We start from the raw sequence: 113,415 nt of genomic DNA on the forward strand, positions 1-113,415 counted from the left end.
GGACAACCGGGGGAAGCTCATTCCGGGCCAAACCCTCCACGGTCTCCGTCCACACACATCATCATCACTGTGGCTTTCGCAACACGCGGGACGCGATACATGCCGCGTTCAATCACCTACTCGCGCTTACAGGCCCCGCAAGCAGGTGACTACTCGCGGGTCAGAGGGCCGCGCCGATGAGCATGTAGCCCATCCCGGCGCCCATGATGACCCGGCAGACGCGCCGCGACACCTGACCGGATTCGCCGTTTCCTCGCGCCGCGAGGACACCGGCGCGCACGGCGTCCACCGCGAAATACACGGCAACGGCACCGAAGACCAGCGAAAGCCACAGCGCCGAACCGCCACCGGGGCCGGACATCACCAGCCACGGACCGTGAGAAACCTCGCTGTGTGGCATGAACGTCACCATGAACAGCATCGCGACGGCGGACACGGCGTGGTGCCCGCACGCGGAGTGCCCGGACCGCCGCCCCTTCCACCACGAGACGGCGAACCAGCCCGCGGTCAGTGCCAGCACCGCCTGCCAGCCCGCCGCGGGGATCGGGCCGCCCACCGGGGACAGCATCGCGACCATGGCGACGACGAGCAGCAGTTCGGCGAGGTCGCCGTTGCGGACCCGCGCGCCGTGGCGCCCGTAGTCCAACCGGACGAGTCTCAGCACGCAGGGCAGGACCAGCGCGGCGAACACCGCGGTCAGGGTCCACGCGACGACGAGTGGTCCAGACATCTCACCCTCCTGGCCGGTATCCCTCTCACCGTCGCAGGTGGCGCACTAGTACACCATCGGGCATCGGGGTGATCTCAGCCCGCGGTCAGGACCAGTCCGCTCGTAGGTACGCCGGTGCCGGCGGTCACGAGCACTCGCGCGGCCCCGTCGACCTGGTTGACGGCGTCGCCCCGCAACTGCCGGACCCCTTCGGCGATCCCGTTCATCCCGTGGATGTAGGCCTCCCCCAGCTGCCCGCCGTGCGGGTTGAGCGGGAGTTTCCCGTCGAGTTCCAGGGTGCCGCCGCCGATGAAGTCCTTGGCCTCGCCCTTGCCGCAGAACCCGAGTTCTTCCAGCTGCATCAGGACGTAAGGGGTGAAGTGGTCGTAGAGCACGGCGAGGTCCATGTCACCGGGCCCGAGTCCGGACTGCGCCCACAGCTGCCGCCCCACGACGCCCATCTCCGGCAGCGCCGGGAGGTCGTCACGGTAGTAGCTGGTCATCACGTACTGGTCCGGACCACTCCCCTGCGCGGCCGCCGCGATCACGGCGGGCCGGTGCGGCAGGTCGCGCGCCCGTTCGGCGCTGGTGATCACCAGCGCGACACCGCCGTCGCTCTCCTGGCAGCAGTCCAGCAGGTGCAACGGTTCGGCGACCCAGCGGGACGCCTGATGGTCTTCGAGCGTGATCGGTTTGCCGTAGAACCAGGCCTTCGGGTTCGTCGCCGCGCGGGCGCGGTCGATGACCGCCACCCGGCCGAAGTCCTCGCTGGTCGCGCCGTACTCGTGCATGTAGCGCCGGGCGAGCATGGCGACGGTCGCGGCGGGCGTCGCGATCCCCATCGGGTAGTGGAACGCGTTGTCGACGCCCGAAGAGTTCACCTGCCCCGCCGCGGCCGAGGACACCTGCCCGAACCGCATCCCGGACCGTTCGTTGAACGCGCGGTACGCGACGACGACGTCCGCGACGCCGGTCGCGACGGCCATCGCGGCCTGCTGCACGGTGGCCGCCGCCGCGCCGCCGCCGTAGTGGATCCGGCTGAAGAACTTGAGTTCGGGGATGCCGAGTTCCCGCGCCACGGCGATCTCGCTGTTGCCGTCCATGGTGAACGACACCAGGCCGTCCACATCGGACGGCGAGAGCCCGGCGTCCTTCAGCGCGCTCGAAACCGCTTCCGCCGCCAAGCGCAACTCGCTGCGCCCGGAATCCTTGGAGAACTCCGTCGCGCCGATCCCGGCGATCGCCGCCCGTTCGGACAGGGTCATCACTCGACTCCCAGCGTGATCGCCACGGTACCCACCACGTGCTCGCCAAGACTGTCCACTCCGGACACCGCGATCACCACGTCGTCACCGTCCCGTTCCGTGACCCGGCCGGTGAAGGTCAGGGTGTCGTAGGCGTAGCAGGGCACGCCGAGCCGGATCTTGATCGACCGCACGAACGCCTCCGGCCCCGCCCAGTCGGTGACGAACCGTTGCACCAGACCGGTGTCGGTGAGGATGTTGAGGAAGATGTCCTTCGATCCGCGTCGCACGGCGGCGTCCCGGTCGTGGTGGACGTCCTGGAAGTCCCGGGTCGCCACCGCGGTGCTCACCACGAAGGTCGGAGTGGCCTCGATCGTCAGCGGCGGCAGCTCGGTGCCGACCGAACAGTCCTTCATCGCGCGACCCTCCAAGCGGGCAACGTCAGTTCGTCGTCGATCTTCACGAAGGCCGCTTCCACGCCGAGTCCGATGTGGACGGACTCCGGATCGGCGTCGAGCAGTTCGCCCATCACCCGGACACCCTCCTCCAGTTCGACGAGCGCGACCACGAACGGCAGATCCTTGCCGGGGACCTTCGGATGGTGGTGCACCACGTAGCTGTAGACCGTCCCGCGACCGCACGCGACGACGTAGTCCGGCTTGGCGTCGAGGTCGCCGCCGGGCGGCATCGGGCCGGGCGGATGCCGCAGGGTCTCGCCCCACCGCTGGATCCGCAGTTCCCCTTCACGCAGCCCGGCCCAGAAGAACTCGGTGTCCTTGCTGATCACCGGTCGCAGGACCGGGGCCGCCTGCTTCGCGGGCTCGGCGCCCGGCGGACGGAACTTCAGCACCCGGAAGACCATGTCCGCGACGGCCTCGTCGCCGACGTACCAGGTGGTCTTCGTGGTCACGAACCAGCCTTCGCCCAGCGCGGTACGTTTCGGCCCGACGACGCTTTCGAGTTTCGCGGTCGCCTCGACCCGCTCGCCGTGCCGCAGATAGCGGAAGTAGTTCTGCTCGGAGTTGGTCGCGACGACCGAGGTGAACCCGGCTTCGTCGAGCACCTCCATCATCGCGCCGAGCGGATCGTCCGACGTCCTCGTCCAGTGCAGCCCACCCATCGTCCACACCTGCGCCATCGCGGGCGGCGCGACGAGCCCCTTGTGGACGCTCCCGGCGGCGAACTCCTCGTCGACGTAGACCGGGTTGCGGTCACCGAGGGCTTCGACCCAGTTGTTCACCATCGCCTGGTTGACCGCGTCGCGGGCGGCCCTCGGCGCGGATTCCCCTTGCGCGGCGATGCGTTCCGCGGCTTCCTGGATGCTCATCGCGGCACCCTCGGCAAGCCGAGCCCGGCGGTGGCGATCAGCTCGCGCTGGATCTCGCTGACGCCGCCGCCGAAGGTCAGCACCAGATTGCGTTTGGCCACCACGTCCAGCCACCGCGCCAGATCCGCGGTTTCGGCGTCGGCCTGATCGCCGTGTCGTGCCACGATCTCCTCCAGTTTCCTGGTCAGCCGCTGGATGCGCTCGGAACCGACGATCTTGGTGGCCGAGGCGTCGGCCACCGCCACCGGCCCGGTCGCCGACGACGCCGCGACCTGCCAGTTCAGCAGTTCGTTGATCCGGGCGGTCGCCAGGGTTTCCGCGAGTACGGCCCGGACGTCGGGTAACTGGAGCAGCGGCGTGCCGTCCGGGGCCTTCCTCGACGCCGCCCAGTCGCGGACGCGGTCGCACAGGCCGCCGATCCGCCCGGCGGGGCCGAGCATGACGCGTTCGTGGTTGAGCTGGGTGGTGATCAGCCGCCAGCCCTCGTTCTCCTTGCCCACCAGCATGTTCGCGGGCACCCGGACGTCGGAGTAGTAGGTGGCGTTCACGTGGTGCGCGCCATCGCAGGTGATGATCGGTGTCCAGGAGTAGCCCGGATCGCGGGTGTCCATGATGAGGATCGAGATCCCCTTGTGCTTCGGCGCGTCCTGCTCGGTCCGCACGGCCAGCCAGATGTAGTCGGCGTCGTGCCCGCCGGTGGTGAAGATCTTCTGGCCGTTGACGACGTACTCGTCCCCTTCGCGCACCGCCGTCGTGCGCAGCGCCGCGAGGTCCGTTCCCGCGTCGGGTTCGGTGTAGCCGATGGCGAAATGCACCTCGCCCGCGAGGATCTTGGGCAGGAACAAGGACTTCTGTTCCTCGGTGCCGAACGCCTGCAACGTGGGCCCGACGGTCTGCAGCGTCACCGACGGCAGCTGGACGTCGGCCCGGGCGGCCTCGTCGACGAAGATGTGCTGCTCGATCTCGCCGAAACCCCGGCCGCCGTACTGTTCGGGCCAGCCGACGCCGAGCCGGCCGTCGCGGCCCATCCGCCGCACGATCTCGCGGTACACCGGTCCGTGCCGCTCGCGCAGCATCGCGCGCCGCTCGTCGGCGCTCACCAGGCCGGCGAAGTACTCTCGCAGTTCGGTTCGCAGTTGCTGCTGCGCCGCGGTCAGTTCGATCAGCATTCTCACCCCGCCACCAGTTCGCCCACCGCGGCCAGCCGATGCGAGGCGCCGCCGAGCGTTCGTCCCAGATCCTTGACAGCCGACGAGAACCGGTGCAGTGGATAGGTTTCGTCCACGCCGATCCCGCCGTGCAGGTGATGGCAGACGGCCAGCGCCCCGGGCGCCTCCTCCGCCAGCCAGTACGCCGCGATGTCGAGTTCCGCGTCGGCGTCGAGCCCCGCCCCGAGCCGCCAGACCGCCGACCGCGCGGCCAGCTGGACGGTCCTCGACGCGACGTAGACGTCCGCGATCTGTTGCGCCACCGCCTGGAACGCCGCCAGCGGGCGCCCGAACTGCTCGCGTTCGCCGACGTGCTTGGTGGTCAGCGCGAGCGCGCCGGCGAGCAGCCCGTCGCCGAACGCCACCGAGCCCGCGAGCGCGAACCGGTGCAGGGTCGCGATCGACTCGCCGGGGCCGTGCCCGTTCAGGAGATCGGCGTCGGTGACGGTCACCGAGTCCAGCGTCATCGTGTAGTCCGGCGTGCCGCAAGACGTTCTCGTCGGGGTCAGCGTCACGCCGTCGGCCCGTGGATCGACCAGGAAGACGCCGGTGCCGCCGGGCAGCGAGGCGGGCGTCAGGATCCGGGTGGCCTCCGCCGCGAACGGCACGCCGACCTTGACCCCGCTCAGCCGCCAGTCCCCGGCCGATTCCGCGGCGGTCGCGGGCCGGGTGGTGAACGGCGCGGAGGGTTCGTGCAAAGCGGCGGTGAGCACGGAATCGCCCGCGGCGACCGGCGGCAGCAGCGCCGCACGCTGGTCCGGGCCGCCGAGCGCGGTGACCGGCAGGACCCCGAAGGCCAGCGTCGCCAGCGCGGGCGTCGGCGAGGCGACGCGACCGAGTTCGGTCAGCACCAAGGCGACTTCGGCGACACCGAGGCCGTCACCGCCGAGTTCGGCGGGCAACGCCAGGGCGAGCAGACCGGCGTCGGCGAGCGCGCGCCACGTGTCCGCGGGCTCGCGATCCTTGCCGAGCACGCCCGCGGTCAGCGCGGTGACCTCGGTCTGCGTCTCGTCGAACTGGAAGTCCACACTGGCTCCTCACCGGGGCGAACGGGCACAATACTGAAACCTGTTCTAGTCTTATCCGGAAGGAGGCGTGACGGCAACCCCCTCGGGAAACGGGGGCACGGGAGGAGGGAGCTACGGCGTGGCTTCGAGCAGTTCGGCGAGAGCGTCCGGGAAGTGGTCGGCGAGCGGCCACAGCTCCCCGGTCAGTTCGCGCGCGCCGAGCAGGCCGACGTCGACCCGGCCAGCGTTGGACAGCACGGTGACGTTGAGCCCGGCGCCGTGGAACACCGGCCCGAGCGGGTAGAGCCCGGTGATCCGGCAGCCCAGCAGGTACAGCGGCATCGGCGGACCGGGCACATTGGACACCACCAGGTTGTGCACCACCGGATGCCGTTCGGCCAGGCGCAGCGCGGAATACGCGCGCACCGCGAGGCCGAACATGGTCGCCGCCGAGAACTGGGCCCAGTCCTGGAGCATGTCGGCGTGGATGTCGTGGTGGTGGTCCTTGGAGTGCCGGTTCGACTCCGCGAGCATGAACACCCGCGCGGCGGGATCCTCCAGGTGCGTGGGCAGCGAGGCGAAGAACGCCGAGACCTTGTTGCTGCCGTGGTCGCGTTCGGTGCGTTCGTGCACCGACACCGGCACGGTCGCCACCAGCGGGTCCTCCGGCAGTTCGCCGCGATCCCGCAGGAACCGGCGCAGCGCACCGGAAACGACGGCGAGGACGACGTCGTTGACGGTCACCCCGAAGGCGTTCTTGATCCGTTTGACCTCGTCGAGGTCGAGCGAGGTGTAGGCGACGCTGCGGTGTCCCGTGATCGTCCCGTTGAACGACGTCCGCGGCGCGGTGAACGGGACCGGCATTCCCTTGCCCTGCAACGCTTTACCCAGCCATTTCGGGACGAGTCCGAGCAGGTCCGGGAGTAGTTTGACGACCTCGACCGGACGTTTCGCGAACGACGTCAGCCCCTCGCCGAGCAGCGCGCGCCTGCCGGGGACGCCTCCGTTGTGGCGTTCGTCCTTCGCGATCTCCGGCGGCGCGGCGTCCGGTTCGAGACCGGCGAGATAGGTGATCAGGCTGGCGCCGCTGACCCCGTCGACGCTGGCGTGGTGCATCTTCAGCAGGACCGCGATCCCGCCGTCGGCCAGGCCTTCGATGACGTACAACTGCCAGAGTGGCTGCGCGCGGTCCAAGCGTTGTCCCGCGATGTGGGCGCAGAGTCCGGCCAGTTCCCGCCGGTCACCGGGCGCGGGTACGCCGATCCGGTGAACGTGGGCTTCGAGGTCGAAGTCCTCGTCCTCGACCCACACCGGATGCGTCAGGTTCCAGAGTGGATTGTGCAGCTTGCGCCGGAATGCCGGGATCAGCTTGACCCGTTCGGCCAGTTTCTCCTTGAAGCGCTCGAAGTCGTAGCCGCCGGGCATGGTCGAGCCGTCCAAGGTGAGCAGTCCGCACACATGCAGGACCTGGGCCTGCGTCTCCAGGTAGAGGAAACTCGCGTCCAGACCGCTCAGTCTCTGCATAAGAATCACCTTAAGTGAACTTTGCAACCGGTTCTAGACGGTTACCCGGGGGTAGGATCGGTGCCCATGCAGCCGAGTTTCGTCGTCCGACAGGCACTCCAGCTCGCGCTCACCGCGAACGCGCTGAAGCCGCCGAGAGGTGCCCGGACGGCGGTCCCGGCGTTCTTCGCGGGCTGGCTCACCGGGGAACTGGCCCCGCATCTGCTCGCACTCACCGCGGCCGACGCGGCGGCGCACGTCGCACGGCACCGGAGCGGGTCGAGCAAGGCCGGTCTCGCGCTCGCGACGGCGTCGGCGGCCGGGCTCGGCGCGCTGATCGCGCAGTCCCAGCGAGCCCGGGGCGAGATCGAGACCGCGCTCACCGAAGGCATCGGCAACGCCTACGCCGACGAACTCGAGCACCCGCCGAGCCCGACCGACCTCGCGACCCCGTGGGGCCAGCTGGCCATGCCGTTCCGCATGCGCGATCCGGAGGTCCGGCGGACGCGCGACATCGCCTACGCGCCCGGCGGGAAGCGGTTCCTGCTCGACGTCTACGCCCCGCGCGAACCGGTCACCGGCGCGCCGATCCTGCTGCAGGTACACGGCGGCGCGTGGGTGATCGGCAACAAGGACCAGCAGGGCCTGCCGCTGATGCTGCACATGGCCAAACGCGGCTGGATCTGCATCGCGATCAACTACCCGCTCTCCCCCGCCGCCCGCTGGCCGGCGCACATCGTCGCGGCGAAACGCGCGCTGGCCTGGATCCGGGACAACGCCGAGTCCTACGGCGGCGACCCGTCGTTCGTCGCCGTCACCGGGGGTTCGGCTGGCGGGCATCTCGCGGCGCTGCTGGCACTGACCGCGAACGACCCGGCGCTCCAGCCCGGCTTCACCGAGGCGGACACGAGCATCCAGGCGTGCGCCCCGCACTACGGCGTGTACGACTTCGCCGCGACCAGCGGGCGGCGCTCCAGCCAAACCCGGCTGAAGACGCTGATCGCCCGGCACGTCTTCGAATCGGACAGGGATCCGGTGAACTTCCTCGACGACTACATCGCGGCGTCACCGCTGGACCGGATCACCGAGGACGCGCCGCCGTTCTTCGTGATCCACGGCGTCCACGACTCGCTGGTGCCGGTGGGCGAGGCCCGCGAATTCGTGCGGCGCCTGCGGGAGAAGTCCCAGCGTGAGGTCGCCTACGCGGAGATCTCCGGCGCCCAGCACGCTTTCGACGTCTTCCCCTCGATCCGCAGCGCGCACGTGGTCCGCGGGGTGGAACGGTTCCTGGAGTGGGCTTACCGGTCGGAGAAGCGCCGGTCGAGTGGGTCGTGAGTGGTAAGTCGCGTTAGAACGACACTTACCACTCACGACCACCTCAGCCCATGCCCTCCGCCGGCGTCAGGGTGGATAGATCACGTCCGTCGGCCGTGTGGACGCCGGACCGTCGACCCGCCAGCCTTCGCCGTCGCGTACGAAGCGGTACCACCGTTCGTCGCGGCCGTAGCGCAGTTGCAGGTCGCCCTGGGTGATGCGGTTCCGCCAGGTCTTCGGCGTCCCCGGCAGGCCTGACTCGGCGAAGTCCGCCTTGGCCTGCGCGAGCGGCGCCTGCGCCGGCCGCCAGACCTCCCGGACCACCGCCATCCCGCCCCTGCCCGCTTCCCGCCACGCCTGCGCCCACGCGGTCAGATCCCGCACCGGGATCCCCGCCGCTTCGGCGAGTCCGGCGACATCGCCGGGATCGCCTGCGGCCGCCCGGCGCGCGAGGTCTTCCACGAACGACAGCTCCGTTTCCCGCTCCGGCCCCATGACCAGCAGCTCCCACGCCCTCGCGGCGGCATCGGCCGCCAGTTCCGCGAAGATTTCGCTGCTCCAGCCGGTGCGGTGCGGCGGGTCGACGTCGAGGACGGCGGGCGGTCCGACCGTGCCCGGGACGGCCAGCCGAGGCGGCAGCGCGGCGATCCGCCGGGTGTAGGCGCGTTTCGGATCCACACCGGGCGCCGCGGGGGCGCGCACCCGCTTGCCCGGCTGACTCGCGGGAGCCCGTCGCGACCGCAGTTCCGCGAGGACGGCTTCCCTCGGCCTGCCGCGCAGCAGGAACAGCACGAACGGATCGGCGTCGACCTCGTCCGCGACCAGGTAGTACACCGCGGCGACGTGCTTGCACGGATTCGCGCTGTCGGGACAGGAGCACTTCGGGCGGAGATCGCCGGGGCCGGGGAGCAGGTCCGCGCCGGCGGCCCGCGCGTCCTCGGCCAGCTCGCCGGGCAGTTCGCCGTCGAGCAGGGCGGCGACGTGTCCGAGCCGGGAGCCGGCCATGCCGAGCAGGCTCTCCCACTGAGCGTCGGTGAACGCCTGCATGTGGATGGTCACCCGGTACGGCACCGCCCGGCTGCCCTGCACCCAGGCCGTCACCTCGCCCGCGCCGACCGCGAGCTTGCTGACCGTGCCTTTGCGCGCGTACGTCCGGCCGCGCGGCAACCGGTTCGGGTCGAGCTTCGCGCGCTCTTCCAGCGCCTCGACCCACGCCGCACCCCACCACGTGTTGCCGAAGGTGCGCCGTTTCCGGCCGGTCACGCCGGGCATCAGGTCTCCCCGAGCCGGACGAGGTCGGCGAGTTCGTCGTCGGACAGTTCGGTGATCCAGTTCTCGCCCGCGCCGATGACCGCGTCGGCCAGCCCGCGTTTGGTCTCCAGCACCGTGGCGATGCGCTCTTCCAGGGTGCCCTCGGCGATCAGCCGGTGCACCTGGACCGGCCTGTCCTGCCCGATCCGGTACGCGCGGTCGGTGGCCTGGTCCTCGACCGCCGGGTTCCACCAGCGGTCGTAGTGGATCACGTGGGTCGCCTTGGTCAGGTTGAGCCCGACGCCGCCCGCCTTCAGCGACAACAGGAACACCGGCACCTCACCGGCCTGGAACCGGGCGACCATGTCCTCGCGGTCCTTGGGCGTGCTCGACCCGGACAGCAGCATCGTCGGCAGCCCGCGTTCGGCCAGGCGTTTCTCCAGCAGGCGGCACAGCTGGACGTACTGGCTGAACACGAGCACGCTGTCGCCCTCGTCGAGGATGACGTCGAGCAGTTCCTCGAAGGCGGCGAGCTTGCCGGAGCGGCCGTGCAGCACCCCGGGTTCCTTGAGGTACTGCGCCGGATGGTTGCAGATCTGCTTGAGCTCGGTGAGCAGTTTGAGCACCTGCCCGCGCCGGGCCGCGCCGTCCAGCTCGCGGATCATCGCGAGGTTCTCCCGGACCACGGCCTCGTACAGGGTCGTCTGCTCGGCGGTGAGCGGGACGAACCGGTCGGTCTCGGTCTTGCGCGGGAGTTCGGGGGCGATGTCCGGGTCGGTCTTCTTGCGGCGCAACAGGAACGGCCGCACGGTCGCGGCCAGCCGCTCGGTGGCGGCGACGTCCCGGTTGCGTTCGATCGGGCGGGCGACCTTGCGGCGGAACCCGTCGAGGGAGCCGAGCAGGCCCGGCGTCGTCCAGTCCACAATGGACCACAGCTCGGTGAGCCGGTTCTCCATCGGCGTCCCGGTCAGGGCCACTTTCGCGGCGGCCGGGATCTTCCGCAGCTCCTTGGCGGTGACCGAAAGCGGGTTCTTGACGTGCTGCGCCTCGTCGGCGGCGATCATCCCCCAGTCCACTTCGGACAGTGTCTCGCGATCCCGCCGGAGGACGCCGTACGTGGCGAGCACGACCTCGTCCGGCGCGACCTCGTCGAGATGCCGTCCGCCGCCGTGGAACCGGCGCACCGGGATGTCCGGCGCGAACCGGGCGAATTCGCGTTCCCAGTTGCCCAGCAACGACGTCGGGCACAGGACGAGCGTGGGACCCTCCCCGCGCGGGCGGCGGTGCAGATGCAGGGAGATGAGCTGGATCGTCTTGCCCAGCCCCATGTCGTCGGCGAGGCAGGCGCCGAGACCGAGGCCGGTCATCGTCGCCAGCCAGGCGAGGCCCGCCTTCTGATACGGCCGCAGGGTGGCCTTCAGTTCCGCGGGTTGCTCGATCGGTTCCCCGGCGCTTTCCCGGATGCGCTGGAGCAGCCCCGTCATCGCCGACGGGACGGTGAACTCGACCTTCTCGCCGTCCAGTTCCAGCTCGCCGGTGAGCGCCGCGGCCAGCGCTTCGGCTCCGGACAGCTTCTTCATGCGATGAGCGCGCACTTTGGCGATCAAGCGCGCGTCGACCTTGACCCACTTACCGCGCAGCCGCACCAGCGGCCGTTTCGCCTCCGCGAGCGCCGTGACCTCGGCATCGGTGAGTTCCTCGTCCCCGATGCTCAGCCGCCAGCGGAACTGCAACAGGCTCTTGAGCGTGAACTCGGGCCCGGTGACACTGCCCGGGGTCTGCGTCGCGCTCGCCTTGGCCTTGAGCTCGCCCGAGAAGAGGTCCTTCGGCCACTGCACCTCGATGCCGGCGCCGCCGAGCGCCGCGTCACCGTGGGTCAGCAGGTCGACGACCTCGTCGTACTCCAGCGCCAGTTCGGTCGGCGCGGCCGACTGGAGGATGCGCCCGAGCGGCGCCCACGCCCTGGCGCCACGACGCAGCCCGAGCAGCATCTGGGTCTCGACCTGCTCTCCCATCCGCTCCAGGACGGCTTCGGGCGCGTCCCACAGTGTCGCCGCCTCGACGATCAGGCTCGGGTCGGCGGCGCTCCGCACGGCGACGACGGCGGCGAACGTCGGCTCCGCTTCGGGATCCTCGGGCTCGTGCACCTCCATGCGCAGCACGAGATGCGCGCCCTGCGCCTGCCGGGCGCTCAGTTCCGCGAGCCAAGCCGCGCCGTCCGGCCCGACCAGCGTCGGCTCGGCCGCCGCGAACGCCGGACCACCCGCCGCGACACTCGCGGCGGGCGTGCGGACCAGCACGTCGGCCGTCGCGTCCCAGAAGGCGCGGATCAACGATTCCGGCGAGTGCAGCCGGATCCGTTTCAGCCCGGACAGCGGCAGGGCGTGTGCCTCGGGCGGCAGCGCGGCGGCGAGACCGCGCAGCATCTCTTCGTCGGCGACGTCGAGCGGGCCGACCCGCCACGAATCCACCCCGCCGGGTGAGGCGGCGGGCAGCAGCCTGCCCCGGGCGATGAGGTTCACCCCGGCCTCGGCGACGGCCGCCCACGCCGCGATGGCCGGGCTCAGGTCGCCGTCCGCGGTCAGCAGCCGCGGAATCACGCGTGACAACGGGACGAGTGCCGCGTCGACCTTCGTGCGCCGGAAGACCTTCCCGACCGGCAGCACGAGTTCGATCGCGGTGTCACCCGCTACGCCGTCTCCCCAGAGCGCCAGCACACCGTCCCGCGGGGGATCCGAGGGGACGAAGGTGGCTTGGGTTCCTGTGCCGAACTCCACGACCCGCACGCTAGAGCACCGGACCGACAGCCGTCGGGCAGCGGTGTGGTGAACGGTCCGTTCACCACACCACGAGCCGTGAGATGACCGGTCACGGCACCTCGCGGTGCGATGACCGGAACTTTCAGGACCGTGGAAGCCCCAGCAGCCGCTCAGCCGTCAACGACAGCAGCACCTGCGTCGTACCGCCCGCGATACTGAGGCACCGCGTCAGCAGGAACTCGTGCTGCGCGGGATCACCGGCCACGAGAGCGTCCTCACCGAGCGCCTCCAGCGCGAATTCCGCCACCGCCTGCCGATGCCGGACGCCCAGCAGTTTGCGCACGCTCGACTCGGCGCCCGGATCCTGACCGCCGAGCCGCCGCAGCGTCGCCCGCAGGTCCAGGACCGAACACGTGCTCCCGTCGGCGATCAGCGCGCCGAGTTTCTCCAAGTCCGCGTCGTCGCCGAGAGTGGCGAGCAGGTTCTCGACCCCCTCCCCCACCGCGGACCCGCTGCCGAGAGCGACGCGCTCGTTCGCCAGCGTGGTCCGCGCGAGCCGCCAGCCGCCGTCGATCTCTCCGACCACCATGTCGTCCGGGACGAAGACGTCGTCGAGGAACACCTCGTTGAAGACGGCGTCGCCGGTGATCTCGCGCAGCGGCCGCGTGCTGATCCCGGCGGCGGTCATGTCGACGAGGAAGTAAGTGATCCCCTTGTGTTTCGGCGCGTCCGGATCGGTACGCGCCAGGCAGATCGCCCAATCGGCCTCGCGCGCGAGCGAGGTCCACACCTTCTGGCCGTTCAGCAGCCATCCGCCGTCGGTACGCCGGGCCGTCGTGCGGAGCGAGGCGAGATCGGAGCCGGCCTCGGGCTCGCTGAACAGCTGGCACCAGGTGATCTCGCCGCGCAGTGTGGCCGCGGCGAACCGTTCGCGCTGGGCGTCGGAGCCGTGTTCCAGCAGCGTCGGCACCGCCCAGGCGCCGATGACCAGATCCGGACGCCGCAGGCCGGCTTCGGCGAGGGCGGCGTCGATCCGCAGTTGCTCGGCGGCGGTGGCGCCCCGGCCGTACGGCGCGGGCCAGTGCGGGGCCAGCAGCCCCGAATCGGCCAGCGCGACACGCCGTCCCGATTCGGGCAGGCCGGCGATTTCGCCGACCAGGTCACGGAGTCCGGCGTCTTCGCCGACCTCGACGCTCAACGTCCGGCGGTCACCCCGCAACGCGAGTTCGGCGGCGCGGCGGCGCCAGCGGGTGGAACCGCCGAGCCACTGGCGCAGGGCCACGGCGCGGCGCAGGTAGAAGTGCGCGTCGTGCTCCCAGGTGAAGCCGATGCCGCCGAGGACCTGGATGCAGTCCTTCGCGTTGGCCACGGCCGCGTCGAGGGCGTAGGCCGCCGCCGTCGCCGCCGCGAGGGCGTGCTGCGCGGGGTCGTCGGCCGCCCTCGCCGCGTCCCACGCGAGCGCGTCGGTGACTTCGGCCCGGCAGAGCATTTCGGCACACAGATGCTTGATCACCTGGAACGACCCGATGGGACGGCCGAACTGCTCTCGCACCTTCGCGTACTCGACGGCGGTCCGAAGACACCATCGCGCGATCCCCGCGGCTTCGGCGGCGCCGAGCGTGGCCGCGTAGGAATCCACTGGGAGCGCGTCGAAAACCGCCTCTGGCCTTACCTTCGCGCACCGGACGCGGCCCACCGGCCGGGAGACGTCGAACGGTTCGCACTCCTCGATGTCCACTCCGGACGTCCCGGGTGGAATGAGCGCGGAGACGTCACCGTCGGAGACCAGCAACCAGGCCGACGGGTGAACGTCGAGACCCGGTCCCGACTCGCCGTCGACGATCGAGCCGGAGACGCGGAAACCCTGGCCGAGCACCACCGCCAGCCGTTCGGTCCCGTCCGCGAGACCGGGCAGGATCTCTTTGGCGGCTTGGGGAACCGTCGCGAGCAGCGCGCCGCCCAACGCCGTCCCGAGGACAGGACCGGGCACGAGCGCTTCGGCCGCTTCGGCGAGCCCTGCGGCCAGATCGGCGAGTGTGCCGCCCGCGCCGCCGACGTCTTCGGGAATCGCCACGCCGAACAGGCCGAGTTCCGCCAGTCCTGGCGGCGGCTCGGCGATCCGGCCACTCCGGACGGCGTCGACCGGATGGGCGGAGGCCGCCCAGGCCCTGATCGACGCGGCCAGCGCCGCCTGTTCCTCGGTGAGCGCGATCGACACGGGTGGGACCTCCTCGCCAGACCTACCCGCGAGTGTAGAACGTGTTACAGTTTCTTGCCCAGTGGGTCACGTCTTGAACAGTTCGTCCGCTTGGGTACGCTACGGGGAGAAAGTGGAACAAGTTACGAAGATCGTTCGATGAAGGGGGACGTGGCGATGCCAGGGAAGGCCAAGGCACCCACGAGCGCGAAGACGCGAAGCGGCAACGGTCTCTCCGCGCTGGGCGGCGAGGAGCTCGGCTCCGCGGCACAACGCGACCGGCGGCGGCGCATCATCGACGCGACCCTCACCCTCGCCGCGAAGGGCGGGTACGACGCCGTCCAGATGCGGGCGGTCGCCGAGAAGGCGGACGTCGCGCTCGGCACGCTGTACCGCTACTTCCCCTCGAAGATCCACCTGCTGGTTTCCGGACTGGCCAGGGAATTCGAACGCGCGCAGGAGAAGCTCGACCGCGCGACCATCCCCGGCGAGACCCCGAGCGAGCGGCTCATGGTCGTGCTCGGCCGCAACACCCGGATGATGCAGCGGGACCCGCACCTCACCGAGGCGATGGTCCGCGCGTTCATGTTCGCCGACACCACCGCGGCCGCCGAGGTCGAGCAGGTCGGGCGGCTGATGGAGAACATGTTCGCCAAGGCCATGGGCATCGAGGATCCGACCGAGGCCGACCGCGACATCTTCCACGTCATCGCCGACGTCTGGATGGCGAACCTGGTCGCCTGGGTGACGCGGCGCGCCTCGGCGGCCGACGTCGCGAACCGGCTGGAACTGTCGGTGCATCTGCTGCTGGACAAGAACGTCTGACGTTCCTCGTGAGTGGTAAGTGTCGTTAGAACGTCACTTACCACTCACGACCCACACGACAGGGCGGCCGGGTCAGTGGCTCCGTGCGACGCCAGGCTCTTCGGCGTCGACTGTGTGGATTTTGGTGCGTTGGATGACCAGAAATCCACACAGTCCCCGCGTGACCGGCCCGGTCGCGAAGGGGTGTGTGGAATTAGGGACGCTGAACATCCCTAATTCCCACACACCCCTCACTCTGAGCGACACTTCGCGCCTCGTCGGCCACATCAACCCGGCACCTTGCTTCCCTTCAGCCCGGGGAACAGGGGCGGTGAGTGGCCGGTCGAGCGGGGGCCGCGGTCCCGGATCTTGATCAACGGAGGATTCCGGACGTTGAATGTCCCAATTCCTTCATCGTCATTCCTGCATCGTCGTGCGGGTTCCCCCGTCAACCACACTGCCATCCAGCACCGTTACGCCGTCAGCTTCGGCAGTACGTCCCGGCCGAAGGTCTCGATGAACTCGTCCTGGTTCCGGCCCACGTTGTGGACGTAGATCCGGTTGAAGCCGGCGTCGACGTACTTCTGCAGCGCCGCGCGGTGCACGTCCGGGTCGGACGAGACGACCATGCGGCCCTCGAAGTCCTCACGCCGCACCAGTTTCGCCATCTGCGCGAAGTCGAACGGCGAGCGGATGTCGGCCTTCGGGAACTTCATGCCGCCGTTGGGCCACTGGTTCAGCGCATTGGCCCACGCCGTCTCGTCGTCCTCGGCCCACGACAGGTGCACCTGCAGCAGCTTCGGCATCGAGTCCGGGTCCTTGCCCGCCTTGCGCGCGCCGGTGCCGAAGTTGTCGAGGATCCCCGCCAGCTTCTCGATCGACGCGCCCGGCGTGATCAGCCCGTCCGCCAGCTCGCCGGTCTTGCGCGAGGTGTACGGGCCCGCCGACGCGATGTAGATCGGCGGCGGCTCGTCCGGCAGCGTCCACAGCCGCGTGGTGTGCAGCTTGAAGAACTCGCCGCTGTGCTTGACGTCCTTGCCGGTGAACAGCTTCCGGATGACCTCGAGCGCCTCGAACATCCGCCGCACCCGCTCGGGCGCTTCGGGCCAGTAGCCGCCGATGATGTGCTCGTTGAGCGCCTCGCCGGAGCCGATGCCGAGCCAGGTCCGGCCCGGGTAGGTCGCCTCCAGCGTCGCCGCGGCCTGCGCGACCATCGACGGGTGCAGCCGGAACGACGGACAGGTCACGCCGGGCCCGAGATCGCCGGTGGTGTTCTCCGCCAGCGAGGCGAGCACGCTCCACACGAAGGAAGCTTCACCCTGTTGAGGGACCCACGGCTGGAAGTGGTCGGCGGCCATCTGGCCGGAGAACCCGTGTTGTTCGGCCAGCGCGGCCAGCCGGATCGACTCGCGCGGCGAGAACTGCTCCAGCGCCGCGGCCAAGCCGATTTGCACCTCAGTCACGCCTGCTGCCCCTTTCGAAAGCTCTCGGCGACCTTCGCGAACTGGTCGAGTCGTTCCAGTGTCGCCGCTTCGGGCTCGGTCGGCAGGAAGAGCGTGGCCTCGTCGACGCCGCCGTCGACCAGCCTGCCGAGCGCCTCCTCTTCAGGCGTGGCACCGAAAGCCGAGAACTTGATGTCGGCCCGGCCCTGGTCGGCCAGCCACTGACGGACCCGACGAAGTTCCTCCGGCGGGGTGTGGGCGTGCGGAAGCCAGCCGTCGCCGTACTTGGCGATCCGCTCCATCGCCTTCTCCCCCGCGCCGCCGATGTAGATCGGCGGATGCGGCTTCTGCACCGGCTTGGGCCAGGCGAAGATCGGGTCGAAGTCGACGTGCTTGCCGTGGAACTCGGCCTCGTCCTTGGTCCAGATCTCCTTCAACGCGGCGAGCTGCTCGTCGACGAGCGCTCCCCGGGTACGCGGATCCGTGCCGTGATTGCGCATTTCCTCCCGGTTCCACCCGACGCCGACGCCGAAGACGAACCGGCCTCGCGAGACGAGGTCCAGCGAAGCGACCTCTTTCGCCGTGTGGATGACGTCGCGCTGCTGGAGCAACGCGACGCCTGTGCCCAGGATCAGGTTCGACGTGGCCCCGGCCGCCGCGGTCAGCGCGACGAACGGGTCCAGCGTCCGGTAGTACACGCGTGGCAGTTCGCCACCGCCCGGGTACGGCGATTCCCGGCTGACCGGGATGTGCGAATGCTCCGCGATGTGCAGCGAGCTGAACCCGCGCTCTTCGACGGCGGCGGCGAGGACGTCCGGCCTGATGCCTTCATCGGTGATGAAGGTGGCGATTCCGATCTCCATGTTCAGCAACTACCCGAACACGCCCCGCGATATTCCCGATGGCTAGACGTTGCGCCGGTACTGCCCGCCCACCTCGAAGAACGCCTCGGTGATCTGGCCGAGCGAGCACACGCGCGCCGCGTCCATCAGCACGCCGAACAGGTTGCCGCCCCGGGTCGCCGCCTCACGCAGCGTCTTGAGCGCGACCTGCGCCTCGGCGTGGTGCCGGTGCTGGAAGTCCTCCAGCCGGTTCAGCTGCGACACCTTCTCGTCCTCGGTCGCCCGCGCCAGTTCGACCTCGACGTCGTTCTCGCCGCCGTGCGGGTTGCGGAAGGTGTTGACGCCGATGATCGGCAGCGTGCCGTCGTGCTTCTGGCGTTCGTAGAGGATCGACTCGTCCTGGATCTTGCCGCGCTGGTAGCCGGTCTCCATCGCGCCCAGGACGCCGCCGCGTTCGGAGATCCGGTCGAACTCCAGCAGGACGGCCTCTTCGACCAGGTCGGTCAGCTCGTCGATGATGAACGAGCCCTGCAACGGGTTCTCGTTCTTCGACAGGCCCCACTCCTTGTTGATGATCATCTGGATGGCCATCGCCCGGCGCACCGAACTCTCCGACGGCGTCGTGATCGCCTCGTCGAAGGCGTTGGTGTGCAAGGAGTTCGCGTTGTCGTACAGCGCGCACAGCGCCTGCAGCGTGGTGCGGATGTCGTTGAAGCTCATCTCCTGCGCGTGCAGCGACCGGCCGGAGGTCTGCACGTGGTACTTGAGCTTCTGCGAGCGGTCGTTGGCGCCGTAGCGCTCCCGCATCGCGACCGCCCAGATCCGGCGCGCGACCCGGCCCAGCACCGAGTACTCGGCGTCCATCCCGTTGGAGAAGAAGAACGACAGGTTCGGCGCGAAGTCGTCGATGCTCATCCCGCGCGCGAGGTAGCTCTCGACGTAGGTGAAACCGTTCGAGAGGGTGAAGGCCAGCTGCGAGATCGGGTTCGCCCCGGCCTCGGCGATGTGATAGCCGGAGATCGACACCGAGTAGAAGTTCCGGACGCCGTGGTCGATGAACCATTCCTGGATGTCGGCCATCATCCGCAGGCTGAACTCGGTGGAGAAGATGCAGGTGTTCTGCCCCTGGTCCTCCTTGAGGATGTCCGCCTGCACGGTGCCGCGGACGTTGCGCAGCGCCCACTCGCGCAGTTCGGCGGCCTCGGTTTCGGACGGCTCGCGGCCGTGCTCGGCCTTGAACGCCTCGACGCGCTGGTCGATCGCGGTGTTGAGGAAGAACGCGAGGATCGTCGGCGCCGGGCCGTTGATCGTCATCGACACCGACGTGCTCGGCGACGTCAGGTCGAAGCCGTCGTAGAGCACCTCCATGTCCTCCAGCGTCGCGATGGAGACGCCGGAGGTGCCGACCTTGCCGTAGATGTCGGGGCGGGTGTGCGGGTCGTGCCCGTAAAGGGTGACGGAGTCGAAGGCGGTCGAAAGGCGCTTCGCCTCGGAGTCGGCCGAAAGAAGCTTGAACCGCTTGTTGGTGCGGAAGGGGTCGCCCTCGCCGGCGAACATGCGCGCCGGATCCTCACCCTCGCGCTTGAACGGGAAAACGCCCGCGGTGTAAGGGAAGTATCCGGGCAGGTGCTCGCGGCGCAGGAACGACAGCAGCTCGCCGGACTCGGTGTAGCGCGGCAGCGCCACGCGCGGGATCCGGTTGCCGGACAGCGTGTCGCGCCAGAGCTGGGTGCGCAGTTCCTTGTCGCGGATCTTCACGACCAGCTCGTCGGCGCGGTAGGACTCGGCCAGTTCCTGGAAGCGGGCCAGCAGATTTGTCGACTCGCCGTCCACATCGGACTCGGCGGCGGCGAGCAGCCCGTCGAGCGCGTCGGTGCTCGCGTCGACGGCGGCCAGCGCCTCCTTGGCGGCGGTGAGGTGTTCGCGCTTGCGGAGCGCGGCGACCTGCTGCTCGGTCTTGGCGTGGTACCCGCGGACGGTGTCGGAGATCTCCGCGAGATAGCGCGTCCGGTTCGCCGGGATGATCGTGCTGGCGTCGGTCGACACCTTGCCCTCGACCTTCGGCAGCACGCCGGGCGAGACGGTCAGGCCGCGCTCGGCGAGGGTGTCGCGCAGGTGCTGGTAGAGCGAGGTGACGCCGTCGTCGTTGAACTTCGCGGCGCTCGTGCCGTACACCGGCATGTCCTCGGGCGAGGAGCTGAACGCCTCACGGTTGCGGACGAGCTGGCGCGCGACATCACGACGGGCGTCTTCGGCGCCACGGCGCTCGAACTTGTTGATCGCGACCGCGTCGGCGAAGTCGAGCATGTCGATCTTCTCCAGCTGCGACGCCGCGCCGAACTCCGGCGTCATGACGTACAGCGACTGGTCCACGTAGTCGACGATGCCGGCGTCGCCCTGGCCGATACCCGGCGTCTCGACGATCACGAGGTCGAAACCCGCCGCCTTGCAGGCGAGGATCGACTCGGAGAGCCCGGTCGGGATCTCGCCGCTGGTGGTCCGCGTGGCCAGCGAGCGGAAGTAGACCGGGCTGCCGTCGAGACAGTTCATCCGGATGCGGTCACCCAGCAGCGCTCCCCCGCCCTTGCGGCGCGACGGGTCGACGGCGAGCACGGCGATGCGGAGCTTGTCCTCCTGGTCCAGCCGGAACCGGCGGATCAGCTCGTCGGTGAGCGACGACTTTCCCGAACCACCCGTACCGGTGATGCCGAGGACAGGCACCGTCCGCGACTTGGCGGTCTCGGCGATCTTGTCGAGCCAATCCTGCGGCAGCGACTCGCGCTGAAGCTGCGTGATGACGCGCGACAGCGCCGGGATGTCCCCGGAGAGCAGTTTGTCGACCGAATCCGGCGGCTGCGTGGTCAGATCCGTGTCGCAGGCCTTGATCATCATGTTGATCATGCCCGGGAGGCCCATCTCGTAGCCGTCCTCGGGCGAGAAGATCCGCGCGACACCCCGCGAGTGCAGCAGGTCGATCTCCTCGCGGACGATGACGCCGCCACCGCCGCCGAACACCTTGATGTGCCCCGCGCCGCGCTCGTTGAGCAGCTCGACCAGGTAGCTGAAGTATTCGACGTGCCCGCCCTGGTAGGCGCTGATGGCCACGCCCTGGACGTCCTCGGCGATGGCCGCGGTCGCGACCTCGTCGACCGACCTGTTGTGCCCGAGGTGCACCACCTCCGCGCCCTGCGACTGCAGGATGCGCCTCATGATGTTGATGGACGCGTCGTGCCCGTCGAAGAGGCTCGACGCCGTCACGAAGCGAACGGGGTTCACGGGCCGGTACAGGTCGCTGCTCATCCCTCCAAAATACTTGGACTTCCTACTGTTTTAAACCCACCTACTCGCGTGACGGCGCTCTCACTCGTCCTTGACAGATCAACTCGCACCAGTATATTCAACTCAAAGGTTAAACAACCAATCGATTGAGCAGCGATGACCACTGATCAGCTCAGCGCCACCTTCGCCGCTTTGGCGGATCCGACCCGGCGGGCGATCCTCGCTCGTCTCTCCACGGGCGAGGCCAGCGTCAACGAGCTGGCCGAGCCCTTTCCGGTCAGCCTTCAGGCCGTCTCGAAACACCTCAAGGTCCTCGAGCGCGCGGGCTTGATCAGCCGGAGCCGGACGGCGCAATGGCGGCCCTGCCGGCTCGAGGCCGGCCCGCTCGGCGAAGTCTCCGACTGGGTCGAGCGCTACCGGCGGTTCTGGGAAGGCGGTTTCGACCGCATGGAAGAGCACCTCGCCGAACTACAGAAGGGCGAACGGAATGACTGAGACCATGGCACTGCCGGAAATCGTCTCGCGGGACGACTGGCAGATCGCGCGAGACGCGTTGCTGGCCAAGGAGAAGGAACTCACCCGGGCCGCGGACGCGGTCGCCGCCGAACGGCGACGGCTCCCGATGGTCCGCTTCGACGCCACGTACGAGTTCGAAGGTCCCCAGGGCCGGGTCACCCTGCTGGACCTGTTCGAGGGACGACGTCAGCTGATCGTCTACCACTTCATGCTCGCCCCCGGGCAGAAGGCGGGCTGCCCCGGCTGCTCGATGCTCGTGGACAACGTCGGACACCTCGCCCACCTCCACGCCCGCGACACCACGCTGTACCTGGTCTCGCCGGCGACGCCGCCCGAGATCGAGCGGTACAAGGAGCGGATGGGCTGGACCGTCCCGTGGGTCTCGACCCTCGGCGACTTCAACCCGGACTGCGGCGTCGACGGCGGGTTCGGGGTCAGCGTCTTCCTGCGCGACGGCGACGACGTGTTCCGCACCTACTTCACCACGAACCGCGGCGGGGACCAGCTGATCGGGACGCTGCGCTACCTGGACCTGACACCGCTCGGGCGGCAGGAGGCCTGGGAGGAGTCCGGCCGCGGGACCGATGGCCCCGGGCACTGGTGGAAGCGGCACGACGAGTACTGACGCTCCCGCGCAATTAGTCCTCTAAATGCGTGCCTGGGCTGTCTCGGGACGCGGGTGCCGAGTACATGAAGGCCCCCTTGCTTGCGCCTGGCTCCGTGAAGGACCCCTTCATGTACTCGGGCTGCCACGAAGGGCGAGTTTCCTCGGCTGAGCCGCGTGAAGGGGACCTTCACGCGCACCTGTCGTGACGTATTAGGTCACTGGGGTTTCTGTGGCGAGTGAGGCTCCTGAGGCGATCCGGTCGTCCGTGAAGACCTCACGCATTTAGTCCTCTAAATGCGTGAGGGACATGTCGAGAACCTCGCGCCCGCTCCGACCCCTCGGTGTCCGGCGCCCGGAAGGCGGGCGCCACACCGAGAGGGAGCACACCGTGCGCAAGCTCGTCTACTTCGTCCACACCTCGATCGACGGCCACATCGAGGGCCCGAACGGTGAGTTCGACTGGCCCGAGATGGGCCCCGAACTGTCCGGCCACTCCAAGGAACTGGCCGACCGCTCGGACACCTTCGTCTACGGGCGGCGCGTCTGGGAGATGATGTCGTCGTTCTGGCCGGAGGCCGAGAAGAAGTCGACCCACCCGCACGTCCTGGCTTTCGCGCCGATCTGGCGGGAGACGAAGAAGGTCGTCTTCTCGCGGACGCTGGAGAAGGCGGATTGGGACACCGAGGTCATCAACGACGACCTCGCCGAGCGGATGACCGAACTCAAGGCGAGGCCAGGCAAGGATCTGCTGCTCACGGGCGGGACCGAACTCGCGACGGCGTGCGCCCACCACGGCCTGGTCGACGAGTTCCACGTCGTCGTGCACCCGGTCGTGCTCGGCGGTGGAAAGCAGGTGCTCGCGGACGGCGCCCGGGCGAACCTGCGGCTGACCGGAACCCGTACCTTCGACGGCCGCGCGGTCCTGCTGACCTACGAACAGGGGTGAAACCAGGCGGCAGCCCCTACGCTGCCGCCGTCGGGATCACCTCGAGTTGCTCGCGCGCAACGCGATCCACTGCCGCATCGCGTACTCGACCAGCGTGATCAGCGTCTGTTTGGTCGACTCCCGCTCCCGCGCGTCACACCGGACGATCGGGATGTTGGGGTCGATCGACAGCGCTTCACGCACGTCGTTGATGTCGTGTTCGAGGATGCCGTCGAAGGTGTTGACCCCGACGATGTAGGGCAGGCCCCGGTCCTCGAAGAAGTCGATCGGCGCGAACGAATCGGCCAGCCGTCGCGTGTCGGCCAGCACCACGGCGCCGATCGCGCCGCGGACGAGGTCGTCCCACATGAACCAGAACCGCTGCTGCCCGGGCGTGCCGAACAGGTAGAGGATCAGGTCCGCGTCCAGGGAAACCCGGCCGAAGTCCATCGCGACCGTGGTGGTCGACTTGTTGGGCGTCTGATCGAGGTTGTCGATCCCCCGACTGGCGTCGGTCATCATCGCCTCGGTGGTGAGCGGGACGATCTCCGACACCGACCCGACGAAGGTCGTCTTGCCCGCACCGAAGCCACCCGCCACGACGATCTTCGCGGATGTCATGGTCGGGGGCGCGGTGTCCCGCGGTGCCTTAAAGCCGACGGAGTCCACTCAAAACCCTTTCCATCAACACCAGATGTGCCTCGGCGCCGTCATTGCCCGAAATCGTCTTGTGCACGCTGACCAGTCCCGCGTCCGCCGCGTCGCTGATCAGCACGCGTGCCACACCCAGCGGTACGCGCAGGGTCGCCGCGATCTCGGCGACCGAACGCGGGGTGCGGCACTCCTCGATGATCGAAATGCATTCGATCTGGTCCGCGGCCATCGCGGGGAGGCTACCCGCTGCGACGTGGTCCTTGGTGGAGATGAGGGTCTCCAGCTCGAGAGCGTAGTTCGCCTTGGTCCGGCCGCCGGTGAGGGCATAGGGACGGACGATAGCGGTCTCTTCGAGCGGCGACGGCGCCTGCTCGAAAACGGCCGGCATGATGAACTCGCCACTGGGTGGACCCGGGTCGAAAAGACCACCTGGTCTCGGCCCGACGGCGCCTGCGCCGCTGTCGGGTGGAGAGGCAAGTGAGGTCACGCGGTCTCCTTGATCGGTCGGCTGCGGGACTGCCGATTCCCCTGCGGCGTGTGCTCCGCTCACCGGGAAATCCTCGGACTGCTTGTTCTTCTTGCGCTTCCGACGACCACGGCCCGAATCCAGGGTGAAGCCGTTCAAGACGTCGGCGAAGGTGCCGTCGTCCCGTGAACCGGCAGCATGGGCAGCCCCCGCGTACGGAGGCTGGTGTTCACCCGTCCCCGGCGGGTCGCCGAAGGATCCGGATCCGGTGCTCATCGGGACATCATCCCACCGGTTCGCCGATCAGCGACCCACCGGCGCCCTGCAATTGTGCGCGGAGTTCCGGAGTGAGGATCTGACCGACGCGGTCGACGAGCATCGTCATCTCGTACGCGACCTGACCGATGTCGCAGTTCGGGGCGGCGAGGATGGCCAGGCAGGAGCCGTCGCTGATGGACATCAGCACCATGATGCCGAGTTCCATCTCGACGACGGTCTCGTTGACCGCGCCCGCTTCGAAGCAGCGCGCGGCGCCTTGGGTCAGGCTCACCAGTCCGGACGCGACGGCGGCCAGCTGGTCGGCGCGATCCAGCGGGAGCCTGCTGGACGCGGTGAGCAGGAGGCCGTCCGCCGACACGACCACGGCGTGCGCCACTCCGGGTACCCGCTCGGCGAAGTCATTGACCAGCCACCCGAACTGGTTCTGCTGGGGCTGGGCCGGGTTCGGCGAGGTCATTCACCCTCCAGGGTTTCGTGGTTGCCTTCGGTCGCCTGGGCTGTGTGGTGCCGTCCGCGCTGGATGCCCTGCTGGAAGCTGCTCAGGCGACCGCGCACGTCGTGCGCGTCTCGCTGTGGTCGGGGGGTGACCGCCCCGGCGGGGGGTCCCGCGCTGCCCGGGAGCAGTTGCTCCCCGCGACGGCGCCTGGGTAATCCTGCCGAAGTCATCCTCGAGGGCACAGACTGGGACACCGCTTGGGCGGCTTTCCAGCCTTCGTCGGAGCCGAAGTTCCAGGCATCGGTCTCCTCGACAGCGGTGACCGGTTCCGGTTCCGGGGGCGCTGCCTGCGGTTTCTTCTCGGGCTTCCGGCTCGGCAACACGGACGGCGGTGCCGCCGGACGTGCGGCCGTCTCCGACGGCTGCACCACCTTCGCCGGTTCGGGCGCCGGAGCGGGCTCCGGCGTCGTGTCCGGCTGGGTGGCGGGGAGCTGCGTGGTGGCCGGAGCCGCCTTGTCCGCGGCCTCCTTGCGGCCCCGCTTGACACCCTGCTGGAAACTGCTCAGCCGGCCACGCACGTTCGCCGGGTCGCGGACCGGCAGGTCCGCCTTGGCTGCGGGTTCGGCGGCCGGGACCGACGACGCCGCGCTGCCCGGCAGCAGCTGCTCGCCCTTGCGACGGCGCGGCAACCCGGCCTGGGTGAACGTCGACGGGGCGTGCTGGGAGACCTCCTGGACCGTGCGGAAAGCCTTGTCACTGGCGAAGTCCCAGTTGCGGGCTTCCTGCTCGGCGGTGGAGCCGGCTTCGGCGGCGGGCTCGGCCGTCCTCTTCTCTCCGGGCTCCGTCTTGCCCGGCTTCTCCTTCTTGACCGAGGGTTTGGCCGCGGGCTTTTCCAGAGCGGGCGCGGGCGAACGGAACCACGCCGACAGCATCTCGTCGAAGATCGGCGTCGTCTCCGGCGCGGTGGGCGCCGTCGTGACGGCCGGGGTCGGCGTGGCCGCCTGGCTCCACCACTCGCTCAGCGTGGTGCTGTTCTTGGCCTCGAACAGTTCCTTGCCGCTGGGCAGCTCGTCGTCCGGAGTGGCGGGCGCGGGCGCGGCGGGCTCCGCCGTCTCCTCGGCGACCGGCTCGGCTTCGGCGGCGGGCTCCGGTTCGGGCTCGGGCTGACGTGGCTGCGGCGCGGGAGGCGGTGCCGTGTCGTCCTTGGGGATCGGGCTGAACAGCGCCGTTCCCGAAATCTCCACAGTGGACGGCGGCCGCGGGTCCTGAGTCTGGCTGTGCCCGTTCAGCCCGGGTTTGGTGTGACCGGCCAGATCGTTGGCCGACGGCCACCGCTCGCCGCCCTGCGGCGGAACACTCGGCCGCGAGCCGTTCGTCGCGGGACGCTGTCGGCGGGGCAGACCGCCCGGCTGCTGCGGCGGCACCGGCGCGAGGCGCTGGGTGATCGGGCCGGTGGCGGGACCGGGGTCTCCCCCGGGGGGCACCATCACGAGGTCCGCCGGGACCGAGACGGTGGCGCGGACACCGACGATGTCCTTGCCGCCGTGCAGCGAGACGCCGATGCGGTGCCTGCTGGCCAGCCGTCCGACCACGAACAGGCCCATCCGGCGCGAGGTGGTCAGGTCGACGTTGGGGGCCTCGGTGAGCCGGGCGTTGGCCTCGGCGACCTCGGCCTCGTTCATCCCGATGCCCTTGTCGAGGATGTCGATGCCGAACGAACCGTCCTCGACGAGCCGGGTCGCGACCGTCACGTGGGTTTCCGGGGCGGAGAACGCGGTCGCGTTGTCCAGCAGCTCGGCGATCAGGCGCATCAGGTCGTTGGCGGCGTACCCGACCAGCCGCACCGGCGGCGGGTTCTGCACGGTGACCCGCTGGTACTGCTCGATCTCGGACACCGCCGCGCGCACCACGTCGGTGGCGGAGACCGGCTGACCGGACCGCCTGCCCGGCTCGGCGCCGGAGAGGACCATCAGGTTCTCGTTGTTGCGGCGCATCCGGGTGGCGAGGTGGTCGAGCTGGAACAGCGTGGCGAGCTGGTCGGCGTCCTCTTCGTCGCGCTCCAGCCGCTCGATCAGCTGCAGCTGCCGCTGCACGAGACTCTGGCTGCGGCGGGAGAGGTTGACGAACACGTTGCTGTAGCCGGTGCGCATCGAGGCCTGTTCGGTGGCCAGGCGCAGCGCCTGGTGGTGCACCTTGTCGAAGGCCCTGGCGACCTCGCCGATCTCGTCGTCGCTGCCGACCGGGACCGGCTGGACGTCGGTGCCCTGCGAGCGGCCCTCCTGGATGTTGCGGACGGCGTCGGGCAGCTGTTTCTCGGCGACGTCGAGGGCGCTGGCGCGCAGCACCTTCAGCGAGCGCAGCAACTGGCGGGTGATGAGGAAGACGACCGCGACGGCGAGCACCATCGCGCCGAACAGCAGGACCGCGAGCAGGCCCGCGCCGCTGCTGGCGTCGTCGACCAGTTCGGCCGACACCGCGCTCGTCTCGCCGCCGAACTTGTTCGCGACCTCGCCGACCTTGGTGATCACGGCGTTCGAGGCGTCGGTCCAGCCCTGCGCGGACAACGTCCGGAAGGCCTGAGTGGACGGTGTGCCCTGTTCGCCGAGCGCGGTTTTCGCGAGCCTGTCGCGGTTCTCCATCGCGCTGTCGGTGACGGCGGCGCCGAACTCCTGGCGCTGCTGTTCCGAAGCGGCTGCCTTGAAGTCGGTGAAGCGGTCGGCCAGCCGCAGTTCGGCGGTGCGCAGCTGGTCGAGCTCGCTCGGCGCGAGACTCGACCGGGCGATGCCGAAGGAGACCAGCGCCTGGCTCAGCGACAGCTGTTCCTTCATCACGGCGAGGTCGTGCAGCGCCGCCGGGGTGCCACCGAGGACGTTTTCACTGGCACCGGCGGACAACGCGGTGTCGACGGCGAGCAGCGAGGTGGTGATGTCGGTGTACTCGCCGATCGCCTGGACGGGGTCGAGCTGCCCGGCGGAGGCCCGCTGCCGGATGTCGGCCAGCTTGTCCAGCTGGACGGCCGCGGCGTCCCGCGCCTGGCGGAGCGACGGCTCGTTCTCGACGGCTCTGGCCGCGGCGGCCACGTACAACGGGATGGCGGTGTCGACGTCGGCGCGGGCCGAGCCGAGTTCGAGGGTCCCGCCGACGGTGCCGGCGGTCAGCCCGGCGGCGGACTGGGTGCGTTCGCGGCCGAGCCCGTCGGCGAGGGTGCGGATCTGCCCGCTCAGCGCGACGAGCCGGTCCAGCCGCTGGTAGCCGTCGGAACGGCCGACCTGGCCCGCGATGGTGGCGATGCCCAGTGCGAGTGCGATGAGGATCGGCACCAGCGTCACCGCCGACAGCTTCACCGGCAGGCTCCAGTCCCGCCAGCGCACGAGCGCACGCCAGCCGGTGGCCCACCGAGATGGCCGGGGGGTGCGTCCCAGCAGCTCCCCGACCGGCACTTGGCCTTCTCCTGCAACGGTCACGTAGGTGACTCCCTGTCCGGCGTCCTGGCACGGTCTGAGGCGTCCGTTCCCGCGAGGTGTCTTCCTGCGGAGAACTCGGCCCCGGCCTGACCACGTGATCGATCACGACACGAGGGACCCTGTCCGGCGATCCGGGTGTCCCCAGGAACACCGGTCCGCTCCGGTAGGTCTTGCACCTGCACGTGCAGGTCGCAACCTGCGAAGTGCAAGGTCGTCGAGATCAACTTTTCTTTGCCAATCGATCACTGCGGGTCAGCCGGGCCAAAGAATCGTACACCAATCCGGGTGCCGTCAATTCCGTTCGGCATACGGGGGCTGACCTGGGAAAAGTGCGCACCCGAACGATGTACAAGGCCCGAAATCCGTCTTCGCGTCACAAACGAGGGAATTCCGGTTACAAGTTGCGCCGATGCACAGGGTGCCCTCATCACCCGATCAGCCTACGTACGGTAGCCATGTCGCCCGGTCGAACTACTTTCCGTGCCCCCAACGGGTGGGTCAAGCCCAAATATGTGCCCGATGTTGTGGCCTTGACACTCACGTCGGCAAGTTGTCGCCCGACATGGTGATTTCTTTCCAGGCACCCAGCGAACCGGGGGATCCTCCCCGGTCGGGGATGGCGGGCACCGTATCGAAGCCCGCCGGGACCGGGAAGCAAAACTACGATCTGTCACCGAAACGAGGGACAGAGCGTGGCCATCGTCCATCGTTTGCCGCAGTGGGCCGTTCGGGCGACGACCGCGCGTGACAATCCACCTCACTATTACGAGTGAGAAAGCCGGATCATTTCGACCGAAACGAATTCCGGGAACACTATTCCGACGCGTTAGCGAATACCCGCTCCCACTGCCGTGGAAGCGGGGTCGCCTATTCAGAGCGTGTGAAGCCGTAGTTAGTATGTGCGCTCCCGTACCGCGCCACGGACGCAAGCAAGCCCCGGAGGAACCCATGCCCGACGTCGCGCGTCCCTACGCGGCGAGCAACGCCCTGGAGGACACCGGGCAGATGCCCGCGCTGTTCGCCCGCGAGCGCCAGCCCGCTCCCCCGCCACCGCGCAGCACCGGCCCGGACTTCGACCGGATCCAGCACGGCAAGGAGTTCGTCTCGCTGCGCAAGACCTTCCGGCGGTTCGTGTTCCCGATGAGCCTGCTGTTCTTCACCTGGTACATGACGTTCGTGCTGCTGGCGGCCTACGCCCACGACTTCATGAGCCGGAAGGTGTGGGGCGAGGTCAACGTCGGCATCCTGCTCGGCCTCGGCCAGTTCGCGAGCACGATCCTGATCACGATCGCCTACCTGAAGTTCGCCAACAAGCGGCTCGACCCGAAGGTCGAACAGCTGCGAGCCTCGGTCGAGGCTGGTGAGCGATGAGCATCCCCGACAACGACCCGGTCCTGAACATCGCGGTGTTCGCGCTGTTCGTCGCGATCACCCTCTACGTGGTGTATCGCGCCAGTACGCGCAACTCGTCCACTTCGGACTACTACGCGGCGGGAAGCGCCTTTACCGGGCGACAGAACGGAATCGCACTTTCGGGTGACTTCCTCTCGGCGGCGTCGTTCCTCGGTATCGCCGGGGCGATCGCGATCCACGGCTACGACGGCTTCCTGTACTCGATCGGGTTCCTCGTCGCCTGGATGGTCGACCTGCTGCTGATCGCCGAACTGCTGCGCAACACCGGCCGGTTCACCATGGGCGACGTGCTGAGCTTCCGGATGAAGCAGCGCCCGGTCCGCGCCGCGGCCGCGACGTCGACGCTGGTGATCTCCTTCTTCTACATGCTCGCGCAGATGGCGGGCGCCGGCGGCCTGGTGGCCCTGCTGCTGGACATCCACGGCGGCATCGGCCAGGCGCTGGTGATCGGCGTCGTCGGCGTCGTCATGGTGCTGTACGTGCTGGTCGGCGGGATGAAGGGCACCACGTGGGTGCAGATCATCAAGGCGACCATCCTGCTGCTGACCGGCGCGCTGATCACCGTGTTCCTGTTCGGCAAGTTCGGCTTCAGCTTCTCGAACCTGCTCTCGGCCGCCGCCGACAACAGCCCGCTCGGAGACGAACTGCTGGAGCCGGGCGGCTCGTACGGCAAGAGCGAGGTCACGAAACTCGACTTCGTCTCGCTGGCGCTCGCGCTGGTCCTCGGCGCCGCCGCGCTCCCGCACGTGCTGATGCGCTTCTACACGGTGCCGAACTCGCGCGAGGCGCGGCGTTCGGTGGTGTGGGCGACCGCGTGCATGACCGTCTTCTATCTCTGCACCCTGGTCATCGGCTTCGGCGCGGCCGCGCTGGTCGGCCCGGAGGCGATCAAGAACGCGCCCGGCGGGGAGAACTCGGCGGCGCCGCTGCTCGCGTTGAACATCGGCGGCACCCTGCTGCTCGGCATCGTCTCGGCGGTGGCCTTCGCGACCATCCTCGCCGTCGTCGCCGGGCTGACGATCACCGCTTCGGCCTCGTTCGCGCACGACGTCTACGCCAACATCTTCAAACGCGGCAAGGCGGAACCGGCCGCGGAGGTCCGGGTCGCCCGGCTGACCGCGGTCGCCGTCGGGGCGCTCGCGATCGTGGGCGGCATCCTCGCGAACGGGCAGAACATCGCGTTCCTGGTGGCGCTGGCGTTCGCGGTCGCGGCGTCGGCGAACCTCTCGACGCTGCTGTACTCGCTGTTCTGGAAGCGTTTCAACACCACCGGCACCCTGTGGGGGATCTACGGCGGGCTGATCGCGAGCCTGGTGCTCGTGTTCTTCTCGCCGGTGATGTCCGGGGCAGCGGACTCGATCGTCAAGAGCGTCGACTTCCACTGGTTCCCGCTGAAGAACCCGGGCCTGGTGTCGATCCCGTTCTCGTTCCTGTGCGGGTTCGTGGGCACCTTCGTCGGCCGGTCGAAGGCCGATCCGGTCAAGCACGCCGAGATGGAGGTACGGTCCCTGACCGGGATCGGCTCCTGACGGGCGCTCTCGCAGTACATGAAGGCCCCCTTACTTGCGCCTGGCGCAAGTAAGGGGGCCTTCATGTACTGCGGCGAGGTGCGAAGGTCCAGTCCGCACTGAGCCTCATTGCTTCCGGAGGCCGTCCAGCACGATCGTCAGAAGCCGCGTCGTGTCCTCCCCCGTGGCCTTGCTCGCCGCCGAGCCCAGCCCGTGCCCGAGCCGCAGGATGTCGGGGCCGGTGACGTCGGCCCGGATCGTGCCTTCGTCCTGAGCCGCCTTCACGATCGTGTCCGCCGCGGCGTGCAACCGCGCCCGGCACCAGCCGAAGACCTCGGACCCGGCGTCGACGGACGCCTTCAGCGTCATCGCGAGCCCGTGCTTCTCGACCACGTAGACGACGTGCGTGGCCAGCCACGTCTCGAGCGCCTTCCCCGGCGGCAGCTCTTCGAGCAGGTCGTAGGCCTGCTGCGCCAGCCCGTCGATCTCGTCGCGGTAGACGGCCTCGATCAGCTTGTCGCGCGTCGGGAAGTGCCGGTACAGCGTGCCCGCGCCGACCCCGGCGCGTTTGGCGATGTCGTCGGCGGGCACGTCCACGCCGTCGGCGGTGAACGCCTCCTTCGCCACGGCCACGATGCGCTCGTAGTTGCGCCGCGCGTCCGCGCGCATGGGGCGGGCCGGATCGGCCGTGTCCATCTGCACCTCCTCGGGCGACGAAAACGGAGAGGTTCTCCGAATCCACTTGCATAAGCGGAGACACTCTCCATATCATCGCTCACGACCTCAAGTGGAGAGTCTCTCCGCTTCATCTCGTTACGTCTTTGGAGTATTCCTTGACCGAACGAACCCTGCGTGCCGAGCCTAGGCCGGAGACGGCCGGGGCCCCACCTTCTCCACACCGGCTGGTCCTCCCGATCGTCCTGACCTGCCAGCTCATGCTCATCCTCGACGCGACGGTGATGAACGTCGCGCTCCCCCGCATCCAGTCCGATCTCGGCTTCACCGACACCGGCCTGTCCTGGGTGATGACGGCGTACAGCCTCGTCTTCGGCGGCCTGTTGCTGCTCGGCGGCCGGGCGGGCGACCTGTTCGGCAGGCGCCGGACGTTCGTCGTCGGCGCCGCCGTGTTCACCGCCGCTTCCCTGCTCGGCGGCCTGGCGGGCTCGGCGGAGATGCTGATCGCGGCCCGGGTCCTGCAAGGCGTCGGCGCCGCGCTCGCCGGTCCGAGCACCTTGGCCCTGATCACCAGCACGTTCACCGAGGCCAAGGCCAGGGTGCGCGCGCTGGCGCTGTTCTCCGCGATGTCCAGCGGCGGTTTCGCGATCGGCCTGCTGCTCGGCGGGCTGCTGACCGAATGGATCTCCTGGCGCGCGGCGCTGTACATCAACGTCCCGTTCGGACTCGCGATCGTCCTGCTCACCCCGAGGTACGTCGCCGATCCGCCGCGCCGTCGCGCCCGGCTGGACCTGCCCGGCGCGTTCACCGGCACCTTCGGCGTCGGCTCGCTCGTGTTCGCCTTCACCCACGCCGCTTCCGACGGCTGGGGCGACACGATCACCCTCGGCGCCCTCGCCGCCGGACTGGCGCTGCTGGCCGCGTTCGTCACCATCGAGCGCAGGGTGAGCGAGCCGTTGATCCCGTTGCGGCTGTTCGCCGAACGCGACCGTGCCGCGGCCTACGTCAACTTCTTCCTCGGGCCGATGGCGATGATGTCGATGTTCTTCTTTTTGACGCAGTTCCTGCAGGACATCGCGGGTTTCGCGGCCTTGGAGACCGGTTTCGCGTTCCTGCCGATGGCGGTCTGCATGTTCGGCCTCAGCAGGCTGATCCCGAAACTGCTCCCCCGGTTCGGGCCGAAACCGCTCGCGCTGACCGGGACCGCGCTGATGACCGGCGGGGTCGTCTGGCTGACCACGCTCACCACGGACAGCGGGTACTTCTCGCATCTGCTCGGGCCGATGCTGCTGATGGGCATCGGCGCGGGGCTGGCGTTCTCCCCGCTCAGCGTGATCATCATGGCGACGGTGCCCACCGACGACGCGGGGGCCGCCGGCGGCGCGCTGCAGACGTTGCAGCAGGTCGGGGCGACGCTGGGGCTGGCGATCCTGATCACCGTGTTCGGCGCGGTGACGCGGACGCCGTCGGGGAGCCCGGCCGAGACCACGGTCGACGGGATGACCGCGGCGTTCACCACCGCGGCAGTGGTGACGGCGACGTCGTTCCTGGTGGCGCTGAGCTTCCGGCGCCGGACCGCTTAGAGCTTCGCGCCCGCCTGGACCTTGTGCGTGACCTTGCGTTCCATCACGAAGGAGAAGAACGGGATGCAGCCGGCGATCAGCACGAGGAGAGTGCCCTTCATCGACCAGCGGGCCTTGATCGCGAGGTCGACCGCGAGCAGCAGATAGATCAGGTAGAGCCCGCCGTGGACCATGGGGATCATCTTCACGAACTGGGGAAGTTCCACGCGGAAGACGTACTGCAGCAGCATCTCGACGACCAGCCCGAGCAGGGCCACACCGGTGGCGTACGCCGCGACGCGGAACCGGATCAGCGGCCCGCCCAGCGAGACCGGGCGGGCCGGGGCGGCGTCGTCAGTTCGGGTGGTCATAGGGTCTCGAACCTCTCTGGGGACTACTTGTCGCGGGCGTTGAGTTCGCGCAGGTACCGGTTGTAGGCGGCGAGCTCGTCGTCCTCGGGCGGCTGCGGTGCCGGGGCGCGCCGCTGCCGGGGGGCAGGCACCTCGGGGACGGCGGTCTCGGCCACCGTCTCCTGGGCGTCGGCCTCGGCGGCGCGACGGCGGAGTTTGCGGATCCGCCAGAACATGAACGCGGGGAACAGCCCGAACAGCGGCCACTGCAGGACGTAGCCGAGGTTCTGGAAGGTCCCGCTGGCCGAGGAGAACCGCTCCCACTGCCACCAGGCGAGCCCGCAGCACAGCGCCAGGCTCACCAGGCAGACGCCGGCGATGCCGAGACGGCGCAGGGTGACGGACGATGCGGGCACGCATCGACGCTAGCACTGGGCACGCGGCGAAAGTTCGGCGACCGGGCCGGTCGGGACCTTGGTCCCGGGTCCGATCTCCTGAGTGGTGAGGACGGTTCTTTTGAGGGGTAAGGCAAACATGGCGTGTTCAGTCGCCCGCCCGCACACCGACCCCGGGTGTTGCGAAAGCCACTTCCGCAACGTTGAAGGTTGCGAAAGTGGCTTTCACAACGCCTCGGGGACTCCGCCGCCCACGACCGAACACCGGTCCGTGAAGGCCTCCTTGAGGGACCCAGAGTCCCTCAAGGAGGCCTTCACGGACTTGGCACCCGACAGGACACCTTTGCCCTTCTGCTCAATAACCGCCCTTACCACTCACGAGCGGGTGGCCGCGACGGCCTTCGCGTAGTCGTCCGCCAGCCCGAAGACCTTCTGCGCGTACTCGGTCGAGTTGTTGTACGACAGGATCCCCTGCCACCAGCCCGACGCGGCCGACATGTCCCGGTTGTTCACGCACAGGTAGCGCGCCGCCGCGAGCGACGCGTCGTCGATCTGCTGCGGGTCGCCGACTCCGTCGCGGTTGCCGTCGGCGGCGTACCGGCGCCAGGTACTGGGGATGAACTGCATCGGGCCGACCGCGCGGTCGACGGCCGGGTCCCCGTCGAACTGGCCGCCGTCGGTGTCGCCGATGGCCTTCACCCCGGGCGACCCGTCGAGCGGGACGCCGATGATCGGCTTCGACGGGCGTCCGTCCTGGCCGAGGACGGCACCGCCGTACTGACCGTGGTTCGACTCGATCCGGCCGATGCCCGCCAGGGTGGCCCACGAGATCTTGCAGTTCGGCTGCATCTGGCGCATGGCCAGTTCGGCGTTGCCGTAGGCGAGCAGCGCCCTGGCAGGGATGCCGGTGGCCTGCGCCGCCTTGTCGGACCAGGTGGCCAGCGGGTCCTTGCCCGGTTTCGGCTGCGCCTGCTGCGGCGTGGTCTGCTGGGTGCCGCCGCCCGCGAGGGTGGCGTTGACCGGGGCGACCGAGCCGGGTTTGACGTCCGCCGCCTTGACCTGCAGCGCGGGGATCTCCATCGTCGTGGGGCTCGCGACCGGGGCGGACGCCTTGGTCACCAGCCAGATCCCGCCCCCGGCGAGGCCGAGCACGGCCAGCACGATCACCAGCCTGCCGAGTACGGCGGCGCCCACCCCGCGACGTGGCGGAGCGGGCGTGGCCGGGTCGGCGACGAGTTCGTCGTTTTCCGGGGTGGTGCGCACGAAGCGGGTCCTCCAGCGTGGGCGGCGATCACGACCGATGCTCGAACAACGAGCCCGCGCAGGTTAGCGTTACGCGGTCGCCGAGATCGCCCTTGCCACGCCGGTTCACCCGCGCGTGCGAGATGTTCTCATCAGGCGGACTTCTGCTGCCTCGCCAGTCGCGCGACGCACCAGGCCGGGGCGCTGCCGCGGCGAAGGTGCTGCAAAACGGTCATCGGGCCGAGACGGCGGCCCAGGTCGGACGGCGTGAGCCCGGCCGCGCGGTAGTCGAGGGCGCGCTGGTCGAGCGGGCTGATGCCGGCGTCCCACCAGGCCTCGGCCTCGGTGACGCCGCCGACCATCTGCCACCAGCCCGCGGCGGCGACGAGCAGGTCACGCGGGACATCGGGAAGACGGCTGCTCATGGCGTCGAGGTAGCCCGGGTCGGCGGCCTCGACCGGCGCCCAGCGCGCCTGGCCGGACTGCTGACGCTGGCCGGGGATACCGGGAGCCTGTCGCGGCGCGTCGGCGAGCCACGCGGACGCGATCCGGTCCGTCTCCTGCTCCTCGGGGGTTTGCTCACGCTCGGCCGCCCACTGCCGGATCAACGCATCGACTCCGGGATCTCCGGTCATCCCTGCCTCCTCATGATTCCCCGACTGACAAGTCCTGACTTACTTGCCCGGCTGAAAGTTCCACTGCTTTGGGGCTTGCACCTGCGGAAACGCATCCCCAGGAGGCCGGCTCCGGCGCCTGGAGGACCAACCGATCACGCAATGTGAGCACCGTAGGGGCGCGGAGGTCTTTTCCGCCAGAGCTTCCAGGGCACGAATTCGTCGACCAGCGGGTTTTCGGGGGCAATCCACCCGGATGGTCGAGTCGTCCGACCGAAATCCGAGACGGGTGACGCTGAGTGATAACCGCAGGTGGATGCGCACAGTGATCACCGGCGTCACCAGGGACACCGGTGGAGGTGGAGCGACAGGTCAGGAGAAGAGGCTCCGGACGAACGTCACGATGGCTTCGGCCCCGGACCGGAGCCAGCCGAGTGCGGTGTGGACGGCGTCGGCGGACTGGGTCGGCCTGCTGATCAGAAAGAAGAGCACGAGCGCGACGACAGCGATCACAACGAATTTCTTCAAGCCGGGCGACATGGCTCCATCCCATCACACCGTAGTGTCCAGACGATGACTCCGCGCGCACTGCGGACTTTGTCACCACTTTAAGGAAAACCGGGCCTGGTTGCCCACTCTGTTTCCCCGCGGGAGGGACAAATGAGCGAAAGCGTTCTCGTCCACCGGGAAGGGCCGGTGACGACGATCACGCTGAACCGGCCCGAGGCCCGCAACGCGGTGGACGGGCCGACCGCGGCCGCGCTGGCGGACGCGTTCCGCGCCTTCGACGCCGACGAGGAGGCCGCTGTCGCCGTCCTCACCGGTTCGGGTGATGCCTTCTGCGCCGGCGCCGACCTGAAGGCCGTCGGGACCGACCGCTCGAACGCCCTCGCCCCATCGGGTGACGGTCCGATGGGGCCGACGCGGATGACGCTGTCGAAGCCGGTGATCGCCGCTGTCCGCGGGCACGCCGTCGCGGGCGGTCTGGAGCTGGCGCTGTGGTGCGATCTGCGGGTCGCCGACCGCACGGCCGTCTTCGGCGTGTTCTGCCGCCGCTGGGGTGTCCCGCTGATCGACGGCGGCACGGTGCGCCTCCCCCGGCTGATCGGGCACTCGCGGGCGATGGACCTGATCCTCACCGGCCGCCCGGTCGACGCCGACGAGGCGCTCGCGATCGGCCTGGCGAACCGGGTCGTCCCCGACGGCGAGGCACTGGCGGCCGCGCGAACCCTGGCGCGTGAACTGGCCGCGTTCCCGCAAGCCTGCCTGCGCGCGGACCGGGCGTCGGCGTACGGCCAGCACGGGCTCACCGAGGAAGAGGCGATGCGGGCCGAGTTCTCGAACGCGCTGACCGAAGGCGGGCTCGCCGCGGAAGCGGTCGAAGGCGCCAGCCGGTTCAGTGACGGCGCGGGGCGTCACGGCAGCTTCGGCGCCTGACCGTCCTACTCTCTGTCGGATGAACGAAACCGGAGTCGCGCTCAGACCGGTGTCCGAAGAAGACCTGCCGATGCTCGAAGCGCTCACGAACGATCCGCAGGCCGCGGGCAAGTTCGAATGGCATGGCTGGCACGATCCGCATTTCCTGCGCCGACGCTGGGCCGAGACCGGCATGATCGCGGCGGACAACGGGATGCTGATGATCGAACTCGACGGGCGGCGGCTCGGTTTCGTCTCGTGGCACAAGACCAGGACCGGGTCGACGTCGTACTGCTGGAACGCGGGCCTCGTGCTCGTCCCCGAGGCCCGCGGGCACGGCTACGGCACCGAGGCGCAGCGGCTACTGGTCCGCTACCTCTTCGCGCACACGCAGATGAACCGCGTCGAGGCGTCGACGGAGGCGGGCAACACCGCCGAGCAGCGCTCCCTGACGAAGGCGGGCTTCACCAGGGAAGGCACGCTGCGCGGCTACGGGTTCCGGGACGGGGCCTGGCGCGACCACATCCTCTATTCGATGCTGCGGTCCGATCTGGACGTGGGCTGAAAGCGTCCTTCACCGCATGTCACGCGGTGAAGGACGCTTTCGCTGCATCTCATGCGGGGAAAGTCCCCTTCAGCTCACACGATGGCGCCCGCGGCCTTGAGCCGCTCGATCCCGTCGGCGTCCACTCCGAGTTCCTCGAGGACGCCGACGGTGTCGGCGCCCTTGGGCCGCGGCGGTTCCGGCGTCTCCGCCGGTGTGCGGTCGAACCTCGGCGCGGGCGCGGGCTGCATCATGCCGCCGACGTCGACGAACGTCCCGCGCGCGACGTTGTGCGGATGCGACGGTGCCTCCCTGGGCGCGAGCACCGGCGTCAGGCACGCGTCGGTGCCCTCGGCCTTCGCGACCAGTTCGTCGCGAGTGTGCTTCGCGACGGCCTCGGCGACGATCTTGCGCAGCTTCGGCCACTCGTTCATGTCGACGTGGACCGGGATCTCCTCGGGATCGAGGCCGAGCACCTTCACCAGGTCGCCCCAGAACCGCATCTCGATCGCGCCGATGGCGACGTACTTGCCGTCGGCGGTCTCGTAGGTGTCGTAGAACGGCGCGCCGCCGTCGAGCATGTTCTCGCCGCGCCCGCCGGGCCAGAGCCCGGAGTCCAGCATCCCGTGCAGGCTGGTGGTCAGCAGGGCCGCGCCGTCCACCATGGACGCGTCGACCACCTGTCCCTTGCCCGACGACGTGCGTTCGTACAGCGCCGCCAGCACGCCCATCGCGAGCAGGAGGCCACCGCCGCCGAAGTCGCCGACGAGGTTGAGCGGCACCACCGGCCGCTGCCCGGCGTGCCCGATGGGTTCGAGCGCGCCGGAGATGCCGATGTAGTTGATGTCGTGCCCGGCGACGGTCGCCAGCGGACCGTCCTGGCCGTAGCCGGTCATCCGGCCGTAGACCAGCCGCGGGTTGCGGGCGTGGACCTGTTCCGGCCCGATGCCCATCCGCTCGGCGACGCCGGGACGGAAACCCTCGATGAGCACGTCGGCGCTTTCGGCGAGTTTCAGCACCAGTTCGACCCCCTCGGGGGTCTTGGTGTTGATCCCGATCGACCGCCTGCCCCTGGCGAGCGGATCGTTCGGGAAGCCGATGACGTCGTTGCCCGGTGTCGCCCGGTCGATCCGGACGACCTCCGCGCCGAGATCGGCGAGGATCGTGCAGGCGAACGGCGCCGGGGCGAGCCCGGCCAGTTCGACGACCTTGAGCCCGCTCAGCGGCCCAGCCTTCATCGCCACGTCCTTTCCTGATACGGCAACGGTTTCACAGCGTGCGGGAGATGATTTCCTTCATGATCTCGCTGGTGCCGCCGAAGATACGGGAGATCCGGATGTCGGCCCACGCGCGCGCGATCGGGTACTCGGTCATGTAGCCGTAGCCGCCGAAGAGCTGCAGGCAGTCGTCGACGACCTTGTTGACCCGTTCGGTGGTCCACAGCTTCGCCATGGCCGCGCCCTGCACGTCGAGTTCCTTGCGCAGATGCCGTTCGATGCACTGGTCGAGGTACGCGCGGGACACGGCGGCCTCGGTCGCGGCCTCGGCGAGCTTGAACTTCGTGTTCTGGAAGTTGTAGATCGGGCGGCCGAACGCCTGACGGTCCTTGGTGTAGGCGATGGTCTGGTCGATCGCGGCCTCCATCCCGGCGACCGCGGTGACGGCGATGATCAGCCGTTCCTGCGGCAGCTGCTGCATGAGCTGGATGAAGCCGAGGCCTTCCTTGTCGCCGAGGAGGTTGGCGACGGGCACGCGGACGTCGTCGAAGTTCAGCTCCGCGGTGTCCTGGCCCTTGAGCCCGATCTTGTCGAGGACACGGCCGCGGCTGAAGCCCGGGGTGTCGGTCTCGACGGCGATCAGCGAGACACCCTGCGCGCCGGCCTCCGGGTCGGTCTTCACCGCGACGACGACGAGATCGGCGTGGAAACCGTTGGTGATGAACGTCTTCGCGCCGTTGATCACGTAGTGGTCGCCGTCGCGTACCGCGCGGGTCTTGATGTTCTGCAGGTCCGACCCCGTACCGGGCTCGGTCATCGCGACGGCGCCGACCATCTCGCCGGAGGCGAACTTCGGCAGCCACGCCTTCTTCTGTTCCTCGTTGGCGTACTCGAGGATGTAGTGCGCGACGATTCCGTTGTGGACGGTGACGCCCCAGGCGCTGTCGCCGGACCTGGCCTGCTCTTCGTAGAGCACGGCCTCGTGGGCGAACGTGCCGCCGCCCCCGCCGTACTCCTCCGGGATGGACAGTGCCAGCAGGCCGACCTCGCCCGCCTTCGTCCAGAGCTCGCGGTCGACCTTCTTCTCGGCCGCCCAGCGCTCCTGGTTCGGCGCGAGTTCCTTCTGGCAGAACGTCCGGGCGAGGTCCCGGAGGTCTTCGAGCTCCGTCGTGCTCCACGAACTCTTCTGGATCTGCAAGGGCACGGCCTACGCCTCCTGATCGGACCTGGAAAACATGACGCTTAGGATGTAAGTTCCATTCGGAATGTACATCCGTACCGAGCTGCACGTAAAGGGGGCCGGATCCGGTGAGCGTGCTCGGCAGGACCCACCGCACCCAGGCCGAACGGCGTGCGCAGACCCGCACCGCCCTGCTCGACGCGACCATCGACTGCCTGGTCGACCTCGGGTACGCACGCACGTCGGTGCAGGAGATCTGCGCCCGCGCCGGGGTCTCCAAAGGCGCCGTGCAGCACCACTTCTCCGCGAAGGCGGAACTCATGGCGGCCGCCGTCGAGCATCTGACGGAGAAGCTGCGCGGACGGCTCGCGACGTCGATCACCGAACTCCCCGGTGGCTCCTCGGGGGTCGCGGCGGCGATCGACCTGCTGTGGGAGGGCTACTCGGGCACGCTGTCCACGGCCGCCACGGAGCTGTGGGTCGCGGCGCGCACCGATCCCGAACTCCGCGCGGCGATCCGCCCGGTCGACAAGGCACTGGGCCGTTCGACACTGGAGCACATCACCGCCGTCGCCGGGGACCTGCCGAAGGAGCGCGCGGAGATCCTGTTCTGGCTGACCGTGAACCTCACCCGCGGCCTGGCGCTGGACGCCGAACTCGGCGGCGATCCGAAGCGACGACGGCAATTGCTCGACGAATGGAAACGGGTCGCGGTCATGTTGTACGAGGACGCGTCCCCGTAGTCTTCGAGCATGGGGAGATCGACGGCGTTCGCCGTACTGACCGCGGCCATTCTCGTACTGACCGGCTGCACGGCCGCGCCGCCGCCTCCGCCTTCGAGCCCTTTGACGCTGCGCGAAGCGCTCGGCGATCCCACGACCGTGGACTTCTGCGGCCTGCTGGACCTGCCCGATCTCGACAGCGCGCTTCCGCTGGAATCCAGGCCGTCACCGAGCATGGGCTCCTGCTCGTTCCGGACCAAGAACGCGCTGATCAGCTTTGGTTTCCCCGAAGACCGGGCAAAAGAACGCCTAGCGGGCGCCACCCCGGTCGCCTGGCAGGACCTGACCCGTGACCTGCGGGTGGTCCGCACGGACCTCGAGGACCAGCCCCTCCTGCACCTCGTTTTCGCCGACGACTCCTCGATCCGGGTCGGCACGTTCTTCACCTCGCCCGGAAGCGCTTCCGAGTCGCTCACCGCGGCGACGAAGACCCTGGAAGGCGCCGTCCGCTCGCTCGTGGCCGGCAAGCAGGCGGCGCATCTCGGCTACCGCGAAAACTCCCTGGCACGCTTGGACGCCTGCACCGCCTTGTGGTCCGACGCCGAGGTCTCCGCCAGGCTGGGCACCGCGGTCGCCGGGAAGGGCGATCTGTCCCGGCACAGGTGCCTTTGGGGCGAGCAGGGGGCGGACCGGCTCGTCCGGCTCGAGTTCGGTCTCGGCCCGCGCCCGAAGGCCGCGGCGAGCGTTCGAGAAGAGACGCTGGGCGGGCGCAAGTCCTTCGTCCAAGAGATTTCCGGTGGCTGCACGATCCAGACGAGCCACATCGAGGGGCCGGACGCGAACCGGAACCAGGTCGAGCACGCTCTTCTCGCCGTACAGGCACCAAATGCGTGCGACGTCGCCAGGGAATTGGCGAACGTCGCCTGGCCGAAACTCCCCGCGTAGCACGTGCGTAAGCGGTTGACCAGAGCACAGGTGACACTTATCTCGTCGGCCGATCCATGATGGAATTCCTTGCTGGACAACAAAACCGGCGGAGGAGCCGATCATGAGCGCGCCGCAGCAGCAGCCGTACCAAGTGAATGGCCCGTTCGGCGCAATGCAACCCGTCCAAACTCCCGTAGCGGCGCCACGACCGCCGTCCGACGCCCGGCTCCCCCGGTTGTTCGCCGCGATGATGGGGGTTTTCGCCGGACTGCTGGTACTCGTCGCGACCTTTCTTCCGCAGTCCACGTACGAACAGCTCTCCGAGGGCAAGCCGGTGTCGAAGTTCGCCGAGACCGGCTGGACGCGGACCTTCGACATCGAGCCGTCGGCGGAGGAAAAGGAGTTCTACGACAAGACCCACGTCGCCCGCTACGGCATCCCGCTGTCCGCCGCGGCGCTGACCCTGTTCGCCGGGGCCGCGGTGGGCTTCGCCTCGTACCGGCGCAGTTCGACCTCGCCCGCCGCGACGACGTCGAGGACACTGCTGGTCGCCGGTGGGGCGGGGACCGCGATCGGCGTCTGGATGCTCGGCATGGACATCTCGGCGAGCCTGAGCTTCGGGCAGGACACCGGCCGTTTCGTCTCGCGCTATGGGACCGGGAGCGGATTCTGGATCCTGCTCGCGGGCGGGCTCGTGGCCTTGCTCACCATCGGGCTGGCGATCGTGGCCAACCGGCGTGAACCGGCGGCACCCCAGCAGGCTCCTTACCCGGTCGCCTTCACCCCTTACGCGCCCGGAGCCCCCCAGCAGCAGTATCCACCGCAACCGCAGGCCTACGAGCCGCCGTCACCGCCGACGCCGCCCGCGGGCTCCGCGTTGCAGCAGCAGGACATCCTGCGCCCGTCCTCCGACAATCCGCCCCAACCCGGCAATATGTGAAACTTATTCACATCAGCGGTGGACAGTCTCCATACCGGCGGTATGCTGTACTCGTCGGTAACACCTGGGCTCTGCGTGGCGCCTCCCGGCTCCGCGCGGCATGGAACGGAGACGGCATGACGAGCACGACACCGGCGAACGCGAGCCACACCGAAGGACCGTCCACCATCGGCGGCGTCCCCGGCGCCCCGGCCGTGGCGAGGGCGGAACGGCTCGTGCGGCGGGTCGTGGGTGGCGCGGATTCAGCGCCGGTACAGATGCGCGCCCCCTTCACCGGGCAGCCGATCGCGACCCTCCCCCAGGCCACCGACTCCGACGTCCGCGCCGTGTTCGACCAGGCGCGGGAAGCTCAGCGCTCGTGGGCGGATCGGCCGGTCGAAGACCGTCAGCGCATCCTTATCCGTCTGCACGACCTGGTGCTGAAGCGGCAGGAAGAGGCGCTCGACCTCGTGCAGATCGAGGCGGGCAAGGCACGCATGGACGCCTTCGACGAGGTCAGCGCCACCGCGCTCGTGGCCTCCTACTACGGCAAGCACAGCGCGAAGATCCTTTCGCCGCGTCGCGCCGCCGGGCTGATCCCGGTGCTGACGAAGGTCGGCGAGCTCCGGCACCCCAAGGGCGTCGTCGGGATCATCTCGCCGTGGAACTACCCCCTCGCGCTGACCGCGATGGACGTCCTGCCCGCGCTCGCGGCGGGCAACGCCGTCGTGCAGAAACCCGACAACCAGACCGCGCTCTCGGCGCTGTGGCTCCAGGAGCTCGCCGAGGAGGCCGGGCTGCCCGCCGGGGTCTGGCAGATCGTGCTCGGCCGGGGTTCGCGCATCGGCGACGCGCTGGTCGAGGAGTCGGACTACCTGTGCTTCACCGGATCCACGCCCACCGGCAAGGGACTCGCCGCGCGGGTGGCGGAGCGGCTGACGAGCTACTCACTGGAGCTCGGCGGCAAGAACCCGATGATCGTGCTGCCCGACGCCGACATCGCCAAGACCGCCGCAGGCGCGGTGACCGCGTGCTTCTCCTCCGCGGGCCAGCTGTGCGTCTCGGTCGAGCGGATCTACGTCCACGAGTCGATCCGCGAGGAGTTCACGCGGGCCTTCGTCGCGAAGACGGCGGCTCTGCGGCTCGGGGGCGCGCTGGACTACCAGGCGCAGATGGGGTCCCTGACCTCGGAAGACCAGCTGGCGACGGTGTCGGCGCACGTCGAGGACGCCCGGTCCAAGGGCGCGAAGGTGCTCACCGGCGGCAAGGCCCGGCCCGATCTCGGACCGCTGTTCTACGAGCCGACCGTGCTCACCGACGTCACCGAGGACGTCAAGCTGTTCGCCGAGGAGACCTTCGGGCCGGTCGTGTCGATCTACGGCTACACCGAGGTCACCGAGGCGATCGAGCGCGCGAACGACACGAAGTTCGGGCTGAACGCCAGCGTGTGGTCGCGCAACGGCCGGGCGGGCTGGGAGGTCGCGGCGCGGCTGAAGGCGGGGACCGTCAACGTCAACGAGGGCTTCGCGGCGACCTTCGGGACCGTGGGGCTGCCGATGGGCGGGATGAAGGAGTCCGGGGTCGGACGGCGCAACGGTGCCGAAGGACTGCTCAAGTACACCGAAGCCCAGGCGATCGCGGTGCAGCGCGGGATGCCGCTGCGCCCCGGCAAGGGAATCCCGCCGAAGCTGTGGGTGCGGAGCCTGAGCATGAGCCTCAAGGCGCTTCGCCGCCTGCCCCGCCGCTGACCTGCCCTCGCGTTTCGTCCTCTGAATGCGGTACTTGCACAGGCAAGGAACGCGTTCAGAGGACGAAACGCGGCTAGGAGGAAGAGGTGGGGGCGGCCAAGAGGCCCCGGTCGTAGGCGATCGCGACGGCCTCGGCCCGGCGGCTCGCGCCGAGTTTCGCCATCACGCGCGAAAGATGGACGCTCACCGTCTTCTCGCTGATGTACAGCTCTTCGCCGACCTGCCGGTTGGTCCGGCCGAGCGCGACGCGCTCCAGCACGTCCCGTTCGCGGTCGGTGAGCGGGTCGACGACGTCACGACGCGGCGCCGTGGGCTCCCCGGGCAGCTCGACGCGCGCCCGGTGACCGAGTTCCCGGACGGCTTCCCGCAACGGGCACGCGTTCAGCCGGTCGGCCACCGCGTGCGCGGCCAGCAGCTCCGACGCGGCCAGCTCGGTGTCGCCATCGGAAGCCAGCAGGGCCTTCGCGTGCTGCAAGCGGCACATGGCCTGCTCGTACACGGCGCCGTACCCGAACGCCTCGACCGCCTTGGCCCACAACGCCGGATCGCCCGCGCCGCCCAGGCAACTGCCGAGCGCCTCCAGCCGGGCTAGCCACGCCAAGGCCTCCGGGCCCAGTGACACCGAACGCGGCATGCCGTGTTCGGCGCAATAGCGTCCATGGGCCAGCAGCTTCTCCCCCGACGCCACGGCGGCCTCGACGGTCGCCAGGTCCCCGCGCACCCGGGCTGCGGCGGCCTGCGCGACGGCGGCCGCGAGGCCATGCACGCTGATCCGGATCCCGCCGAGAACCGAGGGCTCGATCTCTTCGAGCCAGTCGATCAGCTCGATCGCCTGCCGCACCGCGCCCGCGTGGTCGCCTCGCCACGCCGCGAGCTGGATGGCGGCGTCCCCCGACGCGAGCGCGATCGAGTAGTCGGCCTTCCAGTGCTGCCGCAGGCTGGGCAGGATCTTGTCCGCGTCCGCGAACCGGCCCCAGCCGACGACGAACTGCGCCCAGATTCCCAGGAACCGCCCGGCCACGACGCTCGAGACACCACGGGCCGCCCGGCCCGCGTCGTCGTCTTCCGGCCAGTCCCCGCTGACGTACTGCAGCTGAAGGTGCTTGGTCCGCAGCTCGATCCCGAACGAACTCCAGGTCAGCCCGGTCTCCTTGGCCCGGCTGATGCCCTTGGCGTAGTACTTCAGCGCGGAGTGGATCTCGGCCCTGTCGTCGTAGCTCAGCCCGAGGAAGTGCAGGGCCCGCAGCTCGCCGTTGAGGGCGCCGGAATCCCTGGCCTTCCGCTCCGCCTGGCGCAGGCGTTCCCGTGCCTCCTCGACGTCGCCCGCCGAATCGGCCAGCGTCCCGAGCGACACCAGCGCGGCCGCTTCGGCCCCGCCCGCGCCGCCGGCCCTGGCGTCGGCGACCGCGGCCAGCGCGCACTGCAGCGCCTCTTCGTGCCTGTCGATCAGCCTCAGGATCCCCGCCCGGGTGGCGAGCACCCAGGCCCGTGCGACGCTCGCGTCGGTGTGCTCGACCAGCCCCCAGGCCCGGTCGATCGCCTCGACGACCTCGTCGAGGGTGCCTTCCACCGACAGCAGCGCCTCCGCGTGCCGTCGCCAGACTTTGGCGGCCCGCTCAGGATCGGTCTCCGGGGAGAGCGCCTCGGTCGCGGAGCGCGAATAGGCGACCGCCCGTTCCGGCTCGCCGGACGTGCTCGCGAAATAGGAGGCCTCGTGCAGCAGGTTGAGCTCGTCGATGTCCGCCGGCCGGTCCTGCTCCGGCACGGCGTCCCAAATGGACAGTGCCTGCTCGACGTGCCGCAGCGCGGCACCGGGAGCGCCGAGTTTCTCGGCCTCGACGATCGCGCGCAGCAACGCCGCCAGCGCGGTGACGAAGTCCTTGCTCTCCAGGCTGTGGTGCGCGAGCCGGGCGTCCTGGCCGCGGCCCTGGGTCCGGGTGCGGATCCGCGTCGCGTAGGCGGCGTGCATGCGCACCCGCTCCCCCGGCAGCAGATCCCCGTAGACCGCTTCCTGCAGCAGCGCGTGACGGAAGGTGTAGAAACCGTTCTCGATCACGAGCACGTGATGCTGCACCGCCTCGCGCAGTGCCTCGTCGAGTTCGAGTTCGTCCAGTCCGGAGATCTCGGCGAGGGCGGCGTGCGCCACGGAATCCTTGGCGACCGAGACCACACGCAGGATCCGGCGCGTGATCGGCGAAAGCTGTTCCACCCGGGCGAGGAGCACCTCGGCGAGCCCGGACGGCAGATCGCGGCAGTCCTTCGCGGACGCGAGCAGCTCCTCGACGAAGAACGGATTGCCCTCGGACCGGGCGACGATGTCGGCGATCATGTCCTGGCCGATCGGCTCGTCGGCCAGTGCCTCGACGAACGCGCGCGCGTCCTCGGCGCCGAACGGCCTGACCTCGACGCGTTCGACCGAGCCCAGCCGCACCACCTCGGAAAGCAGCGCGCGCAGCGGATGCCGCCGATGGACGTCCTCCTCGCGATAGCTCGCCACCACCAGCAGCCGCTGGGTGCGCAGCCTCGTCAGCAGGAAGGACAGCAGGTTCCGGGTGGAGCCGTCGGCCCAGTGCAGGTCCTCCAGCAGGATGACCACGGGCCGGCGCTGAGCGATGACGGTCAGCACCCCCAGTACCGCGTCGAACAGCTGGAGCTGGCCGAGGTCCTGTTCGGGGCCGAGCCGTTGCGTCGACACCTGTTCGCTCGCGGTGAGCTGACCGTCTTCGATGGCGGGGTACTCCTCCGCCTGCTGCATCTGCGGGAGCAGCCTGCCCAGCGCCGGCCGGGCCCGGACCGCGGCCGTGACCACGGGATCGGACGTCGTCGCCAGCGGCGCGAGGGCCTCGGCGAACGGAAGATAAGGAAGACCGCCCTCATGGACGTCGATACAGCGCCCTGTCAGCACCAGGGCACCCGCGGCGGCGGTGACCTCGCCGAGCGCGGTCAGGAGGCGGGTCTTGCCGACCCCGGCGTCACCGGAGAGCAGCACCGCGCCGGCCTCGGCCCGTTCTGCACGGGCGAAGGCGGCGCGGAGCTGCCGCATCTCCTGAGTGCGGGCGACGATCGGGATACCGGAGCCAAGACGGGGCACGAGGTGCATTCTTGCCTACCGGACCGACAACTTCGCCTGGGTTTTCGCCGAGAGCTTCATCGCACTCGACCTCTACCGGGTGATCTCGCCGCTGCGGGCGGGCACCTGACCGGCCTCGCGGCGCTGCTGGGCGGGCACCTGGACGGCGGTGCGCTGGGCGCGGATCCGCCTGCCCGCCCGGCGGGCCCTGTCGACCCATACGCTGCGGCCGGCTCGCTGCAGCTCCTCGCGGCGGTACTCGACCTCGGCCAGTACTCCGGTGAGCAGAGCGTCGTTCGTGTTCATCGTTTCCCCTTAGGAACTCACTGCCTTGTTTGGTAGTGATCAGATTCGTCCTGAGGGGTGCCCTGAGGCATCGGGTGATCGCCTACACCCGGACGTGATTCGACCCCTTACGCCGGCCCATCCCCTGCTCGGGGGGCGTAAGGGGTCGAGTTTCAGCGTGTCTGGGCGTGAGCCGGGCCACTCGGGCGCACCGCGCCGAGCAGCCCCCGCCAAGCGTTCGGCGACAGGCGGAAGGCACCTCCCTCGGGATCCTTGGAGTCCCTCAGGGCGGCACCGGAACCGGTGAAGGCGACCTCGACGCAGTCGTTGCCGCCGCCACTGTGGCTGCTCTTGAACCACCGGGCCTGGGAAAGATCATCGTTGGGCGTCATGCTCCCCACTCCTTACTCGTTTCCGGGGACTTTCTTCGGCAGGGCGGCCTCTTCGGCGAACCTGCCGGCGGCCTCGGCGATCACCTCGACCGAGTCGTCCGGTTTCAACGCGGCGGCACGGAGATGGTCGAACATCAACGCGTATCGCCGGACGTCCGGGGGTTCCTCCAGGTAGAGCCCGCTGGAGGTGCTGTCGACGTAGACCACGTCGGTGTCGGCCAGTTCGGGGAAGCCCATGATGAGGAACGGACCCTCCATCCCGGGATGGGCACCCGCGCCGAACGGCACGATCTGGACGGTCACGTTCGGCTGGGCCGCCATCGTGACCATCCGGTACAGCTGTTCCGCCATCACCTCGGCGCCGTCGACCGTGCGGTGCAGGACCGCCTCGTCCATCACGGCCCAGTACTCCGGGGGCGAAGGGTCGGTCAGCAGTTCCTGCCGCGCCATCCGCGCCGCCACCCGGCGCCGGATCTCGGCGTCCTCGGCGTCGGGCCGCATCGCCCTGATCACGGCCTTGGCGTAGCGCTCGGTCTGCAACAGGCCCGGCACCAGCAGTGCTTGGAAGGCCCGCAGCGAACTCGCGTCCGCCTCCAAGCCGACGAAGGTGCCGGTGAACACCTCGTTGTACGCGTGCCACCAGCCGCGTTTGCGGGCTTCCCTGGCCAGCTGGACGAGCGCCTCCTGCTCGTCGCCCGCGATGCCGTACAGCTCGAGCATGTCGCGCGCGTCGCGCGGGGTGACCCCGACGTGCCCGGTCTCGATGCGGCTGACCTTCGACGCCGAGCATTCGAGTTTCTCGCTGACCTCGTCGATCGTGAGGTCGGCCGCCTCGCGCAACCGCCTCAATTCGCTCGCCAGCCGTCGGCGGCGCACGGTGGGTCCCTGACCCCTCGTCATCACGGCACCTCCACAAGCTGTCCGAGCAACACCGATCACGACGCGGCGAGGAGAACAGTGTTCAGTAACCCCGCACGAAGCACATCTAACCAGCCCGAGACACATTCGGTGAGATGGTCACACGACCATTTTCCGACGCGTCCGATTTTCATCCTGCAATTTGCAGATTGCCGCTGTAGGTTGAGCATTGTGCAACGCGGTACGCCCGCCTTCATCGGCGGCGGCGGATCCGCTCGCGGCACGGGCGCGGGGCCGCGAGCTGCACCGATGGGCTTCCGAGAGGATACCCGTCGAGCCGGATTCACCCCCGGTGCAGGGCCGGAGCCGTCCCCCGATCGGTTCCGGCCCTCCCTTTATTCCCGGCCATTCCGCAATACTCTGATCCCAGATGTTATCGCCTTTCGCCATTCCCTCTAAAGGGTGGACAAGGCGCTTCTCGGATGCGGAACGTCACCGTTCACACCACCCGGAGAAGACCTTCCTGGACAACGGTGGCGATATGCGTTCCGTCCGCGGCGAAAAACCGTCCGGTGGCCAGACCGCGGGCACCCGACGCCGTCGGGGACGCGCTGTCGTAGAGGAACCACTCGTCGGCCCGGAACGGACGGTGGAACCAGAGCGCGTGGTCGAGGCTCGCGCCGATCACCTTGTCGAGGTCCCAGTAGACGCCGTGGCGGGCGAGGACCGAGTCCAGGAGCGTCATGTCGGAGGCGTAGGTCAGGACGCAGACATGCAGCAACTGCTGGTCCGGGAGCTTGCCGTCGGCCCGCATCCAGACCTGGTTGCGGGCGGGCAGCTCACCGGACTTCCGGGTCACCCACGGCGGGTCGTTGACGTAGCGCAGGTCGATCGGGCGCGGCCGGTCGTGGTGACCGAGGAAGTAGCCCTCGGCCCGCTCCTGCAACGTCGGGAGCGACTCGGGATCCGGGACGTCCGGCATGCCCTCGGAGTGCTCGATACCGCCCTCGTCCTTCTGGAACGACGCGGAAAGCGAGAAGATCGCCTTGCCGTGCTGGATGCCCACGACGCGGCGGGTGGTGAACGAGCGGCCGTCGCGGATGCGGTCGACCTCGTAGACGATCGGGACGCTGGGGTCGCCGCCGCGGATGAAGTACGCGTGCAGCGAGTGGACCTTCCGCTCCTCGGGCACGGTGCGGCCGGCGGCGACCAGCGCCTGCCCCGCGACCTGCCCGCCGAACACCCGCACCGGCGAATGCGCCGGCGAGACGCCGCGGAAGATGTTCTCCTCGATCTTCTCCAAGTCCAGCAGGGCGACCAGCTTGTCGAGCACCGGCTGACCGCCGACGCCGCCGGTGCTGTCGAAACCGGCCGCGGCTTCCCTGGCCATCTCAGTCATGACCTGAACTTTAGGCCGTAAGGGTGTCCCGGGCCTCCGCGAGGCGGGACGTTTGTCGCGAAGGCCACCTTCGCGACGAAGTACATGAAGGCCCCCTTCCTGTACCTAGGCGCAAGGAAGGGGGCCTTCATGTACTTCAAGACAGCGTCAGGCGTGGTCGTCCTCGCCGAGGCGGTGCACCCGGATGAGGTTGGTCGAGCCGACGGTCCCGGGCGGGGAGCCGGCGACGATGACCACCAGGTCGCCCTTGGCGTACTTGCCCATTTCGAGCATCGCGTGGTCGACCTGCTGGATCATCTGGTCGGTGGAGCCCACCTTCGGCACGATCCGCGTCGTCGTGCCCCAGGTCATCGCGAGCTGGCTGCGGACGCTCTCCTCCGGGGTGAACGCCAGCAGCGGCAGCCGCGTGTGCAGCCGCGCGAGCCGCCGGACGGTGTCACCGGACTGGGTGAAAGCGACCAGGGCCTTGGCGTTCAGCCGCTCGCCGATGTCACGGGCGGCGTAGGAGATGACGCCGCGCTTGGTGCGCGGGACGTGCGACAGGGGCGGCACGACCGGCGAGTCGGTCTCGACGGCCTCGATGATCCGGCCCATGGTCTTGACCACGTCGATGGCGTAGCGGCCGACGCTGGTCTCGCCCGAGAGCATGAGGGCGTCCGCCCCGTCGAGCACCGCGTTGGCGACGTCCGAGGCCTCCGCGCGGGTCGGACGGGAGCTGTTGATCATCGACTCGAGCATCTGCGTCGCGACGATGACCGGCTTCGCGTTCTCGCGGGCGATCTGGATGGTGCGCTTCTGCACCAGCGGGACCTGCTCCAGCGGGAGTTCGACGCCCAGGTCGCCGCGGGCGATCATCACCGCGTCGAAGGCCAGCACGATGGCTTCGAGGTTGTAGACCGCTTCGGGCTTCTCGATCTTCGCGACCACCGGGAGGCGGCCCTTGCCGACGCGGTCCATCACCTGGTGGACCAGGTCGATGTCGGCGGGCGAGCGGACGAACGACAGCGCGATGAAGTCCACGCCGAGTTCGAGCGCGAACTCGAGGTCTTCGATGTCCTTTTCGGACAGCGCCGGCACGGAGACGTCCATGCCCGGCAGGGAGACGCCCTTGTTGTTGCTGACGGGGCCGCCTTCGGTGACCTCGCAGACGACGTCCGGGCCCTCGACCTGCTTGACCACGAGGCCGACCTTGCCGTCGTCCACCAGGAGCCGGTCGCCGGGCTTCGCGTCGTCGGCGAGTCCCTTGTAGGTGGTCGAGACGCGGTCGTGGGTACCCGCGACGTCCTCGACGGTGATGCGCACGATGTCGCCGTTGTGCCACTCGACCGGGCCGCCCGCGAAGGTGCCGAGACGGATCTTCGGGCCCTGGAGGTCGGCGAGGATGCCCACCGCGCGGCCGGATTCGGCGGCGGCGGTGCGGATGAGGTCGTAGACCTGCTTGTGGTCGCTGTGCGTCCCGTGGCTGAAGTTCATCCTCGCGACGTCCATCCCGGCGTCGACGAGTTGCCGCATCTTCTCCGGCGTAGCGGTCGCGGGGCCCAGGGTACAAACGATCTTCGCGCGTCGGCTCACGTTCGCACAGCGTAGTCCCTCATCGGACGTACGTCTTTACCGATACCGAAAGTTCAAGAAAAGTGTCAGTTGACCTGGGCGACGGGCAACTGCCGAACCCGGTTCGATGGTTATCGGCGCGGCTTCTCGCTCGGTCCGACGCGGTCCCGCGCCCACTCGTTGAACGCGCGGACCTGCCGCCACGCCTTCCGCACCCGGTCGAGCGCGCCGCGTTCGTGCAGGACGTCGTCCGGCTCCCAGCCGCGGACGGCGTACACGGAGCGGTACTTGAGGAGGTCGATGCGCGGGTGGTCTTCCGCGAACCCGCGCGGCTTCGACTTGAGCCTGTCCCCCTTGACCTCCCAGCCCGCCTTCTCCAGCTTCGCGAGGATCTTGGCCAGCTCGGCGCCCCGCAGTTCGGTGTCGACGGCCTTGCGGAAGCGGGCGAGCTGATCGGACTCGAAGTGGAAGCAGCCACCGCCGACGCGCAGCCCGGCCGGGCCGACCTCGACGTAGTACGCGCCGCCGCCGCGACCCTGCTCGATCACCGCGCCGCAGTGGGTCTTGTACGGCGTCTTGTCCTTGGCGAACCGGACGTCGCGGTACGGCCGGAACACCTTCCCCTCGCCGAAGCCGTCGCCGAACTCCGGCACCAGCTCCGCGAGCAGCGCCTCCATCGGCGCACGGACGTCGGCCTTGTAGGTGGCGAGGTTCGCGTCCCAGTAGGACTTGGAGTTGTCGGCCTCCAGACCGTCGTAGAAGTCGATGGCGTACTCGCCGAAACCCTCGAAACCCATACGCAGACCGTAATCCTCGCCACCGACAGAAGCGCGTGAAGGCCCCCTTCCCTCGGCTGAGCAGAGGGAAGGGGGCCTTCACGCGCGCCCGGAAGGGCTTTACTTGGCCAGAGCGGTGATCAGCTCACCGTCGGCCGTGTCACCGGAGAGCTCCCAGAAGAAGGCGCCGCCGAGACCCTGGTTCTTGGCGTAAGTGACCTTCCCGCCGATGGTCGCCGGGGTGTCGTAGCTCCACCAGTCGCTGCCGCACTTGGCGTAGGCGGTGCCCGCCACGGTTCCGGTGGCCGGGCAGGTGGTCTTCAGGACCTTGTAGTCCTGGATGCCCGGTTCGGTGCCCGCCGCCGGGCCGGTCGCGGTGCCGCCCGGAGCGTCCTGGGTGACGCCGGTCCAGCCGCGGCCGTAGAAGCCGATGCCCAGTAGCAGCTTGTTCGCCGGGACACCCTTGCTCTTGAGCTTCTGGATCGCCGCGTCGGAGTGGAAGCCGGCGGTCGGGATGCCCGCGTAGTCGTTCAGCGGCGAGTGCGGGGCGGTCGGGCCCTGCGCGGCCCAGGCGCCGAAGTAGTCGTAGGTCATGACGTTGTACCAGTCGAAGTACTGCGCCGCGCCGCCGTAGTCCGCGGCGTCGATCTTGCCGCCGTCGGTGCCGTCCGCGGTGATCGCGGCGGTGACCAGCTTCGAGCCGAACTTCTCCCGCAGGGCCTGCGCGAGGTTCTTGATCGCGGCCGCGCCGCTGGTGTCACAGGAGAGACCGCAGGTGTTCGGGTACTCCCAGTCGATGTCGATGCCGTCGAAGACCCCGGCCCAGCGCGGGTCGTTGACCAGGTTGTAGCAGGACTCGGCGAACTTGGCGGGGTTCTTCGCCGCCTCGCCGAAGCCACCGGACCAGGTCCAGCCGCCGAAGGACCACAGTACCTTGAGGTTCGGGTACTTGGCCTTGAGCTTCTTCAGCTGGTTGAAGTTCCCGCGCAGCGCGCCGTTGTCCCAGCTGTCGGCGACCCCGTCGACACTGCCCGCGGCGTCGTAGAACTTGCTGGTCGCCGCTTCGGCGTCACCGAGGGCGCAGCCGCCTCCGGTCACGTTGCCGAACGAGTAGTTGATATGGGTCAGCTTGCTCGCCGAACCCGACGTGTCGATGTTCTTGACGTGATAGTTCCGCTGGTAGACGCCCCATTCGGCGAAGTACCCGAGGACCTTGCCGACCGAGGCGTCCGTCGCCTCGGGAGCGGCTGTCGCCTGCTGCGCCGGTGCGGCGACGGCCAGCGCGCCCAGCGCGACGGCCGCGGCACCGACGATCGCGGTGAGCCTGCTCGAACGGGACATGCGTTCTCCCTTCACGGTCACCGGCGGTGACGAGAGGACTGCGGCGGGACACGCACAAGCTAAGTGGACTAGACCACTCCGTCAATGGTTCAGACCAAGACTTTCGGATGGACATTTTCGAACATTCCTTGACGGAAATATGCCGCACCAGGCACATTTCCCGGATGATGCAGACTTTCGAGATCCTCGCCGAGCCTCGGCGGAGGACCATCCTCGACCTCCTGCGCGACGGCGAACGGTCGGTCAACGAGCTGGTCGAGGTCCTCGAACTGAGCCAACCGGCCGTATCGAAACACCTGCGTGTCCTACGCGAGGCGGGTCTGGTCACCGTCCGCGTCGCGGCCCAGCGCCGCTGCTACCGGCTCCGTCCGGAACCACTCGCGGAGGTCGACGCCTGGCTCGCGCCGTACCGCCGGTTCTGGGAAGGCCGGATCGACGCGCTCGAACGGCACCTTGACGACGACAGTCAGTGAATAGGTAACGGCTCGAACGTGATGCCGCGGTCGGCCGCGCGCCGCGTCCCCCACGCGTAGAGCGCTTCGAGCACGGGGCGTAACCGGTCGCCGTCCTCGGTGAGCCGGTATTCGACGTGCGGCACCCGGCCCTCCCGGCTCTCGCGAAGCACGAGGCCGTCCGCCTCCAGCTCGCGCAGGTGCTGGATCAGCATCTTCTCGCTGACGTCCGGCATCCGGCGCCGCAGTTCGCCGTACCGGTGCACGCCTTCCTTCAGCTGCGCCAGGATCACCGGCTTCCACTTGCCGCCGATGACGTCGACGGCGAGTTCGACCGCGCAGTGATACCGCTTCATGGCCGCTCCCGTCGGTACGCACCGAAAAGTAAGCGGTTGTCCCACCCGATCCGAGGTGGTTGCCTTGCCGGATCCGGAGAACAGTGCCGCTGGGAGGACATTACGTGACCGAGACGCCGACGTTGTACGCATGGGCGGGCGGACTGGACGCCTTGCGGCGGCTGACCACGGTCTTCTATGGCCACGTGCTGAAGGACCCGTTGCTGGAGCCGGTCTTCCGCGACATGGACCCCGGCCACCCCGAGCATGTCGCGGTCTGGCTCGCCGAGGTGTTCGGCGGCCCGGAGACCTACAGCCGCGAGCACGGCGGGCATCGGCACATGGTCGGACGGCATCTCGGCAGGGCCATCACCGAGGAGCAGCGCCGCCGCTGGGTGAACCTGCTCTTCGACGCCGCCGACGAGGCCGGGCTCCCGGCCGATCCCGAGTTCCGCTCCGCGTTCGCCGCGTACGTCGAATGGGGCAGCCGGCTCGCGGTGATGTTCTCGCAGCCCGGTCGCGAGGTCACCGTGCCCGAGCCGATGCCGAAGTGGGACTGGGGCAACCGGCCGCCCTGGCAGCCGCCCGCCGGCTGAGGCGTCATAGTGGGGCGGTCGTGAAAGGAGGCCGCCGTGATCCGGGTGGACGGCCGGACCCTGCGCTGCGCGGACGTCGTGACCGCCGCGAGCACCGAGGGACCGCTGGGCATTGACGTGTCGATCGCCGCGCTGCGCGGCGCGGAAAGCGCGTGGAAACTCGCCGAGGAGCTGAGCACGCGCCGGATCGTCTACGGCCGCACCACCGGCGTCGGCGCCAACAAGGAGGACCCGGTCGGCGAGGGCGAGTCGCCGGATCACGGGCTGCGGCTGCTGCGCAGTCACGCCGGTGGCAGCGGTGACGTCATGTCCCCCGGCCAGACCAGGGCGATGATGCTGATCCGGCTCAACCAGCTGCTGGCCGGCCGCGCCGGGCTCAGTCCCGAGCTGATCGGGGCGCTGGCCACCGCGGTGCGGACCGGCGCGCTGCCGCTGGTGCACCGGCTCGGCGCGATCGGCACCGGCGACCTCGCGCCGCTCGCCGAGACCGCGCTCACCCTCACCGGCGAACGACCGTGGCTGTCGGGCGCCGTGCCTCCGGTGCCGGTGCGGGCCGGTGACGCGCTCGCGTTCATGAGCAGCAACGCCGCGACGCTGGCCGAAGCGACCCTCGCGGCGATGCGACTCGACACCCTGACGCGAGCGAGTCACGTCGTCGCGGCACTGACGTACATCGCGCTCGACGGGAACCCGGAGGCGTACGCGACTCCGGTGCACGAGGCGCGCCCGCACGCCGGGCAGGTCGCGTGCGCGGCGGAAATGCGGCGGCTGCTCGGGATGGAGGGCACGCCCAAACCGGGCAGGCGCATCCAGGACCCGTTCGGGCTGCGGGCGTTCCCGCAGGTGCAGGGGCCCGCGCTGGACGCGATCCACTACCTGCGCGACGTCCTCGCGGTGGAGATCAACGCCAGCACCGAGAACCCGATGATCTCGACGGTCCACCAGGACGCCTACCACCACGCGCACTTCCACACCGCGTACGTCTCGACCGCGCTCGACCAGGTGCGCGCGACCGTCCACCAGGTCGCCGAGCTGTCCGTGGCGCGGCTGGGCGACCTGGTGGAACCGGAGTTCACCGGGCTGCGACCGTTCCTCGCGGCCGGGCCGTCGGGCAGTTCGGGCGTGATGATCTTGGAGTACGTCGCCCACGACGCGCTCACCGAACTGCGGCAGGCCGCGCTCCCGGCGACGCTCGGCACGGCCGTCGTCTCCCGCGGGATCGAGGACCACGCGAGCTTCTCCACGCAGGCCGCGCGGGCGGCGACCGCGGCAGGGGCGGCGTACCAGCAGGTGCTGGCGTGCGAACTGGTCGCGGCCGTCCGGGCGCTGCGGATGCGGAAGGCCGAACTCGTCGCGCTGCCCGCGCGGGACGCCTACGAGACCGCCGCGGCCGTGCTCGACCCGAGTGTCGAGGACCGGCCGCTCACCGAGGACATCGCGCGGGCCGTGTCACTCCTGGACACCCTCGCGCTCGTCTGACCCTCGTGTTTCGTCATCTGGATACGGAGAGGCGTTGCCGCGGGACCGGTTCCACCAGTGCCCGATTCAGGTAATTGGCACGCTTTCACTGGCCATGAGCAATGTAGGAGGGTTCTATGGAGCGGTGAGGCACAGGTGTCCTGCCAGGTGCCAAGTCCGTGAAGGCCTCCTTGAGGGACTCTGGGTCCCTCAAGGAGGCCTTCACGGACCGGTGTTCCGCGAGTCTCGTGGGCGGCGGAGTCCCGGAAGGTTGCGAAAGCCACTTCCGCAACGTTGAAGGTTGCGAAAGTGGCTTTCGCAACACCCGAGGCCGCCGATCCCTCGCGTTTCGTCATCTGATCGCGGGGAGGATGTCGAGAACGGCGAACCGGCGCCGTCCCCGGGTCGCAAGCACGACAGCGAGGGAGACCACAGCATGAGCATCCAGCGGATGGACCACGTCGGCGTCATCGTCAGCGACCTCACGGCCGCCATCGAGTTCTTCGTCGAGCTCGGCCTCGAACTGGAAGGCCGGATGACGATGGAGAACGAGCTGGCGGACCGCATCACAGCGGTGGACAAGGCCAAATCGGAGGTCGCGATGGTGTGCGTCCCCGGCGGTGGCGGGCGGCTCGAGCTCATCCAGTACCTCACGCCCGAGGCCCACCCCGGCGACTCCCACGCGCCCGCCAACACGCGCGGCCTGCGCCACCTCGCCTTCGAGGTCGACGACGTCCGGGACACCCTCGACCGCGTGCGGCCGCACGGCGCGACGCTCGTGGGCGAGGTCGTGAACTTCGAGGACAGCTACCTGCTCTGCTACCTCCGCGGCCCCGACGGGATCATCGTCGAGCTGGCCGAAAAGCTCGGCTAACAGCAGCATCCCCGGCGAGCCAGGGAGTGGAGCCGGGCGCTCGTGACCGGCCGGTTCGCGGCGGCCTCGACGGCGTCGAGCATCCGGCCCCGCGCCGTCTTGTCGAGGACACGGCCGCGGGTGATCACCAGGTCGATCTTCGCGACGTTGCGGATGTCGGTGGCCGGGTTCGCGTCCAGCAGCACGAGGTCGGCCTCCTTCCCCGCCGCGATCGTGCCCGACGTCGCTTCCCTGCCGAGGAACTTCGCCGCGTCACCCGTGACGGTCTTCAGCGCGTGCACCGGTGAGAGCCCGGCCTCGACCAGGAAGGCGAGTTCCTCGTGCAGCCCGCTGCCGGGGAAGGTGTACGGGTTGAGACAGTCGGTGCCGCCGATGAGCCCGACGCCCACGTCGTGCGCGACGCCGACCAGCCGCAGCGTCTCCTGGTAGTACCGCTCCTGCAGAACGACCTGCTCCGGCGTCTTCGGCGCGAACTGCTCGATGCCCTTGGCCCAGCTCTGCCGGATGTCGTCGGGTACGTACTTCAACCGCGGGTCGTGCTTGTGCGTCTCGGCGGGCTGGGTGACGACCCGGTTGATCGTGAGCGTCGGCGAGTGCCAGGTGCCGTTGCGCCGCAGCCTGCCGAAGTAAGCCCGCGCGACGGCGGGGCTGTACGCGGACACCGAAGCGAACTCCAGTTGCCGCGCCAGGTTGAAGAAGGCCCTCGGGTCCGCCGGGTCGTAAGGCGTCGCTTTCAACCTGGCGAGGATCTCGTCCCGCCGCGACGAGCAGTGGATGGACACCCCGAAGAAATGCTCGAAGCTGTGCTGGCCGAGGTCGCTCATCTCGGCGTGGGACAGCTTGTACGGCCAGTGCCCCGAGAACCGCAGACCCTGGTCGCGGGCCTCGGCCGCGACCGCGCGCACCGCGTCGGGGCCGAGGTAGGAGTAGATCTTGACGAACTCGGCGCCCGCTTCCTTCTCCGCGCGGACGGCCGCGCGCGCCTCGGCCGCGGTCGACACCTGGAGCACCGGCGGCCCCAGGAGCGTGACCGGCCCGTCGACGATCCCGCTCCCCAGCACGACGCGCGGGCCGAGCAGCTCACCGCGTTCGATCTTGTCCCGGGTCGCGCGGTTCTCCGCGTAGCCCCACATCTCGCGGGCGCCCGTGACGCCGTGGGCCAGGTGCAGCGGCGGGACGATCTCTTCGAGGTCCGCGCCGTGGGTGTGCATGTCCCAGAGTCCCGGGATGAGGTACTTGCCGCGGCCGTCGATCACCGGCGCGCCACCGGTTTCCGGGAGCTGGCCGGAGCCGCCGACCCAGGCGATCCGGTCGCCGGAGAGCACGACCGAGACGTCGCGCCGCGGCGCCGAGCCCGTGCCGTCGATCAGCGTGACCCGGGAGATGACGACGATCTCGCCCGTGTCCGCCGCGGCCGTCCCGGGCAGCACTCCGGCGAGCGCCACCCCGGTCCCGCTCGCGGCCAGCCACTTCAGGAACTCGCGCCTGCTGGATCCCGTCCCCGACATGAGAGCCCCGCCTTCCACCCAGGATCCCCCGAGTGGCCGATTCAACTCGCCGCGAGGGCGGGGCCGCAACACAGGGAAGGCCCCTTACCCGAGGTCAGCACAAAGTAAGGGGCCTTCTCCTGGAAAACGGCTCAGCCGAAGAAGACCTCGGCCTCTTCGTACCGCTCGGCCGGGACGGTCTTCAGCTCGGCGGTCGCCTCGGAGAGCTTGACGCGGACGATGTCCGTGCCCCGCAGCGCCACCATCACGCCGAAGTCGCCGTCGGCCACGGCGTCGACCGCGTTGAGGCCGAACCGGGTGGCGAGCACGCGGTCGTACGCCGTCGGCGTGCCGCCGCGCTGGACGTGCCCGAGCACGACCGCACGGGACTCCTTGCCGGTACGGGCGGCGATCTCGTCGGCCAGCCAGGTGCCGATGCCGCCGAGCCGGACGTGCCCGAAGGCGTCCTTCTCACCGGTCAGCAGCTTTTCCTCGCCGCCCTCGGGCAGCGCGCCCTCGGCGACCACGATGATCGGCGCGAACTCCTTCTCGAAGCGGCGCTCGACCCACGAGACGACCTGGTCGACGTTGAAGTGCCGCTCCGGCACCAGGATCACGCTCGCGCCGCCGGCGAGGCCGGAGTGCAGCGCGATCCAGCCCGCGTGCCGTCCCATGACCTCGACGACCAGGGCGCGGTGGTGCGACTCGGCCGTGGTGTGCAGCCGGTCGATGGCCTCGGTGGCGATCGAGACGGCCGTGTCGAAGCCGAAGGTGTAGTCCGTGGCGCCGAGGTCGTTGTCGATCGTCTTGGGCACCCCGACGACGCCGACGCCGTCGTCGGTGAGCCGCTTCGCGACACCCAGCGTGTCCTCGCCGCCGATCGCGATCAGCGCGTCGACCTGCTGTTCGGCGAGCACGGCCTTGATCTTGTCGACGCCGCCGTCGACCTTGTACGGGTTGGTCCGCGAGGAACGCAGGATCGTGCCACCGCGGGTGAGGATGTCCTCGACGTCGTTCAGGCCGAGCGGGCGGCTGTCCCCGGTGAGGGGACCGTTCCAGCCGTTGCGGAACCCGACGATGTCCCAGCCGTGCACCTCGATGCCCTTGCGCACCACGCCGCGGATCACCGCGTTGAGCCCCGGGCAGTCCCCACCGCCGGTCAGCACACCGACACGCATCAGAAGCCTCCGTCTTGTGTTCCGTAGAGATGACAGTCACATGTCCCGACGCCAGCGTAGCGGGAGTTCTCTGGATCGGTGCAGGGCGGACCACCTCGGGAATCGGTACGCGTAACGGATGTGCTAGCTTGGCGTCGTGCAGCGCTATTTCTGGTTTACGAAGCCGGCCCCGGGTGGGCACGGCGGCGTGAACCTGCGCTGACGAACCACCCCGAGCCGGAATCACACCGGCTCGGCGAGTTCCCGCGGGTCGGTATCCCTTTCGAAAGGAACCAGACCCGCGATGTCTCCCTCCGCTGACACCCTGATCGCCCTCGACGGGCACCGCACGGCGGCCATCAACCCGCTGCTTTCACCCGCCATGCTGCGGCACGAACATCCGATGACGGCGGAGACCGCCGATACCGTCCTAGCCGGGCGGGCCTCGACCGTCGACATCCTCGACGGCCGGGACGACCGGCTCCTCGTCGTCGTCGGGCCCTGCTCGGTGCACGACGCGGACGCCGCGCTCGACTACGCCCGCCACCTCGCCGCCAAGGCCGAAGAACACCGTCGCGACCTGCACATCGTCATGCGCGTCTACTTCGAGAAGCCGCGGACCACACTCGGCTGGAAGGGCCTGATCAACGACCCTGGCCTCGACGGCACCTACGAGGTCAACCACGGTCTCCGGATGGCGCGCAAACTGCTGCTCGACATCTCCGCGCTCGGCCTCCCGGTCGGCTGCGAGTTCCTCGACCCGATCACCCCGCAGTTCATCTCCGACACGGTGACCTGGGGTTCCATCGGCGCCCGCACCGCGGCGAGCCAGGTGCACCGGCAGCTGTGCAGCGCGCTGTCGATGCCGGTGGGGATCAAGAACTCGACCGAGGGCGACGTCCAGGTCGCCGTGGACGCGACCCGCGCTGCCGGGGCGAGCCACGTGTTCGCCGGTATCAACCCCGACGGGCTCGCCGCGCTGATCACCACGGCGGGCAACGAGGACTGCCACGTGATCCTGCGCGGCAGCTCGGCCGGCCCGAACTACGACCCCGCGACGGTGGCCGACACGCTGGCGCGGCTGGCGAAGTCGGGACTGCCGGAGCGCGTGATCATCGACGCGAGCCATGGCAACAGCGCGAAGGACCACGTGCGCCAGGCCGCGGTGGTGCGGGAACTGGCCGGGCGGATCAGTGCCGGTGAGCGGGGTATCGCGGGGCTGATGCTGGAGAGTTTCCTGGTGGCGGGGCGACAGGACCTGACGCTCGGCGAGGCGGCTTCGCTGACCTACGGGCAGTCGATCACGGACGCCTGCCTGGGGTGGGACACGACCGCGGAACTGCTGGACACCCTGGCCGAGGCAGTCGACTCACGCCGCTGAGCGCCTGGGCGCGTTGGTCGTGCCCTACACGGTCTCCCCAAGGGCGCCCTGCGCCCGACGGAGACTTCACCGTCGCGCGCCCTCTTTTGGGCCGAAGGCCCCCGGAAACTCGATGAAGGGGCGCCCTCCGCACCCACCGCGAGGTGGAAGCGGGACGGCGCACCTTCGGCGAGTTTCCGGCAGCGCGCGACAGACTAACGCTGCCAGTAGGACTCGATGATCTGCCACCGCTGGTAGTTGTGCCGCGCGTCCGCCAGCGCGTCGTGCTGGTCGTCCGGGGCCGCCGGCAGCTTCGGCTTGCCCGCGTCCTCCCAGCGTTGCCGCAGGTCACGGGTGAAGCGCGGCAGCTGGCGCGGCAGCGCGGGCATCGGCCCCCACAGCTGCGCCAGCGCGACGTGGTCGTAGGCGGCGAACCAGGCCCACAGCTCGATCCCGCCGGGCGGCTTGCCGAAGAACTCGAGCAGATCCGTGCGGATCTTCTCGCGGCTGCGCCACGCCGGGTCGGCGGGCGACGGGAGTTTCGGGAGCACGTTGTCGCGGACCCAGGGGCCGGCCTTGCCGGGATCGAAATCGGTCGAGACCGCGTAGAACTCGCGGCCTCTTTCGTCCACGACACCGATCGACACCAGATCGATGGTCACGCCGTCCTCAATGAATTCGGTGTCGTAGAAAAAGCGCACCGCAGAACCCTAGTGGGCCCTCAGCCGACCTTGGTGTCCGGGATACGGGCGACGTCCTGGGCGGACGGCTGCGCGGGCACCTTCGGGCGGAGCCCCGCCTCGTCGGCGGCGAGCAGTTCCTTCGCCTTGGCGGCGTAGATGTCGACGTATTCCTGACCGGAAAGCTCCATGAGCGCGTACATGATCTCGTCGGTGATGGACCGCTCGATGAAGCGGTCACCGGCGAGGCCCTCGTAGCGCGAGAAGTCGAGCGGCTTGCCGAAGCGGATCTCCAGGCGGCGCGGCCACCACATCTTCGAGCCGATCGGATTGACCTTGTCGGTCCCGACCATGGCGACCGGGACGACGAGGCCGCCGGACTCGAGCGCGATCCGCGCGACGCCGGTCTTGCCCTTGTACAGGCGGCCGTCCGGGGAGCGGGTGCCCTCGGGGTAGATGCCGAGGAGGTGTCCTTCGCGGACCAGCCGGGTCGCCGTGTCGAGCGCGGCCTGCGCCGCGTTGCCGCCGGAGCGGTCGATCGGGATCTGGCCGACGCCGGTGAAGAACCACTTCTTCAGTCGGCCCTTGATGCCCTTCTCGGTGAAATACTCCGATTTGGCCGGGAAGGTCACCTTGCGCCTGACCCGCAGCGGCATGAAGAAGGAGTCCGCCACCGCCAGGTGATTGCCCGCGAGGATCACGCCACCGTCGTCGGGGATGTTCTCCGCGCCGACGACTTTGGTGGGCCACAGCGCCTTGAGCAGTGGCCCGATAAACACGTGTTTCATGAGCCAGTACAGCACTGCGAAAACTCCTCCTAGCAGCTCAACCCCTGTGCCCGATGGTCAAGACTACGAACCGCGCACCCCCGGCACAACGAAGTCCACCCGGTTACCCGCACCCAGCGACGGATCTCACACCCGATCCGGCGCGATTCCGCCGGTGGCCGGGGGCCCACAAGCCGCTCCGGTCGTGCGAACATAGTAGACCTACCCAGCTCTCACGGAAGGCGATCGCATGGCCGTCCTCGCCGGCGCGGAACCGTTCGCTCACACCGGTTCGACCGAAGCAGGGTTCCTGCTGTGCCACGGGTTCACCGGCACCCCCGCGAGTATGCGGCCGTGGGGCGACCACCTGGCCGAGGCCGGTTACACGGTGCGCTGCCCGCTGCTCCCCGGACACGGGACCCGGTGGCAGGACATGAACCGGACAGGCTGGGAGGACTGGTACGGCACGGTCCGCGAGGAGCTGCTGGCGCTCTTCTCGACCTGCGACTCGGTGTTCGTCGCCGGGATGTCGATGGGCGGGACACTGACGCTGCGGCTCGCCGAGGAGTTCGGCGACCGGATCGCCGGGATCGTGCTGGTGAACCCGTCCGTCCTGACGCTGCGCTGGGACGCCAAACTGCTGCCCGTCCTGTCGCGGATCCTGCCGTCGGTGCCGGGCGTGGCCAACGACATCGCGAAGCCGGGCGAGAAGGAGCTGGCCTATTCGCGGACGCCCGTGCGCGCGGCGGCGAGCCTGGCGAAGCTGTGGAAACTCACCCGCGCCGATCTGGCCAAGGTGACCCAGCCCGTGCTCCTGCTGCACTCGGCCGTCGACCACATCGTGGAGCCGGTCAACTCCCAGGTGATCCTCGATGGGATCGGCAGCGACGACGTCACGGAGGTGGTGCTGGAGAACAGTTTCCACGTCGCCACCCAAGACAACGACGCAGGCCTGATCTTCACGCGTACGGTGGACTTCGCCCGGTCCGTGCGCCGGGCGGGACAGGTGGACGCCGGATGAGCAGAGGCAAGGACGGGCCGGAGGACGTCGACGCGACGTTCGCCGAGATCGTGGCCGACCTCCGTGCGGAGGGTGTCGGGCTGTTCCCCGATGAGGACCTGGAGAAGCCCGCCGGGAAATCCGCGGAGAAGGCGGAGAAGGCCGAAACGGCTGAAACCTCATCGGAGAAGGCACCGCGCCCCGAGGCTCCGGAAGCCGAACCCGATCCGGGCTGGCGAGGCGGCGGCACCAGCTGGGACAAGACCCTCTTCGAGGACGACCCGGCGTCGGGCGACGACGAGGGCCACTTCGTGCCGCCCGAACCGCCTCCCCTGCCGCGTCCGCGCAAGGGCGCGTTCATCGTCCTGCTGTTCTTCTTGCTCGGCCTGCTGCTCCTGATCGCGCCCACCCTGATCGGCATGGGCACCCGGCTCGGCACGCCGCTCGGCATCCTCGCCCTCGCGACCGCGATAGCGCTGCTCCTGCTGCGGGTGCGCCAGGGGCCGCCGCCCGGTGCGGATCCGCACAACGGCGCCCAGGTCTGAACTGCCGGACAATTCCGACCATGAAGATCGACTTCACTCCTTCGCGCCGTTCGACGGTCGGCGCGGAATGGGAGCTCGCCCTCGTCGACCGGCGGACCGGTGAACTCTCGTCCGTCGCGGAAAAGGTGCTCGACGCCGTCCGCCCCGACGGCGAGGAGGAGCATCCGAAGATCAAGCAGGAGCTGCTGCTCAACACCATCGAGGTGATCAGCGGGATCTGCGACACGATCGCCGAGGTCAAGGCCGATCTGAACACCTCGCTCGACGTCGTCCACTCGGTGCTCGACCCGCTGGGCGTGGAGCTGTTCTCGGCCGGGTCCCATCCGTTCTCGACGTGGTACCAGCAGAAGGTCACCGACAAGGAGCGGTACGCCAAGCTCATCGACCGGACCCAGTGGTGGGGACGGCAGATGCTGATCTACGGCGTCCACGTGCACGTCGGCCTCGACCACCGGGACAAGGCCCTGCCGATCCTGGACGCCCTGCTCAACTACGCGCCGCACCTGCAAGCGCTTTCGGCGTCCTCGCCGTACTGGGGCGCGGAGGACACCGGATACGCGTCGAACCGGGCGCTGATGTTCCAGCAGCTGCCGACGGCCGGGCTGCCCTTCCAGTTCCGGAAGTGGGAGGAGCTGGAGAGCTACGTCGACGACATGTTCACCACGGGCGTGATCGACCACTTCTCCGAGATCCGCTGGGACGTCCGGCCAGCCCCGCATTTCGGGACGGTCGAGATGCGCGTCTGCGACGGGCTGCCGACGCTGGAGGAGGTCGGCGCGATCTCCGCGCTGACCCAATGCCTGGTCGACGACTTCAGCAGCCGCCTCGACGACGGCGAGATCCTTCCGACGCTGCCGCCGTGGCACGTCCAGGAGAACAAGTGGCGGGCGGCGCGCTACGGCATCGACGCGATCGTCATCCTCGACGCGGCGGGCAACGAGCGGCTCGTCACCGACGACACCTACGACCTGCTGGACCGGCTCGAACCGGTGGCCCGGCGCCTGGACTGCGCCGACGAACTGCGGTCGGTGGAGACGATCCTGCAGTACGGGCCCAGCTACCTGCGTCAGCGGGCGGTGGCGAAGCACTACAACGGCAGCCTGCGCGCCGTCGTCGCTTCGCTCATCTCGGAGATGAGGGAAGGGACGATCCCGCGCGCCTAGCCGAGGTGGCCCAGGAGGGTGCCGGGGCCGAAGGCGGAAGCACCCACGGCCTCGACGCGGGACCGCAGTTCGCGATCGGCCGTCACCACGACGACGTGGTCGTCCGGGCCGGTTTCGCGAGCGGTCAGGGCGACGGCGACGATCTTGTCGTCGCCTTCCCCCTCCGCCTCGACGACCTCGACGCCGGGCACCGGCTCGACTCCCCGCGCCTTGCCCTCGACGACCAGCACGATCTTCGGCCACCACGACCATCCGTCGCCGCCGGGGAGCGCCGGATCGGCGAGCCCGGCCTCGGCCAGCGTCGCGAGCTTGTCCCGCAACCGTTCCGCGGCGCCGCGCCGGTCACGCCACCAGCCGTCCGGCCGCGACCCGACGACGTTCGCGCCGTCGACCACCAGTATCAGCCTGCGATCCAAGTGTTCCCTCAATCCCGGCCACGCCACCGCGAAGTCCCGGTGCAACCGGAGGTCCGCGACCCGTCCCGCGTGGACCCAGCGCAGTTCGGCGCTCTCCGCGTTCTTCACCCTGGCCGCGAGCGGGCCGATCGGCACGGCCAGGATCGTGGTGTAGCGCCAGTTCCCGTGGTCGACGTGCGACGCCGACAGCGGACGGACCCGGGCGGGCGGGATGTCGGCCTCTTCGTGCGCCTCGCGGGTGGCGGCCTCACGCGCGCTCTCCCCCGCCTCGACGGCTCCCCCTGGCAGCGCCCAGGTGCGTCCATGATGGACCCACCAGGCCCGGCGTTGCAGCAGGACACCGCGCGCGGGATCGGACAGCAGCAACCCGGCGGCGCCGTTCAAACCCCAGTGAAGATGCCCGAAGTCGCACTTCACGAAGCCGTTGCCGTCCTCCCGGGTCACGGCTTCAGCCTGTCACACCGACCTCGGCTCCGGGAGCCTTCGCCGCGTCGACGGCGAGCGCCGCGGCACCCACGATGGCCGAATCGTCGCCGTGGTGCGCGGCCCGGATCCGAGCCAGCGGACGGTGTCCTGCGCCGGTGATCTTGTCCGCGTAGCGTTCGCGTGCCTCGTCGAGGAACAGCGGGGCGGATTCGGACACGCCACCGCCGATCACGATGATCTCGGGGTCGAAGACGTCGGCGACCAGCGCCAGCCCCTCGGCCAGCCACTTCGCCAGCTCGGTCATCGCGCGCTGGGCGATCGGGTCGCCGTCGCGGGCGGCGCCCGCCACCCGGCGCCCGGTCACCGAACCCGGGTCTCCCCTGGTCTCCCTGGCCAGCACGGTCGAGCGGCCGGGATGCCGCGCGAGCAGCTCCACCGCCGTCGCGGCCAGTGCCGTCCCGCTGCAGTACCGCTCCCAGCAGCCGTACTTCCCGCACGGGCAGGGCCGCCCGCCGGGTACGACGGTCAGATGCCCGAGTTCCGGTGCGACACCGAAGGCGCCCCGGTAGATCTTGCCGTCGAGCAGCAGGCCCGCGCCGATCCCGGTGCCGAGCGCGATCAGCGCGGCGACATGGGCGCCGCGAGCGGCCCCGAAGCGGTACTCGCCGACCGCGGCGGCGTTCACGTCGTGTTCCAGGGTCACCGGCAGGCCGACCCGCTTCTCGATGCGTTCGGCGACCGGCGCGGCCCGCCAGGACAGATGCGGCGCGAACATCACCGTCCGCCGGTCCTTGGCGACGAAACCGGCGACCGCCAGCCCGACACCGGACACGTCGTGCCGGTTGCGGAGGTCTTCGACGACCCCGGCGATGGCGTCTTCGAGCGCGTCCTCCTCGCCGGGGGTTCCCACCCTGGCGGTGTCCATCAGCGAGCCGTGCTCGTCCACCACGCCGGCGCGCACACTCGTGCCCCCGACGTCCACCCCTATCGTCAGCAACTCAGTTCTCCCGGTCCGGCTGCCAAGCGTCGCGCCTGGTCACCGTGATGTGCTGGACCCGCGAAGCTCCCACCGGCGCATCTTCCCGCGCGGGCTCCTTCCGCGCAGGCTGGAACCCCGGCATGTGCACCCCGCCCTCGGGTTCCCAGCGATCGGCCAGTACCGCCCGCAACAGCGCGACGAGCTGCGCGGCCTGCTCCATGAGCCGGGCCACGAACTCGGGCCGTTCCCCGCGGAAGACCCCGACGATCGCGCAGAGCGGGCACCAGCCGCCTGCCGCGTCGTGTCCGGTGTCGTCATGTCCGGTACAGCCGTGCCCGGCGGAGATCAGGCCCTCCAGCCACGGCGCGGCGTGCTCGACGACCAGTTCGACCAGCAGCCGGATCTCTTCGGCCAGTTTCAGGCCGTCGTCCCGCGTTCGTTCACTGTTCTCGCTCACCCGGGTCCCCGGTTCCCGGCCAGGCTCACGACCAGGCCGTGCGCGTCGGATTCCGCACCGGTGATCCGGCACGGGCGCAACATCTCCGGCAGCGCGATCAGCCGCCGGAAACCGTCCACGGTGACGGCGAGATCATCGTCCACTCTGGCCAGGTCCACTTCGGAATCGCGGTGCAACGGCACCGCGATCCGCAGCTGGTAGCCACCGTCCGATTCGGACACCTGCAAGAGCGGGGTGACACCTTTTTCGTTGCCTGCCAGGGGATCCAGCCCCTGGTAGAGCTCGTACGCGATTTCCTGCAAAGCCTCCAGGCCGACGGGCTCGACGGCGCGGTGCTCGACGGGTTTCACCTGGCCCGGCCCGAAGCCCGCGTCGCCGAGTTCGGCGAGGACGGTGTTCTGCTGCGTGCGCCGGGTCCGCATCCACGAGGCCGCGGCGCCGCGCCAGAACCCGGGCGCGGGCATCAGCCGGTTGACGATCAGGCCGTCGACCAGGATTCCGCGCAGGGCCAAGGAACTGAGCGTGCGCCGGGCTTCCGCGACGACGACGCGTTCCGGCGTCAGGACGAGCCGTACGGTCGTGGTGGCCGGATCGGTCAGCAGGGTGCGCAGGGACTCCAGGTGCGCGCCGAGCCGTCGCACCGCGGACGCCGTCCTGCGGGCGCCCGGTTTGAACATCCGCGACAGGTAGCCCGAGACGGCTTCGGGCAAAGCCAGCAGCCGCAGGGTTTCCGCGGTCGGCCCGCAGTCGACGACGACCGTCTCCCAGGGACCGTGCTCGGCGAGACGCTGGACCTCGGTGAGGGCGAGGAGTTCGTCGACGCCGGGCACCACGGTGAGTTCTTCGGCGTCGAGCGAGTCGAGACCCGCGCCCGCGAGCGCGGCCTGGAGTTCCTGCCGGAGTTCGCGCCAGGTGCTGTCGACCAGGCCGCGGGTGTCGATCTGGACGGCGTGCAGCAGGTCGTCCACTTCGGACGGTTCGGCGCCGAGCGCGCGGCCGAAGGCGTCACCGAGGGAATGCGCCGGGTCGGTCGAGACGACCAGTGTCTTCCTGCCCCGCCCGGCCAGGGCCGCGGCCGTCGCCGCGGCCAGCGTGGTCTTGCCGACACCCCCCTTGCCGGTGAACAGCAGGATCCGCATGCCTACCCTTCGACTCAGGATGCTTCAGCGCGCTTTTTGAGCTCCTTGAGCGCGGTGTCCATGACCATCTTCTCGGCCTTGCGGCGCAGCAGTCCGATCATCGGCAGCGCCAGCTCGACGGACAGCGTATACGTCACCTTGGTGCGGCCGGCGCCCAGCGCTTCGAGGGCGTAACGACCGTTCTGGGCCTTCTGCATCTGGCCCTTGACCAGGTGCCAGCTGACGCCCTTGCCGTCGGTGTCCCAGTCGTACTCGAGGGTGTAGACGTCCTTGATCGGCCCGGCGTCGAGGGTGAGTTTCACCTGCTTGGCGCGGCCGTCGCCGTCCTCGCCGAGCACTTCGGTCTCCCGGACGGCCTTGGCCCATTCCGGGTACGCGGGAAAGTCGGCGATGACGGCCATGACCCGCTCGGGCTCGGCGTCGACCTCGATGGATTGCGTGGACTGCTCGGCCATGAGGTGAAGCCTAGCTGGGACTTGCGGTCACCAGCGCAGCACGTACGGCTGTGCCGTCTCTTTGAAGTGACCGACGTTACGGCATTCGGTCCTGCCGACCCTCGTCCGCGCGGACAGCGGCTGGTGGACGTGCCCGAAGACCGACCAGCGCGGCCGCTGTTCGCGGATGAGGTCCACCAGCGCCGCCGACCCGATCTCGGACCGCCGCGCGACCACGTCGTAGGTCAGTTCCGGGATGGCGGGCGGGATGTGGGTGCACAGGACGTCGATGTTCTCCAGCCCGCCGACGGCGACGTCGTACTCCTCGCGGGTGCGCAGGTACGGCCGCCAGAAGCCGTTGCGGCGCGGGACCACGTTCGGCGGGAGCAGCGCGCCGCCGATGAACCCGAAGCGCAACCCGCCGAACTCGGCCACACCGCCGTCGAGGACGGAGATGCCGTCGCCAGCGAACTCGGGCCACAGCGAGGGGTCGTCGACGTTGCCGGGGGTCGCGAACGTCGGCGCGGTCAGGGCACCGAACAGGACCGAGTACTGGTCCTGGATGGCCTCGCCGACGGCGGCGGCCGGATCGGCCAAAGTGGCCCACAACGATCGCGAGAAGGCAACGGTCTCATCACGAGTGCCCTCACGCCGCAGCCGTGCGAACTCGCCGACCTTCTCGGCGCCGAAGAGCGCGCCCATGATGCCCTTGTCGTGCTCGCGGTAGTCGACGAAGTCCAGCAGGTCGCCCAGCACGATCAGCGCGTCGGCGCCGTCGCCCGCGCGTTTGAGCGCGTCGGCGTTTCCGTGCACGTCCGACACCACGTGAACCCGCATGTTCTCCCCTGTGTTCCCCGTGCCTAGTCGCCGCGCGGCCCTACTCCGGGTTCGCGCCCGTCTTCCAGGACTTCTTTGAGCCCGAGTGCGATCGCCTTGGCGGCACGGGCGCGGCGATCGAACTCCCGCCGCAGGTCCCGGGCCTGGAGCGCACGCGGCTCCCCGTCCGGACCGGCGGGAGTGGCACGCAGGAAGTAATGCAGCAGAGTGCCGTCGAGCACCGGCTCGAGCCAGACCTCCATGGTACCGATCAACGCGCCGCGCACGGTCCAGCGCAATCCCTCGTCGCCGCGGTCGGTGTAGACCTCGAGAACGAGGTCCGGCCAATAACGTGACCAAGATCGCGGATCGGCGAAAGCGGCGGCCACGGTGGAGGGCGGGACCACGAGGAAGGTCTCGTCAACGATGTCGAGAGCTGGCGGCGCCTGGTTCACAAGCGGCAGAATGTCATGCCCTCGGTATGGCCGATTCGTCAGCATGGTCTTAAGGTGCACGGCACGCTAAGTTGACTGGCGGGTAACACCGGTCACACCACTTTGCACGCGAACACGGAGGTTCCTCGTGCGCGAATACAGCGCCCCCGCCGCCAATCCGGTGACCGACGACGAGAACCTCGCGGACGTCGTCTGGGCGAACGCCGAGCGGTTCTCCGATGTCGTGAGTTTCCGCCGCCAGGTCGACGGAACCTGGTTGGACGTCACCGCCAAGGATTTCGCCGCCCAGGTGCTGGCCGTGGCCAAGGGAATGGCCCAGGCGGGCATCGCACCGGGTGACCGGATCGGGCTCATGTCCAAGACCCGCTACGAATGGACCCTGATCGACTTCGCGATCTGGGCCGCCGGCGCGGTCACCGTCCCGATCTACGACACCTCGTCGGCCGAGCAGGTCCACTGGATCCTTTCGGACTCGGCGGCGAAGGGCGTGTTCGTCGAGACCGACGAACACCTCGCGACGCTGGAATCCGTCAAGGGACGCCTCGACTCGCTCGAGCACACCTGGCAGATCGAGGCCGCGGACAAGCCCGCCGTCGACCACCTCACCGCGCAGGGCGCCGAGCTGAGCGACGACGATCTGCACGAGCGCCGCCGCTCGGTGAAGGCCGGCGACCTCGCCACGATCGTGTACACCTCGGGCACGACCGGCCGCCCCAAGGGCGTCGAGCTGACCCACCGGAACCTCCTTTCCGAGATCCGCGCCGACATCGCCGCGTTCCCGCAGCTGATGGAGCAGGGCAACTCGCTGCTGGTGTTCCTGCCGCTCGCGCACGTCCTCGCCCGCGCCATCGCGGTGACCGCGCTCAGCGCGCGGGTGACCCTCGGGCACACCTCGGACGTCAAGAACCTCGTCGCCGACCTCGGCACCTTCCGGCCGACGTTCGTCGTCGCCGTGCCACGCGTGTTCGAGAAGGTCTACAACAGCGCGAAGCAGAAGGCGCACGGCGACGGCAAGGGCAAGATCTTCGACGCCGCCGAAGCCACCGCCGTCGCCTACAGCCAGGCACAGGACACCGGCGGCGCCGGGCTGGGCCTCAAGGTCAAGCACGCGCTGTTCGACAAACTCGTGTTCAGCAAGCTGCGCGCGGCGCTGGGCGGCCGGTGCGTCGCCGCGGTGTCCGGCGGTGCCCCGCTCGGCGTGCGGCTCGCGCACTTCTTCCGCGGCATCGGCGTCCCGGTGTTCGAGGGCTACGGCCTGACCGAGACGTCCGCGGCGGCCTGCGTCGGCACCCAGGACGGCTTCCGCGTCGGCACCGTGGGGCGGCCGGTCGCCGGCACCTCGGTCCGGATCGCCGACGACGGTGAGATCCTGCTCAAGGGCGACGTAGTGTTCGGCGGCTACTTCAACAACGCCGAGGCGACCGCCGAAGCGCTGGAGGACGGCTGGTTCCACACCGGCGACCTCGGCGAGCTGGACAACGACGGGTTCCTCAAGATCACCGGGCGCAAGAAGGAGATCATCGTCACCGCGGGCGGCAAGAACGTCGCGCCGTCCGGGCTCGAAGACACCATCAAGGCCAGCCCGCTGGTCAGCCAGGCGATGGTCGTCGGCGACCAGCGGCCGTTCATCGGCGCGCTGATCACCATCGACGAGGAGTACTTCCCGTCGTGGAAGTCCCAGCACGGCAAACCTTCCGGCGCCTCCGTGTCCGATCTGGCCGACGACGCCGAACTGCGCGCCGAGATCCAGGAAGCGGTCGACCAGGCCAACAGCGCGGTGTCGCAGGCCGAGGCGATCAAGAAGTTCACGATCCTGTCGAAGGACTTCACCGAGGCGGGCGGGGAGATCACGCCGAGCCTGAAGCTGAAGCGCAACATCGTGAACAAGAACTACGCGAACGACATCGAAGCCCTGTACAAGAAGTAGCGCGTCAGTACATGAAGGCCCCCTTCCTTGCGCCTAGGTACAGGAAGGGGGCCTTCACGTACCTAGGCGGAAGTGGCGGCACCGCGAGCAGTTGACTAAGTGCGGGTGATCGTCACGTCCCAGTCGATGTGGTGCCGGTACAGCCAGTTCCGGTCCTTGTCGGACTTCGTTCCCGGCCGCACGGCCGCGCTGCTCTCCACCAGCCTCTCGACCCGCGCCCGCCGCAGCCGTTCGTAGGCCGCGAAAGCCGTTGGCGCGTCAGGAAGATCCCGCAGGCACTGGGCCAGCACCACACCGTCCTCCAGCGCCATCGACGCGCCCTGCCCGGCGGCGGGCGAGGCCGCGTGCGCCGCGTCGCCCACGAGCACCATCGACTCGGTGGACCACACCGGCGTCGAGGGGACGTCGTAGGAGTGACCGCCGAAGACCTCGTCCCCTGTGGACTGGATGATTTCCGCCGCGGGCAACGGTTCCCCGTCGAACACGACGAAAGCCGCCGTGCGCCATTCAGCCGGGGTCAGGCCCGACCGCGTCCCTTCGGCCGCGGGCAGCCGCGCGAACCAGTACGTCGAGCCGTCGGGGGCGCTCGTGTAGCCGAAGGAGGCGTGCAGGCTCTGGATCATCCGGTAGAGCGACGGCGCCTGCGGGACGCTCGTGTCGGTCGTGTAGCCGTAGACGACGTCGAGGCCCGTCGAGCGCGGCGGCGGGCACGACGGGTCGATGATGTTCCGGACGACCGACCGCAGGCCGTCGGCGCCGATCAAGATGTCGCCCTCGGCGGCCGTCCCGTCCTCGAAGCGAGCGACCCCCGGCGACGCGGACACCAGCCGCTTCCCGCGCTCGAAGGTGATCCCGCGCGAGATCGATTCCTCTTGCAGCGCGCGATAAAGCACCGCGCGCGTCAGGGTACGAGGCCCGGCGAGACCATCGATGTCGAAAGCGCGCCGGTCGACCGTCTTCCCGTCCGGTGTGACGAGTTCCAGCCCGTCGGCGGCGAAGGAGTTCTCGACCACCGGCCCCTCGGCGCCGATCGCGCGCAGGGCGTCCATGCCGTTGTGCATGATCGTCAGGAACGCGCCCGCGTCCTCACCGCCGGAGGGGTACGCCTCGTGGATGCTCGCCTCGATCCCGGCCCGCCGCAACGCCATCGCGGTCACCGTCCCGGCGATACCTCCGCCGATGATCACTGCCTTCACCGCGAACCCCCTGTCGTGTCACCGGCTCCTGACGGTACCCCGGGGACGGCGACACGACAGAGGGGGAAATCACGCGCCGCCGCTGGCGACGATGTCGCCGTTGACCCCCTTGGGGAAGAACCCGCCTTCCTTCACCGGGCCCGGGTTCAGGTAGACGACGTTGAGCACCCTGTCCGCGCCGCGGCCGAAGCAGACACCGTTGTTGTCGGTCGGCACGATGTTCGCCTGGTTGCCGAGAAGGATGCCCTGGTCGTCGTCACCGGGCCCGTCGAGGGCGTCGCGGGCGTTGGAGATCTTGGCCGCCGCGTCACCGAGGTCCCGGTCGAACAGCGACGTCCGGATGGTGGCGGCGTGATAGGCCTCCGCGGCCAGGATCCCGGCGGCCGCGTCCAGGAACGTCTTGTTGGTGATCAGCGGGGCGGCGCCCTTGTACGCCGTCACCCCGACGTCCTCGAACAGGAACGCCGCGAGCAGGAAGTTCTTCTCGTTGGCGAACGGGTCGAACTGCTGGTATCCGCTGATCAGCCCGGCCGCCTTCGCGGCGGCGGTGAAGCTGTCCTTGAGGTCGATCTGGGGCCGTGACACCGCGGCCTCGCCGAGCGCGCCGCGCAGGAACTTGACGTGCGCGACCTCGTCGCCCGCGATCTCCTTCGCGAACTGGTGCAGCGCCTTGTCGTGGAACATCACCTTCTTGCCGCCTGCCACCCCGCCCTGGGTGCCGACGCCGCCGGTGAGGTCGTCCGGCAGCCCGTGACCGTAGACGGCGAAGGAGTAGAACTCGGCTTCGAGATACTCCAGGTTGAGCGCGAAATTGAGCACGGCCGCGTCGCTGGGAGCGGCAGCGGCCTCACCCGTCGCCGAGGCGGACGAAGTGGCCTGCACCCCGAGGTACGTGGCGCCGACGACGCCGAGGCCCGCCGCGCCGGCGGCCTTCAGGAACCGGCGGCGGTCCGTGCGGTTCTCCGCACTGCGCGATATCAGGGTGCGAACAAAGGGCTTTCCGAACACGAGTGGTTCCTCTCGTCTTTGCGGTGCACACCCACCCACTCGGACGTTCGGAACCACTCGTGGCCCGGATTGGAGAAGATCTCGAACTTATTTCGGGACAGGGCCACCCCGGCTGTGCGCGTGTCGTCCGTCCAGTCACGCGTGTCGTCCGTCTGATCACACGCGCCGTCCCCTCGATCACGCGCACCCGCCAGAGCGGTACCCCGGCGGGTCACGTCGCGAAAGCCACTTCCGCAACATTGAAGGTTGCGAAAGTGGCTTTCGCAACATCCCCTCTGCCTGGACCTCGAACTTATTTCTTCGTCGCCGCCGCAAGGCGGACGCAGACGACCAGGCCGCGGATGGCCTCTTCGACCTCGGCCAGTTCGGGGTACGTCGGCGCGATGCGGATGACGGCGTCCTCGGGGTCGTCGCCGTAGGGGTGCGTCGCGCCGGCCGGGGTCAGGGCGATGCCCGCCTCCTTGGCCAGCCGCACGACCTCCTTGGCGGTCCCGGACGGCACGGTCAGCGAGATGAAGTACCCGCCGGTCGGCTTGGTCCAGGACGCGAGGCCCGATTCGCCCAGTTCCTTGGTCAGGATCTCGTCGACGGCCGCGAACTTCGGCCCGATGAGCTCGGCGTGCTTGCGCATGTGCTCGCGGACGCCGTCCTCGTCGCGCAGGAACTGCGCGTGACGGAGCTGGTTGACCTTGTCCGGGCCGATGGTCCGCTTGCCGATGAGGCCGGTCCACCAGGCCAGGTTGGCCTCGGACGCGCCGAAGAAGCCGACACCGCCACCGGCGTAGGTCACCTTCGAGGTGGAGCCGAAGACGAACACGCGGTCGGCGTTGCCCGCCTCGCCTGCCAGCGCGAACAGGTCCGCCAGCGGCGCCTCGACGTCGGTGAGGTGGTGCACGGCGTAGGCGTTGTCCCAGAAGATCCGGAAGTCCGGGGCGGCCGTGGTCATCGCCGCCAGGCGGCGCACGGTGTCGTCGCTGTAGGTGACGCCGGTCGGGTTGCTGTACTTCGGCACGCACCAGATGCCCTTGACCGCGGCGTCCTCGGCGACGAGACGCTCGACGACGTCCATGTCCGGGCCGGTCTCGGTGAGGGGGACCTGGATCAGCTCGATGCCGAAGCGCTCGGCCAGCGCGAAGTGGCGGTCGTAGCCGGGCACCGGGCACAGGAACTTGACGGTCGCCTCGTCGGCCCAGCGGCGCTCGGCGCCGGGGAGCTTGCTGAGGAAGGCCTGCACGATCGAGTCGTGCATGAGCTCCAGGCTGGAGTTGCCCGCGGCCAGCAGCTGCTCGGCCGGGACCTGGAGCGGTCCGGCGAAGATGCGGCGAAGCTCGGGCAGGCCCTTGAGGCCGCCGTAGTTGCGGACGTCCGTGCCGTCCTCGGCCTTGCGCACGTCTCCGGGGAGGGCGAGCAGCCCGTCGGCGAGGTCCAGCTGGCGGGGTGACGGCTTGCCGCGGGTGATGTCCAGGGAGAGGCCACGGTCGACGAGGGCCGCGTAGTCGCGGCGGGCGCTCTCGACATCGACAGGTGCAGTGGTCATGCCTAACGCTAAACCCGGCGGCGGATCGGCGTGAGACGAGGGTGGCCCTCGGCCCCGTGCGCAAGATCGGGTAACGGTTCCGGCGCGTTTTTCAGCATTCGTAACGAGGCCTTGTCCCCTAGTGACGCCATAGCGCTTTCCCGCATTCTCGGTATCACGAGGAAAAGGGGAGAGAAATGGAAACGAAGAAGTGGGCGGCGGTGACACTCATGGTCGCGGGCGCCTTGGCCGCGTGCGCGGTCCCGAATCAGGGAACGGCGACTCCGGCCGTCGCGGTGGCCGCGCCGCCGAACACGATCGTGATCCAGCCACCGGCGGTGGCGCCGCCGCCGCAGACGGTTTATGTCGCGCCGCCCGCGACGCAGACGGTCTATCCCGCACCGGCGGTTCCGGTGGCACAAACGGTGATCGCCTTCTACGACGCGATCAACCGGCGTGATTTCCTGACCGCGTGGAATCTCGGGGGCCAGCGACTGGCGAAAGGGGGAACTTATGCCTCCTGGAGCAACGGATACGCGACGACTTCGTGGGCGGCGCTCACCGTGCGAAGCACGAGCGGGAACACCGTTTACGTCGATCTCTCGGCACGGCAGACCGACGGTTCGATGCGCGTCTTTTCCGGTTCCTACACCGTTTCCGGCGGGACGATCACCGCGGCGAACATGAAACGCGTCTCCTGATCAGAGCGCGGTCAGCTGCGAGATCCTCCACCGGCCGTCGACGCGCCGCGCGGTGACCGAAAGCTGGGAGACCGTCGACTGCGGGGTGCCTCCCCCGGCGGCGATCGTCTGCTGGTCGAGGAACAGCAGCACTTCGGCCTGGTCGCCTCGCAGGGACCGGACGCCGAGCGAGCGGACCGTGGTCGTGCGCACCAGCTTCTGCTCTTCGGCCCGTTTCCGCGCCGAGGCGAACTGGTCCCGGTACTGCCCGGTCGCCTCGCCGGTCAGCACGTCGGCCGCGGCGCGCTCGGTCCGGGCGAGGTTGCTGTAGTCGTAGGAGAAGACGGCCTTCACCCCGGCGCCGACCTGGTCGGCGACCTCGGCCGTGGCGGCCTGGTCCACCAGCGCCGCGTTGCCGTCCGAGCCCAGCGAGGACGCCTGGAGGCCGAACCACACCGCGCAGCCGGTGGCCAGCGCGATGATCGCGATCAGGAGCCGCGGGGTGCGCCCGGTCACGAGCCCGCCGCCTGTACCGCGCTGACCTTCCAGCCGTCCTCGACGCGCTGGTAGTCGACGGTCAGCCTGCTCACCTTGGGCGCGGCCGAGCCGCCGCCGGTGCTGACCTTCACGTCCAGCACGGCCATCAGCCGCGCCGTACCGGCGGTGGCGTCGAGTTCGGTGACGGCGGCCTGCTTGAGCTTGGCCGTCGCGATGGTCTTGCTCGTGTTCGCGCGGTCGATCTGGATCTGCCGGTCCCCGGTGAGGTCCTTGCCGAGCCGTCCCGTGGTGACACCGAGCCAGCGGTCGACGTCCTTGGCCCCACTGCGGTAGTCGATCGTGTTGAGCACTTCGAGCTGTCCGGAGGCCGCGGTGAGGACGGCCTCGCGTTCCCGGCCCCTGGCCAGGCCGTCGTCCCGGGCGGCGCTCCACCACGACCAGCCGAACCAGGCCGACGCGAGAACGGCCAGCGCGGCGACGACGGTCAGGGCACGAGTGAGCACTACTTACCGCCCAGCAACGCGCCCAGCCCGCCCGGCACGGATCCGGTGAGCAGGTTCAGCACACCCGGCAGCTGGGCGGATTCCGCCGCCTGAGGGGTCTGCTTCGGCTTCTCCGGGACCGCGGGCGGCTTCCCGGCGTACGGGGCGTTCTGCGAGCCTCGCACGCCGGTGGGGCTTCCCGGCGGCTCGGCGCAGTACGCCTGCGTGTTCACCGGCGCCTCGGTGGTGTCGTTGGCGGGACGCTGTTTCGTGCCCTCGTAGCCCTTCGTGCACGAGACCGGGTCGAAGAAGTTGAACACGACGCCGAGGTGACCGGTGCCGTCCGGCGACGTCGACCGGGAGAACGCCGAGATGATCGGGTACGCGACGAGGAGTTCCTCGATCGCGTCGGTGCGGGCGGAGGTGATCTGCGCGGTGGTGAGCGCGTTCGCGAACAGCACCCCGAGGTCGGTCCCCGAAACCGCGAGGACGTCGCTGATCTGGCGGCTCAGCTTGGGCGCCTCGTCGATCACGCGCCGCAGATCCGGGTCGGACGACTTCAGCTGCGCGGCGATGGTCTTGAGCCCACTGGAGAACTGGGTGATGTTGTCCGCCTGACGGCGCTGGGTGTCCAGCACCGTCCGCGAGTTCGCCAGCAGGCCCTGGGTGTCGGGCAGGTACTGGGTCGCGGTCGCGGTGAGCGAGCCGGTGCTGTCCAGCAGCTGCCGCAGATCCGGGCCGGCGTTCGCGAACGCCTCGTAGGTCTCGTCGACCACGGTCTTCAGCGATTCCGGCTTCACGCTCGACACCAGTTTGTCCAAATTGGACAGCACGGTGTCCGGCCCGAGCGGGATCGACGTCTTGTCCCGCTTGATGACGGAACCTTCGGCCAGGTACGGCCCGTTTTCGTGCATGGGCAGCAGATCGACGTACTGCTCCCCCACCGCCGACCGGTTCGCGACCGCGGCCTTCGTGTCCGCGGGGATCTTCGGGGCGCCCGAATCGATGTCGAGCCCGAGGTCGACGCCGTGCTCGGTGAGCGTCATCGACGAGACCTTGCCGACCGCGACGCCGCGGTAGGAGACCTCGGCGTTGACGAAGATCCCGCCGGAGTCCGCGAGCTGCGCGGTGACGAGATAGCCGCGGGTGCCGAAGAGCCGGTCCAGCCCGGCGTACTTGCCGCCCGCGTAGACGACCGAAACCACCGCGATGACGAGGAACACCGCCATCTGGATCCTGGTCTTGCGCGTGATCACCGGCCACCTCCCAGTATCGGCCCGAGGATCCCGCCGAGCACACCGCCCAGCACGTCACCCTGGGACGACTGGGGTGCCTGCGGCGCCTGAGGGAGGTCGCCGCTGGGCAGCGGCAGCACCGGCGGCGCGGTGCCGTTGTTGAACGGGATCGCGCCGGGTGTGCCGGTGCCCTGGGTCCCCGGCAGCTGGATGATCGGCTGCGACGAGTTGTTCATGTTCTCCAGGAAGGTGTCCAGGTTCAGGTCGATCTTGGCTTCCACGTTCGCGTAGTCGCCCTTGATCACGTTGCCCGCGTAGTCCGGGAACGGGTAGGTGAGCAGGATTCGCAGCGCGGTCGGCAGGTCCTGGCCCGCCTCGGTCAGTTTCTTCAGCGTCGGCTGCAACGCGCGGAGGTTCGCCACCAGCGAGTCCTTGCTGGCGTTGATCGTCTCGGTCGCGACCCCGGACAGCGTGTTCAGCGACTGGAGCATGCCGACGAGCTGATCGCGTTGCTCGGTCACGACCTTGAGCCCCGGCGAGAGGTTGTCGAGCGCGTTCGTGATGTTCTGCGTCTGGCCGACCAGGGTCTTGGACAGCTTGTCGATGCCGTCGATGGCGCGCAGGATCTCGCCCTTGTGCCCGTCGAGTTCGGTGGCCAGCTTGTCCACTTGGGACAGCAGCCCGCGGACCTCGGCCTCGTTGCCGGTGAGCGCTTCGTTCAGTTCGTGGCTGATCTTCTGGATCTGCTCGACCCCGCCGCCGTTGAGCAGCAGGGAAAGCGCGCCGAGGACCTCTTCGACCTCGGGGTTGCGGTTCGTGCGGTCCAGCGGGATCTTCGCGCCCTCGGCGAGCGTTCCTTGCGGCTTTTCGGGAGCGTGCAGGTCGACGAACTTCTCCCCCAGCAGGCTCGACTGGCGGAGTTCGGCGAGCGCGTTCGCGGGCAGCGCGATGTCGCCGTTGACGACCATGTTCACCCACGCCGAACGCGTGTCCGGCGCCAGGTCGATGTTCTCGACCCGGCCGACCGGGACGTCGTTGACCTTCACACTCGCCTGCGGCACGAGGTCGAGGACGTCGGAGAACTGCGCGGAGATCCGGTACGGATGGTCGCCGAGATCGGCGCCGCCCGGCAAGGGAGTGTTGTACAGCCCGGAAAAACCACCGTCGCTGCATCCGGCGAGCACCAGGACGCCCGCCATCACCCCCGCGATCTTCTGCCGCTGCCGCCTCATTTCGGGAGTCCCTTGGCCATGACGTCGATCAGCGGGAGCGGCAACGGCGGCAGTTCGCCGCTCTGCAGCGAGGCCAGCACCTGCGGGATCGACGGGAGTTTCAGCGTGCCGTCGAGGACCGGCGCCAGCTGCTTGCAGATGCTGCCGAGCGCGTCCGGGATCGGCTTCGGCGTGCTCGCGCTGATCAGGCGGCACACGGTCAGGATCGGCGGATGCGTGAGCTCGTTCAGGTTGTCCCGCACCGCGATCGTCCCGGACGCCGCGTCGTAGGAGTTGATGAAGTTGGTCGCCCCGGTCGGCGCGATGTCGATCACCTCGGCGAGCGAGGCCCGCTGGTCCACGAGCACCTTGGTCAGCCCGGCCAGTTTGTCCACATTGGACGAGAGCAGGTCCTTGTTCTCCGCGACGAACTTCTCGACGTCGCCCATGGCCGTCGCCAGCGAGTTCAGCGCGGCGCCCACGTCGCCGGAGTCCGCGGCGAGGAACCCGCTCACGTCCGCGGCCCGGCGGTAGAACTCGTTGAGCTGCTTGTCGCTTTCGGCCAGCGCGCCGGTGAAGGAGTTCAGGTTCTGGATCGTGGTGAACAGATCGCCTTTGGAGCTGTCCAGGGTCTTGGCCAGTTCGGACAGCCGGGTGACCGTGGTGTTGAGGTTCTTCCCGTTGCCGTCGAGGTTCGCCGCCGCCGTGTCGAGTACGTCGGACAGCGCGCCGTTCTTGTTGGCGCCGTTGGGTCCCAGGCTGGTCGAGAGCTTGTCGAGGCTCGTGTAGAGGTCGTCGAGTTCGGCCGGTGTCGCCGTCTTCTCCTTGGCGATCACCGTGTCCGTGGCCATTTCCGGGCCGCTCTCGTAGGCCGGGGTCAGCTGGACGTACCGGTCGCTCACCAGGCTCGGCGCGACGACGACGGCACCCGCGTCGGCCGGGATCGGGGTGCCGTCGTCGATCCGCATGTCGACCCGGACCGCCTCGCCCTGCGGCGTGACCCCGGTGATCTCGCCGACCTTCACCCCGAGCACCCGGACCGACGAACCCGCGTAGAGCCCGACGGTCTTGCCGAAGTAGGCGCTGATCCGCGTCCCGCCCGATTCGGAGAACACCAGCCAGAGACCGGCGGTCACGATCAGCACGAGGACGCAGGCGAACGCGACCCACGTGTAGAGCGTGCGCCCGGTGCGCGTGTGGACGGTCATCGTCCGCCCACCCCCTGGTTCGGCGCCGCGATCGGCGGGGTGCAGCCCTCCGGGTTGACCTGGAACGCGCCCGCGATGATCGTCGGCGGCAGCAGGCCGCACAGGTAGCCCTCGAACCAGCGCCCGTTCCCGGTCGCGTTGGCGCCGACGCGGGCGAACGGCGCCATCAGCGCGAGGCTGCGATCGAGGTTGCCCTGGTTGCGCTGCAGGATGTCGGTGACCTTGCCGAGTTTCTCCAGCGTCGGCTTCATCTGCTGCCGGTTGTCGGCGACGAGCCCGGACAGCTGCGCGGAAACCTGTTGCGTGCCCTTGAGCAACGTGCTGATCGCGTCCTTCCGGTTCTGCAGTTCGGCGAGCAGGAGATTGCCGTCGTCGAGGATCCGTTTCAGCTGCGCGTTGCGATCGGACAGTGTCTTGGACACCTTGCTCGTGTTGGCCAGCAACGTCTTCAGGTCACCGTCACGGGAAGAGACCGTCTTGGACAGGGAAGAAAGCCCGCCGAGCGCGTCCTTCAGGTACTGGGGGCTGTCTTTGAGCGCGTCGGAGAGGACGGTGAAACTCGACGCGAGCTGCGCGGTGTCGATCTCGCCGACCGTGCCCGACAGCTGCTGGAACGCGTCCTGCAGCTCGAACGGCGTCCGCGTGCGGTCGAGCCCGATCGTGGTGTTCGGGTCCTGGCTCCCCTTGCCTTTCGGCGTCAGCGCGAGGAACTTCTCGCCGAGCAGCGTCTTGATCTCGATCGACGCGGCGGTGGCGTCGCCGACCCGGACGTCCTTGACCCGGAACTTCACCAGCACCTTCTTGCCCGCCAGCTCCACCGAGCTGACCTGGCCCACCTTGACCCCGGCGACCTGGACCTCGTTGTCCGGCGCCAGCCCGGCCGATTCGCCGAAGTACGCGGAGTACGTCGTCCCGCTGCCGAAGAGCGGGATCCGGTCGGAGAAGTACGTCGTCATCGTGACCAGCACGATCAGGATGAGCGCCACTCCGCCGACCACGGCCTGGTTGCGTTCCTTGAGCGGCTTCACGGCCCGCACCTCTCCGGTCGCTGCGTGCCGGGCAGCGGCGTGATCGGCAGTTCGATGTTGAGCGATTTGATGCCGATGCTGCCGGAGATCCCGCACAGGTAGTAGTTGAACCAGCTGCCGTAGCTCAGCGTCCTGGTGAACTTCTGCAGGTTGCCCGGCAGCACCTGCAGGAGATGGTCGAGCAGCTGTTCCGAATCGCCGAGGTTCTGCGACAGCGCGCCGAGTTGCGCGACGTCGTCCTTGATCGCGGGCCGGGCGTCGGCGAGCAGGCCCGTCGTGGTGACGGTGAGGTCGCCCAGCGCCTTGACCGCGTCCCCGATCGGCCGCCGCTGCTCGGCCAGGCCCGTGACCAGCCGCTGCGTCTGGTCGATCAGCTCGCCCAGCTGCGGCGAGCGCTTCTCGACCGTGCCGAGCACGGTGTTGAGGTTCGCGATGACGTCGCCGATGATCTTGTCCTTGCCCGCGATGGCCGACGTCACCGACGCGGTGTGCGCGAGCAGGCTGGTGATCGTGCCGCCCTCGCCCTGGAAGACCTGGATGATCTCGTAGGAGAGCTTGTTGACGTCCTCCGGGTTCAGCGCGCGGAAGAGCGGTTTGAACCCGTTGAAGAGGACGGTCAGGTTCAGCGCCGGTTTGGTGCGTTCGGGCGGGATGATCCCGCCGCGCGGCAACGACTTCTCGTCCCCGATGTCCGTGCCGAGCGAGAGGTAGCGCTGCCCGACCAGGTTGCGGTACTTGATGGTCGCGGTGACCGACGCCGGCAGCCGGTGCGTGGTCTGGATGTCGAAATGGACCTGGGCGAAGTTCTTCTCGCCCTCCTCGACCTCGATCTTCCCGACCTGCCCGACCTTCACGCCGACGATGCGGACGTCGTCGCCCTCCTTGAGCCCGGACGCGTCGGTGAACTTGGCCGTGTAGCCCGAGGTCTCGCCGAAGTTGGTGTTCGCGATGGTGGCGCCGAGGATCGCGGTGAGCAGCACGGTGACCACGGCGAAGACGAGGATCTTGATCAGATCCGGGACGAAGGACCTCATCGGACCGCCCTCCCTGCGGCGGGGCGGGGGCTGAAGGACGCTTTCCCCGCATGCGACGCGGTGAAAGCTCCCTTCGCCGCGTCGCATGCGGTGAAGGGCCCCTTCAGCCCGCTCCCGGCTGACGTGGTCCTCATCGGAGTTCCACCTCCGCCCCGCGGTACAGCGGCCCCACCAGCAGGCTGCCCCAGTTCGGCACCTGGTCCGGCGTCGTGCCCATCGCCGGCGACACGAGCAGGTCGATCAACCGCTGCTCGTCCGGCGTGTTCACCACCGACCCACCGGCGCTCCCGCCGGCGGGCAGGGTGCCGTCCGGGTCACGCGGCGGCGCGGGCTTCGACGATCCGTCATCGATCGCACCGTCCGGCGGATACTGCGGCCAGCGTCCCGGCGGCGGCACCTCCGGGTAGCACCGCGGGCCGCGTTTGTCGTTGTACTTCGGCTCGTCGACGCCGGGCAGGTACTTGCCGCGGCTCGGCGTGAACTCGATGGTCACCCGGCTGACCTCGGGATGCGCGGTGCCCTTGCCGAACGCGAGTTCCGCGCGCGGCACCGAACCGGCGAGCTGCTTGAGCAGGCACGGGTACTCCGGCGCGTACTTCGCGAGGACGTCCAAAGTGGGCTGAAGGCTGGTGGTGAGACGGATCAGGTTGTCCTGGTTCACTTTGAGGAAGCTCGTCAGGTCGAGCGACGCGGCGGTCACGGTCGAGTAGACGTCGGCGAGGCCGCGCTGGCTCTCGACGAGGGTCTTGCTCGTGGTGGTCAGATCCGACAGCGCGGCCAGCAGGTCCGGCGCGGCCTTGTCGTAGATCTTGGCGGCGTCGGCCAGCCCGGAGATGTCGGCCTTGAGGTCGGGCAGCGACGGGTTCACTTTCCCGAGGTAGTCCGAAAGCCCCGCCATCGTCGAACCGAGCTGTTTGCCCTGACCGTCCAAAGCGGACGCGACGGCGTTGAGCGTGCTGGCCATCTTCTCCGGCTGGACCGCCTGCAGCAACGGCATCACGTCGCCGAGCACGGTTTCCAGCTCGATCGCGCTGCTGCTGCGGTCCTGCGGGATGACGTCGCCCTCGCCGATATGCCGTTCCGGCTTGTCGGGGATCTGCAAAGCGACATACCGCTCACCGAACAACGTCTTCGGCAACAGCCGCGCGGACACATTGGACGGGATGGCCGACGTCTTGTCCGGCTGCAGCGCCAGATCCATCGTCGCGTGGTCGCCGTGGGCCTGGATCGACCGCACCTCGCCGACGACCACCCCGCGCACCTTGACGTCCGCGCCCTCGCGCATCTGGTTGCCGATGCGGTCGGTCTCCAGTTTCACCAGGGTCACCGAGGTGAAGGCCTTCTGGTAGAAGGCGATGGTGGTGACGAAGAACAACACGACCACCACGAGGAAGACCAGCCCCAGCACCTGGTGCCGGAGCCGCCGCAGCAGAATCCCCCTGTTCACCCGGAAATCCTCACCGTCGTCGTGGCGCCCCAGATCGCGAGGCTCAGGAAGAAGTCGAGTACCGAGATCAGCACGATCGACGTCCGCACCGCGCGGCCGACGGCGATCCCCACCCCGGCGGGCCCACCGCTGGCGGTGTAGCCGTAGTAGCAATGGGAAAGGATGACGAGCACGCTGAAGATGATCACCTTGAGGAACGACCAGAGCACGTCCTCGGGCGGCAGGAACAGCGTGAAGTAGTGGTCGTAGGTGCCCGCGGACTGGCCGTAGAGCCAGATGGTGATCTGCCGCGAGGCGAGATACGACGAGAGCAGGCCGACGGCGTAGAGCGGGATGACCGCGGTGACGCCCGCGATCACCCGCGTCGTCACGAGGTAGGGCAGGCTCGGCACGCCCATCACTTCGAGCGCGTCGATCTCCTCGGAGATCTTCATCGCGCCGAGTTGCGCGGTGAACCCGCAGCCGACGGTGGCCGAAAGCGCGAGCCCGGCCGAAAGCGGCGCGACCTCGCGGGTGTTGAAGTAGGCCGAGATGAACCCGGTCAGCGCGGCGGTGCCGAGCTGGTTCAGCGCCGAGTAGCCCTGCATGCCGACGATGAGCCCGGTGAACAGCGTCATCCCGATCATCACGCCGAGCGTCCCGCCGATGACCGCGAGCGCGCCGGTGCCGAAGCTGACCTCGGTCAGCAGGCGGAAGATCTCGCGGCCGTAGCGCCGGATCGTGCGCGGGGCCCAGGCCAGCGCCCGGAAGTAGAACGACAGCTGGCCGCCGAAGCCTTCCAGCATCGCGCCGGGACGCGCGATGATCTCGAGGGTGCGGTCCGAGACCGCGGGTTCGCCTGCCATGTCACATCGCCTTCGGCGGCACTATCCGCAGGTAGATCGCGGTCAGCACGACGTTGATCAGGAACAGCAGCAGGAACGTGATGACCACGGCCTGGTTCACCGCGTCGCCGACGCCCTTCGGCCCGCCCGCCGGGTTCAGCCCGCGGAAGGCCGCGACCACCCCGGCGACGAAACCGTAGAGGAGCGCCTTGATCTCGCTGATCCACAGGTCCGGCACCTGCGCGAGCGCGTTGAAGCTGGCGAGGTACGCGCCCGGGGTGCCGCCCTGCATGACGACGTTGAAGAAATAACCACCGAGCACCCCGACGACGCTGACCAAACCGTTCAGCAGCACCGAAACCACGATCGCCGCCAGCACCCGCGGCACGATCAGGCGCTGGATCGGGTTGACCCCGAGGACCTCCATCGCGTCGATCTCTTCGCGGATCTTGCGGGCGCCGATGTCGGCGCAGACCGCGCTGCCGCCCGCGCCGGCCACCAGCAACGCGGTGATCAGCGGGCTCGCCTGCTGCACGATCGCGAGCGCGCTCGCCGCGCCGGTGAACGACTGCGCGCCGATCTGCTGCGTCAGCGAACCCAGCTGCAACGCGATGACCGCGCCGAACGGGATCGCCACCAGCGCCGTCGGCAGGATGGTGACACTGGCGAAGAACCAGCACTGCTGGATCCATTCGCGGAATTGGAACGGTCGTTTGAAGATCGCGCGCAGGACTTCCCACGACAGGGTCGCGAGCCTGCCGACCTGTGTGAGCGCACCCGTACCGGGGAAGGACACCGTCGCTCCCACAGAACCTCCCAGTCGCCTGCCCCGAGTCTTACTCCACCCGCTGACGCACCGTTGCGTTAGCGGTGTTCACTTTGCTCTCGGCACCTCCGCGCTAGATCTTGAGGGCGTGCGTGGCGGTCGCGCCGCCGTCGGCGACGAATTCCGAGCCCGTGCTGTAGGAACTGTCGTCACTGGCCAGGAACAGGACGAGTTTCGCGATGTCCTCCGGCTGCCCGACGCGGCCGAGGGCGACCTTCTTGCCCACCCACGACATGTCGATCTTCTGCCCACCGGCCGCAGCGGCGACCATCGGTGTGTCGATCGCGCCGGGATGGACCGAATTGACCCGGATGTTCTTCGCGCCGAGTTCGAGCGCGGCGACCTTGGTCATCCCGCGGATCGCGAACTTGCTCGCGGTGTAGGCGACGAGGTACGGCATCCCGGCGAGGCCTTCCACAGAGGACACGTTGACGATGGAGCCGCCACCGGCCCCGGTCATCGGTTCAACGACCGAACGCATGCCGAGAAACGCCCCGATCTGATTGACCCGCATGACGCGTTCGTAGTCGGCGAGCGTGGTCTTCCCGAGTTCCGAGAAGTGCAGGATCCCCGCGTTGTTGACCAGCACCGTCGGCGGGCCGAACTCGGCCTGGGTCCGCTGGATCGCGGCGTCCCATCCGTCCTCGTCGCCGACGTCGAGATGCTGGTAGACGGCGGACTCGCCGAGGTCGGCGGCGAGTTTCTTGCCGTCTAGGTCATTGATGTCGGCGATCACCACGCGGGCGCCCTCGGCGACGAACAGCCGCGCGGCCGCCTCGCCCTGCCCGCGGGCGCCACCGGTGATCAGGGCTACCTTGCCGTCGAGCCTGCCCATCGTCATCTCCTCACGGCAGCGACATGATTTCGGATGCGGAGAACATGCGTTCCGGGTCGCGGTCGGCGAAGTAACCGCCCACGCTTCCCGCGAGTTCTTCGGCGGTCCACGTGCCGTTGACGGTGTCGAACCGCTGCTCGACCGACGGCGGCCGCATGAGCGCGACCATCCCGCCGTAGACGAGGAAGACCTGACCGTTGACGCGGTCGGACTCGGGCGAGCAGAGGAAGGACACGAACGGCGCGACGTGGTCGACCGAAAGCGGGTCGATCCCTTCCGGCGCGTCGGCCCCGAAGACCCCTTCGGTCATCGCGGTGCGGGCGCGCGGGCAGATCGCGTTGGCGCGGACGCCGTAGCGGGAGAGGCCGCGCGCGGTGGAGACGGTGAGCGCGGCGATACCCGCCTTGGCCGCGCCGTAGTTCGGCTGGCCGGGGGCGCCGAGCAGGAACGACTCCGACGCGGTGTTGACCACCCGGCCGTACACCGGCGCGCCGTCCACTTTGGACTTGTCACGCCAGTACGCCCCGGCGTTGCGGGAAAGCAGGAAGTGCCCGCGAAGGTGGACGCGGAGCACCGTGTCCCATTCCTCGTCGGACATCGAGAACAGCATCCGGTCGCGCAGCACGCCCGCGTTGTTGACCAGGACGTGGAGCCCGCCGAAGTGGTCGACGGCGGCGGTGAGGAGCGCGTCCGCGGTCGCGGACTCCGACACGTCACCGGTGACCGCGACGGCCTTGCCGCCTTCGGCCTCGATCTCGTCGGCCACCAGCTGAGCGGCGTCCGACACGTCGTTGACCACCACCGACGCTCCCGCCGCGGCCAGCGCCAGCGCCTCGGCCCGGCCGAGTCCCGCGCCGGCCCCGGTCACGATGGCCGTCTTGCCGTCCAAACTCACTCCGGGCCTCCAGCCTTTCCACATGCCAGCCTCTTCGCACACACTAGAATCTGTTCTCGCCGCATGCAAGGTGCAAATAAACGGTGCTAACTACGTATGAGCAGGGCGTTTTTCGGACAGCTCGCCACAGCCTGAGTAACACGTTCTACTTGATTCTGCGGAACTTCGGCCGAAGCGAGGACCAGCTCCTCGTCGTCGTCGAGATCGAAGACCTCGGGCGCGAAGCCGACACAGATCGCGTTCGCTTCACAGAGCGAGCGATCGACGTCGATCTCCATATTCCCTCCTCGCCGCCACACCTGGTACAACTAGAACAGGTTCTACCCTACCGCCGCGAGCGGCCATGGCACCAGTAACGAGCACCGACGGCAGAGGTGACGGATGCGGATCGACTACACGCCGGAGCAGCGGGCCCTGGCCGGGGAACTCCGGGAGTACTTCGCCGGGCTGATGACCCCCGAACGCCGTGAAGCCCTGGCCGGTGACGGCGGCGAGTACGGCGACGGCCTGGTATACAAGGAAATCGTCCGGGACCTGGGCAGTTCGGGCTGGCTCGCGATCGGCTGGCCCCGCGAGTACGGCGGCCAGGACAGGCCGATGCTCGATCAGCTCATCTTCACCGACGAGGCGGCCGCGGCGGGGGTGCCCGTCCCGTTCCTCACGGTGAACACCGTCGGGCCGACGATCATGCGCTACGGCACCGAAGAACAGAAGGCGTTCTACCTGCCGAAGATCGCCGCCGGCGAACTGCATTTCGCGATCGGCTACTCCGAGCCGGGCGCGGGAACCGACCTGGCGTCCCTGCGCACCCGCGCGGTCCGCGACGGCGACGACTACGTCATCAACGGCCAGAAGATGTGGACCAGCCTGATCGAGTACGCCGACTACATCTGGCTGGCCGCCCGCACCGACCCCGAGGCCCGCAGGCACAAGGGGCTGAGCACGCTGATCGTGCCGACGTCGGCACCGGGCTTCTCCTGGACGAAGGTGCACACGGTCGCCGGGCCGGGCACGAGCGCGACCTACTACGACGACGTGCGTGTACCGGTGACCTCGCGGGTCGCCGGGGAGAACGAGGGCTGGCCGCTCATCACGAACCAGCTCAACCACGAACGGGTGGCGCTGACCTCGGCCGCGCCGATCCAGACGTCGTTGCGTGACGTGCGGACCTGGGCGCAGACGACCAAGCTGCCCGACGGCACCCGCGTCGTCGACCAGCCGTGGGTCCGGCTGCACCTGGCCAGGATCCACACCCACGCCGAATACCTGAAACTGCGGAACTGGCGGATCGCCTGGGCGGCCGCGAGCAGCGACCTCGGGCCGGCGGAGGCGTCGGCGACCAAGGTGTTCGGCACGGAGTTCGCGACCGAGGCGTACCGGCTGATGATGGAGATCCTCGGCGCGGGCGCGGTGGTCCGCGAAGGCTCCCCCGGCGCCCAGTTGCGCGGCCGGATCGAACGGCTGCACCGCTCGTCCCTGATCCTGACCTTCGGCGGCGGCGCCAACGAGGTCCAGCGGGACATGATCGCCGCGACCGCCCTCGGCCTGCCCGTCACGCGCTAGGAGACTCTGATGGACTTCACGCTCACGGAAGCGCAGCAGGATCTCGCGTCGCTCACGCGCCGGATCCTGACGGACAAGGTCACGCCCGACGTGCTGGGGCCGCACGGTTCCGGCGGCTTCGACGCTCCACTGTGGACAGCGCTCGCGCAGGCGGGAGTCGTCGACGCCGCGCTGCCGCAGTCGGTCGGCGGCGGCGGGTTCGGGCTGCTGGAGCAGTGTTCGGTCCTGGCCGAGATCGGCCGCGCGGTCGCGCCCGTGCCGTATCTGACGTCGGTCGTCATGGGCGCGGCAGCGATAGCGCAGTTCGGGGACGGGCAGTTGGCCGAACGCTGGGTCGTCCCGGTGCTGCGCGGTGACCACGTCCTCGCCGTCGCGGTGGCGGACTACGGCGTGCCGTGCGGGTTCACCGCCGAGGCCGACGGCGACGGCTGGCGGCTGACCGGCGCGCAGACCGCGGTGGCGTCGGGCGCGTTCGCGCACGGCTTCCTGATCGAGGCCGCCATCGGCGGCGACCGCCAGGTGTTCCTGCTCGACCGGGACGCGGTGACCGTCTCGTCACAGCGGACCGTCGATCACGCCGACGCGGCGCTCGTCGAACTGACCGGCGCGAAGGCCACCGTCTCCCTGGGCGACATCGGTGAGTGGCTGCGGCTGCGGGGCACGATCGGCGTCTGCGCGCAGCAGCTCGGCGTCGTCGAACGGGCACTGGAACTGACCGCGGCGTACGCGGGGGAACGCAAGCAGTTCGGTCACCTCATCGGGAGTTTCCAGGCGGTGCGGCAGCGGCTCGCCGACGCCTACCTCGACGTCGAAGCCGTCCGGCTGACGTTGTGGCAGGCCGCCTGGCGGCTGAGCGAAGGACTGCAGGCGACCGAAGAGGTCGCGACGGCGAAGTTCTGGGCGGCCGAAGCCGGTCATCGCGTCGCGCACACCGCCGTGCACATCCACGGCGGGGTCGGCATCGACGTCGACCACACGCTGCACCGCTACTTCGTCGCGGCGAAGCGGCTCGAGTTCACCCTGGGCGGCGCGACCGCGCAGCTGCGCGGCCTCGGCGATCTCCTGGCCGCGGACCCGGCATGACCGCCACGGTCACGGAACTCCTGCTCGCCAGGGCGGAAGACCAGTCGACCGGGCTGCTGTTCGAAGACCGGCGCTGGTCCTGGGCCGACCACGTCCGGGCCTGCGCCGGGTACGCGGCCGCGCTGACCGGGATCCTGCGTCCCGGCGGGCATTTCGGGCTGCTGGCCGACAACGTCCCCGAATTCTCGTTCCTGCTCGGCGGCGCCGCGCTCTCGGGGCACGTCCTGGTCGGCCTGAACCCGACGCGGCGGGGCGCGGCGCTGGCCCGCGACATCGCGCTGGCCGACTGCGAGCTGGTGTTCGCTGAGGAGAAGTACCTTCCCCTGCTCTCCGAGGCCGGTGTCCCGGTGCGGCCGCTGAGTGCTCTGGAGCCTTCCCAGGAGACGGTCGTTCCCGTGGCCGCGACGCCGGAAGACCTGCTCATGCTGATCTTCACCTCCGGCACCAGCGGCGACCCGAAGGCCGTCCGGTGCACGCACGACAAGGTCGCCTACCCCGGCGAGATGCTGGCCGGCCGGTTCGGTCTGTCCACACAGGACACCGTGTACGTGTCGATGCCGATGTTCCACTCCAACGCCGTCATGGCGGGCTGGTCGGTCGGGCTCGCCTCGGGTGCGGGGATCGCGCTGCGGCGCCGGTTCTCCGCCTCCGGTTTCCTCCCGGACGTCCGGAAATTCGGGGCGACCTACGCCAACTACGTCGGCAAACCGTTGTCCTATGTGCTCACCACTCCCGAGCGGGACGACGACGCCGACAACTCGCTGAAACTGGTCTACGGCAACGAAGGCGCGGAGGCCGACCTCGCCGTGTTCGGCAGGCGGTTCGGCTGTCACGTGGTCGACGCGTTCGGCTCGACCGAGGGCGGCGTGAACTTCGGCCGGGACGCCACCACGCCGGCCGGCTCGCTCGGCCGGCTGCTCGACGGCGTCGCCGTCCTCGATCCGGAGACCGGAAAGCCCTGTCCTCCGGCGGAATTCGACGCGGGCGGGAAACTGCTCAACGCCGCCGAGGCGGTCGGCGAACTGGTCAACACCGGCGGACCGGGCTTCTTCGCCGGGTACTACGGCGATCCGGCCGCCGAGGCCGAGCGGATGCGCGACGGGATGTACCACACCGGCGACCTGGCCTACCTCGACGCGGACGGCTACTGCTACTTCGCGGGGCGGCTCGGCGACTGGCTTCGCGTCGACGGCGAGAACCTCGGCACGGCCCCGATCGAACGCGCGCTCCTGCGGCATCCCGCCGTTCGCGAGGCCGCCGTGTACGCGGTGCCGGATCCGCGGGTGGGCGACCAGGTGATGGCCGCGCTGGTCTGCCGGTCGCCGATCGACGAGAGCGAGTTCGCCGCCTTCGTCGCCGCTCAAAGCGATCTCGGACCGAAGCAGCGGCCCCGGTTCGTGCGGGTGGTCGACGCCTTGCCCCGGACGGCGACGCACAAGGTGCTCAAACGGGAACTGGCCGCGGACGGTGCCGGGGAAGCCTGGGAGCTCCGATATCCCGGCGTTTAGTCCTCTGGATGCGATGTGCCCCTCCGGGATTGATACCAGGGTCGGCACCGGTGATCTTCCCGATGCCTCGGCACCGGATCGCTCCCTAAGTTTGTTGCCATGAAACGAATTCCGCACAGGATCGGGGTACTGGCCACGGCTTTGGCCTGCCCGCCGTTCTCCTCGCACCGACGGCGTCGGCAGCGCCCGTCCGCCTCGGCCTGCCCGCGCCGACCGGCCCGTACGCGGTCGGCAGCACCGATCTCCACCTGATCGACCACTCCCGCCAGGACCCGTGGGTTCCCGGCGCCGTAAGGGAATTGATGGTCACCGTGCGCTATCCGGCCTTGCCCAGCGGAAAGCCGAAAGCGCCGTACATGGCCCCCGGGGTCGCGAAGGTCGTGGCCGAGGGCGACGCCGTCAAGCTGGGTATGCCGGCGGATCAGCTCGATTACCGCTTCCCCACCCACTCCCGGCCCGGCGCGCCCGCGCTGGGCGGCGACCGGCCGGTCGTGCTGTATTCGCCCGGCGGCACCTTGCCCAGGTCCCACGGCACCACGCTGCAGGAACAGCTCGCGAGCGAGGGTTACGTCGTCGTGGCCGTCGATCACACCTACGAGGCGGAAGCGGTCGAGTTCCCCGGCGGCCGCGTCGCGAAGAAGGCCTTGCCGCCGTCGAGCATCGAGGTGTCGAAGCGCATGATCGACACCCGCGTCCGGGACACGCGGTTCGTCCTCGACTCGCTCGGCCTGTCCCACGTCGGCATGTTCGGGCACTCCGCCGGCGGGTTCACCGCGGGCGAGACGATGGTGGCCGACCGGCGCGTAGTGGCCGGGGCGAATCTCGACGGCAGCATGGCCCACTCGCAGTCACAGCGGATCTTCGGCCGCGTCGCCGACGAAGGCCTCGACCGGCCGTTCCTGCTGATGAGCGCGGGTGACCACAGCGCGGCGTCGGACGCGTCCTGGCAGGAGTTCCAGCGCAACCAGCGCGGCTGGACCCGCGAGGTGCGCCTGCCGGACGGTGAGCACTTCAGCTTCACCGACTACCAGGCCCTGTTGCCGCAACTGGGCAACGCCCCGGCGGCGTTCATCGGCACCGTCGATCCTGCGCGGAGCGTCGCCGTGCAGCGCGCTCGGCTCTCGGCGTTCTTCGGCAAGAACCTGCGTCACCGAAGCAGCGACGCGACCGCGCAACCCGACGATGCCCTGGCACGTCGTTCTCAGTAACGGATCGCCGTTACAGGGAGGATTGCGATGGCCACCGAGGAGATCATCACCGCGCTGGAGCGCGCCTGGAACGCCGGTGACGGTGAGGCGTGGGCCGCGAACTTCGCCGAGGACGTGGATTTCGTCGACGTCGTCGGCCGGATCCAGCGCGGCCGGGCGACCATCGCGCGGGAGAGCCAGAAGATCTTCGACACCATCTACCGCGGCAGCACGCTGAAGATGAGCCGGCTGTCGAGCCGCCCGCTCGGCGGCGGGATCGACCTCGTGCACACCGAGACGGTGATGTCCATCCCGGCGGGCCCTCTCGCCGGGGAGCAACGCGCGGTGCAGACGATGCTCGTCCACGACGGGCGGGTCGTCGCCTTCCACAACACGATCCGGGGCGACATCGCGACGTTCACCGGCCACGACGCGGACCTCGCCGCCCGCTCCCCCCAAGGGTGGGATTCCTGACCGGCGCCGTTCCCGGCAGACTGACGGCGTGACGCGCCTGAGAAAGCACTGGCTCTGGCCGCTCGTGATCAGCGTGCTCGCTCTCGGCGCCTTCGCCGGGCTCGGCTTGCTGACCCGGGCGGCCCTCGGCTCGCGCGGTAACCAGGCCCTGGCAGGCACCGGCGAGTTCGGGGTGTGGTCGGTGCTGATCGGGGCGTCGGCGGTGCTGTTCGCCTTCCTGTTCGCGCACTCGGTCCCCCTGTCGGGCTGGCGCCGGCTGGCCGGTGTCGCGGTGTGGAAACCGGCGCTGGCCTACGGGATCTTCGCGGCGATCCTGTTCGCGTTCCAGTGGAAGACCGGCTCGCCGATCGGGGATCTCAAGCCCACGACGGCGATCGGGATCTCGCGGACCCTGCTCGCCCTCGGCCTGATCGCGGCGGCACCCGCGGTGCTGGGGTTGTGGCTCAACCACACCCGCCTACGCCGGATCTCGCGAGTGCTCGACGGCGAGGAGCGCGAGCAGGCGGCCGATGTCCTCGGCGAACTCCTCGACTGCAAGCGCGCCAACGGGATCTGTCTCACGGTGCTGGCGCTCATCGTGTCGACGGCGGTCATCGACGCCGGGGCCCAGCGGCGGGCGTTCCTCGCGACCGGCACCCCGAAGGAGGCCTTCCCGCCGGAGAGCGTGCTGCTCTACGGCGCGCTGTTCACCGGGATCTCGCTCCTGCTCTACGTTCCGGTGTTCCTCGCGTGGAAGACCCGGTGCCTGCGGCTGGTCGACGAGCTCTACCCGGTGCCGCCCGACGCGCGGCCCACCGAGGAGTGGCTCGCCGGACGCGCCCGGCTGACGCAGCTTCTCGGGACGGACACGACGGTGGGCAAGACCGTCACGGCGGCGTTCGGGATCCTCGCGCCGCTGGCGGTGAGCGTGCTCGCCGTCGTGCTCCCCGGCCTCAAATAGGGGCGTTGATCGGCCGCAGCCGCCGCGGTCCGGTGTCGGGCCGGGACGGCGGCGGGCCCAGCACGATCCGGGCGTTGGCGACGAACGCGCCGTCCGGCGAGGCCAGGATCGGGTCGAGCGTCATCGAGCGGACCTCGGGGTTGTCCTCGGCGAGCGCCGCGACGCGCAGCACGATGTCCTGGAGCGCGGCCAGATCCGCCGGCTCGTCGCCGCGGTACCCGGTGAGCAGCGGCGAAGTCCTCGGTTCGCGCAGCAGGGTGGCGGCGTCGACGTCGGTGAGCGGGACGGCCCGGTAGGCCCGGTCCCCCAGCAGCGTGCTGACCAGCCCGGAGAGCCCGAACGACACGAGCGACCCGAACGACGGGTCGTCCTGTAGCCCGATCACGCACGACAGGCCCTTCGGCGCCATCCGCTGGACGTAGACCTCGTCGTCGCCCGAAATCTCCCGCAGATCGAGGTACGCCCGGCGCACTCCGTCCGAAGAGGACAGATCGAGCCGTACCCCGGCGAGGTCCGGCCTGCCGCGCAGCCGTTCGTCCACGGCCTTGAGGGTGACCGGGAAACCGAGGTCCTCGGCGGCTTTCACCGCCTCCTCCGCGGAAGTCACGACCTGGAACGGGACGACGTCGATGCCGTAGCAGCCCAGGAGCCGGACCACGTCGTCGTCCGACAGCAGCGTCGTCTTGCCGTCTTCGCCGGACAGCAGTTCGCCGACGATGACCTGCGCCTGTTCGGCGTGCAGACCGGCGGGGCGCACCAGGTTGCCCTGCGGCCGCTGCCGCCAGGCGGCGTAACGCACGACCCGCGCGAGCGCGTTCACCGCGCGTTCGGGGCTGGGGTACGACGGGACCGAACCCCGGGTCGGCACGCCGTCCTCGGACAGCACGGCCAACTCGTCCGGAACGCCCTCGACGGCGAGGAAGGTCGACACGATCGGCTTGTTCTTGTCCATCTCGACGACGGCCTCCCGCAGCGCGCGGGCGTAGGCCGTACCCGGGATCGCGAGCGGGGGCACGAAGACCACGACGAGCGCGTCGGTCTCCGGGGAGTTGAGGGCTTCACGCACGGCGGCGGCGAATTCCTCCGGGCTCGCCTGCGGTCCGACGTCGACCGGGTCGGCGGTCAGCCGGAGACCGTGCGCCCGCGCGGTGTCGGCGGCGAGCAACCCGATGGCGCTGGAGTTGCCGACGATGGCGATCCGCGGCCCGGCGGGCAGCGGCTGGTGGGCGAAGACCAGCGCGGTGTCGAAGAGTTGGGCGAGCGTGTCGACGCGGACGACGCCCGCCTGCTCGAACAGGGCCTGGACGCTGGCCTCGTCGACCTCCGCCGAGGTCGCGGCGAGTTGCGGGCGGACCGCGTGCCTGCCGGATTTCACCGCCACCACCGGTTTCGTCCGCGCCAGCCGTCGCGCGAGCCGCGCGAACTTGCGCGGGTTGCCGAACGATTCCAGGTAGAGCAGGACGAGGTCGGTCGCCGGATCGGTCTCCCAGTACTGGAGCAGGTCGTTGCCGGAGACGTCGGCCCGGTTACCGGCCGAGACGAACGTCGAAAGCCCGAGGCCGCGCGCTTCAGCGTCGGCGAGGATCGCGGTGCCCAGCGCGCCGGACTGGCAGAAGAACCCGGTGCGGCCGCGCGCGGGCAGGCGGGGCGCAAGGGTGGCGTTGAGCCGGACCGAAGCGTCGGTGTTGAGCACGCCCAGCGCGTTCGGGCCGACGACGCGCATGCCGTGCGCCCTCGCCTCCCCGACCAGCCTCAGCTCGGCGTGCAGCCCGTGCGGTCCGGCTTCGGCGAACCCGCCCGAGACGATCAGGAGGGTCTTGACCCCCTTGGCCAGCGCACCGTCCAAAACGGACTCGACGGCCTCGGCGGGGACCGCGACCAGCGCGAGATCCACGGCGTCGGGAATGTCCACGACGGACGGATACGCCCGCACGCCGCGCACGGACTTGTGCTCGGGGTTGACCGGGTACACGGTGCCGGCGAAGTCGGCGCTCAACAGGTTCGTGAGGGCGACGTAGCCGATCTTCGTCGGATCGGTGGACGCGCCGATCACCGCGACCGACTTCGGATGCAGCAGGTTGTGCACGCTGCGCGCCTCGGCGGCCTGTTCCCGGGACCGGGCGACCGCGAGGGATTCCTCGGTCGGGTCGATGTCGAATTCCAGGTGCAGCACGCCTTCTTCGATCTCGCGGCTGACCTGGTAACCCGCGTCGCGGAACACGCGGACCATCGCCGCGTTCTCGGCGAGCACCTCGGCGACGAACCGGCGCAGCCCGGATTCCGAAGCGGCGGCGGCCAGGTGTTCCAGCAGGATCGACCCGAGCCCGCGGCCCTGGTGGGCGTCGTCGACGACGAACGCGACCTCGGCCGACGGCCCGTGGTCGAGCCGTTCGTAGCGGCCGACAGCCACGATGTCGTCGCCCAGCAGCGCGACGAAGGCGACCCTGTCGTGGTGGTCGACGGTGGAGAACCGGTCGAGGTCCCGCTGCGGGATCCGCGGATAGGCGCCGAAGTACCGGAAGTACCGGGTGCGTTCGGACAACCGGCCGTGGAAGGCGACGAGCCCGTCGGCGTCGCTGGGGATCACCGGGCGCAGGTGCACCGTGCCGCCGTCGGAGAGCAGGACGTCGGCCTCCCACTCGCGCGGGTAGTCGTAGGGGTCGCGTTTGACGTCCTGCGTGGCGTCCTCAGTGGCCATGTCAGTCCCTCGGATCGTCCGGATCGAGGCCGTGCAGCGGGAAGATCGCGCGGCGCGTGTCGCGGATGGCGATGTCGACCGGTTCGTCGGCCCCGTCTCCCCACGGGACGAAAGCGGTTTCGCGGCCGTCGGACATGCCGGGCGGGATCTCGGCCGTCGGCGCGGCCCGGGAGATCGACGCGACCCAGTTCGGCGGCAGGGCCGTCGCCGGGTCGACGTCGCGGTCGAGCACGGTGGCGAGCAGATGCGTCCAGGACCGCGGCACCACCCGGATCAGCTGGTAGCCACCGCCGCCCACGGCGATCCAGCGGCCGCCGGCGTGCGCTTCGGACAGTTCCCGCAGCCGCCGGTAGATGGCGCGATGGCCGTCCACCGAGAGCGAGAGGTCCGCCAGCGGGTCTTCCTCGTGCGAGTCGACGCCGCACTGGGTGACGAGGATCTGCGGCCGGAACTGCTCCAGCAGCGACGGCACCACCGCCTCGAACGCCCGCAGCCAGCCGCCGTCGCGGGTGCCGGGCGGCAGCGGGAGGTTGACTGCGGTGCCCTCGGCCCCGCCCTTGCCGATCTCCGCCGAGTAGCCCGTGCCCGGCCACAGCGTGAACGGGTGCTGGTGCAGGGAAACGGTCAGCACCCGAGGGTCGTCGTAGAACGCCGTCTGCACGCCGTCGCCGTGATGGACGTCGGTGTCGACGTAGGCGACGCGGTCGAAGCCGTGGTCCAGCAGCCACGAGATCGCCACCGAGCAGTCGTTGTAGACGCAGAAGCCCGACGCCTTGCCCGGCATCGCGTGGTGCAGCCCGCCGGCGATGTTCACCGCCCTGGTCGCCTCGCCGTCGGCGATCTTGCGCGCGGCCAGCAGCGTCGACCCGACGACCAGCGCGGAAGCCTCGTGCATGCCGGTGAACACCGGGTTGTCCTCGGTACCGAGCCCGTGCGCGAAATCGGCACCGGTCATCGGTGCCTGCCGCACGGCCTCGATGTACTCGTCCAGGTGGACGCGGCGCAGCTCGTCTTCGCCCGCGGCGTCGGGGACGAGCAGATCGACCCCGTCGAGCACGCCGAGTTCGGTGGCGAGCCGGATGGTCAGTTCGAGCCGCACCGGATTGAACGGATGCTCGCCGCCGAGGTCGTAACCCAGCAGCGAGGAGTCCCATACGACGGCCGGTGCTCGCATGGTGCGAACTCTAGTGCCCGAGTGCGGCTCGTGCCCCCATTCCGGACGCCGCGGGTCAGCCGGGCAGGTCCCCGGTGGCCACCGGGCGCTCCGGATCGCGGGACCAGTGCGACCACGAACCCGCGTACAGCGCCACGGGCGCCGGATGGCCGGAGACCTCGAGCGCGAGCACGACGGACGAGGCGGTGACGCCCGATCCACAGTAGACACCGACCGGCGTCTCCGGCGTCACGCCGAACCCTTCGAACCGCTCAGCCAGTTCCGAGGCGTCACGCCAGCGGCCGTCCTCCGCGAGATGCCCGGAGAAGGGCGCGTTGACCGCGCCGGGGATGTGCCCGGCACGCGGGTCGATCGGCTCGGTCTCCCCCGCGTACCTCGGCTTCGCCCGCGCGTCGAAGAGCAGCCCGTCCCTGGCGAGTGTGGCGGCCTCGGCCGCGTCGAGCACCGGCATGCCACCGGGCTCGACGACGATGTCCCCTTCCTCTGGCGAGGGGACCTCGGTGGTGAGCGGGCGCTCTTCCTCGGCCCACGCGGCGAACCCGCCGTCCAGTACGGCGACCTCGGCGTGCCCGGCCCAGCGCAGCAGCCACCACGCGCGGGCCGCGACCGACCCGTCGGAGTCGTCGTAGACCACGACCGGATGCCCGGCGCGGACACCGGCCGCCCTCAGGTGCCGCTGCAGCGTCTCCGGTTCGGGCAGCGGATGACGGCCACCGTCACCCGGTTCCCCGGCGAGCGCGGTGTCGAGGTCGACGTACACCGCGCCCGGGAGATGCGCCTCACGATAGGAATCGGCGCCGGGCGGGCCCGCGAGCCGCCAGCGGACATCGAGGACTACGGAGCGTGCCGATTCCGGGCCGGAGAGCTGCGCGGCGAGTTCGCTGGTGGTGATCATGGGGCGCATGGGGCCATCTTCCCGCGCCCGGCGGCTCCGCGCCCAGCTTGGGGGGACTTTTCCCGCCGCGGCGCTTGTTGTCCCCACGCCTGCGTCGCTGTCAGTGCCAGCGACTACGATGAGCAACGCGGACGAAGGGGACAGCGTGAACGATCTCATCGACACCACAGAGATGTACTTGCGTACGATCTACGAGCTCGAAGAAGAAGGTGTCGTCCCGCTGCGGGCCCGGATCGCGGAGCGGCTGCAGCAGAGCGGCCCGACCGTGAGCCAGACCGTCGCCAGGATGGAACGGGACGGGCTGGTCGTCGTCGCGGACGACAGGCACCTGCAGCTGACCGAGCACGGCCGTGAACTCGCCATCGCGGTCATGCGCAAACACCGCCTGGCGGAGCGCCTCCTGGTCGACGTCATCGGCCTGGAATGGGAACACGTCCACAACGAGGCCTGCCGCTGGGAACACGTGATGAGCGAGGCCGTCGAGCGCAAGCTGGTCAAGCTGCTCGACCACCCCACCACCTCGCCCTACGGCAACCCGATCCCGGGGCTGGACAAGCTCGGCGACGGCGATCCCGCCCCGCCGGCCGAGGCCGACCTCGTGCGGCTCGACGAATTCGCCCGGATGGGTGGCGGCGAGGTCGAAATCCGCCGCATCGCCGAGCACGTGCAGCTGGACGAGACGCTGATGACCGAGCTCAAGTCGGTCGGCATCGTGCCCGGCAGCCGGGTCAAGGTCGGCAAGGCGGCACCCGGCGGGACCATCGAGGTCACCGGTGGCAGCAACACCGCCCAGGTGGCCACCTCGGCCCTGCACGCCGTGCTGGCGCAAGCCAGGTGAGCGCCGCGTCCGACGCCGCGGCGACCTTCCGGACCCTCCACGGCCGGGCTCCGGCCGGGGTCTGGTCGGCGCCGGGCCGGGTGAACCTGATCGGCGAGCACACCGACTACAACGACGGTTTCGTGCTGCCGTTCGCCCTCCCGCACCGGCTCGCCGCCGCGGCGAGCCCGCGCGAGGACGGTGTGCTCACCGTGGCCACGCTCGGCTCGGACGGCCGGGTCCAGGAATCGGGCCCGCTCACCATCGGCGACCTGAAGCCCGGCTCGGTCGAGGGGTGGGCCGCGTACCCGGCGGGGGTCGCCTGGGTGCTGCGCGACCAGGGTCTCGGCTCCGGCGCGGACGTGGCGATCGCGGGGGACGTGCCCTCGGGGGCGGGACTGTCCTCCTCCCACGCGCTCGAATGCGCTGTCGCGCTCGCCCTCCTCGGGCTGGCGGGGATCACCCCGGGGACCGGCGCGGGGGCGCCGGGCCTGCACGAGGTGGCCCGCTGGGTGCAGCGTTCGGAGAACGACTTCGTCGGGGCGCCGACCGGCCTGCTCGACCAGACGGCGTCCTTGTGCTGCACGGAATCGAACGTGCTGTTCCTCGACGTCCGCTCCGGTGAGATGGAGCAGGTGCCGTTCCCGCTGGAGGAATCCGGCGTCCGGATCCTGATCATGGACACCCGCACGAAGCACTCGCACGCCGAGGGCGGCTACGGCGAACGCCGGCGGGGCTGTGAGCGCGCCGCGGAACTGCTCGGAGTGAAAGCGCTGAGGGACATCGGTGTCGACGGGCTCGACACCGCGCTCGCGAAGCTGCCGGACGAGCTGGTTCCGCTGGTGCGCCACGTGGTGACGGAGAACCAGCGGGTCCTCGACACCGTGGACCTGCTGCGCGCCGGCCGGATCACCGAGATCGGCCCGCAGCTGGACGCCTCGCACGTCAGCATGCGCGACGACTACCGGATCTCCACCCGTGAACTCGACCTCGCCGTCGATTCGGCCCGTGCGGCCGGGGCGCTCGGCGCGCGGATGACCGGCGGCGGCTTCGGCGGTTCGGCGATCGCGCTGGTCCGCGAGTCCGATGTGGACGCCGTGGGACGAGCGGTGAAGGCCGCGTACGAGGCGGCGGATCTGCGTCACCCCAGGCTGTTCACCGCGGTGCCGTCGCGCGGCGCCGGTCGCGACGAGCTGTAGGCACTGTCCTCGCGAGACCCCCGGGCGTGCCGTGTGCCCGGGGGCGAGGACACTGGGCCGCGACCGCATCCGCAGCAGAAAGGCGCGAACGTGACCGACGAACCGACCAAGGCCCTGAAACTGATGGTGACGGGCGGAGCCGGTTATGTGGGCAGCGTCTGCGCGGCCCGCCTCATCGAGGCCGGGCACGACGTCACCGTGGTCGACGACCTTTCCACCGGACACGCCGACGCGGTGCACCCGGACGCCACCTTCGTCGAGGGTGACGCCGCCGAGGTCGCTCAGCGCCTCCTCGGCGACGGTTTCGACGGCGTTCTCCACTTCGCCGCCAAGTCGCTGGTCGGCGAGTCGATGACGGATCCGGCGAAGTACTGGGAAGGCAACGTCCTGACCACACTTCGCCTGCTCGAAGCGATGCGCGACCACGGCACGAAGCGGCTGGTGTTCTCCTCCACCGCGGCCACCTACGGCGAGCCCGAGTCCTCCCCCATCCCGGAGACGGCGCCGACGCAGCCGACGAACACCTACGGCGCGACGAAGCTGGCCATCGACCACGCGATCACGTCGTTCTCGCGCGCCCACGGCATCGCCGCCGTCAGCCTGCGCTATTTCAACGTCGCCGGCGCCTACGGTTCCTTCGGCGAGCGGCACACCACCGAAACCCACCTGATTCCCCTCGTGCTCCAGGTCGCCACCGGGGACCGCGAGCGGATCCAGATCTTCGGTGACGACTACCCGACCGCGGACGGCACCGCCATCCGCGACTACATCCACGTGGTCGACCTCGCCGACGCGCACCTGCTGGCCCTGCGGCACGCGGTCGACGGCGAGCACCGCATCTACAACCTCGGCAGCGGCACCGGTTTCTCCGTGCTCGAGGTGATCGAGGCGTGCCGCCGCACCACCGGTCACGAGATCCCCGCCGCTGTCGCGCCACGGCGGGCGGGCGACCCGTCGGTGCTGGTGGCGTCCAGCGAAAAGGCGGGCGAGGAACTCGGCTGGAAGCCCGAGCGCACCGACCTCGACGGCATCGTGGCCGACGCGTGGGCGTTCACTCAGTCCCGCCAGGCGGTCTGAGACTGAGCGCGGGCGGCTCGTCCGCCCGCTGCCGCAGCACGATTTCGGCCACGTCGGCCGGGGCCAGCATCCCGTCCAGGGCGGCCGCCAGCAGCCTGGCCATCCGGTGTTCCGGATCGACTTCGCGGGCCCTGGCCAGCGCCATGTTGGCGATGGTCAGATCGCCGCGGACGTAGGCGGCGTGCGCCTTCAGGCACAGCGCTTCGGCGGATTCCGGTTCGGGCAGCTCACCGGCGAGACGGAGCCAGAGCGCCTCCGCGGCTCGCGCCAGAGGTGCGTCCGCGGGGGCGGCGGTGAGCAGGCAGGCGTCCCGGACCTCGACGAGGGAAAGTGCCCACGCCAGCCGGACGGCCTGCTCGTCGGTGATCGCCTCCTCGCCCCGCTCGACGCGGGCCAGCGCGGCGTTCACCTCGGCGAGCCCCGCTTCGACGAGGTCGTCGTTACCCCAGGGCGGGCCGCCCAGGTCGGCCAGGATGCTTGCCCGGCGCGCGAGGGTTTCCGGCGGACCGGCGGCGAAAAGGCGCTCCAGGTCCGCTCTGCTCTCGTAGGTGACGTGGCCTTCGCCGGCGGTGACGGCGGCGGCCACCGACTTGCGAGGGTCGGGCAAGACGCCGCCGCAGTCCTGGTCGCGGTAGCACCGCCACCGCGCGCCCTCGGTGATGGACGGCGTCCACAGCGAGTGCAGTAACGGGATGCCGTTCTCGGCGAGCGAGGACTCGAGGCGCCGGAGGAAACGTCGACGCGGTGGCCGCCCGGCCGGGTTCGGTGGACCGCCGCCGACGACGGCCACCGTGGCACCGGTGTGGTCGGTGACGGCGAGCCGGGCGGCGAGGTCGCGCGCCTGGTCTGTCTCCAGGCCGGGCGGTGGGAGGTCCACGCGCATGGTGAGGCCTTGCCGCTTGCGGTCCGGCCCCTTCTGCCCGAAGACGACGACGGAGTTCTCGGGATGGAACCCGAGGATGTACGGGATCGCGGCGAGCAGGTCCGCCGGATCCTTCAGATCGACCTTGGTCCTGCCGGTCGGGGTGGCTGTGGTCATGCCCCCACCCTGCGGCGGGAATGGGGCCGCTGGGTGGGGGCGGGACACATCTGTGGACAGCCGGGACCGTTGTGGACAACCGCCACCGGGACCGGCGCGGGGACGCCGGATCGTCGGTGGGGTGGTCTATCGTGCCCGGCCCCGCGGGATCAGTCGCAGTGTTCGAACGGGCTTTCGTAGGCGTTCGACCCGACCGAACCGCCCCACTTGACGCAGGTCGACGCGGCCGTCTTCTTCACCGGCCCGGCGTAGTAGGTGAAGCTGCCGGAATCGGTCGTGCGGGCCGAACCCTGGACTTCGAGGAAGGCCGACACCGGCGACGCCGTACCGAGCGAAACCGCCTTCAACGTGGTCACGCAGTTGGACTTGGCCGAAGCGTTGTAGAGCAGGTACGCGGTGCCGGAGCCGCCGGCGAGCGCCTGCGAGTCGACGACCGAGAACCCGCTGCCGCACACCTCGGTGGCCTCGTACGGGTTGCCGCCGCACGAGTTCTTGCTGGTGAAGTTGGTGTGGCCGTAGTAGGGCACCGCGACGCCGTTCAGCTTCGCCTTCTGTGCCACCCCGTTGAGCCGCTCTTCGAAGTGCAGGTGCGGACCGGTCACGCCGCCGGTCGCTCCTGCCGTGCCGAGCTGCTTGCCGAGGCTGACGGCCTGGCCGACCGACACCGACTGCGTCGAGAGGTGCGCGTACCGGGTGGTCCAGCCGCCGCCGTGGTCGACCTCGACCCAGCGTCCGTAGCTCGTGCTGCCTTCGTTGGCGACCCGGCTGACGGTGCCGCCTGCCGCGGCCACGACCGGCATCCCGGTGATCCCCGACTTCTGGAAGTCGACCGAGTTCGCCGGGCTGTGCCCGCTGAAGGTGGCGGCCGTGACCGTGACACCGCATTTGAACGGGACCTGGAAGTTCGGGGCGGCCGACGCCTGCGTCGTACCGGCGAGGGTCAGGCCGAGCGCGGGGACGACGGCCGCCGCGGCGAGCACTGCGAAGCGGCGCAACCTGGACATGGGAGACCTCCAACGGGTGGGGAAGCCGGACTCGGCGAAGCAAACCCGGCGGAAATACATTTTCCATACAAGCGCGAGGTCCGGTCGCAGTTTTCCCCAAAAACGCCGGATGCCGCGCCCCGGGGCGGGACGTGGCATCCGGAAACGGGCCTGATCAGCCGAAGGCGGCGCGCAGCGCGGGCTTGCCTCCCGCCACCGGCAGCACCAGCGAGGTCCGGTTCAGCTCGACCGAGACACCGGCTCCGGGCTTCGGCCGCAGCGTGTAGTCGTGGTCGCTGGAGGCCACCAGGAACTCGATCTTGTGCCCGGCCGCGAGCAGGTAGTCCTTCGCGACCAGTTCGACCTCGACCTTGTAGTTCTCACCAGGGGCGATCGGGTCGGTCTTGGCCGGGTCGCGCCGGTTCTGCGGGTCGGTCCAGCCGCGGGTGATCACCTTCGCCGTCCCGTTCGGGGCCCGGTCGATGAGTACCGCCGTCACGTTCGCGGCCGGCTTGTCGAAGGACAGCGAAAGGTCGGCCTTCACCGTGCCGGAGAGGCGGACGGGCTGGCTCGCCGCGGTGGTCGAGTACAGCAGGCGGTTGCCCGACGAGGCCGCGTTGGCGAGCTGTTCGACGGTCTTGCTCGCGTCATCGGCCAGCTTCTCGACGGTGGCCTTGCCCGGGACGGGGTTGCGGGTGTCGAGCTTGCCCTTCGAAGAGCCACCGGGCCACGGGTAGAGCTTCACGTCCTGGGCACCGGGAAGCGGCCACTCGGGCTCGTCCACCCACGACTTGTCCTCGCGCTGGATGGTGGCCTTCGGCTCGCGCTCGATGCCGTTGTCGATGCCGTAGAGGTAGTGCGACATCCACTTGTTCAGCGTGGCGAGCCAGACGTCGCGGCGAAGGCTCATCGGGTCGGCGTGCCCGGCCTGGTGCAGCCAGATCTTGTGCTCGACGCCGTGCGCCTTGAGCATTTCGTACCAGCGGGTGCCCTGGTCGGTCTTGACGTTCCAGTCGCCGAGGCCGTGCACCACGAGCACCGACGCGCGCACCTTGTTCACGTCGTTGCGGTAGTTCCGGACGTCCCAGAACCGGCTGTAGTCACCGGTCACCCGGTCCTGGTCGACGGCGATCTTGTCGATGAGAGGACGGCAGACGGCGCGATCCTGGCGCGTGTAGACGTAGTCCGCGAGCACGTCCGCGTCCTCGCCCTGGAAACCGCCCGCCGCGACGACGGCGCCGTCGTTGCGGTAGTAGTCGTACCAGCTGGAGATAGCCGCGATCGGGACGATCGTCTCCAGTCCCTTGACCCCGGTGCTGGCCACCGCGTTGGGCAGCGTGCCGTTGTAGGAGACGCCCATCATGCCGGTCTTGCCGGTGCTCCAGTCCGCGACCGCGGCCTTGCCCGCCGCGTCCCGCGCCGTCGCGCGGCCGTTCAGCCAGTCCACAATGGACTTGGCGCCGATGGTCTCGTTGACGTCGCCGGTGCTCGGGCAGCCGGTGGACTGGCCGCTGCCGAGCGACTCCCCGTACACCACCGCGAAGCCGCGGGCGACGAAGTAGTTCTGGTAGCTCCAGTTGATCGGAGCCGGGTTCGGGCCGACGGTCTTGGTCGCGATCTTCGGGCCCGCGGGGGCGCGCTTGGCGCCGGGCACGTACAGCTCCACGTCGACGTTGTGGTTCGCGACGTCGTTGCCGCCCGCGTAGTACGGGCTGGCCTGGTAGACGACCGGGACCTTCATGCCCTGCTGCGTCGCGCGGGGCCGCACGACCTCCGCGTGCACGAGGTCGTCCTTGCCGTCGTGGTCGCTGTCGACCGGCGCGGTGACCCAGACGTTCTCCCGGACGACGTCCGCCGGGTCGAACACCGGTTGTGCCTGACCGTCCTTGAAAACCGGCGTCGGTGGCGCGTCGGCTTGAGCGGGCAGTGCCGTCGCCGGAAGGACCAGGACGGCGGTGAACAGGGCGGCGAGCCTGGCGACTCTCACGTGACCCCCAAAGGCGGGCGGGCAAGACCCAGCTGAGGTTTCCGGCCCCCCGAACGGGTGTCAAGAGACTAACGTCGGAGGCATGCCGAGCACCGTGGAAGCACCGATCGTCGCCGTCACCGTCTACCCACACCATGCCCGGATCACGAGGCGGGCGTCGGCACGCCTCGACGGGGAAACACGCTTCGCCTTCGCGGGCCTGCCGTGGAACCTGGACACCGATTCGGTCCGCGTCACCGGTTCCGGCCCGGCGGTCATCGCCGGGGTCGACGTCGCCGTCGAGCGCCATCCCGCGCCCGCGGACGCTTCCCTGCGCGCGCTGACCGAACGACGGAAGACCGATCAGGCCGTGATCGACGAGGTCGCGGACGCCGTCTCCGCCGAAACGGCGAAGGTCGATCTGCTGACCGGGCTGGCGACGCGCAGCGGCAAGAGTTTCGCTAAGGCGCTCGCGGCGGGTACGGCGGAACCGCCTCGCGTTGCCGAAGTCACCGACGCGCTCGGCGTCCAACTGGCCGAGGCGCTGGGGAAACGCCGCGAACTCGGCATCCGCCTCGCCCGGCTCCGTGACGACCTCAAAGCGCTGGACCGGGACATCGAGGCGAAGCGAGGGCAGTCCGAAGTGGACAGCGCGACGGTCACGGTCGAGCTGGAAAGCCAGGAGGACGGCGCGGAGATCGGCCTCGAACTGTCCTATGTGGTCGCGAACGCCAGCTGGGAACCGGGTTACGACGTGCGCGTCCGCGGGGAAGACGTCGCGGTGACCTGGTACGGGCGGATCACGCAGCACACCGGCGAGGACTGGCCCGAATGCGAACTGGCCCTGTCCACCGCCCGGCCCGCGAACACCGTTGAGGTGCCGGAGCTCGAACCGTGGTTCCTCGACCGTGTCCGGGAATACAAGCCGCTGGCGGCGCGTGTCGCGTACGGCGGCGCGTCGCCCGCGGGTGGCGGCATGCCGGAAGCGGCGGGCATTCCGGCGCCCGCCGCGCCCGCGATGGCGATGCGGACCGCGTCCGTCGAGCAGGGCACCACCGCGGTCACCTACCGGCCGGGACGCCCGGTGGCGGTGCCCTCGGGCGCGCAGGGCCACCGCACCACGATCGCGCAGCTCGACCTGACGGCGAAACTGGGCTACATCACCGCTCCGGCGGTGTCACCGGAGGCGTTCCTGCAGGCGACCGTGGTCAACACCTCGGAGCACACGCTGCGGCCGGGCAAGGCGTCGGTGTTCCACGAGACGGAGTTCGTCGGCACCACGCGGCTCGACGTCTGGGCGCCGGGCGAGGAACTCGAACTCGCGCTCGGCGTGGACGACCGGATCCGCGTCGACCGCGAACTCACGCACCGCACGGCGAGCAAGGCGACGCTGTCCGGCGTCCGCAAGCGGGAGGCCGCCTACACCACCACGATCACCAACCACAGCCCGCGCGAAGCCGTCGTGACCGTGCTGGACCAGGCGCCGGTCTCCCGCGACGACGCGATAACGGTCCGGGACGTCCGCACCGTGCCGGATCCGGTGGAGCGGACCGAACTGGGCGAGTTCACCTGGCGGCTGACGCTCGCTCAGGGCGCGAAGGGCGTCGTGACGCTCGGGTACCGGGTGGACGTCGCGAAGGGTGTCGAGCTGTCGGGATGGCGCGAGTAGCAGACGCGAAAGGCCCCTTCCTCGCCGAGGTCGCGAGGAAGGGACCTTTGCTGCCGGACCGGGATCAGCCTTGCGAGATGTACGCCTCCAGCTGTTCCTGACTCTTCTCCAGCTGCTCCATCCGCGTCTTCACGACGTCGCCGATGCTCACGATCCCCGCGAGCCTGCCGTCGACCAGGACCGGGACGTGCCGGATCCGGCGTTCGGTCATCAGGACCGACAGCTGGTCGACCGAGTCCTCGGGGGTGCAGCTGGCGACCAGCTTCGTCATGATCGCGGCCACCGATCCGTCGAGCAGCTGGGGTCCGCGCTCGTTGAGCCGACGCACCACGTCCCGTTCGGAGACGATCCCGACGATCCCGCCCTCGTCGTCGACGACGACCAGCGCCCCGACGTTGTGCTCCGCGAGTCTCTCGAGCAGTTCGGTTACGTTCGTCTCCGGCGAGACGGTCGCGACGGCCGCCCCCTTGTTCCGCAACAGATCGGAAATCCGCATACGCGCTCCTCCCGGATGGGTGACCTGAGTCACTCCAGGTTATGGCCTCACCGGCCCGCGCGAAAGTCCGGAGAGTCCGATTCGAGCCCGAGGCGGGTGGCGAGCGCGCGATACGCCTCGAAGATCCCCTGGCCATACGGGTCGTCGCCGAGCGCGCCGAGGGTACCCCGCCCGAGCTCCCACTGGGCCTTCGCGGCCTCGTGATCACCGAGTTTGCGGTAGTCCTCGGCGAGGTTCAGGTGCAGCGAGGGGTAGAACCCGCGCACGGCCAGGGTCGCGTGGTACTCCTGGGCGCGTTCGTCGGTGAGTGAATCGGCCGCCGCGAGCGCGCGGAGATCCCAGGCGATCTCGTCGGCCGGGTCGTCGCAGACGTCGGCCATGTAGTGCGCGAGCGCGCACCGGTGCAGCGGGTCGCCGTCCTCGCCGATCCGCTCCCACAGTGCCGTGAACTTCTCTCGCGCGCCCGCCCGGTCGCCGGAGATGTGCTGCTGGAGGCCGGTGTTGATCTCGGCCATCACGTCGTCGGTCATTTGACGTCCGAAGCGGGCGCCGCCCAGGTGTTGCACGCCGACGTCGCCTTGCCGGAGAACCCGGCCTTCGCCCATTTCAGCTGGTTACGGCGGGTGCCGTGGGTGTCGCTGTCGTCGGCGCGGCCGTAGTCGGCGAGTGCCGCGTTGGCCAGCGACGTGCTGATCGAACCGCGCCCGGCGGCGGCCGCGATGGCGAGCGCGCCGAAGCAGTTCGCCTGCAGTTCGATGCGCCGGACGAGCTCCTTGTCGGCAGGCGAGTCCTCGTCCGGCGACGACATCTTCTCCGCGGCCGCCGACAGGATCCCGCTGGAGCGCTGGACGTGGTGCCCGTACTCGTGGGCCATCGTCGCGAGGTGACGGGACCGTTCGAGGCCAGCGTCGCTCAGCATCCACTGGGTCGGCGCGTAGATCGTGGTGTCCCCGCCGCAGTAGTAAGCGACGGCTTCGTTCTCGCTCGGTGCCTTCCCGCAGGCGCTGCTCTCGGGCAGCGTCACCTGCACGGTCGCCGTCAGGTTGGGCTCGTTCGCCTGGTCCAGGGCGGGTTTCCAGGCTTCGGCGAGACAGGAGGCGAAGGTCTTGTAGTACGTCTCCAGCTTCGCGGGGTCGCGGCTGATCGCCGGCAGGCGGCAGGTGACGGCGCCGAGCGCGACCCCTTCGGCCAGCAGCGGATTCGTCTCCAGCTCCCGCACCTCCTTGGGCGCGGGCCGCGCGGTCCCGGCCGGGGCCTTGGCCCCTTCCGAGGCGAACGCGCCGGACGCCGGCAGAGCCTGTCCGTCGATCTCCCGCGGTCCGCCCGCCATCGCCATCCCGGTGGTGGTCAAGGCGGCGACGATGAGCAGGCCGACCACCGCGGCACCGGTGTTGCGGGGGCTTTCGGGACGAGGTGGCGAAGGCGCGAACGACCTGGGTACCTCGTCGGTGCCGGTCATGATGTCCCCCAAACGTGCGAGCCAACAGCATACGGAGAAGGGCCGGGGCAGGCGAAGACACGCGGTGGAAACGGGCGCCTGGTGGCGCCGGAACGGAAGCCCCGGCAAGACTGTCGGCATGAGTGACGAGGACCCGTACCTGTGGTTGGAAGACGTGACCGGCGAGGAAGCGCTGGATTGGGTGCGAGCCCGCAACGCCGAGGCTCTGGCGGAACTGTCCACTGGTGACCGGTTCGCCGGGATCCGCGACGACGTCCGAGAGGTGCTCGACGCCGACGACCGGATCCCGTACGTCCGGCGCCGCGGCGAATACCTGTACAACTTCTGGCAGGACTCGGCCCATCCCCGCGGCCTGTGGCGCCGCACCACCCTCGATCAGTACCGGCTCGACGCCCCGGAGTGGGAGCTCCTGCTCGACGTCGACGCGCTGGCCGAGGCCGACGGCGAGAACTGGGTGTGGCAGGGCGCGGCCGTCCTCCGGCCGGGGTATCACCGCGCGCTGGTGGAGCTTTCGCGGGGCGGCGCCGACGCGACCGTGGTGCGCGAATTCGACCTCGACGAACGCCGTTTCGTCGAAGACGGGTTCTTCGTGCCCGAAGCCAAGACCCGGATCGGCTGGATCGACCGCGACCGCGTCTACATCGGCACCGATTTCGGCACCGGGACGCTGACGAGTTCGGGCTATCCGCGGCTGGCGAAGGAATGGCGGCGCGGCACGCCGCTCGAAGAGGCGACGGTGGTCTTCGAGGGCAAGCCGGACGACGTCTCGGTGTCCGCCCACCACGATCCGACCGAAGGCTGGGAGCGCGACTTCGTCTACCGGTCGATCGACTTCTACCGCACCGAGCGGTACCTCCGGACGGCCGACGGACTGGAGCGGATCCAGGTCCCCGAAGACGCGCAGACGTCCTCGCACCGTGAATGGCTGCTGATCCGGCTCCGTTCGGAATGGACGGTCGAAGGCACGACCTACCCCGCCGGCACCCTGCTCGCCTCCGGGTTCGACGCGTTCATGGCGGGCGAGCGCACCTTCACGACCGTCTTCACGCCGGACGCGCACACGTCGCTGGAGTACTGGGTGTGGACGCACAACCACCTGCTGCTCTCGACGCTGTCCGACGTCCGGACCGAACTGCGGGTGCTCACGCCGTCGGACGGCTGGACGTCCCGGCCGCTCGCCGGCGCCCCGGACCTGGGCACGGCGCAGATCACCGGCACCGACCCCGACGTCAGCGACGAGTACCTGCTCGACTCCAGCGGCTACACCCAGCCGTCCACCCTGAAGTACGGACATATCGGCGGCGACGTCGAGGTCCTCAAGCGCGCTCCGTCGTTCTTCGACAGCGAAGGCATGAAGGTCTCGCAGTACTTCGCGACGTCCGAAGACGGCACGAAGATCCCGTACTTCGTCGTACGTCCCTCCGGGGCCGAAGGCGGGCCGACGCTGCTGACCGGGTACGGCGGCTTCGAGGTCTCGCTGACCCCCAGTTACAGCGGCGTGATCGGCCGGGGCTGGCTCTCGCGCGGCGGCACCTACGTCGTCGCGAACATCCGCGGCGGCGGGGAATACGGGCCGGACTGGCACACTTCGGTGACCAAAGCGAAGCGGTACAAGGTCTACGAGGACTTTTCGGCGGTCGCCGCCGACCTCGTCGAACGCGGCATCAGCGAGCCGTCCCGCCTCGGCATCCAGGGCGGCAGCAACGGCGGGCTGCTGATGGGCGTCATGCTCACGCGCTACCCGCACCTGTTCGGCGCCATCGTGAGCCAGGTGCCGCTGCTGGACATGAAGCGGTACCACAAGCTCCTCGCGGGCGCGTCGTGGATGGCCGAGTACGGCGACCCCGACGACCCGGCGGAATGGGACTTCATCGGGAAGTACTCGCCGTATCAGAACGTCCGGAGCGGAGCCGGGTATCCGCCGGTCCTGTTCGTCACCTCGACCAGGGACGACCGGGTGCATCCCGCGCACGCGCGCAAGATGGTCGCGCGGATGCTGGAACAG

105 protein-coding genes (1 of these 105 only partly in view) are annotated in these 113,415 nt (G+C 69.5%); 35 read left to right on the forward strand and 70 right to left on the reverse strand.

Going from position 1 to position 113,415, the window contains the following annotated elements; genetic code table 11:
* Window positions 1-160 precede the first annotated feature (160 nt).
* The 7 genes from B0293_RS09595 to B0293_RS09625 all read right to left on the reverse strand — a co-directional run bounded on the left by B0293_RS09595 (window position 161) and on the right by B0293_RS09625 (window position 7,019).
* Window positions 161-730, reverse strand: coding sequence for a DUF5134 domain-containing protein (locus tag B0293_RS09595; RefSeq protein ID WP_005166020.1), 570 nt, complete (start codon window positions 728-730; stop codon window positions 161-163).
* A 74-nt stretch (window positions 731-804) separates the two neighbouring features.
* Window positions 805-1,974 (reverse strand): lipid-transfer protein, encoded by a 1,170-nt coding sequence (locus tag B0293_RS09600; protein ID WP_039919516.1) that lies wholly within the window; start codon window positions 1,972-1,974, stop codon window positions 805-807.
* Window positions 1,974-2,369 carry a MaoC family dehydratase gene (locus B0293_RS09605; RefSeq protein ID WP_005166022.1) on the reverse strand — a complete coding sequence of 132 codons (396 nt, stop codon included), beginning with the start codon at window positions 2,367-2,369 and terminating at the stop codon, window positions 1,974-1,976. Before B0293_RS09605 ends, B0293_RS09600 begins: the two co-directional genes overlap by 1 nt.
* Window positions 2,366-3,280, reverse strand: a complete 915-nt coding sequence (locus tag B0293_RS09610) for a bifunctional MaoC family dehydratase N-terminal/OB-fold nucleic acid binding domain-containing protein (protein WP_005166023.1) — start codon at window positions 3,278-3,280, stop codon at window positions 2,366-2,368. Before B0293_RS09610 ends, B0293_RS09605 begins: the two co-directional genes overlap by 4 nt.
* Window positions 3,277-4,449 (reverse strand): acyl-CoA dehydrogenase family protein, encoded by a 1,173-nt coding sequence (locus B0293_RS09615; protein WP_005166027.1) that lies wholly within the window; start codon window positions 4,447-4,449, stop codon window positions 3,277-3,279. The genes B0293_RS09610 and B0293_RS09615 overlap by 4 nt, the downstream gene beginning before the upstream one ends.
* A gap of 2 nt (window positions 4,450-4,451) precedes the next feature.
* The gene (locus tag B0293_RS09620; protein ID WP_005166029.1) at window positions 4,452-5,516 is read right to left on the reverse strand and encodes an acyl-CoA dehydrogenase family protein; all 1,065 of its coding nucleotides are present in this window, start codon (window positions 5,514-5,516) and stop codon (window positions 4,452-4,454) included.
* Window positions 5,517-5,627: 111 nt separating this feature from the next.
* Window positions 5,628-7,019, reverse strand: a complete 1,392-nt coding sequence (locus tag B0293_RS09625; protein ID WP_005166030.1) for a WS/DGAT/MGAT family O-acyltransferase — start codon at window positions 7,017-7,019, stop codon at window positions 5,628-5,630.
* Between the two features lie 66 nt (window positions 7,020-7,085).
* On the opposite strand from B0293_RS09625, the gene B0293_RS09630 reads away from it, so the two are divergent.
* A complete protein-coding gene (locus tag B0293_RS09630) occupies window positions 7,086-8,333 on the forward strand; it encodes an alpha/beta hydrolase (protein ID WP_005166032.1) in 1,248 nt (415 codons plus the stop codon).
* Window positions 8,334-8,399: 66 nt separating this feature from the next.
* On the opposite strand, the gene B0293_RS09635 is transcribed toward B0293_RS09630, so the two are convergent.
* The 3 genes from B0293_RS09635 to B0293_RS09645 form a co-directional block, all read right to left on the reverse strand.
* Window positions 8,400-9,584 carry an SWIM zinc finger family protein gene (locus B0293_RS09635; protein WP_005166033.1) on the reverse strand — a complete coding sequence of 395 codons (1,185 nt, stop codon included), beginning with the start codon at window positions 9,582-9,584 and terminating at the stop codon, window positions 8,400-8,402.
* Window positions 9,584-12,349 (reverse strand): DEAD/DEAH box helicase, encoded by a 2,766-nt coding sequence (locus B0293_RS09640; RefSeq protein ID WP_005166035.1) that lies wholly within the window; start codon window positions 12,347-12,349, stop codon window positions 9,584-9,586. The genes B0293_RS09635 and B0293_RS09640 overlap by 1 nt, the downstream gene beginning before the upstream one ends.
* Window positions 12,350-12,464: 115 nt before the next feature.
* Window positions 12,465-14,540, reverse strand: a complete 2,076-nt coding sequence (locus B0293_RS09645) for an acyl-CoA dehydrogenase (protein ID WP_077241284.1) — start codon at window positions 14,538-14,540, stop codon at window positions 12,465-12,467.
* 156 nt (window positions 14,541-14,696) lie between these two features.
* On the opposite strand from B0293_RS09645, the gene kstR reads away from it, so the two are divergent.
* Window positions 14,697-15,344, forward strand: a complete 648-nt coding sequence (gene kstR, locus B0293_RS09650) for a cholesterol catabolism transcriptional regulator KstR (protein WP_039919529.1) — start codon at window positions 14,697-14,699, stop codon at window positions 15,342-15,344.
* Between the two features lie 452 nt (window positions 15,345-15,796).
* On the opposite strand, the gene B0293_RS09655 is transcribed toward kstR, so the two are convergent.
* Genes B0293_RS09655 through icmF form a run of 3 tightly spaced genes read right to left on the reverse strand, consistent with a single transcriptional unit; the run spans window position 15,797 to window position 20,907 of the window.
* Window positions 15,797-16,786, reverse strand: a complete 990-nt coding sequence (locus B0293_RS09655) for a TIGR03557 family F420-dependent LLM class oxidoreductase (RefSeq protein ID WP_039919518.1) — start codon at window positions 16,784-16,786, stop codon at window positions 15,797-15,799.
* Window positions 16,783-17,628 carry an LLM class F420-dependent oxidoreductase gene (locus B0293_RS09660; RefSeq protein WP_005166044.1) on the reverse strand — a complete coding sequence of 282 codons (846 nt, stop codon included), beginning with the start codon at window positions 17,626-17,628 and terminating at the stop codon, window positions 16,783-16,785. The genes B0293_RS09655 and B0293_RS09660 overlap by 4 nt, the downstream gene beginning before the upstream one ends.
* 42 nt (window positions 17,629-17,670) lie before the next feature.
* Complete coding sequence (icmF, locus tag B0293_RS09665; RefSeq protein WP_039919519.1) at window positions 17,671-20,907, reverse strand: fused isobutyryl-CoA mutase/GTPase IcmF; 3,237 nt, start codon at window positions 20,905-20,907, stop codon at window positions 17,671-17,673.
* A gap of 135 nt (window positions 20,908-21,042) precedes the next feature.
* Between icmF and B0293_RS09670 the strand changes: the two genes are divergently transcribed.
* The 3 genes from B0293_RS09670 (at window position 21,043) to B0293_RS09680 (ending at window position 22,955) form a co-directional block, all read left to right on the forward strand.
* Window positions 21,043-21,381, forward strand: coding sequence for an ArsR/SmtB family transcription factor (locus B0293_RS09670; protein ID WP_005166049.1), 339 nt, complete (start codon window positions 21,043-21,045; stop codon window positions 21,379-21,381).
* Window positions 21,374-22,027 carry a DUF899 domain-containing protein gene (locus B0293_RS09675; protein WP_052014598.1) on the forward strand — a complete coding sequence of 218 codons (654 nt, stop codon included), beginning with the start codon at window positions 21,374-21,376 and terminating at the stop codon, window positions 22,025-22,027. The genes B0293_RS09670 and B0293_RS09675 overlap by 8 nt, the downstream gene beginning before the upstream one ends.
* 370 nt (window positions 22,028-22,397) lie before the next feature.
* Window positions 22,398-22,955, forward strand: a complete 558-nt coding sequence (locus B0293_RS09680; protein ID WP_005166052.1) for a dihydrofolate reductase family protein — start codon at window positions 22,398-22,400, stop codon at window positions 22,953-22,955.
* Window positions 22,956-22,991: 36 nt separating this feature from the next.
* Here B0293_RS09680 and B0293_RS09685 read toward each other — a convergent pair whose 3' ends face one another.
* The 4 genes from B0293_RS09685 to B0293_RS09700 are packed head-to-tail and all read right to left on the reverse strand — an operon-like array spanning window position 22,992 to window position 28,209.
* Window positions 22,992-23,555, reverse strand: coding sequence for a GTP-binding protein (locus tag B0293_RS09685; protein WP_020637517.1), 564 nt, complete (start codon window positions 23,553-23,555; stop codon window positions 22,992-22,994).
* Window positions 23,556-23,583: 28 nt separating this feature from the next.
* Window positions 23,584-24,330, reverse strand: coding sequence for a DUF742 domain-containing protein (locus B0293_RS43910; RefSeq protein WP_209437354.1), 747 nt, complete (start codon window positions 24,328-24,330; stop codon window positions 23,584-23,586).
* Window positions 24,331-24,337: 7 nt separating this feature from the next.
* On the reverse strand, window positions 24,338-24,790 hold the full coding sequence (locus B0293_RS09695; protein ID WP_005166055.1) for a roadblock/LC7 domain-containing protein: 453 nt from the start codon (window positions 24,788-24,790) through the stop codon (window positions 24,338-24,340).
* On the reverse strand, window positions 24,787-28,209 hold the full coding sequence (locus B0293_RS09700; protein WP_039919521.1) for a sensor histidine kinase: 3,423 nt from the start codon (window positions 28,207-28,209) through the stop codon (window positions 24,787-24,789). Before B0293_RS09700 ends, B0293_RS09695 begins: the two co-directional genes overlap by 4 nt.
* 972 nt (window positions 28,210-29,181) lie before the next feature.
* Between B0293_RS09700 and B0293_RS09705 the strand changes: the two genes are divergently transcribed.
* Both B0293_RS09705 and B0293_RS09710 read left to right on the forward strand, forming a co-directional pair.
* Complete coding sequence (locus B0293_RS09705) at window positions 29,182-29,604, forward strand: DUF485 domain-containing protein (RefSeq protein ID WP_005166058.1); 423 nt, start codon at window positions 29,182-29,184, stop codon at window positions 29,602-29,604.
* Window positions 29,601-31,175, forward strand: coding sequence for a solute symporter family protein (locus tag B0293_RS09710; RefSeq protein ID WP_005166059.1), 1,575 nt, complete (start codon window positions 29,601-29,603; stop codon window positions 31,173-31,175). Before B0293_RS09705 ends, B0293_RS09710 begins: the two co-directional genes overlap by 4 nt.
* Window positions 31,176-31,280: 105 nt before the next feature.
* Here the strand turns inward: B0293_RS09710 and B0293_RS09715 are convergent, their stop codons facing one another.
* A complete protein-coding gene (locus tag B0293_RS09715; RefSeq protein ID WP_005166060.1) occupies window positions 31,281-31,850 on the reverse strand; it encodes a TetR/AcrR family transcriptional regulator in 570 nt (189 codons plus the stop codon).
* A gap of 137 nt (window positions 31,851-31,987) precedes the next feature.
* On the opposite strand from B0293_RS09715, the gene B0293_RS09720 reads away from it, so the two are divergent.
* On the forward strand, window positions 31,988-33,412 hold the full coding sequence (locus tag B0293_RS09720; protein ID WP_039919522.1) for an MFS transporter: 1,425 nt from the start codon (window positions 31,988-31,990) through the stop codon (window positions 33,410-33,412).
* Here B0293_RS09720 and B0293_RS09725 read toward each other — a convergent pair.
* The 5 genes from B0293_RS09725 to B0293_RS43685 all read right to left on the reverse strand — a co-directional run bounded on the left by B0293_RS09725 (window position 33,409) and on the right by B0293_RS43685 (window position 36,520).
* Window positions 33,409-33,762 carry a DUF3817 domain-containing protein gene (locus tag B0293_RS09725; protein WP_005166062.1) on the reverse strand — a complete coding sequence of 118 codons (354 nt, stop codon included), beginning with the start codon at window positions 33,760-33,762 and terminating at the stop codon, window positions 33,409-33,411. The genes B0293_RS09720 and B0293_RS09725 overlap by 4 nt on opposite strands.
* 23 nt (window positions 33,763-33,785) lie before the next feature.
* A complete protein-coding gene (locus B0293_RS09730) occupies window positions 33,786-34,157 on the reverse strand; it encodes a hypothetical protein (protein ID WP_005166063.1) in 372 nt (123 codons plus the stop codon).
* A gap of 354 nt (window positions 34,158-34,511) precedes the next feature.
* Window positions 34,512-35,399 carry a lytic transglycosylase domain-containing protein gene (locus B0293_RS09740; protein WP_005166065.1) on the reverse strand — a complete coding sequence of 296 codons (888 nt, stop codon included), beginning with the start codon at window positions 35,397-35,399 and terminating at the stop codon, window positions 34,512-34,514.
* A gap of 131 nt (window positions 35,400-35,530) precedes the next feature.
* The gene (locus tag B0293_RS09745) at window positions 35,531-36,013 is read right to left on the reverse strand and encodes a hypothetical protein (protein ID WP_005166067.1); all 483 of its coding nucleotides are present in this window, start codon (window positions 36,011-36,013) and stop codon (window positions 35,531-35,533) included.
* Between the two features lie 351 nt (window positions 36,014-36,364).
* Entirely contained in the window at window positions 36,365-36,520 is a 156-nt protein-coding gene (locus B0293_RS43685; protein WP_162182762.1) for a hypothetical protein, read from the reverse strand.
* 132 nt (window positions 36,521-36,652) lie between these two features.
* On the opposite strand from B0293_RS43685, the gene B0293_RS09750 reads away from it, so the two are divergent.
* Entirely contained in the window at window positions 36,653-37,429 is a 777-nt protein-coding gene (locus B0293_RS09750; RefSeq protein ID WP_005166071.1) for a crotonase/enoyl-CoA hydratase family protein, read from the forward strand.
* 19 nt (window positions 37,430-37,448) lie between these two features.
* Window positions 37,449-37,973, forward strand: a complete 525-nt coding sequence (locus B0293_RS09755; RefSeq protein WP_005166073.1) for a GNAT family N-acetyltransferase — start codon at window positions 37,449-37,451, stop codon at window positions 37,971-37,973.
* 74 nt (window positions 37,974-38,047) lie between these two features.
* Here B0293_RS09755 and B0293_RS09760 read toward each other — a convergent pair whose 3' ends face one another.
* The gene (locus B0293_RS09760; protein ID WP_039919530.1) at window positions 38,048-39,190 is read right to left on the reverse strand and encodes a CaiB/BaiF CoA transferase family protein; all 1,143 of its coding nucleotides are present in this window, start codon (window positions 39,188-39,190) and stop codon (window positions 38,048-38,050) included.
* A gap of 31 nt (window positions 39,191-39,221) precedes the next feature.
* On the reverse strand, window positions 39,222-40,373 hold the full coding sequence (locus B0293_RS09765) for an acyl-CoA dehydrogenase family protein (RefSeq protein ID WP_005166076.1): 1,152 nt from the start codon (window positions 40,371-40,373) through the stop codon (window positions 39,222-39,224).
* A gap of 110 nt (window positions 40,374-40,483) precedes the next feature.
* Here B0293_RS09765 and B0293_RS09770 point away from each other — a divergent pair, with 110 nt between their 5' ends.
* The 4 genes from B0293_RS09770 (at window position 40,484) to B0293_RS09785 (ending at window position 44,665) form a co-directional block, all read left to right on the forward strand.
* Window positions 40,484-41,092: a TetR/AcrR family transcriptional regulator gene (locus B0293_RS09770; RefSeq protein ID WP_085939751.1), complete on the forward strand. Its 609-nt coding sequence runs from the start codon at window positions 40,484-40,486 to the stop codon at window positions 41,090-41,092.
* Window positions 41,093-41,101: 9 nt separating this feature from the next.
* Complete coding sequence (locus tag B0293_RS09775; protein WP_005166080.1) at window positions 41,102-42,016, forward strand: hypothetical protein; 915 nt, start codon at window positions 41,102-41,104, stop codon at window positions 42,014-42,016.
* 103 nt (window positions 42,017-42,119) lie between these two features.
* Window positions 42,120-42,938, forward strand: a complete 819-nt coding sequence (locus B0293_RS09780) for a hypothetical protein (protein WP_005166082.1) — start codon at window positions 42,120-42,122, stop codon at window positions 42,936-42,938.
* A 116-nt stretch (window positions 42,939-43,054) separates the two neighbouring features.
* The gene (locus tag B0293_RS09785) at window positions 43,055-44,665 is read left to right on the forward strand and encodes a succinic semialdehyde dehydrogenase (protein ID WP_005166084.1); all 1,611 of its coding nucleotides are present in this window, start codon (window positions 43,055-43,057) and stop codon (window positions 44,663-44,665) included.
* Window positions 44,666-44,738: 73 nt separating this feature from the next.
* On the opposite strand, the gene B0293_RS09790 is transcribed toward B0293_RS09785, so the two are convergent.
* From B0293_RS09790 to B0293_RS09825, 8 genes are all read right to left on the reverse strand, one after another.
* Window positions 44,739-47,765 carry a helix-turn-helix transcriptional regulator gene (locus tag B0293_RS09790; protein ID WP_005166086.1) on the reverse strand — a complete coding sequence of 1,009 codons (3,027 nt, stop codon included), beginning with the start codon at window positions 47,763-47,765 and terminating at the stop codon, window positions 44,739-44,741.
* 63 nt (window positions 47,766-47,828) lie between these two features.
* A complete protein-coding gene (locus B0293_RS09795; RefSeq protein ID WP_005166088.1) occupies window positions 47,829-48,041 on the reverse strand; it encodes a hypothetical protein in 213 nt (70 codons plus the stop codon).
* A gap of 152 nt (window positions 48,042-48,193) precedes the next feature.
* A complete protein-coding gene (locus B0293_RS09800; protein ID WP_005166089.1) occupies window positions 48,194-48,412 on the reverse strand; it encodes a DUF397 domain-containing protein in 219 nt (72 codons plus the stop codon).
* Between the two features lie 12 nt (window positions 48,413-48,424).
* Window positions 48,425-49,312 (reverse strand): helix-turn-helix domain-containing protein, encoded by an 888-nt coding sequence (locus B0293_RS09805; RefSeq protein WP_039919525.1) that lies wholly within the window; start codon window positions 49,310-49,312, stop codon window positions 48,425-48,427.
* A gap of 457 nt (window positions 49,313-49,769) precedes the next feature.
* Window positions 49,770-50,669, reverse strand: coding sequence for an acyl-CoA thioesterase (locus tag B0293_RS09810; protein ID WP_039919526.1), 900 nt, complete (start codon window positions 50,667-50,669; stop codon window positions 49,770-49,772).
* Window positions 50,670-50,816: 147 nt separating this feature from the next.
* Entirely contained in the window at window positions 50,817-52,241 is a 1,425-nt protein-coding gene (gene pyk / locus B0293_RS09815; protein WP_007033718.1) for a pyruvate kinase, read from the reverse strand.
* 110 nt (window positions 52,242-52,351) lie between these two features.
* Entirely contained in the window at window positions 52,352-53,017 is a 666-nt protein-coding gene (locus tag B0293_RS09820) for a DUF2461 domain-containing protein (protein WP_005166098.1), read from the reverse strand.
* Window positions 53,018-53,116: 99 nt separating this feature from the next.
* On the reverse strand, window positions 53,117-54,337 hold the full coding sequence (locus tag B0293_RS09825) for a glycoside hydrolase family 18 protein (RefSeq protein ID WP_005164543.1): 1,221 nt from the start codon (window positions 54,335-54,337) through the stop codon (window positions 53,117-53,119).
* A gap of 164 nt (window positions 54,338-54,501) precedes the next feature.
* Between B0293_RS09825 and B0293_RS09830 the strand changes: the two genes are divergently transcribed.
* The gene (locus B0293_RS09830) at window positions 54,502-54,810 is read left to right on the forward strand and encodes an ArsR/SmtB family transcription factor (protein WP_005164545.1); all 309 of its coding nucleotides are present in this window, start codon (window positions 54,502-54,504) and stop codon (window positions 54,808-54,810) included.
* Here the strand turns inward: B0293_RS09830 and B0293_RS09835 are convergent.
* A complete protein-coding gene (locus B0293_RS09835; protein WP_005164547.1) occupies window positions 54,804-55,145 on the reverse strand; it encodes a winged helix-turn-helix transcriptional regulator in 342 nt (113 codons plus the stop codon). The two genes, B0293_RS09830 and B0293_RS09835, sit on opposite strands and share 7 nt — an antisense overlap.
* Window positions 55,146-55,249: 104 nt before the next feature.
* Here B0293_RS09835 and B0293_RS09840 point away from each other — a divergent pair, with 104 nt between their 5' ends.
* The 3 genes from B0293_RS09840 to B0293_RS09855 all read left to right on the forward strand — a co-directional run bounded on the left by B0293_RS09840 (window position 55,250) and on the right by B0293_RS09855 (window position 58,052).
* The gene (locus B0293_RS09840) at window positions 55,250-55,720 is read left to right on the forward strand and encodes a group II truncated hemoglobin (protein WP_039919272.1); all 471 of its coding nucleotides are present in this window, start codon (window positions 55,250-55,252) and stop codon (window positions 55,718-55,720) included.
* 36 nt (window positions 55,721-55,756) lie between these two features.
* Window positions 55,757-57,199, forward strand: a complete 1,443-nt coding sequence (locus B0293_RS09845; protein WP_005164550.1) for an aromatic amino acid ammonia-lyase — start codon at window positions 55,757-55,759, stop codon at window positions 57,197-57,199.
* 415 nt (window positions 57,200-57,614) lie between these two features.
* Window positions 57,615-58,052, forward strand: coding sequence for a VOC family protein (locus tag B0293_RS09855; RefSeq protein ID WP_005164552.1), 438 nt, complete (start codon window positions 57,615-57,617; stop codon window positions 58,050-58,052).
* Here B0293_RS09855 and B0293_RS09860 read toward each other — a convergent pair.
* Window positions 58,049-59,560 (reverse strand): amidohydrolase family protein, encoded by a 1,512-nt coding sequence (locus tag B0293_RS09860; RefSeq protein WP_039919273.1) that lies wholly within the window; start codon window positions 59,558-59,560, stop codon window positions 58,049-58,051. The genes B0293_RS09855 and B0293_RS09860 overlap by 4 nt on opposite strands.
* Window positions 59,561-59,691: 131 nt before the next feature.
* Window positions 59,692-60,717 (reverse strand): 6-phosphofructokinase, encoded by a 1,026-nt coding sequence (locus B0293_RS09865; protein ID WP_005164556.1) that lies wholly within the window; start codon window positions 60,715-60,717, stop codon window positions 59,692-59,694.
* A 283-nt stretch (window positions 60,718-61,000) separates the two neighbouring features.
* Between B0293_RS09865 and B0293_RS09870 the strand changes: the two genes are divergently transcribed.
* Entirely contained in the window at window positions 61,001-62,077 is a 1,077-nt protein-coding gene (locus B0293_RS09870) for a 3-deoxy-7-phosphoheptulonate synthase (RefSeq protein WP_005164558.1), read from the forward strand.
* Window positions 62,078-62,271: 194 nt separating this feature from the next.
* Here the strand turns inward: B0293_RS09870 and B0293_RS09875 are convergent, their stop codons facing one another.
* The gene (locus tag B0293_RS09875) at window positions 62,272-62,757 is read right to left on the reverse strand and encodes a polyadenylate-specific 3'-exoribonuclease AS (protein ID WP_005164559.1); all 486 of its coding nucleotides are present in this window, start codon (window positions 62,755-62,757) and stop codon (window positions 62,272-62,274) included.
* 20 nt (window positions 62,758-62,777) lie between these two features.
* Complete coding sequence (locus tag B0293_RS09880; RefSeq protein ID WP_005164561.1) at window positions 62,778-63,539, reverse strand: lysophospholipid acyltransferase family protein; 762 nt, start codon at window positions 63,537-63,539, stop codon at window positions 62,778-62,780.
* Window positions 63,540-63,753: 214 nt separating this feature from the next.
* On the opposite strand from B0293_RS09880, the gene B0293_RS09885 reads away from it, so the two are divergent.
* The 3 genes from B0293_RS09885 to B0293_RS09895 are packed head-to-tail and all read left to right on the forward strand — an operon-like array spanning window position 63,754 to window position 66,211.
* Window positions 63,754-64,524 (forward strand): alpha/beta hydrolase, encoded by a 771-nt coding sequence (locus B0293_RS09885; protein ID WP_005164563.1) that lies wholly within the window; start codon window positions 63,754-63,756, stop codon window positions 64,522-64,524.
* A complete protein-coding gene (locus B0293_RS09890) occupies window positions 64,521-65,048 on the forward strand; it encodes a hypothetical protein (protein ID WP_005164565.1) in 528 nt (175 codons plus the stop codon). Before B0293_RS09885 ends, B0293_RS09890 begins: the two co-directional genes overlap by 4 nt.
* Before the next feature lie 20 nt (window positions 65,049-65,068).
* Window positions 65,069-66,211 carry a glutamate--cysteine ligase gene (locus tag B0293_RS09895; protein ID WP_005164567.1) on the forward strand — a complete coding sequence of 381 codons (1,143 nt, stop codon included), beginning with the start codon at window positions 65,069-65,071 and terminating at the stop codon, window positions 66,209-66,211.
* Here B0293_RS09895 and B0293_RS09900 read toward each other — a convergent pair.
* Genes B0293_RS09900 through B0293_RS09930 form a run of 7 tightly spaced genes read right to left on the reverse strand, consistent with a single transcriptional unit; the run spans window position 66,208 to window position 71,333 of the window.
* Complete coding sequence (locus tag B0293_RS09900; protein WP_005164569.1) at window positions 66,208-67,071, reverse strand: NUDIX domain-containing protein; 864 nt, start codon at window positions 67,069-67,071, stop codon at window positions 66,208-66,210. The genes B0293_RS09895 and B0293_RS09900 overlap by 4 nt on opposite strands.
* 4 nt (window positions 67,072-67,075) lie before the next feature.
* Window positions 67,076-68,035 (reverse strand): ROK family protein, encoded by a 960-nt coding sequence (locus B0293_RS09905; protein WP_005164571.1) that lies wholly within the window; start codon window positions 68,033-68,035, stop codon window positions 67,076-67,078.
* Window positions 68,036-68,051: 16 nt separating this feature from the next.
* Complete coding sequence (locus tag B0293_RS09910) at window positions 68,052-68,489, reverse strand: hypothetical protein (protein WP_005164573.1); 438 nt, start codon at window positions 68,487-68,489, stop codon at window positions 68,052-68,054.
* The gene (locus B0293_RS09915; protein WP_005164575.1) at window positions 68,486-69,628 is read right to left on the reverse strand and encodes an ArsA family ATPase; all 1,143 of its coding nucleotides are present in this window, start codon (window positions 69,626-69,628) and stop codon (window positions 68,486-68,488) included. The genes B0293_RS09910 and B0293_RS09915 overlap by 4 nt, the downstream gene beginning before the upstream one ends.
* Window positions 69,629-69,642: 14 nt before the next feature.
* Window positions 69,643-70,083 carry an SRPBCC family protein gene (locus B0293_RS09920; protein ID WP_005164577.1) on the reverse strand — a complete coding sequence of 147 codons (441 nt, stop codon included), beginning with the start codon at window positions 70,081-70,083 and terminating at the stop codon, window positions 69,643-69,645.
* A gap of 27 nt (window positions 70,084-70,110) precedes the next feature.
* Window positions 70,111-70,899, reverse strand: a complete 789-nt coding sequence (locus B0293_RS09925) for a metallophosphoesterase family protein (protein WP_005164579.1) — start codon at window positions 70,897-70,899, stop codon at window positions 70,111-70,113.
* Between the two features lie 23 nt (window positions 70,900-70,922).
* Complete coding sequence (locus B0293_RS09930) at window positions 70,923-71,333, reverse strand: hypothetical protein (protein ID WP_005164582.1); 411 nt, start codon at window positions 71,331-71,333, stop codon at window positions 70,923-70,925.
* 127 nt (window positions 71,334-71,460) lie between these two features.
* On the opposite strand from B0293_RS09930, the gene B0293_RS09935 reads away from it, so the two are divergent.
* Complete coding sequence (locus tag B0293_RS09935) at window positions 71,461-73,260, forward strand: AMP-dependent synthetase/ligase (RefSeq protein ID WP_005164584.1); 1,800 nt, start codon at window positions 71,461-71,463, stop codon at window positions 73,258-73,260.
* Window positions 73,261-73,355: 95 nt separating this feature from the next.
* Here the strand turns inward: B0293_RS09935 and B0293_RS09940 are convergent, their stop codons facing one another.
* From B0293_RS09940 to B0293_RS09950, 3 genes are all read right to left on the reverse strand, one after another.
* Window positions 73,356-74,456 (reverse strand): FAD-dependent oxidoreductase, encoded by a 1,101-nt coding sequence (locus tag B0293_RS09940; protein WP_039919274.1) that lies wholly within the window; start codon window positions 74,454-74,456, stop codon window positions 73,356-73,358.
* A 69-nt stretch (window positions 74,457-74,525) separates the two neighbouring features.
* Window positions 74,526-75,464 (reverse strand): ferritin-like domain-containing protein, encoded by a 939-nt coding sequence (locus B0293_RS09945; protein ID WP_005164588.1) that lies wholly within the window; start codon window positions 75,462-75,464, stop codon window positions 74,526-74,528.
* A 292-nt stretch (window positions 75,465-75,756) separates the two neighbouring features.
* Window positions 75,757-77,001, reverse strand: coding sequence for an aminotransferase class I/II-fold pyridoxal phosphate-dependent enzyme (locus tag B0293_RS09950; RefSeq protein ID WP_005164592.1), 1,245 nt, complete (start codon window positions 76,999-77,001; stop codon window positions 75,757-75,759).
* A gap of 176 nt (window positions 77,002-77,177) precedes the next feature.
* Between B0293_RS09950 and B0293_RS09955 the strand changes: the two genes are divergently transcribed.
* Window positions 77,178-77,681 carry a hypothetical protein gene (locus B0293_RS09955; protein ID WP_005164594.1) on the forward strand — a complete coding sequence of 168 codons (504 nt, stop codon included), beginning with the start codon at window positions 77,178-77,180 and terminating at the stop codon, window positions 77,679-77,681.
* Here B0293_RS09955 and B0293_RS09960 read toward each other — a convergent pair whose 3' ends face one another.
* The 13 genes from B0293_RS09960 to B0293_RS10020 form a co-directional block, all read right to left on the reverse strand.
* Complete coding sequence (locus B0293_RS09960) at window positions 77,682-78,176, reverse strand: hypothetical protein (RefSeq protein WP_005164596.1); 495 nt, start codon at window positions 78,174-78,176, stop codon at window positions 77,682-77,684.
* Window positions 78,173-78,661, reverse strand: coding sequence for a hypothetical protein (locus B0293_RS09965; RefSeq protein ID WP_005164597.1), 489 nt, complete (start codon window positions 78,659-78,661; stop codon window positions 78,173-78,175). The genes B0293_RS09960 and B0293_RS09965 overlap by 4 nt, the downstream gene beginning before the upstream one ends.
* The gene (locus tag B0293_RS09970) at window positions 78,661-79,896 is read right to left on the reverse strand and encodes an MCE family protein (protein ID WP_005164599.1); all 1,236 of its coding nucleotides are present in this window, start codon (window positions 79,894-79,896) and stop codon (window positions 78,661-78,663) included. The genes B0293_RS09965 and B0293_RS09970 overlap by 1 nt, the downstream gene beginning before the upstream one ends.
* Window positions 79,893-81,107: an MCE family protein gene (locus B0293_RS09975; protein ID WP_005164600.1), complete on the reverse strand. Its 1,215-nt coding sequence runs from the start codon at window positions 81,105-81,107 to the stop codon at window positions 79,893-79,895. Before B0293_RS09975 ends, B0293_RS09970 begins: the two co-directional genes overlap by 4 nt.
* Complete coding sequence (locus B0293_RS09980; protein WP_005164601.1) at window positions 81,104-82,294, reverse strand: MCE family protein; 1,191 nt, start codon at window positions 82,292-82,294, stop codon at window positions 81,104-81,106. Before B0293_RS09980 ends, B0293_RS09975 begins: the two co-directional genes overlap by 4 nt.
* Window positions 82,291-83,322 carry an MCE family protein gene (locus B0293_RS09985; protein WP_005164602.1) on the reverse strand — a complete coding sequence of 344 codons (1,032 nt, stop codon included), beginning with the start codon at window positions 83,320-83,322 and terminating at the stop codon, window positions 82,291-82,293. The genes B0293_RS09980 and B0293_RS09985 overlap by 4 nt, the downstream gene beginning before the upstream one ends.
* Window positions 83,319-84,356, reverse strand: coding sequence for an MCE family protein (locus B0293_RS09990; RefSeq protein ID WP_005164603.1), 1,038 nt, complete (start codon window positions 84,354-84,356; stop codon window positions 83,319-83,321). Before B0293_RS09990 ends, B0293_RS09985 begins: the two co-directional genes overlap by 4 nt.
* A 130-nt stretch (window positions 84,357-84,486) precedes the next feature.
* Window positions 84,487-85,803, reverse strand: coding sequence for an MCE family protein (locus B0293_RS09995; protein WP_005164604.1), 1,317 nt, complete (start codon window positions 85,801-85,803; stop codon window positions 84,487-84,489).
* On the reverse strand, window positions 85,800-86,648 hold the full coding sequence (locus B0293_RS10000; RefSeq protein ID WP_005164605.1) for an MlaE family ABC transporter permease: 849 nt from the start codon (window positions 86,646-86,648) through the stop codon (window positions 85,800-85,802). Before B0293_RS10000 ends, B0293_RS09995 begins: the two co-directional genes overlap by 4 nt.
* 1 nt (window position 86,649) lies before the next feature.
* Window positions 86,650-87,435: an MlaE family ABC transporter permease gene (locus B0293_RS10005; RefSeq protein ID WP_005164606.1), complete on the reverse strand. Its 786-nt coding sequence runs from the start codon at window positions 87,433-87,435 to the stop codon at window positions 86,650-86,652.
* A gap of 91 nt (window positions 87,436-87,526) precedes the next feature.
* Complete coding sequence (locus tag B0293_RS10010; RefSeq protein WP_005164607.1) at window positions 87,527-88,288, reverse strand: glucose 1-dehydrogenase; 762 nt, start codon at window positions 88,286-88,288, stop codon at window positions 87,527-87,529.
* Between the two features lie 10 nt (window positions 88,289-88,298).
* The gene (locus B0293_RS10015) at window positions 88,299-89,183 is read right to left on the reverse strand and encodes a 3-oxoacyl-ACP reductase (RefSeq protein WP_005164608.1); all 885 of its coding nucleotides are present in this window, start codon (window positions 89,181-89,183) and stop codon (window positions 88,299-88,301) included.
* An 86-nt stretch (window positions 89,184-89,269) separates the two neighbouring features.
* Window positions 89,270-89,461, reverse strand: coding sequence for a ferredoxin (locus tag B0293_RS10020; protein WP_005164609.1), 192 nt, complete (start codon window positions 89,459-89,461; stop codon window positions 89,270-89,272).
* Between the two features lie 103 nt (window positions 89,462-89,564).
* Between B0293_RS10020 and B0293_RS10025 the strand changes: the two genes are divergently transcribed.
* The 6 genes from B0293_RS10025 (at window position 89,565) to B0293_RS10050 (ending at window position 95,938) form a co-directional block, all read left to right on the forward strand.
* Window positions 89,565-90,746, forward strand: a complete 1,182-nt coding sequence (locus B0293_RS10025; protein WP_005164610.1) for an acyl-CoA dehydrogenase family protein — start codon at window positions 89,565-89,567, stop codon at window positions 90,744-90,746.
* Between the two features lie 9 nt (window positions 90,747-90,755).
* The gene (locus B0293_RS10030; RefSeq protein WP_005164613.1) at window positions 90,756-91,829 is read left to right on the forward strand and encodes an acyl-CoA dehydrogenase family protein; all 1,074 of its coding nucleotides are present in this window, start codon (window positions 90,756-90,758) and stop codon (window positions 91,827-91,829) included.
* Complete coding sequence (locus B0293_RS10035; protein WP_005164615.1) at window positions 91,826-93,337, forward strand: long-chain-fatty-acid--CoA ligase; 1,512 nt, start codon at window positions 91,826-91,828, stop codon at window positions 93,335-93,337. The genes B0293_RS10030 and B0293_RS10035 overlap by 4 nt, the downstream gene beginning before the upstream one ends.
* 302 nt (window positions 93,338-93,639) lie before the next feature.
* Complete coding sequence (locus tag B0293_RS10040; protein WP_005164617.1) at window positions 93,640-94,545, forward strand: alpha/beta hydrolase family protein; 906 nt, start codon at window positions 93,640-93,642, stop codon at window positions 94,543-94,545.
* Window positions 94,546-94,572: 27 nt separating this feature from the next.
* Entirely contained in the window at window positions 94,573-94,998 is a 426-nt protein-coding gene (locus tag B0293_RS10045; RefSeq protein WP_005164620.1) for an SgcJ/EcaC family oxidoreductase, read from the forward strand.
* Window positions 94,999-95,026: 28 nt separating this feature from the next.
* Window positions 95,027-95,938, forward strand: coding sequence for a hypothetical protein (locus tag B0293_RS10050; protein ID WP_005164622.1), 912 nt, complete (start codon window positions 95,027-95,029; stop codon window positions 95,936-95,938).
* Here B0293_RS10050 and B0293_RS10055 read toward each other — a convergent pair.
* The 3 genes from B0293_RS10055 to B0293_RS10065 are packed head-to-tail and all read right to left on the reverse strand — an operon-like array spanning window position 95,931 to window position 100,714.
* Window positions 95,931-98,636 (reverse strand): bifunctional acetate--CoA ligase family protein/GNAT family N-acetyltransferase, encoded by a 2,706-nt coding sequence (locus tag B0293_RS10055; protein WP_005164624.1) that lies wholly within the window; start codon window positions 98,634-98,636, stop codon window positions 95,931-95,933. The genes B0293_RS10050 and B0293_RS10055 overlap by 8 nt on opposite strands.
* A 1-nt stretch (window position 98,637) precedes the next feature.
* Window positions 98,638-99,810: an acetoin utilization protein AcuC gene (locus B0293_RS10060; protein ID WP_005164626.1), complete on the reverse strand. Its 1,173-nt coding sequence runs from the start codon at window positions 99,808-99,810 to the stop codon at window positions 98,638-98,640.
* Window positions 99,811-99,865: 55 nt separating this feature from the next.
* Complete coding sequence (locus tag B0293_RS10065) at window positions 99,866-100,714, reverse strand: sulfurtransferase (RefSeq protein WP_005164628.1); 849 nt, start codon at window positions 100,712-100,714, stop codon at window positions 99,866-99,868.
* Between the two features lie 109 nt (window positions 100,715-100,823).
* Here B0293_RS10065 and B0293_RS10070 point away from each other — a divergent pair, with 109 nt between their 5' ends.
* The 3 genes from B0293_RS10070 (at window position 100,824) to galE (ending at window position 103,798) form a co-directional block, all read left to right on the forward strand.
* Window positions 100,824-101,543: a metal-dependent transcriptional regulator gene (locus B0293_RS10070; RefSeq protein WP_077241287.1), complete on the forward strand. Its 720-nt coding sequence runs from the start codon at window positions 100,824-100,826 to the stop codon at window positions 101,541-101,543.
* A complete protein-coding gene (galK, locus tag B0293_RS10075) occupies window positions 101,540-102,721 on the forward strand; it encodes a galactokinase (RefSeq protein WP_005164632.1) in 1,182 nt (393 codons plus the stop codon). Before B0293_RS10070 ends, galK begins: the two co-directional genes overlap by 4 nt.
* A gap of 123 nt (window positions 102,722-102,844) precedes the next feature.
* Window positions 102,845-103,798, forward strand: coding sequence for a UDP-glucose 4-epimerase GalE (galE, locus tag B0293_RS10080; RefSeq protein WP_085939729.1), 954 nt, complete (start codon window positions 102,845-102,847; stop codon window positions 103,796-103,798).
* On the opposite strand, the gene B0293_RS10085 is transcribed toward galE, so the two are convergent.
* From B0293_RS10085 to B0293_RS10095, 3 genes are all read right to left on the reverse strand, one after another.
* Window positions 103,773-104,837: a DUF4192 domain-containing protein gene (locus B0293_RS10085; protein ID WP_005164637.1), complete on the reverse strand. Its 1,065-nt coding sequence runs from the start codon at window positions 104,835-104,837 to the stop codon at window positions 103,773-103,775. The two genes, galE and B0293_RS10085, sit on opposite strands and share 26 nt — an antisense overlap.
* A 149-nt stretch (window positions 104,838-104,986) precedes the next feature.
* Complete coding sequence (locus B0293_RS10090; protein WP_005164639.1) at window positions 104,987-105,841, reverse strand: M23 family metallopeptidase; 855 nt, start codon at window positions 105,839-105,841, stop codon at window positions 104,987-104,989.
* A gap of 154 nt (window positions 105,842-105,995) precedes the next feature.
* A complete protein-coding gene (locus B0293_RS10095) occupies window positions 105,996-107,807 on the reverse strand; it encodes a Xaa-Pro dipeptidyl-peptidase (protein ID WP_005164641.1) in 1,812 nt (603 codons plus the stop codon).
* A gap of 82 nt (window positions 107,808-107,889) precedes the next feature.
* Here B0293_RS10095 and B0293_RS10100 point away from each other — a divergent pair, with 82 nt between their 5' ends.
* Window positions 107,890-109,455 carry a DUF4139 domain-containing protein gene (locus tag B0293_RS10100; RefSeq protein ID WP_005164643.1) on the forward strand — a complete coding sequence of 522 codons (1,566 nt, stop codon included), beginning with the start codon at window positions 107,890-107,892 and terminating at the stop codon, window positions 109,453-109,455.
* A gap of 64 nt (window positions 109,456-109,519) precedes the next feature.
* Here the strand turns inward: B0293_RS10100 and B0293_RS10105 are convergent, their stop codons facing one another.
* From B0293_RS10105 to B0293_RS10115, 3 genes are read right to left on the reverse strand one after another with little or no spacing between them, the layout of a single operon-like run.
* The gene (locus B0293_RS10105) at window positions 109,520-109,951 is read right to left on the reverse strand and encodes a CBS domain-containing protein (RefSeq protein ID WP_005164644.1); all 432 of its coding nucleotides are present in this window, start codon (window positions 109,949-109,951) and stop codon (window positions 109,520-109,522) included.
* A 47-nt stretch (window positions 109,952-109,998) separates the two neighbouring features.
* Window positions 109,999-110,481 (reverse strand): hypothetical protein, encoded by a 483-nt coding sequence (locus B0293_RS10110; protein ID WP_005164646.1) that lies wholly within the window; start codon window positions 110,479-110,481, stop codon window positions 109,999-110,001.
* On the reverse strand, window positions 110,478-111,410 hold the full coding sequence (locus B0293_RS10115; protein WP_005164649.1) for a neutral zinc metallopeptidase: 933 nt from the start codon (window positions 111,408-111,410) through the stop codon (window positions 110,478-110,480). Before B0293_RS10115 ends, B0293_RS10110 begins: the two co-directional genes overlap by 4 nt.
* A gap of 118 nt (window positions 111,411-111,528) precedes the next feature.
* Between B0293_RS10115 and B0293_RS10120 the strand changes: the two genes are divergently transcribed.
* On the forward strand, window positions 111,529-113,415 hold the 5' portion of the coding sequence (locus B0293_RS10120) for a prolyl oligopeptidase family serine peptidase (RefSeq protein ID WP_039919276.1). 120 nt of this gene lie beyond the right edge of the window; 1,887 of the gene's 2,007 nt are visible here — the first part of the coding sequence; it begins with the start codon at window positions 111,529-111,531; the stop codon falls past the right edge of the window.

The sequence above is a fragment of the Amycolatopsis azurea DSM 43854 genome (assembly GCF_001995215.1).
GTDB classification, from domain to species: Bacteria; Actinomycetota; Actinomycetes; order Mycobacteriales; family Pseudonocardiaceae; genus Amycolatopsis; species Amycolatopsis azurea.

Coding starts and splice junctions, on each gene's coding strand:
- B0293_RS09890 (WP_005164565.1), top strand. CDS start 64,521: ATGAGCAGAGGCAAGGACGGGCCGGAGGACGTCGACGCGACGTTCGCC.
- B0293_RS09705 (WP_005166058.1), top strand. CDS start 29,182: ATGCCCGACGTCGCGCGTCCCTACGCGGCGAGCAACGCCCTGGAGGAC.
- B0293_RS09950 (WP_005164592.1), bottom strand. CDS start 77,001: ATGACCACTGCACCTGTCGATGTCGAGAGCGCCCGCCGCGACTACGCG.
- B0293_RS09610 (WP_005166023.1), bottom strand. CDS start 3,280: ATGAGCATCCAGGAAGCCGCGGAACGCATCGCCGCGCAAGGGGAATCC.
- B0293_RS09915 (WP_005164575.1), bottom strand. CDS start 69,628: ATGCGGATCCTGCTGTTCACCGGCAAGGGGGGTGTCGGCAAGACCACG.
- B0293_RS09710 (WP_005166059.1), top strand. CDS start 29,601: ATGAGCATCCCCGACAACGACCCGGTCCTGAACATCGCGGTGTTCGCG.
- B0293_RS10060 (WP_005164626.1), bottom strand. CDS start 99,810: ATGCGAGCACCGGCCGTCGTATGGGACTCCTCGCTGCTGGGTTACGAC.
- B0293_RS09600 (WP_039919516.1), bottom strand. CDS start 1,974: ATGACCCTGTCCGAACGGGCGGCGATCGCCGGGATCGGCGCGACGGAG.
- B0293_RS10090 (WP_005164639.1), bottom strand. CDS start 105,841: ATGTCCAGGTTGCGCCGCTTCGCAGTGCTCGCCGCGGCGGCCGTCGTC.
- B0293_RS09895 (WP_005164567.1), top strand. CDS start 65,069: ATGAAGATCGACTTCACTCCTTCGCGCCGTTCGACGGTCGGCGCGGAA.
- B0293_RS09615 (WP_005166027.1), bottom strand. CDS start 4,449: ATGCTGATCGAACTGACCGCGGCGCAGCAGCAACTGCGAACCGAACTG.
- B0293_RS09750 (WP_005166071.1), top strand. CDS start 36,653: ATGAGCGAAAGCGTTCTCGTCCACCGGGAAGGGCCGGTGACGACGATC.
- B0293_RS09685 (WP_020637517.1), bottom strand. CDS start 23,555: ATGACATCCGCGAAGATCGTCGTGGCGGGTGGCTTCGGTGCGGGCAAG.
- B0293_RS10020 (WP_005164609.1), bottom strand. CDS start 89,461: ATGGAGATCGACGTCGATCGCTCGCTCTGTGAAGCGAACGCGATCTGT.
- B0293_RS09920 (WP_005164577.1), bottom strand. CDS start 70,083: ATGGCCGAGCAGTCCACGCAATCCATCGAGGTCGACGCCGAGCCCGAG.
- icmF (WP_039919519.1), bottom strand. CDS start 20,907: ATGAGCAGCGACCTGTACCGGCCCGTGAACCCCGTTCGCTTCGTGACG.
- B0293_RS10110 (WP_005164646.1), bottom strand. CDS start 110,481: ATGACCGACGACGTGATGGCCGAGATCAACACCGGCCTCCAGCAGCAC.
- B0293_RS09630 (WP_005166032.1), top strand. CDS start 7,086: ATGCAGCCGAGTTTCGTCGTCCGACAGGCACTCCAGCTCGCGCTCACC.
- B0293_RS10055 (WP_005164624.1), bottom strand. CDS start 98,636: ATGGCCACTGAGGACGCCACGCAGGACGTCAAACGCGACCCCTACGAC.
- B0293_RS09865 (WP_005164556.1), bottom strand. CDS start 60,717: ATGCGTGTCGGTGTGCTGACCGGCGGTGGGGACTGCCCGGGGCTCAAC.
- B0293_RS10115 (WP_005164649.1), bottom strand. CDS start 111,410: ATGACCGGCACCGACGAGGTACCCAGGTCGTTCGCGCCTTCGCCACCT.
- B0293_RS10085 (WP_005164637.1), bottom strand. CDS start 104,837: ATGACCACAGCCACCCCGACCGGCAGGACCAAGGTCGATCTGAAGGAT.
- B0293_RS09825 (WP_005164543.1), bottom strand. CDS start 54,337: ATGTCCCGTTCGAGCAGGCTCACCGCGATCGTCGGTGCCGCGGCCGTC.
- B0293_RS09805 (WP_039919525.1), bottom strand. CDS start 49,312: ATGACGAGGGGTCAGGGACCCACCGTGCGCCGCCGACGGCTGGCGAGC.
- B0293_RS09790 (WP_005166086.1), bottom strand. CDS start 47,765: ATGCACCTCGTGCCCCGTCTTGGCTCCGGTATCCCGATCGTCGCCCGC.
- B0293_RS10030 (WP_005164613.1), top strand. CDS start 90,756: ATGGACTTCACGCTCACGGAAGCGCAGCAGGATCTCGCGTCGCTCACG.
- B0293_RS09810 (WP_039919526.1), bottom strand. CDS start 50,669: ATGACTGAGATGGCCAGGGAAGCCGCGGCCGGTTTCGACAGCACCGGC.
- B0293_RS09780 (WP_005166082.1), top strand. CDS start 42,120: ATGAGCGCGCCGCAGCAGCAGCCGTACCAAGTGAATGGCCCGTTCGGC.
- kstR (WP_039919529.1), top strand. CDS start 14,697: ATGCCAGGGAAGGCCAAGGCACCCACGAGCGCGAAGACGCGAAGCGGC.
- B0293_RS09820 (WP_005166098.1), bottom strand. CDS start 53,017: ATGGGTTTCGAGGGTTTCGGCGAGTACGCCATCGACTTCTACGACGGT.
- B0293_RS10100 (WP_005164643.1), top strand. CDS start 107,890: ATGCCGAGCACCGTGGAAGCACCGATCGTCGCCGTCACCGTCTACCCA.
- B0293_RS10040 (WP_005164617.1), top strand. CDS start 93,640: ATGGTCACCGTGCGCTATCCGGCCTTGCCCAGCGGAAAGCCGAAAGCG.
- B0293_RS09695 (WP_005166055.1), bottom strand. CDS start 24,790: ATGACCTCGCCGAACCCGGCCCAGCCCCAGCAGAACCAGTTCGGGTGG.
- B0293_RS09860 (WP_039919273.1), bottom strand. CDS start 59,560: ATGTCGGGGACGGGATCCAGCAGGCGCGAGTTCCTGAAGTGGCTGGCC.
- B0293_RS09660 (WP_005166044.1), bottom strand. CDS start 17,628: ATGGAGATCGGAATCGCCACCTTCATCACCGATGAAGGCATCAGGCCG.
- B0293_RS10065 (WP_005164628.1), bottom strand. CDS start 100,714: ATGCGCCCCATGATCACCACCAGCGAACTCGCCGCGCAGCTCTCCGGC.
- B0293_RS09795 (WP_005166088.1), bottom strand. CDS start 48,041: ATGAACACGAACGACGCTCTGCTCACCGGAGTACTGGCCGAGGTCGAG.
- B0293_RS10000 (WP_005164605.1), bottom strand. CDS start 86,648: ATGGCAGGCGAACCCGCGGTCTCGGACCGCACCCTCGAGATCATCGCG.
- B0293_RS09870 (WP_005164558.1), top strand. CDS start 61,001: ATGTCTCCCTCCGCTGACACCCTGATCGCCCTCGACGGGCACCGCACG.
- B0293_RS09745 (WP_005166067.1), bottom strand. CDS start 36,013: ATGACCGGAGATCCCGGAGTCGATGCGTTGATCCGGCAGTGGGCGGCC.
- B0293_RS09980 (WP_005164601.1), bottom strand. CDS start 82,294: ATGACCGTCCACACGCGCACCGGGCGCACGCTCTACACGTGGGTCGCG.
- B0293_RS10105 (WP_005164644.1), bottom strand. CDS start 109,951: ATGCGGATTTCCGATCTGTTGCGGAACAAGGGGGCGGCCGTCGCGACC.
- B0293_RS09835 (WP_005164547.1), bottom strand. CDS start 55,145: ATGAAGCGGTATCACTGCGCGGTCGAACTCGCCGTCGACGTCATCGGC.
- B0293_RS09990 (WP_005164603.1), bottom strand. CDS start 84,356: ATGAGGTCCTTCGTCCCGGATCTGATCAAGATCCTCGTCTTCGCCGTG.
- B0293_RS09830 (WP_005164545.1), top strand. CDS start 54,502: ATGATGCAGACTTTCGAGATCCTCGCCGAGCCTCGGCGGAGGACCATC.
- B0293_RS09760 (WP_039919530.1), bottom strand. CDS start 39,190: ATGAAGGCTGGGCCGCTGAGCGGGCTCAAGGTCGTCGAACTGGCCGGG.
- B0293_RS09975 (WP_005164600.1), bottom strand. CDS start 81,107: ATGAGGCGGCAGCGGCAGAAGATCGCGGGGGTGATGGCGGGCGTCCTG.
- B0293_RS09715 (WP_005166060.1), bottom strand. CDS start 31,850: ATGGACACGGCCGATCCGGCCCGCCCCATGCGCGCGGACGCGCGGCGC.
- B0293_RS09755 (WP_005166073.1), top strand. CDS start 37,449: ATGAACGAAACCGGAGTCGCGCTCAGACCGGTGTCCGAAGAAGACCTG.
- galE (WP_085939729.1), top strand. CDS start 102,845: ATGGTGACGGGCGGAGCCGGTTATGTGGGCAGCGTCTGCGCGGCCCGC.
- B0293_RS09785 (WP_005166084.1), top strand. CDS start 43,055: ATGACGAGCACGACACCGGCGAACGCGAGCCACACCGAAGGACCGTCC.
- B0293_RS09625 (WP_005166030.1), bottom strand. CDS start 7,019: ATGCAGAGACTGAGCGGTCTGGACGCGAGTTTCCTCTACCTGGAGACG.
- B0293_RS09670 (WP_005166049.1), top strand. CDS start 21,043: ATGACCACTGATCAGCTCAGCGCCACCTTCGCCGCTTTGGCGGATCCG.
- B0293_RS43910 (WP_209437354.1), bottom strand. CDS start 24,330: ATGAGCACCGGATCCGGATCCTTCGGCGACCCGCCGGGGACGGGTGAA.
- B0293_RS09885 (WP_005164563.1), top strand. CDS start 63,754: ATGGCCGTCCTCGCCGGCGCGGAACCGTTCGCTCACACCGGTTCGACC.
- B0293_RS09595 (WP_005166020.1), bottom strand. CDS start 730: ATGTCTGGACCACTCGTCGTCGCGTGGACCCTGACCGCGGTGTTCGCC.
- B0293_RS10045 (WP_005164620.1), top strand. CDS start 94,573: ATGGCCACCGAGGAGATCATCACCGCGCTGGAGCGCGCCTGGAACGCC.
- B0293_RS09955 (WP_005164594.1), top strand. CDS start 77,178: ATGGAAACGAAGAAGTGGGCGGCGGTGACACTCATGGTCGCGGGCGCC.
- B0293_RS10010 (WP_005164607.1), bottom strand. CDS start 88,288: ATGGGCAGGCTCGACGGCAAGGTAGCCCTGATCACCGGTGGCGCCCGC.
- B0293_RS10070 (WP_077241287.1), top strand. CDS start 100,824: ATGAGCAACGCGGACGAAGGGGACAGCGTGAACGATCTCATCGACACC.
- B0293_RS10035 (WP_005164615.1), top strand. CDS start 91,826: ATGACCGCCACGGTCACGGAACTCCTGCTCGCCAGGGCGGAAGACCAG.
- B0293_RS09635 (WP_005166033.1), bottom strand. CDS start 9,584: ATGCCCGGCGTGACCGGCCGGAAACGGCGCACCTTCGGCAACACGTGG.
- B0293_RS09925 (WP_005164579.1), bottom strand. CDS start 70,899: ATGCGGGTTCACGTGGTGTCGGACGTGCACGGAAACGCCGACGCGCTC.
- B0293_RS09855 (WP_005164552.1), top strand. CDS start 57,615: ATGAGCATCCAGCGGATGGACCACGTCGGCGTCATCGTCAGCGACCTC.
- B0293_RS09775 (WP_005166080.1), top strand. CDS start 41,102: ATGGGGAGATCGACGGCGTTCGCCGTACTGACCGCGGCCATTCTCGTA.
- B0293_RS09605 (WP_005166022.1), bottom strand. CDS start 2,369: ATGAAGGACTGTTCGGTCGGCACCGAGCTGCCGCCGCTGACGATCGAG.
- B0293_RS09675 (WP_052014598.1), top strand. CDS start 21,374: ATGACTGAGACCATGGCACTGCCGGAAATCGTCTCGCGGGACGACTGG.
- B0293_RS10025 (WP_005164610.1), top strand. CDS start 89,565: ATGCGGATCGACTACACGCCGGAGCAGCGGGCCCTGGCCGGGGAACTC.
- B0293_RS09800 (WP_005166089.1), bottom strand. CDS start 48,412: ATGACGCCCAACGATGATCTTTCCCAGGCCCGGTGGTTCAAGAGCAGC.
- B0293_RS09725 (WP_005166062.1), bottom strand. CDS start 33,762: ATGACCACCCGAACTGACGACGCCGCCCCGGCCCGCCCGGTCTCGCTG.